Source organism: Spirosoma soli (genome assembly GCF_042684525.1).
In the GTDB taxonomy this organism is placed as follows: Bacteria; Bacteroidota; Bacteroidia; order Cytophagales; family Spirosomataceae; genus Spirosoma; species Spirosoma soli.
Genome location: NZ_JBHULN010000011.1, coordinates 57,672 through 173,014 on the forward strand (window position 1 = coordinate 57,672; position 115,343 = coordinate 173,014).

92 protein-coding genes (2 of these 92 cut by a window edge) are annotated in these 115,343 nt (G+C 47.8%); 49 read left to right on the forward strand and 43 right to left on the reverse strand.

The window, feature by feature from the left end; genetic code table 11:
• The 6 genes from porV to purB all read left to right on the forward strand — a co-directional run.
• A protein-coding gene (porV, locus tag ACFSUS_RS17895) for a type IX secretion system outer membrane channel protein PorV (RefSeq protein ID WP_381524985.1) crosses the window boundary here: on the forward strand, window positions 1-945 show its 3' portion. The gene continues 282 nt to the left of window position 1, outside the view; only the last 945 of its 1,227 coding nucleotides appear in the window; its start codon lies beyond the left edge, outside the window; the stop codon is at window positions 943-945.
• 121 nt (window positions 946-1,066) lie between these two features.
• A complete protein-coding gene (locus tag ACFSUS_RS17900) occupies window positions 1,067-2,353 on the forward strand; it encodes a M16 family metallopeptidase (protein ID WP_381524987.1) in 1,287 nt (428 codons plus the stop codon).
• A 161-nt stretch (window positions 2,354-2,514) separates the two neighbouring features.
• Entirely contained in the window at window positions 2,515-3,171 is a 657-nt protein-coding gene (gene plsY / locus ACFSUS_RS17905) for a glycerol-3-phosphate 1-O-acyltransferase PlsY (RefSeq protein WP_381524988.1), read from the forward strand.
• A gap of 133 nt (window positions 3,172-3,304) precedes the next feature.
• Entirely contained in the window at window positions 3,305-4,666 is a 1,362-nt protein-coding gene (locus ACFSUS_RS17910; protein ID WP_381524989.1) for a dipeptidase, read from the forward strand.
• Between the two features lie 54 nt (window positions 4,667-4,720).
• Window positions 4,721-6,094 carry a DUF1207 domain-containing protein gene (locus ACFSUS_RS17915; RefSeq protein ID WP_381524990.1) on the forward strand — a complete coding sequence of 458 codons (1,374 nt, stop codon included), beginning with the start codon at window positions 4,721-4,723 and terminating at the stop codon, window positions 6,092-6,094.
• Window positions 6,095-6,146: 52 nt separating this feature from the next.
• A complete protein-coding gene (gene purB, locus ACFSUS_RS17920; protein WP_381524992.1) occupies window positions 6,147-7,487 on the forward strand; it encodes an adenylosuccinate lyase in 1,341 nt (446 codons plus the stop codon).
• Window positions 7,488-7,540: 53 nt separating this feature from the next.
• Here the strand turns inward: purB and proC are convergent, their stop codons facing one another.
• The 3 genes from proC to gatB all read right to left on the reverse strand — a co-directional run bounded on the left by proC (window position 7,541) and on the right by gatB (window position 11,096).
• Window positions 7,541-8,344 (reverse strand): pyrroline-5-carboxylate reductase, encoded by an 804-nt coding sequence (proC, locus tag ACFSUS_RS17925; RefSeq protein ID WP_381524994.1) that lies wholly within the window; start codon window positions 8,342-8,344, stop codon window positions 7,541-7,543.
• Window positions 8,345-8,472: 128 nt separating this feature from the next.
• Window positions 8,473-9,609 (reverse strand): redoxin domain-containing protein, encoded by a 1,137-nt coding sequence (locus ACFSUS_RS17930; protein ID WP_381524996.1) that lies wholly within the window; start codon window positions 9,607-9,609, stop codon window positions 8,473-8,475.
• Window positions 9,606-11,096 carry an Asp-tRNA(Asn)/Glu-tRNA(Gln) amidotransferase subunit GatB gene (gene gatB, locus ACFSUS_RS17935; RefSeq protein ID WP_381524998.1) on the reverse strand — a complete coding sequence of 497 codons (1,491 nt, stop codon included), beginning with the start codon at window positions 11,094-11,096 and terminating at the stop codon, window positions 9,606-9,608. Before gatB ends, ACFSUS_RS17930 begins: the two co-directional genes overlap by 4 nt.
• Window positions 11,097-11,423: 327 nt before the next feature.
• Between gatB and ACFSUS_RS17940 the strand changes: the two genes are divergently transcribed.
• Window positions 11,424-11,804: a hypothetical protein gene (locus tag ACFSUS_RS17940; RefSeq protein ID WP_381525000.1), complete on the forward strand. Its 381-nt coding sequence runs from the start codon at window positions 11,424-11,426 to the stop codon at window positions 11,802-11,804.
• A 4-nt stretch (window positions 11,805-11,808) separates the two neighbouring features.
• Complete coding sequence (locus ACFSUS_RS17945) at window positions 11,809-12,324, forward strand: cupin-like domain-containing protein (protein WP_381525002.1); 516 nt, start codon at window positions 11,809-11,811, stop codon at window positions 12,322-12,324.
• A gap of 30 nt (window positions 12,325-12,354) precedes the next feature.
• Here the strand turns inward: ACFSUS_RS17945 and ACFSUS_RS17950 are convergent, their stop codons facing one another.
• The 4 genes from ACFSUS_RS17950 to ACFSUS_RS17965 all read right to left on the reverse strand — a co-directional run bounded on the left by ACFSUS_RS17950 (window position 12,355) and on the right by ACFSUS_RS17965 (window position 16,780).
• Window positions 12,355-13,191: a phytoene/squalene synthase family protein gene (locus tag ACFSUS_RS17950; protein WP_381525004.1), complete on the reverse strand. Its 837-nt coding sequence runs from the start codon at window positions 13,189-13,191 to the stop codon at window positions 12,355-12,357.
• Between the two features lie 36 nt (window positions 13,192-13,227).
• Window positions 13,228-14,700, reverse strand: a complete 1,473-nt coding sequence (locus ACFSUS_RS17955; RefSeq protein WP_381525005.1) for a phytoene desaturase family protein — start codon at window positions 14,698-14,700, stop codon at window positions 13,228-13,230.
• Window positions 14,701-14,922: 222 nt separating this feature from the next.
• Complete coding sequence (locus tag ACFSUS_RS17960) at window positions 14,923-15,438, reverse strand: RNA polymerase sigma factor (RefSeq protein WP_077919373.1); 516 nt, start codon at window positions 15,436-15,438, stop codon at window positions 14,923-14,925.
• 373 nt (window positions 15,439-15,811) lie between these two features.
• Window positions 15,812-16,780, reverse strand: coding sequence for a KpsF/GutQ family sugar-phosphate isomerase (locus ACFSUS_RS17965; protein ID WP_381525006.1), 969 nt, complete (start codon window positions 16,778-16,780; stop codon window positions 15,812-15,814).
• 107 nt (window positions 16,781-16,887) lie between these two features.
• On the opposite strand from ACFSUS_RS17965, the gene recQ reads away from it, so the two are divergent.
• The 3 genes from recQ (at window position 16,888) to ACFSUS_RS17980 (ending at window position 21,758) form a co-directional block, all read left to right on the forward strand.
• Window positions 16,888-19,098 (forward strand): DNA helicase RecQ, encoded by a 2,211-nt coding sequence (recQ, locus tag ACFSUS_RS17970; RefSeq protein ID WP_381525008.1) that lies wholly within the window; start codon window positions 16,888-16,890, stop codon window positions 19,096-19,098.
• 76 nt (window positions 19,099-19,174) lie between these two features.
• Window positions 19,175-20,461, forward strand: a complete 1,287-nt coding sequence (purD, locus tag ACFSUS_RS17975; RefSeq protein ID WP_381525010.1) for a phosphoribosylamine--glycine ligase — start codon at window positions 19,175-19,177, stop codon at window positions 20,459-20,461.
• A gap of 85 nt (window positions 20,462-20,546) precedes the next feature.
• On the forward strand, window positions 20,547-21,758 hold the full coding sequence (locus ACFSUS_RS17980; protein WP_381525012.1) for a PSP1 domain-containing protein: 1,212 nt from the start codon (window positions 20,547-20,549) through the stop codon (window positions 21,756-21,758).
• 38 nt (window positions 21,759-21,796) lie between these two features.
• Here the strand turns inward: ACFSUS_RS17980 and ACFSUS_RS17985 are convergent, their stop codons facing one another.
• The 3 genes from ACFSUS_RS17985 to ACFSUS_RS17995 form a co-directional block, all read right to left on the reverse strand.
• Window positions 21,797-22,234: a hypothetical protein gene (locus ACFSUS_RS17985; protein ID WP_381525014.1), complete on the reverse strand. Its 438-nt coding sequence runs from the start codon at window positions 22,232-22,234 to the stop codon at window positions 21,797-21,799.
• A gap of 87 nt (window positions 22,235-22,321) precedes the next feature.
• Entirely contained in the window at window positions 22,322-24,082 is a 1,761-nt protein-coding gene (locus tag ACFSUS_RS17990; protein WP_381525015.1) for a M56 family metallopeptidase, read from the reverse strand.
• Window positions 24,083-24,086: 4 nt separating this feature from the next.
• Window positions 24,087-24,449 carry a BlaI/MecI/CopY family transcriptional regulator gene (locus ACFSUS_RS17995; protein WP_381525017.1) on the reverse strand — a complete coding sequence of 121 codons (363 nt, stop codon included), beginning with the start codon at window positions 24,447-24,449 and terminating at the stop codon, window positions 24,087-24,089.
• A 109-nt stretch (window positions 24,450-24,558) separates the two neighbouring features.
• Here ACFSUS_RS17995 and ACFSUS_RS18000 point away from each other — a divergent pair, with 109 nt between their 5' ends.
• The 3 genes from ACFSUS_RS18000 to ACFSUS_RS18010 all read left to right on the forward strand — a co-directional run bounded on the left by ACFSUS_RS18000 (window position 24,559) and on the right by ACFSUS_RS18010 (window position 27,684).
• A complete protein-coding gene (locus ACFSUS_RS18000) occupies window positions 24,559-25,035 on the forward strand; it encodes a gliding motility lipoprotein GldH (protein WP_381525020.1) in 477 nt (158 codons plus the stop codon).
• Window positions 25,036-25,049: 14 nt separating this feature from the next.
• Window positions 25,050-25,688: a phosphatase PAP2 family protein gene (locus tag ACFSUS_RS18005; protein WP_381525022.1), complete on the forward strand. Its 639-nt coding sequence runs from the start codon at window positions 25,050-25,052 to the stop codon at window positions 25,686-25,688.
• Window positions 25,689-25,791: 103 nt separating this feature from the next.
• Window positions 25,792-27,684, forward strand: coding sequence for an amidophosphoribosyltransferase (locus ACFSUS_RS18010; protein WP_381525024.1), 1,893 nt, complete (start codon window positions 25,792-25,794; stop codon window positions 27,682-27,684).
• 80 nt (window positions 27,685-27,764) lie between these two features.
• Here the strand turns inward: ACFSUS_RS18010 and ACFSUS_RS18015 are convergent, their stop codons facing one another.
• Complete coding sequence (locus ACFSUS_RS18015; RefSeq protein WP_381525026.1) at window positions 27,765-29,171, reverse strand: vanadium-dependent haloperoxidase; 1,407 nt, start codon at window positions 29,169-29,171, stop codon at window positions 27,765-27,767.
• A gap of 179 nt (window positions 29,172-29,350) precedes the next feature.
• Here ACFSUS_RS18015 and dnaG point away from each other — a divergent pair, with 179 nt between their 5' ends.
• Window positions 29,351-31,417 (forward strand): DNA primase, encoded by a 2,067-nt coding sequence (gene dnaG / locus ACFSUS_RS18020; RefSeq protein WP_381525028.1) that lies wholly within the window; start codon window positions 29,351-29,353, stop codon window positions 31,415-31,417.
• A 59-nt stretch (window positions 31,418-31,476) separates the two neighbouring features.
• On the opposite strand, the gene ACFSUS_RS18025 is transcribed toward dnaG, so the two are convergent.
• Entirely contained in the window at window positions 31,477-31,860 is a 384-nt protein-coding gene (locus ACFSUS_RS18025) for a hypothetical protein (protein WP_381525030.1), read from the reverse strand.
• Window positions 31,861-32,089: 229 nt separating this feature from the next.
• Between ACFSUS_RS18025 and ACFSUS_RS18030 the strand changes: the two genes are divergently transcribed.
• Window positions 32,090-32,785: a LuxR C-terminal-related transcriptional regulator gene (locus tag ACFSUS_RS18030; RefSeq protein ID WP_381525033.1), complete on the forward strand. Its 696-nt coding sequence runs from the start codon at window positions 32,090-32,092 to the stop codon at window positions 32,783-32,785.
• Window positions 32,786-32,789: 4 nt separating this feature from the next.
• Here the strand turns inward: ACFSUS_RS18030 and ACFSUS_RS18035 are convergent, their stop codons facing one another.
• Window positions 32,790-33,704 (reverse strand): LytTR family DNA-binding domain-containing protein, encoded by a 915-nt coding sequence (locus ACFSUS_RS18035; protein WP_381525036.1) that lies wholly within the window; start codon window positions 33,702-33,704, stop codon window positions 32,790-32,792.
• Window positions 33,705-34,179: 475 nt separating this feature from the next.
• Between ACFSUS_RS18035 and ACFSUS_RS18040 the strand changes: the two genes are divergently transcribed.
• Window positions 34,180-35,295, forward strand: a complete 1,116-nt coding sequence (locus ACFSUS_RS18040; RefSeq protein WP_381525038.1) for a lysophospholipid acyltransferase family protein — start codon at window positions 34,180-34,182, stop codon at window positions 35,293-35,295.
• A gap of 87 nt (window positions 35,296-35,382) precedes the next feature.
• Here ACFSUS_RS18040 and ACFSUS_RS18045 read toward each other — a convergent pair whose 3' ends face one another.
• The 3 genes from ACFSUS_RS18045 to ACFSUS_RS18055 form a co-directional block, all read right to left on the reverse strand.
• Window positions 35,383-36,945: an Rne/Rng family ribonuclease gene (locus ACFSUS_RS18045; protein WP_381525040.1), complete on the reverse strand. Its 1,563-nt coding sequence runs from the start codon at window positions 36,943-36,945 to the stop codon at window positions 35,383-35,385.
• 413 nt (window positions 36,946-37,358) lie between these two features.
• Window positions 37,359-38,234 (reverse strand): tetratricopeptide repeat protein, encoded by an 876-nt coding sequence (locus ACFSUS_RS18050; protein ID WP_381525042.1) that lies wholly within the window; start codon window positions 38,232-38,234, stop codon window positions 37,359-37,361.
• Between the two features lie 44 nt (window positions 38,235-38,278).
• Window positions 38,279-38,581 (reverse strand): HU family DNA-binding protein, encoded by a 303-nt coding sequence (locus tag ACFSUS_RS18055; protein WP_171741255.1) that lies wholly within the window; start codon window positions 38,579-38,581, stop codon window positions 38,279-38,281.
• 141 nt (window positions 38,582-38,722) lie between these two features.
• Between ACFSUS_RS18055 and mutY the strand changes: the two genes are divergently transcribed.
• The 3 genes from mutY (at window position 38,723) to gldE (ending at window position 41,844) form a co-directional block, all read left to right on the forward strand.
• A complete protein-coding gene (gene mutY, locus ACFSUS_RS18060; RefSeq protein WP_381525045.1) occupies window positions 38,723-39,811 on the forward strand; it encodes an A/G-specific adenine glycosylase in 1,089 nt (362 codons plus the stop codon).
• A gap of 71 nt (window positions 39,812-39,882) precedes the next feature.
• The gene (locus ACFSUS_RS18065) at window positions 39,883-40,458 is read left to right on the forward strand and encodes a single-stranded DNA-binding protein (RefSeq protein ID WP_381525047.1); all 576 of its coding nucleotides are present in this window, start codon (window positions 39,883-39,885) and stop codon (window positions 40,456-40,458) included.
• A 39-nt stretch (window positions 40,459-40,497) separates the two neighbouring features.
• Complete coding sequence (gldE, locus tag ACFSUS_RS18070; protein WP_381525049.1) at window positions 40,498-41,844, forward strand: gliding motility-associated protein GldE; 1,347 nt, start codon at window positions 40,498-40,500, stop codon at window positions 41,842-41,844.
• 57 nt (window positions 41,845-41,901) lie between these two features.
• On the opposite strand, the gene ACFSUS_RS18075 is transcribed toward gldE, so the two are convergent.
• The gene (locus ACFSUS_RS18075; protein ID WP_381525051.1) at window positions 41,902-43,011 is read right to left on the reverse strand and encodes an LBF_2804 family protein; all 1,110 of its coding nucleotides are present in this window, start codon (window positions 43,009-43,011) and stop codon (window positions 41,902-41,904) included.
• Between the two features lie 204 nt (window positions 43,012-43,215).
• Between ACFSUS_RS18075 and ACFSUS_RS18080 the strand changes: the two genes are divergently transcribed.
• Window positions 43,216-44,292, forward strand: a complete 1,077-nt coding sequence (locus ACFSUS_RS18080) for a DUF3500 domain-containing protein (protein WP_381525052.1) — start codon at window positions 43,216-43,218, stop codon at window positions 44,290-44,292.
• A gap of 96 nt (window positions 44,293-44,388) precedes the next feature.
• The gene (locus ACFSUS_RS18085; RefSeq protein WP_381525055.1) at window positions 44,389-45,996 is read left to right on the forward strand and encodes a S8 family peptidase; all 1,608 of its coding nucleotides are present in this window, start codon (window positions 44,389-44,391) and stop codon (window positions 45,994-45,996) included.
• Window positions 45,997-46,047: 51 nt separating this feature from the next.
• Here ACFSUS_RS18085 and ACFSUS_RS18090 read toward each other — a convergent pair whose 3' ends face one another.
• On the reverse strand, window positions 46,048-48,792 hold the full coding sequence (locus ACFSUS_RS18090; protein WP_381525058.1) for a S8 family serine peptidase: 2,745 nt from the start codon (window positions 48,790-48,792) through the stop codon (window positions 46,048-46,050).
• 115 nt (window positions 48,793-48,907) lie between these two features.
• Window positions 48,908-52,957: a S8 family serine peptidase gene (locus ACFSUS_RS18095; RefSeq protein ID WP_381525060.1), complete on the reverse strand. Its 4,050-nt coding sequence runs from the start codon at window positions 52,955-52,957 to the stop codon at window positions 48,908-48,910.
• A 177-nt stretch (window positions 52,958-53,134) separates the two neighbouring features.
• Between ACFSUS_RS18095 and ACFSUS_RS18100 the strand changes: the two genes are divergently transcribed.
• The 6 genes from ACFSUS_RS18100 to ACFSUS_RS18125 all read left to right on the forward strand — a co-directional run bounded on the left by ACFSUS_RS18100 (window position 53,135) and on the right by ACFSUS_RS18125 (window position 61,169).
• Window positions 53,135-54,583 carry a DUF1800 domain-containing protein gene (locus ACFSUS_RS18100; RefSeq protein ID WP_381525062.1) on the forward strand — a complete coding sequence of 483 codons (1,449 nt, stop codon included), beginning with the start codon at window positions 53,135-53,137 and terminating at the stop codon, window positions 54,581-54,583.
• A 59-nt stretch (window positions 54,584-54,642) separates the two neighbouring features.
• A complete protein-coding gene (locus tag ACFSUS_RS18105) occupies window positions 54,643-55,845 on the forward strand; it encodes a DUF1501 domain-containing protein (RefSeq protein WP_381525064.1) in 1,203 nt (400 codons plus the stop codon).
• Between the two features lie 375 nt (window positions 55,846-56,220).
• On the forward strand, window positions 56,221-57,201 hold the full coding sequence (locus ACFSUS_RS18110; protein ID WP_381525066.1) for a glycoside hydrolase family 5 protein: 981 nt from the start codon (window positions 56,221-56,223) through the stop codon (window positions 57,199-57,201).
• 87 nt (window positions 57,202-57,288) lie between these two features.
• Window positions 57,289-59,688: a S8 family serine peptidase gene (locus ACFSUS_RS18115; protein WP_381525067.1), complete on the forward strand. Its 2,400-nt coding sequence runs from the start codon at window positions 57,289-57,291 to the stop codon at window positions 59,686-59,688.
• Window positions 59,689-59,824: 136 nt separating this feature from the next.
• Entirely contained in the window at window positions 59,825-60,325 is a 501-nt protein-coding gene (purE, locus tag ACFSUS_RS18120; protein ID WP_381525069.1) for a 5-(carboxyamino)imidazole ribonucleotide mutase, read from the forward strand.
• Window positions 60,326-60,341: 16 nt separating this feature from the next.
• Window positions 60,342-61,169, forward strand: a complete 828-nt coding sequence (locus tag ACFSUS_RS18125) for a LysM peptidoglycan-binding domain-containing protein (RefSeq protein ID WP_381525071.1) — start codon at window positions 60,342-60,344, stop codon at window positions 61,167-61,169.
• 44 nt (window positions 61,170-61,213) lie between these two features.
• Here the strand turns inward: ACFSUS_RS18125 and ACFSUS_RS18130 are convergent, their stop codons facing one another.
• On the reverse strand, window positions 61,214-62,038 hold the full coding sequence (locus ACFSUS_RS18130; RefSeq protein ID WP_381525224.1) for a DUF481 domain-containing protein: 825 nt from the start codon (window positions 62,036-62,038) through the stop codon (window positions 61,214-61,216).
• Window positions 62,039-62,154: 116 nt separating this feature from the next.
• On the opposite strand from ACFSUS_RS18130, the gene ACFSUS_RS18135 reads away from it, so the two are divergent.
• From ACFSUS_RS18135 to ACFSUS_RS18145, 3 genes are all read left to right on the forward strand, one after another.
• On the forward strand, window positions 62,155-63,120 hold the full coding sequence (locus ACFSUS_RS18135; RefSeq protein WP_381525225.1) for a Gfo/Idh/MocA family protein: 966 nt from the start codon (window positions 62,155-62,157) through the stop codon (window positions 63,118-63,120).
• Between the two features lie 125 nt (window positions 63,121-63,245).
• The gene (locus ACFSUS_RS18140; RefSeq protein WP_381525072.1) at window positions 63,246-64,406 is read left to right on the forward strand and encodes an AIR synthase-related protein; all 1,161 of its coding nucleotides are present in this window, start codon (window positions 63,246-63,248) and stop codon (window positions 64,404-64,406) included.
• Between the two features lie 71 nt (window positions 64,407-64,477).
• Window positions 64,478-65,761, forward strand: a complete 1,284-nt coding sequence (locus ACFSUS_RS18145; protein ID WP_381525074.1) for a T9SS type A sorting domain-containing protein — start codon at window positions 64,478-64,480, stop codon at window positions 65,759-65,761.
• 30 nt (window positions 65,762-65,791) lie between these two features.
• Here ACFSUS_RS18145 and ACFSUS_RS18150 read toward each other — a convergent pair whose 3' ends face one another.
• From ACFSUS_RS18150 to ACFSUS_RS18170, 5 genes are all read right to left on the reverse strand, one after another.
• Window positions 65,792-68,890 carry an efflux RND transporter permease subunit gene (locus ACFSUS_RS18150; protein WP_381525076.1) on the reverse strand — a complete coding sequence of 1,033 codons (3,099 nt, stop codon included), beginning with the start codon at window positions 68,888-68,890 and terminating at the stop codon, window positions 65,792-65,794.
• 97 nt (window positions 68,891-68,987) lie between these two features.
• Window positions 68,988-70,046, reverse strand: coding sequence for an efflux RND transporter periplasmic adaptor subunit (locus ACFSUS_RS18155; RefSeq protein WP_381525077.1), 1,059 nt, complete (start codon window positions 70,044-70,046; stop codon window positions 68,988-68,990).
• A complete protein-coding gene (locus tag ACFSUS_RS18160) occupies window positions 70,043-70,471 on the reverse strand; it encodes a DUF3995 domain-containing protein (RefSeq protein ID WP_381525079.1) in 429 nt (142 codons plus the stop codon). The genes ACFSUS_RS18155 and ACFSUS_RS18160 overlap by 4 nt, the downstream gene beginning before the upstream one ends.
• A gap of 46 nt (window positions 70,472-70,517) precedes the next feature.
• Window positions 70,518-71,891, reverse strand: coding sequence for a TolC family protein (locus tag ACFSUS_RS18165; RefSeq protein ID WP_381525081.1), 1,374 nt, complete (start codon window positions 71,889-71,891; stop codon window positions 70,518-70,520).
• A gap of 53 nt (window positions 71,892-71,944) precedes the next feature.
• Window positions 71,945-72,556 (reverse strand): TetR/AcrR family transcriptional regulator, encoded by a 612-nt coding sequence (locus ACFSUS_RS18170; protein WP_381525082.1) that lies wholly within the window; start codon window positions 72,554-72,556, stop codon window positions 71,945-71,947.
• 249 nt (window positions 72,557-72,805) lie between these two features.
• On the opposite strand from ACFSUS_RS18170, the gene ACFSUS_RS18175 reads away from it, so the two are divergent.
• The 4 genes from ACFSUS_RS18175 (at window position 72,806) to ACFSUS_RS18190 (ending at window position 77,353) form a co-directional block, all read left to right on the forward strand.
• Window positions 72,806-73,426 (forward strand): thioredoxin family protein, encoded by a 621-nt coding sequence (locus ACFSUS_RS18175; protein WP_381525085.1) that lies wholly within the window; start codon window positions 72,806-72,808, stop codon window positions 73,424-73,426.
• 100 nt (window positions 73,427-73,526) lie between these two features.
• Window positions 73,527-74,084, forward strand: coding sequence for a sll1863 family stress response protein (locus ACFSUS_RS18180; RefSeq protein ID WP_381525087.1), 558 nt, complete (start codon window positions 73,527-73,529; stop codon window positions 74,082-74,084).
• 320 nt (window positions 74,085-74,404) lie between these two features.
• The gene (locus ACFSUS_RS18185; RefSeq protein WP_381525089.1) at window positions 74,405-75,133 is read left to right on the forward strand and encodes a DUF3291 domain-containing protein; all 729 of its coding nucleotides are present in this window, start codon (window positions 74,405-74,407) and stop codon (window positions 75,131-75,133) included.
• A 99-nt stretch (window positions 75,134-75,232) separates the two neighbouring features.
• On the forward strand, window positions 75,233-77,353 hold the full coding sequence (locus ACFSUS_RS18190; protein ID WP_381525091.1) for a peptidylprolyl isomerase: 2,121 nt from the start codon (window positions 75,233-75,235) through the stop codon (window positions 77,351-77,353).
• Window positions 77,354-77,424: 71 nt separating this feature from the next.
• On the opposite strand, the gene rdgB is transcribed toward ACFSUS_RS18190, so the two are convergent.
• From rdgB to ACFSUS_RS18210, 4 genes are all read right to left on the reverse strand, one after another.
• Window positions 77,425-78,003 carry an RdgB/HAM1 family non-canonical purine NTP pyrophosphatase gene (gene rdgB / locus ACFSUS_RS18195; protein WP_381525093.1) on the reverse strand — a complete coding sequence of 193 codons (579 nt, stop codon included), beginning with the start codon at window positions 78,001-78,003 and terminating at the stop codon, window positions 77,425-77,427.
• Between the two features lie 60 nt (window positions 78,004-78,063).
• Window positions 78,064-78,972, reverse strand: coding sequence for an FKBP-type peptidyl-prolyl cis-trans isomerase (locus ACFSUS_RS18200; protein ID WP_381525095.1), 909 nt, complete (start codon window positions 78,970-78,972; stop codon window positions 78,064-78,066).
• A gap of 204 nt (window positions 78,973-79,176) precedes the next feature.
• Window positions 79,177-80,097, reverse strand: coding sequence for an FKBP-type peptidyl-prolyl cis-trans isomerase (locus tag ACFSUS_RS18205; RefSeq protein ID WP_381525097.1), 921 nt, complete (start codon window positions 80,095-80,097; stop codon window positions 79,177-79,179).
• Between the two features lie 120 nt (window positions 80,098-80,217).
• The gene (locus ACFSUS_RS18210) at window positions 80,218-81,249 is read right to left on the reverse strand and encodes a DHH family phosphoesterase (protein ID WP_381525099.1); all 1,032 of its coding nucleotides are present in this window, start codon (window positions 81,247-81,249) and stop codon (window positions 80,218-80,220) included.
• 138 nt (window positions 81,250-81,387) lie between these two features.
• Here ACFSUS_RS18210 and ACFSUS_RS18215 point away from each other — a divergent pair, with 138 nt between their 5' ends.
• A complete protein-coding gene (locus tag ACFSUS_RS18215) occupies window positions 81,388-81,807 on the forward strand; it encodes a nucleoside-diphosphate kinase (protein ID WP_381525101.1) in 420 nt (139 codons plus the stop codon).
• Here ACFSUS_RS18215 and nth read toward each other — a convergent pair whose 3' ends face one another.
• The 3 genes from nth to ACFSUS_RS18230 all read right to left on the reverse strand — a co-directional run bounded on the left by nth (window position 81,808) and on the right by ACFSUS_RS18230 (window position 83,486).
• Window positions 81,808-82,524 (reverse strand): endonuclease III, encoded by a 717-nt coding sequence (nth, locus tag ACFSUS_RS18220; protein ID WP_381525102.1) that lies wholly within the window; start codon window positions 82,522-82,524, stop codon window positions 81,808-81,810. It abuts the gene before it with no gap.
• Between the two features lie 136 nt (window positions 82,525-82,660).
• Window positions 82,661-82,912, reverse strand: coding sequence for a hypothetical protein (locus tag ACFSUS_RS18225; protein ID WP_381525104.1), 252 nt, complete (start codon window positions 82,910-82,912; stop codon window positions 82,661-82,663).
• On the reverse strand, window positions 82,887-83,486 hold the full coding sequence (locus tag ACFSUS_RS18230) for an RNA polymerase sigma factor (RefSeq protein ID WP_093826131.1): 600 nt from the start codon (window positions 83,484-83,486) through the stop codon (window positions 82,887-82,889). Before ACFSUS_RS18230 ends, ACFSUS_RS18225 begins: the two co-directional genes overlap by 26 nt.
• A 604-nt stretch (window positions 83,487-84,090) precedes the next feature.
• Here ACFSUS_RS18230 and ACFSUS_RS18235 point away from each other — a divergent pair.
• Window positions 84,091-86,211 carry a tetratricopeptide repeat protein gene (locus ACFSUS_RS18235; protein ID WP_381525107.1) on the forward strand — a complete coding sequence of 707 codons (2,121 nt, stop codon included), beginning with the start codon at window positions 84,091-84,093 and terminating at the stop codon, window positions 86,209-86,211.
• Between the two features lie 4 nt (window positions 86,212-86,215).
• Here the strand turns inward: ACFSUS_RS18235 and ACFSUS_RS18240 are convergent, their stop codons facing one another.
• Window positions 86,216-86,785, reverse strand: coding sequence for a hypothetical protein (locus tag ACFSUS_RS18240; protein WP_381525109.1), 570 nt, complete (start codon window positions 86,783-86,785; stop codon window positions 86,216-86,218).
• Between the two features lie 223 nt (window positions 86,786-87,008).
• Here ACFSUS_RS18240 and lpdA point away from each other — a divergent pair, with 223 nt between their 5' ends.
• Complete coding sequence (gene lpdA, locus ACFSUS_RS18245) at window positions 87,009-88,409, forward strand: dihydrolipoyl dehydrogenase (protein WP_381525111.1); 1,401 nt, start codon at window positions 87,009-87,011, stop codon at window positions 88,407-88,409.
• 91 nt (window positions 88,410-88,500) lie between these two features.
• A complete protein-coding gene (locus tag ACFSUS_RS18250) occupies window positions 88,501-89,865 on the forward strand; it encodes a M28 family peptidase (RefSeq protein WP_381525113.1) in 1,365 nt (454 codons plus the stop codon).
• A 94-nt stretch (window positions 89,866-89,959) separates the two neighbouring features.
• On the opposite strand, the gene ACFSUS_RS18255 is transcribed toward ACFSUS_RS18250, so the two are convergent.
• The 4 genes from ACFSUS_RS18255 to ACFSUS_RS18270 form a co-directional block, all read right to left on the reverse strand.
• Window positions 89,960-90,991 carry a BamA/TamA family outer membrane protein gene (locus ACFSUS_RS18255; protein ID WP_381525115.1) on the reverse strand — a complete coding sequence of 344 codons (1,032 nt, stop codon included), beginning with the start codon at window positions 90,989-90,991 and terminating at the stop codon, window positions 89,960-89,962.
• Window positions 90,992-91,240: 249 nt separating this feature from the next.
• Window positions 91,241-92,935, reverse strand: coding sequence for a hypothetical protein (locus ACFSUS_RS18260; protein ID WP_381525117.1), 1,695 nt, complete (start codon window positions 92,933-92,935; stop codon window positions 91,241-91,243).
• 42 nt (window positions 92,936-92,977) lie between these two features.
• Window positions 92,978-93,472 carry an NADH-quinone oxidoreductase subunit C gene (locus ACFSUS_RS18265; RefSeq protein ID WP_381525119.1) on the reverse strand — a complete coding sequence of 165 codons (495 nt, stop codon included), beginning with the start codon at window positions 93,470-93,472 and terminating at the stop codon, window positions 92,978-92,980.
• Window positions 93,473-94,038: 566 nt separating this feature from the next.
• Window positions 94,039-96,003 (reverse strand): M1 family metallopeptidase, encoded by a 1,965-nt coding sequence (locus tag ACFSUS_RS18270; RefSeq protein WP_381525121.1) that lies wholly within the window; start codon window positions 96,001-96,003, stop codon window positions 94,039-94,041.
• Between the two features lie 216 nt (window positions 96,004-96,219).
• On the opposite strand from ACFSUS_RS18270, the gene ACFSUS_RS18275 reads away from it, so the two are divergent.
• Complete coding sequence (locus tag ACFSUS_RS18275; RefSeq protein WP_381525123.1) at window positions 96,220-96,828, forward strand: hypothetical protein; 609 nt, start codon at window positions 96,220-96,222, stop codon at window positions 96,826-96,828.
• A gap of 430 nt (window positions 96,829-97,258) precedes the next feature.
• Complete coding sequence (locus ACFSUS_RS18280) at window positions 97,259-97,945, forward strand: hypothetical protein (protein WP_381525125.1); 687 nt, start codon at window positions 97,259-97,261, stop codon at window positions 97,943-97,945.
• A gap of 39 nt (window positions 97,946-97,984) precedes the next feature.
• Here ACFSUS_RS18280 and ACFSUS_RS18285 read toward each other — a convergent pair whose 3' ends face one another.
• On the reverse strand, window positions 97,985-100,201 hold the full coding sequence (locus ACFSUS_RS18285; protein WP_381525127.1) for a bifunctional alpha,alpha-trehalose-phosphate synthase (UDP-forming)/trehalose-phosphatase: 2,217 nt from the start codon (window positions 100,199-100,201) through the stop codon (window positions 97,985-97,987).
• A 350-nt stretch (window positions 100,202-100,551) separates the two neighbouring features.
• On the opposite strand from ACFSUS_RS18285, the gene treS reads away from it, so the two are divergent.
• The 5 genes from treS (at window position 100,552) to ACFSUS_RS18310 (ending at window position 108,912) form a co-directional block, all read left to right on the forward strand.
• Complete coding sequence (gene treS / locus ACFSUS_RS18290) at window positions 100,552-103,872, forward strand: maltose alpha-D-glucosyltransferase (RefSeq protein ID WP_381525128.1); 3,321 nt, start codon at window positions 100,552-100,554, stop codon at window positions 103,870-103,872.
• A gap of 120 nt (window positions 103,873-103,992) precedes the next feature.
• A complete protein-coding gene (gene treF / locus ACFSUS_RS18295; RefSeq protein ID WP_381525130.1) occupies window positions 103,993-105,537 on the forward strand; it encodes an alpha,alpha-trehalase TreF in 1,545 nt (514 codons plus the stop codon).
• 127 nt (window positions 105,538-105,664) lie between these two features.
• The gene (locus tag ACFSUS_RS18300) at window positions 105,665-106,417 is read left to right on the forward strand and encodes a hypothetical protein (RefSeq protein ID WP_381525132.1); all 753 of its coding nucleotides are present in this window, start codon (window positions 105,665-105,667) and stop codon (window positions 106,415-106,417) included.
• 100 nt (window positions 106,418-106,517) lie between these two features.
• Window positions 106,518-107,135 (forward strand): hypothetical protein, encoded by a 618-nt coding sequence (locus ACFSUS_RS18305; protein ID WP_381525134.1) that lies wholly within the window; start codon window positions 106,518-106,520, stop codon window positions 107,133-107,135.
• Between the two features lie 118 nt (window positions 107,136-107,253).
• Window positions 107,254-108,912 carry a glycerol-3-phosphate dehydrogenase/oxidase gene (locus tag ACFSUS_RS18310; RefSeq protein ID WP_381525136.1) on the forward strand — a complete coding sequence of 553 codons (1,659 nt, stop codon included), beginning with the start codon at window positions 107,254-107,256 and terminating at the stop codon, window positions 108,910-108,912.
• Here ACFSUS_RS18310 and ACFSUS_RS18315 read toward each other — a convergent pair.
• Both ACFSUS_RS18315 and ACFSUS_RS18320 read right to left on the reverse strand, forming a co-directional pair.
• Complete coding sequence (locus ACFSUS_RS18315) at window positions 108,902-109,312, reverse strand: thiol-disulfide oxidoreductase DCC family protein (protein WP_381525139.1); 411 nt, start codon at window positions 109,310-109,312, stop codon at window positions 108,902-108,904. The two genes, ACFSUS_RS18310 and ACFSUS_RS18315, sit on opposite strands and share 11 nt — an antisense overlap.
• Before the next feature lie 40 nt (window positions 109,313-109,352).
• Window positions 109,353-110,354, reverse strand: coding sequence for a nucleoside hydrolase (locus ACFSUS_RS18320; protein WP_381525141.1), 1,002 nt, complete (start codon window positions 110,352-110,354; stop codon window positions 109,353-109,355).
• Window positions 110,355-110,410: 56 nt separating this feature from the next.
• Between ACFSUS_RS18320 and ACFSUS_RS18325 the strand changes: the two genes are divergently transcribed.
• The gene (locus tag ACFSUS_RS18325; RefSeq protein WP_381525143.1) at window positions 110,411-111,598 is read left to right on the forward strand and encodes a glutathionylspermidine synthase family protein; all 1,188 of its coding nucleotides are present in this window, start codon (window positions 110,411-110,413) and stop codon (window positions 111,596-111,598) included.
• Between the two features lie 112 nt (window positions 111,599-111,710).
• Here ACFSUS_RS18325 and ACFSUS_RS18330 read toward each other — a convergent pair whose 3' ends face one another.
• On the reverse strand, window positions 111,711-112,013 hold the full coding sequence (locus tag ACFSUS_RS18330) for a hypothetical protein (RefSeq protein ID WP_381525145.1): 303 nt from the start codon (window positions 112,011-112,013) through the stop codon (window positions 111,711-111,713).
• A gap of 281 nt (window positions 112,014-112,294) precedes the next feature.
• Here ACFSUS_RS18330 and ACFSUS_RS18335 point away from each other — a divergent pair, with 281 nt between their 5' ends.
• Window positions 112,295-112,642, forward strand: coding sequence for a DoxX family protein (locus tag ACFSUS_RS18335; protein ID WP_381525147.1), 348 nt, complete (start codon window positions 112,295-112,297; stop codon window positions 112,640-112,642).
• Between the two features lie 85 nt (window positions 112,643-112,727).
• Window positions 112,728-113,525, forward strand: a complete 798-nt coding sequence (locus tag ACFSUS_RS18340) for a DNA alkylation repair protein (RefSeq protein ID WP_381525149.1) — start codon at window positions 112,728-112,730, stop codon at window positions 113,523-113,525.
• A gap of 863 nt (window positions 113,526-114,388) precedes the next feature.
• Here the strand turns inward: ACFSUS_RS18340 and ACFSUS_RS18345 are convergent.
• Both ACFSUS_RS18345 and ACFSUS_RS18350 read right to left on the reverse strand, forming a co-directional pair.
• Window positions 114,389-114,559, reverse strand: coding sequence for a hypothetical protein (locus ACFSUS_RS18345; RefSeq protein ID WP_381525150.1), 171 nt, complete (start codon window positions 114,557-114,559; stop codon window positions 114,389-114,391).
• A gap of 75 nt (window positions 114,560-114,634) precedes the next feature.
• On the reverse strand, window positions 114,635-115,343 hold the 3' end of the coding sequence (locus tag ACFSUS_RS18350) for a S9 family peptidase (RefSeq protein ID WP_381525151.1). Its footprint extends 1,424 nt past the window's final position; only the last 709 of its 2,133 coding nucleotides appear in the window; the start codon falls outside the window, past its right edge; the stop codon is at window positions 114,635-114,637.

Genomic DNA, 115,343 nt, shown 5'->3' on the forward strand with positions numbered 1-115,343 from the left:
TTACGCGAACTGATCGGCGACATGTACTATACATACCTGAGCGGATACTCGAAGGTTGGTAAAAACTCGGTCATTGGCGGTTCTTTAATGTATTTCGATCTCGGCACGGTTGATTTTACGACGGCTACGGGTGTGGCTGCCGGAACATTCAACTCTCGGGAATATGCTGTTACGGCCTCATTTGTTCAGCGGCTGTCGCAAAACTTTTCATTAGGTGTTGATCTGAAGTATCTGAACTCGAACCTAGCGGCTGGAAGTGCCAACCCTGGCTTAAAGCCGGGTGCTACGGCTGCTGCTGATATCAGTGCCTTCTATCGTAACGAAGCTCGTGACAATGCTACCGGTAAAGGCCTTGGCTGGGCTTTTGGTGGTATGTTGTCTAATCTTGGCGGTCGTATTAATTACGGTGGTCTTGAACAGTATTACATTCCAACCAATTTGCGATTAGGAACCGGCCTGACCTTTTATACGGATCAGTACAACAAATTCAACTTCGTTATCGATGTGAATAAGCTGATGGTACCTACTCCGCCATCAACAACTGTGGTAGGTGGTCAAACGGTAATTTTAGCAGGTCAGCCTACTAATCGTAACTATTTTAGCGCAGTATTTGGCTCTTTTGCTGATGCGCCAGGTGGGTTTAGCGAAGAATTGAAAGAGTTTACGATCTCAACTGGCGTTGAGTACTGGTACAACGATCAATTTGCTGCTCGTGTTGGTTATTTTAACGAATCGAATGAAAAAGGTGGCCGGAAATACGTTACAACCGGTTTAGGTTTACGTCTGCAAAACAGATTTGGGGTTGACTTTTCCTATTTGCTACCTATTAATCAAGGTAACCCACTGGCACAAACCTTTAGAATATCACTATTGATCAACTTCAATAAAGGCAATCCAGTATTAGGCGACGAAGAAGCGTCAAATGACGATTCGGACTCGAACTAAGCTCCGATTTACAGCACTATAAGCATTTCGAGAGGTTAATACTCAAAGGCTTGTACGCTTATTATCTCAACTACTCAAATGGCATTTCGAAGAGGAATGCCATTTTGTTTTAACAATTTCAATGGTACTTGACAGAACACAGTCTCCAGCTTTCCAAGCTATCCAAGAAATACGGTTACCTACCGTTCAAACTCACCGTCTTGACAACGGAATCCCACTTCATTTGATTGCGGTTTCGCATCAGCCTGTACTTCGGCTAGAATGCATATTTGAGGCAGGAACCTGGTACGAACAAATTGAGGAGCCTAGTACGGCGTTCTTTGCCGTAAAAATGCTGACAGAGGGTACGTCTGTGCGTTCGTCTGCTCAAATCAGTGAGTATTTCGATCGGTATGGTGCGTTTGTAGAACTAAGCAGCGGGCCCGACCGCGCTAGCGTAGTGATTTACTGCCTGACCAAGTTCTTACCTGATATCCTGCCGCTGCTACGTGAACTTCTGACTGAGCCAACATTTCCGCAAAAGGAACTGGAAGATCTACGCAACATTACGTTGCAAAACCTGCGCGTTAACTACGAAAAAAACGCGTATTTGGCCGGTGTGCTCTTTCGGGCAAAGCTGTTTGGTAATGACCATCCGTATGGCCGTAGCCAGCGCCCGGAAATTATAGAACAACTTACGCGCCAAGGGGTGGTTAATTTCTATGAACGGGTTATCCGCAATCGGCCATTTCAAGTAATACTAGCGGGGGCAGTTGGCGAAAATGAGGTTTTGCTTCTCAATCGCGAACTGGGTCAGTTGCCTATTCAGACCAGTGAATTAGTCATAGTCAACGGGGAGGCTACTGCCAGCAACGAATTAATGGTTCTGGCTGAAAAACCCGATAGTATCCAGTCGTCGATTCGAATCGGGCGTCGGTTATTTACTCGGTCGCATCCTGATTTTTTTAAAATGCTTGTCACTAACGAAGTGTTGGGTGGTTATTTTGGCTCTCGACTAATGAAAAATATTCGGGAGGAGAAAGGGTTCACGTATGGAATTTCATCTAACATGCCATCTTTTCGACGCGACGGTTATTTCTTAATCGGCACCGACGTAAACAAGGAAAATACGCAGCAAACGATAGATGAGATCCATAAGGAAATTCGCATTTTGCAAAGTCAGCTAGTTTCGGAGGGCGAGTTAGAGACCGTGAAAAACTACATGGCTGGTGAATTTGTCGGTTCTCTCAATACTCCTTTCGAAATTGCCGATCGGTATAAGGTGATCTTGCTGGACGGGCTGCCCGATGATTTTTTGAAAAACTACATTCAACGCTTAAGAGCGATTACCCCGGAAGATATTCTGGAAACCGCTACGCGTTATTTAGTTATCGAAACTTTACATGAGATAGTTGTTGGTGGAAAATAGGTTTATTTAGAAATTTATTTATTAACCAAGTTGTTTTGTAGAATATGAGAGTTGTCTAGTTGGCAACAATATCCTAATTTTGGGTTCACATTGCCTTCACATACCGGTAGTTCTGATCGGTATCTCTCTTTATCCAACAACCGCTTACTTAATTTCTATTGATGAATATCCTTCTGATTAGCATTACTACGGTGCTGGCTTACATGCTGGGATCGATTCCTACGGCAGTTTGGTATGGACAGGGTTTCTTCGGTGTTGATATTCGTAAGTACGGTAGCGGTAACGCCGGAGCAACGAATACCTTCCGGGTTCTGGGCAAGCGAGCTGGTACAATTGTGATGCTGGTCGACGTATTGAAAGGCTATACAGCGACTGTTTTATCGTCGCTTCTTTGGTACGCTGATGTAATCACTACCAACGAGATTCTAACGTTTAAGATTGTTTTTGGACTGGTGGCCGTGGTCGGGCACCTATACCCCGTCTTTGCCGATTTTAAAGGCGGTAAAGGTGTTGCATCGCTACTAGGTATGATTTTGGCGACTCACCCCGAGATGGCGGTGCTTTGCATCGGCATCTTTCTGCTGGTTGTTATTGCTTCTCAATACGTATCACTTGGTTCTATCATGGCAGCGCTGGCCTTTCCTGTGCTGCTGTTGCTACGTGTTTTCGGAGAAAAAGAAAGTCCATTATTGATTGTTTTTGGCTTCGTTATATTCCTGTTAGTAGTTATAACACACCAGAAAAACATTAGCCGGTTGCTTCGCGGGGAGGAAAATCGTACGGTATTAATTCGATTACGAAAAAAGCGCGAAGACTAAGAAACCTGTTTGTTGATATTAGTTGACGCCCCGACGTTGCGCGAAAAGTGCGTAACTTCGGGGCGAACTTATTAATATACGATTTACGGATTACGATATAGGCTGTCGTAATTCGTAAATCATAAGTCCTTTTATGACTACGTACCTTGAAGCCAACAAACAACGGTTTTTAGACGAACTGCTTGAACTACTACGTATTCCATCCGTTTCGGCAGACTCTACCTTCAAAAATGATGTGCGTCGGGCCGCCGAATTTGTTAAAGACAAACTGGCGGCTGCGGGCTTAGATAACGCCCAACTGTACGAGACGCCGGGCCATCCAGTCGTTTATGCCGAAAAGATAGTCGACCCCGCCAAACCTACCGTGCTGGTCTACGGCCACTATGATGTACAGCCAGCAGACCCCTATGAACTTTGGAATTCGCCCCCCTTCGAGCCCACCATTCGAAATGAGCGGATATATGCCAGAGGAGCCTGCGACGATAAGGGGCAATTCTACATGCACATTAAAGCCATTGAGACTATGGTGGCTACGGATGGCCTGCCGTGTAACGTTAAGGTGATGATTGAAGGCGAAGAAGAGGTTGGCTCTGACCACCTCGGAACCTTCGTGGCTGAACATGTTGATATGCTCAAGGCCGACGTAATTCTAGTGTCGGATACCAGCATTATATCCAATGAAACCCCTTCATTAGAAACGGGCTTGCGTGGATTATCGTACGTAGAAGTGGAGGTAACTGGCCCAAAACGCGACTTGCATTCAGGTGTGTATGGCGGGGGGGTGGCTAATCCTATTAACGTGCTAGCTAAAATGATTACGTCGCTTCACGACGAAAATGGCCGCGTAACCATTCCGGGTTTTTATGATAACGTCGTTGAGTTAAGCGATGCCGAACGAGCCGAGTTAGCTAAAGCACCGTTTGACCTGGATGGATACAAACGCGATTTGGGTATCAACGACGTTTGGGGTGAAGCAGGGTATTCAACAAACGAGCGTACGTCAATTCGTCCAACGTTGGACGTAAACGGTATCTGGGGAGGTTACACGGGCGAAGGGGCTAAAACCGTACTGCCATCGAAGGCATCTGCTAAGATTAGTATGCGACTGGTGCCAAATCAGACACCCGATGAAATCACCGAACTCTTTACAAGACACTTCACCTCGATCGCGCCGGCGGGCGTAACCGTTAAAGTGGTGCCTCATCACGGGGGTATGCCTTACGTGACACCCGTAGATTCGGTAGAATTTGAAGCAGCCAGTAAAGCGTTTGAAGAAGCTTGGGGTAAAAAGCCCATTCCAACGCGGGGCGGAGGGAGTATTCCAATTATGGCGTTGTTCGAAAAAGAGCTCGGCATTAAGTCAATCCTGATGGGATTCGGGCTAGACAGCGACGCACTCCATTCGCCCAATGAGAGTTACGGCTTATTTAACTTCTATAAGGGTATCGAGACAATTCCTTTTTTCTATAAACATTACGCAATACTCAAAAAATAATACTTGGGGACTAGCTGCCAACAGCTAGTTCCATACCTAACTTGCCCTTACTCTATGAACAGAATGCTGACGGCTCTCCTGCTAATTTGCTTGGCAGGGACATTCGCTTCGGCCCAGCAAACGCCGACAACTCCACCCAAGACTACGGCTCCTGCCGCTCGGACACTGACTCCAGCTGAACAACGACAAAAGGAAAAAATTGACCGTGAGGTTCAGCGAGAGCGGCAAATCCGCGCCGAGTGGGCACAAAAACAACGTGAGTACGAAGCCAGACAGGCTGAGAAGGAACGGCAAAAGCAAGCTAAAAAAGCTGAGAAAGAAAGACAGCAGCAAGAACGGGCAGCCGGAACCCCAAAACCAGCGGACGTTCCATCGGTAAATACTCCTCCAGCAAACCCTGCAGAGCCAGCACCTGCTGCTGTAGAACCTACTCGAAAAGATAAACGAGACAGGCGTAAGAAAGATACTATTTCGGAGCCAACCCCAGCTGCCCCTACAGCTACAGAAGTTCAACCGACTGCCCCGGCAAGCGAGCCTTCTAAGCAGGTCGTTAAACCTGAGCGTCCAAAACGAGAAAAGAAGCCGGTACAGCAAGTTGACTCTGCAGCAACTTCATCAGCCGTTGCAGAGCCATCTATGAGTCGGCCGCGTCGGGAGTTTTTGCCTAAAGGGCACTTGTTTGAGCCTATATTGTTAGACCCGCTCGAAGCACAAACGTACGGAAGCATTTTGCCGCTGTATTACACGGAAGGCGAAAAGTATAAGGGGAGCATTGTGCCGTTTGCGTTCGGTTTCGCCAAGCCATTTTATCGCCGAACCACTGAACCAGGCCGGTCAGAAGAATGGGTGTTGGATTTAGCGTCTTTCACGCAGTTTGAAGCCTTTCGTGATGATAAGGCCAACAAAGCCCGTCGACAGATTATTAATAACGACTACAAAATCAGCATTATTTATAATCTCCGGCGCGGAGATAACAATTACCGGTTCCGGGTTTACCATATCTCATCGCATTTGGGCGACGACTACATCTATCGCAACCGGATTACGGCCCCAACCCCTAATTCAGTTAACTATGAACTTCTCGACGTAACCTATAGTCGAACGGTTAACAACTGGCGTTTATACGGGGGGCTGGGTTTTGTGTTACGTAAAGCCGAAGAGCGTAAGCTACTGAGCGCACAACTAGGCACTTTCTACAAAAAACCTTCGGATAAGGCAACCCGTTTGGTGGGAGGAGTAGATATTAAGTTCTGGCAACAAACCGATTTTAGACCGGGCATTCATGCCGGTATTGGTATGGAGTTAGGCCGTACCCAAAATAACTTAACGTTTCTGCTGGAAGGCTACTCTGGTTTCCGGCCATACAGCCAGTTTGAAGATCAGCAGACCAATTGGCTAGGCATTGGCTTGTACTTGAATCCGTTTTGATTTACGAAGTACAACTTCAAACACCACAGACCGTAAAGCGTATATCGTCTACATGAATTTATCAGAACTAACGGCCATTTCGCCCGTCGACGGCCGCTATCGACGCCAAGTTGAATCCATCGCTCCTTACTTCTCGGAGTTAGGATTAATTCGTTATCGCGTTCGTATCGAAATTGAATACTTCATCGCGCTTTATGAATGGGGATTGCCTCAATTAGCCGATGTTGATTCTGCACAGTTTCCGGCTTTACGCGCCTTATACGAAACGTTTACGGAGGCTGATGCCTTGCAAATTAAGGACATTGAAAAAACAACTAATCACGACGTTAAGGCAGTTGAGTACTTTATTAAAGGAAAGCTGAAAGGCTCTGCTGTTGAACCCTATTTAGAATTTATTCACTTTGGGCTAACCTCACAGGACATTAACAATACAGCCATTCCGCTGCTTCTGAATGATGCTCTTGAGGCAGAAATTATACCGCTCTATCGAGATGTGTTTATACGCCTACAGCAGCTGGCAGAACAGTGGAATAACATACCGATGCTGGCTCGAACGCATGGCCAGCCGGCGTCGCCGACTCGGTTAGGTAAAGAAATCTCGGTGTTTGTTGAGCGTATTGAAAAACAACTGCACCTACTTTCTGAAATTCCGACAGCGGCTAAATTTGGTGGGGCAACCGGAAATTTTAATGCCCAGGCTGTAGCCTATCCCAGCGAAGATTGGAAACAGTTCGGTAACAAGTTTGTGGAAAGCCTGGGTATGGTACGTAGTCAGTTTACAACCCAGATTGAACACTACGATATGCTGGCCGCCACGCTCGATGCATTTAAGCGGTTAAATACCATTCTTATTGATCTCGACCGCGATATCTGGACCTACGTGTCCATGAATTACTTCAAGCAAAAATTAAAGGAAGGTGAGGTTGGGTCGTCAGCAATGCCTCATAAAGTCAACCCAATTGATTTTGAAAACTCAGAAGGTAACCTTGGCATCGCGAATGCTTTGTTTGAGCACCTCGCTGGAAAGTTACCTATCTCTCGCTTGCAGCGCGACTTAACGGACTCCACCGTACTGCGAGCCCTTGGCGTTCCTTTTGCTCATTCGGTAATCGCCGTAAAATCGTTGTTGAAAGGTTTAAATAAGCTAGAGCTGAATACGGCTGCGATCAACGCCGACCTGGAAGATAACTGGGCTGTGGTCGCCGAAGCCATCCAGACGGTTCTCCGGCGGGAAGGGTATCCTAAACCTTACGAGGCTTTGAAAGCCCTGACGCGCACCAACCAAAAAATTACGGCCGACACCATGCGGGAATTTATAAAAGAGTTAGATGTAGCCGACTCGGTCAAAAATGAGCTGTTGGCAATCACGCCATTTAATTATACTGGTATATAGGAGGGACGAGGTTGTAACGTGGCCGGCCGGCCACGTTACAACGGCCGACCGCGTTACTCTTTTGAAAGCTCAGTGGCCCGGACCTGGGCTGCTTTAATACCTGCTACTAAAGTGTTTGACAAGGCACCACTTTCGAATTCGCGTAAAGCAGCCTCAGTTGTTCCTCCCTTGGATGCCACCGCTTTTATTAGCTCATCCAATGATTTGTCGGCAGTATTAATCAGGTGATAAGCACCAAGCATGGTTTGCTTCACTAACAACGCAGAAACAGAATCGTCGAAACCCATTTGCTTTCCGGCTTCAATCATCGCTTTCACCACGTAATAAAAGTAAGCTGGTCCGCTACCGCTGAGTGCCGTTACAGCATTGAGCATGGCCTCATCTTCTAAAAAAATTGATCGGCCTGTGGCGTTGATCAAATTTTCAATTCGGCGCAAATTAGTTAAGTCTACTTCTTTGGCTGCCGTGAAACCCGTGATGCCCATACCCAGCATGGCGGGCGTATTTGGCATAGCCCGAACTACCAAAGGATGACTCAATTTTTCCTGAATCTGTGCAATCGGGATACCGGCCATGATCGATAGCACGATTTGGTTAGGCTGCACTACGGCCCTTAAGGCTTCATGAACGCTGTTAAAATCTTGAGGCTTCACCGACAGGATGATTAAATCGGTTTGGCCAACACGCGGTCCAATGGTATCGACTACAACCCCAGCTTTTTCGTTTTTCAGCGCTTCGGATCGTTCGATACTTTTTTCGATCAGTAATAAGTCGTCTTTTTTTACGAGGTCGTACTGCAAAAATGATTTGGCAAAGGCCATACCCATGTTGCCGCAGCCAACGATAGCGATTTTCATCTGTCAGTAAATGAATTGGTGATTGTAAGGCCTGGCTGATGAAGAAGTAACGTTGCTGACCGTAAGCCAGCAACGAAAAAGGTCAGGCTTTATAGCCTGACCTCGCAAAACTAATGACTTGTCAGCAACTACTGACCACTTTTTAATATTTCTTCCAATTTCTGTTCCAGAGCTTCACCTCGTAAGTTCTTGGCGATAATCTTACCCTCCTTGTCAAGCAGGAAGGTAGCCGGGATAGCCTGCACTCCGTATTGCTGAGCAGCTGCCGATTGCCAATACTTTAGATCTGAAACGTGGGTCCAGGTCAGGTTATCATTCCGAATGGCCTTAGTCCAATTTCCCTTTGTTTGGTCAAGTGAAACGCTGTAAATGGCAAATCCTTTGTCTTTATACTTGTTGTACATGCGCACAACATTTGGGTTTTCCATTCGGCAAGGACCGCACCACGACGCCCAGAAGTCAACTAACACGTACTTACCACGCAACGACGAGAGCGGAACCGGTGTGCCGGTTGTGTCATTCAAAGAAATTTCCGGTGCTTGCGAGCCAACCATTACTCCTCGGATACGAGCAACACGTCCGATCAGCGATTTGGCATGAGGGCTGTTTGGATTCTCTTTTTCAAAACGTTGTGCCAAGGTTTCATACGTGGCAAAATCGTTGTTGATGTCAATGAAATTCAGGGCAAACAGCGAAACGAGCGAGGTGCCCATCTCGGGCAGCATAGCTTTTACTTTATTAACTACCTCTTGCTCCGCCGTTTGGTACTCTTGCTCAATCTGCGTAACACGTTTGTTATCCTTTTTCTCAGTGGCGGTTGCTACCTGCTTATTCCAGTTGTTTACTCGAGTTTCCATGTCTGTACGTAGCGCCATAAGCTTTTCGTAGTACTCCATGTTTTTAGAACCCGTCACGGTCGACTTGCCAACCTGCCCAGTTTTAGCGTCCATTTTATAGCCATCGGCCGTAACGTTCAGGGTTTCGCCCCCTTCAACCAGCAAAGCCAGCTTTTGGCCTCCGCCTACGTTCAAGACAAGCACTTCGCCACCGTCGGCTACTTTGCTCGTTAACGTAAAGGTATTACCCGCTTCAACCTTCGTCGAATCAAGCTTACGGGTTGGTTGCGCATTTGTCTCTAAGTAAACGTAGCTACCAGGCGTCGCTTTGTTGACTTTACCGGTTACCGTAAACGACTTTGTCGCTTGCGCGTAGGTGGATACACTGATGGCCATCAAACTGGCTACACAAAAAAATAAGTTCTTCATTTTTCCTGTAATGTCTTCGCTAATAACTCATTCACCAGTTTAGGGTCGGCAGCGCCTTTCGACTTTTTCATAACTTCGCCGACAAACATGCCCAGTAGGTTTTTCTTTCCCTTACGGTACTGTTCTACCTTATCTGGCCAGGCCGCCAGCACCTCCTCTACCAACGTTTTAAGGGCGTCCGTATTGCGATTCTGCACTAAACCTTGAGCAGTGGCTAAATCAATTGGCAAGGCATCGGGCTGCTCAATCATTAAGTTGAATACCTGCTGAGCAGCCGTTTGGCTTACCGTTCCGTTGTCTACCAACGTAATAAGCGCAGCCAGGCGGTCTGCCGAAACCGGAAACTGCCGGTCACGTAACGTCTTTTCGTTTAATTGCCCCTTAACCGGACCCATAATCCAGTTTGATGCCGCTTTGTAATTGCTGGTATACGTACAGACCAACTCGTAATAGTCAGCCAGTTCTTTGGCATCGGTTAGCAGAGCTGCGTCGTAGTCAGGTAATCCATAGTGATCCGTAAATCTCTGATACAAGGCAGCTGGCAACGTTGGCATCTTTGCCTCAATATCTGCTAACCACTCATCCGAAACGATTACCGGAGTAAGATCGGGATCAGGAAAGTAGCGATAATCATTCATGGTTTCCTTCTCACGCATGGCGTAGCTACGACCGGTAGCTGCATCAAAGGTGCGAGTCTCTTGGATAATACGTCCGCCAGATTCGGTTAACTCTACCTGCCTTTTAAATTCGCTGTCTACAGCACGCATCACATTCCGAATGGAGTTCAGGTTTTTTACCTCAACCTTCGTGCCCAAGTTAGTCGCGCCTTTAGGCCGTATGGAAACATTAACATCGCAACGGAGCGATCCTTCTTCCATATTCCCATCGCAGATATCCAGATAACGGACCAAGCGTCGTACTTCGGTCAAGTACTGACCGGCTTCATCAGCAGTACGGATGCAGGGCTCGGTCACCATTTCGATCAGTGGTGTTCCGGCGCGGTTATAGTCTAATTGAGTTACCCATTCGCTACCATCATGGATAGACTTTCCAGCATCTTCTTCTAAGTGAATGTGATGAAGCTGAATCGTTGTTTGGTACGGCTGGCCGGTTTGTGGATCTTTTACTTTAACCAAAATACCACCTCCTACGCAAATGGGGCCTTTATCCTGCGAAAGCTGGTAGCCTTTAGGTAGGTCAGGATAAAAATAATTTTTACGGGCAAACACGTTATGGCGAGTAATCGAACTACCACATGCCAGCCCCATTCGAATAGCGTATTCAACGGCTTTCCGGTTTAGCTTAGGGAGTGTTCCAGGATGCCCTAGTGTGATGACGCTGATATTAGTATTCGGCTCGGAGCCAAACGCGTTGGTATCAGCCGCAAAGATTTTGCTGTGAGTTAGGAGCTGACAGTGCACTTCCAGCCCTACAACGGCTTCGTAGCGGGCCAGTATCCCGGGCGAAAGAGGTATTTCGGCTACCATGGGCAGAAACTAATGATTTATACAAAGATACAGAGAAATTGGCCAGAGAGTCGGATATCTGGACTGGTTTAGAGTACTACAGTTAGACTATCGGATAGTAAAAACATGCCGATTTAAGATAGTATATTGGTAGCATTACTTTGATAAACAGACGCTTTAATGAGCGGGCTCCTTGTAATCGCTATATCAACTGGATATTCTTGTTCCAGCATGTAGCTAATAGTCTACCATCAAATACAAATCAATACGGTGCCCACATCATTTTGCTTAATACGAGCGGACGAAAGGCGACTTTTCATTTGTGTTTACTAATTGATTATACTGCCTATGCCTGCTAAAACCATTGAACTAGCCCGGAAAGACCATATAGTAGTCGAGATGAAGTATGGTATGGACTACCAGGAGTTTGCCGAAAAACATCTTTTTGCTAACTATCCCGTCGTGATTGGGGATGCTTGTGCAGCATGGCCAGCAAAAGGTAAATTTACTCCTCAGTTCTTCAAAGAAAAGTACAGTACCCGCGAGGTACAAATCAAAGGTAAGTCTTATAAGCTTGGTGAAGTTATTGACTGGATAATGAATGCTACAAAAGAGAATCCAGCACCGTATCCCTGCACGATTCAAATTAACCAAGAGTGTCCCGAATTAATAGCAGACGTCACACCTCGCTCGGCTCAAATACGCACTACCAGACCGTATCCACAGTAGACTATTGCCCAAACGGTTTCTAGGAGGAGCAAATACGCTCGAAGTTTTTTTCGGCAGCCCTGGCGGTCAGTTTCCATACGTCCATTATGATTATATGTGTTTACACGCTTACATAACTCAATTGTATGGACAAAAAGAGTTTACGGTGATACCTCCTGATCAAACGCCTTATGTATACCCATTACCCGGAAACAGTTGGGTGTCGGAAGTTAACGACGTTAAAAGCCCCGATTTAGATAAATTTCCTCTGTTTGCAAAAGCAACACCTGTATCATTCGTGGTGGAACCCGGCGAAACATTGTTTATCCCGTGTGGGTGGTGGCATACAGCCCGTTCATTAACACCTACTATTTCTGTCGCTCTGGATTGTCTGAATGCCTCTAACTGGAAAAACTTTATGAGCGAAGTAGATATGAACTTACGCCAGCGAAAACCGCAATTAGCTAAAGCCGTGCAGTCATACCTTTCAATGGCAGGGAACGTATTGAAGGCCTTTGAGAAGGTCGGGGTAACAGTTTGATTCGTAACAGACGGAACTGATAGGCAAAGACTAAATCACATTCAACCGGTATTTCAGATAAGTCTGTGCTAAAAGAGCAATTTTTTGCGGGTTAGGTACCCGAATTCGTTCATTCTGAATAGTTGAGGCTGATAGCTGCTTAATTTTATTAAACAAGGTTTGATAATAGGTGTACGCCAGATAAACGCCCATTCTGGCCCCACGTGGTAAGTTCATGATGCCGATGTAAGCCTCATCAAAATCTCGTTGAATGTCTTCTTCGATGAGCTGCTTGGTATCACGGCCAAATGTATTGAAGTCTACTCCTGGGAAGTATGTGCGCCCTCGATCTACAAAATCACTTTTGAGGTCGCGTAAGAAGTTTACTTTCTGAAAAGCAGCGCCTAGTTTACGAGCCGGTTCGCGTAGTCGGTCAAACTCGGTGCAGTTACCCTCGCAGAATACGCGCAGGCACATTAAGCCAACAACCTCCGCTGAGCCGTAGATATATTCGTTATAACCATCGGCGTTGTAATCCTGAAAATAAAGATCCATCTCCATACTTTTCAGAAAAGCATCGATCAGATCGTGCTCAATAGTATACTGCTTTACAACGAGCTGAAATGATTGTAAAACAGGATTTAGACTAATGCCTTCTTCAATAGCCTGATACGTATCGTGCCTGAACCGGTCAAGAAGAGTTTTTTTATCGTAGTCGTGGAACGTATCAACGATCTCGTCGGCGTATCGAACAAAGCCGTAGATGGCATAAATTGGCAGATGAAATTTTCGGTCGAGGGTTTTAATACCTAACGTAAATGATGTGCTATAATGCTCAGTGATGAGTTTACTACATTCTAGTGCGGTTTTGTTGAATAGCGACATCATAGCTAAACAAAGGGAGGGTTAAGTTGGGGTAGTAAGTTAGGCAAATTCTTTAGCAACTTCATCTGCAACGACCAGGCCTGAAATAAGCGAGGGCGGAACTCCAGGACCTGGCACTGTCAATTGACCCGTGTAAAACAGGTTGTTCACCTTTTTGTTCTTCAGCGATGGCTTTAGAAGAGCCGTCTGAGTTAACGTATTCGCCAGACCGTAGGCGTTGCCTCGAAATGCGTTGTAGTCTTGTTTAAAATCACTATGGGCGTAACTACGTTTATACAGTATGTAGTTACGAATGTCTTCGCCAACGTAAGCCTCCAACCGATCCATGATTAGATCAAAGTAACGTTCTCGGGTTGTGTCATCGTCGATCAGATCAGGAGCTACAGGAATTAATAAAAATAGGTTTTCGCAACCAGCTGGTGCTACACTCGGGTCTGTTTTTGATGGAGTTGATGCGTAGAACAACGGTTTACTAGGCCAGCGTGGAGTATCATAGATTTCCTGGGCGTGAACCTTAAAATCTTCGTCGAAAAATAAAGTATGGTGTTGCAAACGAGGAATACGCTTGCTAATTCCCAGGTAAAACAGCAACGATGAGGGTGCCATTACCCTTTTTTGCCAATAGGCATCGTCATAATTACGATTAACCGTCTCTACTAGATTCGTTTCGACGTGATTATAATCTGCTCCAGCTACTACTACATCTGTCTCAAAAATTCCCTCGTTCGTTACTACACGCTGTGCTTTGTTTTTAAGCACATCAATCTTTTTAACAGTTTGGTTGAGTAAAATTTTCACACCCTTCTCTTCGGCCAGACTAACCATCGCCTTTACGATTTCGTGCATGCCGCCCATGGGATACCATGTGCCCATAGCCATTTCTGCATAGTTCATCATGCTGTACATAGCGGGCGTGTTCTCTGGTGTTGCACCGAGAAAGAGTACAGGAAATTCAATTATTTCCAGCAAACGTGGATTTTTGAAGAACTTTCGGGCGTGGGTTGCAAACGATTGGAAAACGTCTAAACGCGTTACGTCGTACAGTAGCTTAAGGCTTAAAAACTCAGTGACTGAACGGCTGGGCTTCCAGACAAAATTGTTCATGCCAACATTGTATTTGTAGGACGCCTGTTTTAAGAACTCCCGTAGCTTGGGGCCGCTACCAGGCTCCATTTGCTCAAAAAGCGTCTCCAGATTCTCCAGACCAGCAGGTAGATGAACTACATCGTCGGGACCAAAAACAACACTGTAAGAAGGATCAAGCCGGACAAGCTTGTAATAATCAGATGGCTTTTTACCGAAGCGGGCAAAGTACGTTTCAAAAACATCGGGCATCCAGTACCAGCTTGGCCCCATATCGAAGGTAAATCCTTCCGCCTGAAAAACGCGGGCCCGGCCACCAGGCATATCATTCTTTTCAAGAATTGTAACGTCGTAGCCTTTTTCGGCGAGGCTAGTTGCTGCGGCCAGCCCGGCAAATCCGGCCCCGATCACGATAATGCGTTGAGGCATTGGTTGGTGGGTATAATGATTGATTGGGTAACCGCTTGATGAACGAATTGGTTAGCGCCGATCAAAAATATTTTAAAACCAACCATTTATTACATACACGGCGGGCGTACAAATAAAAAAAGTTGGACGGAAACCATCCAACTTTTTCGAACCTTCCTCTTTTTTAACCAAAAACTACTCAATCAATATATGTTAGACGGTGAACCGTCGAATAAGTATCGCTTACGCGTTAAAATGTGCGTACACTTTCAACTGGTCTTTCAGCTCTTTACGAGCTATGTGAATCCGGTTTTTCACTGTACCGATGGGGATATCGAGCTTAGCAGCGATCTCATGGTATTTAAAACCGCGGAAGTGCATCATGAACGGTGTCCGGTACGTGTCGTCAAGACTATTAACGGCGCGGTTAATGTCATCCTGAGCAAACGATGAATAGGCCAGGTTATCAGTGCTACTTTCCATCGAATTTATGTAATGCAAATTATCTGTTGTGTCGATGAAGGTGTTCTTACGCACCATTCGCTGATAATTCGTAATGAACGTGTTCTTCATGATTGTGTATAACCATGCCTTCAGATTCGTACCATCCGTATACTTATCACGGTTGGTGAATGCCTTTAACAATGTATCCTGCAATAGGTCATTAGCATCCTCTACGTCTTTCGTTAGCCGGAGTGCGAACGGGCGCAACGACTTGGATACTTTCCCAATATGATGAGTGAATTCGAGCGCGGTCATGGTTGTTTAAGTTTTTCTGTTGAATCGAATTTACACAGCTATTAAACAAAAAAGCAACCAGTCTGACCGAAAATCAAAGAACGAATTAGTTTGTAACTGTAAGATGCTTATTAACAGGAATTTAGAAGTTCGAAAAAAACTATGCCAATCACTATACGTTAGCTACAGTATGTGGGGAGTGTGGAAAATGTCCCCCACTTTGTGGAATCTGGAGTGTGGATAATGTTTAACAATGATTAAAATAGGTTAAACAATATATCACAATGGCTAGCTTATTTGAATGTATATACGATCATCAGCCGATACGGATTTCATGACCTGAAACGATTCGTAAAGGCAAGGTTAGTCAGGCTGCATAAGGTAGGGAAAGTTGTTAGACCAAGCCTTCTTTAAGTAAGTCGTGTAGATGGACAAAACCCTTTACTCGGCCAGATTCAGCCACAATAACCTGGGTGATATTACGCTCCTGCATGAGCTGAAGGGCAGCCACAGCGTATTCGTCGGGCGCTACACATACCGGCTTAGTCGTCATTGCATCATTCGCGCTAAGTTGCCAGAACGAATCATGTTCGTGAGCTACACGCCGAATATCGCCGTCAGTAACGATGCCTGCTAATAGGCCATTTTCGTCTATAACAGCCGTAGCGCCCAGCCTATTAGCTGAAATAGTGAAAATCACATCCTTAATTGATGTGTTAAGCAATACCTGCGGACACTGGTTGTGAGGGAATATATCAGCAACTTTTAAATACAGTTTTTTGCCTAACGAACCGCCAGGATGGTAGCGGGCAAAATCTTGCCGCGTAAACCCGCGCTCTTCCAATAAACTTACGGCCAAGGCATCGCCAAGAGCAAGCGCTACGGTTGTGCTGGTTGTAGGAGCCAAATTCATGGGGTCGGCTTCCCGTTCGGCGTACGCATGAAGCACATAGTCGGCATGGCGGGCCAGATACGAGTCGCGGTCGCAAACGAGCGCAATCAGTTTTACCCCCGTTCGCTTCAGTAAGGGTAGCAAGACCTTAATTTCAGACGTATTGCCACTTTTAGAAATGACCAGTACAACGTCATCAGTCTGAATCATGCCTAGGTCACCGTGGATGGCATCAGCTGCGTGCATAAATAAGGCGGGCGTACCCGTCGAATTCATAGTTGCCACGATTTTCTGGCCAATTAAGGCACTTTTGCCTACACCCGTAACGACCAAGCGACCAGTAGCGGCTAGAACTGTAGCGACGGCCGCATCAAATTGGTCGTCGAGAAGATCTATGGCATTACGAATAGCATCAGCTTCAGCTAATAGCACTGAGCGAGCGATGGTTTTAGTATTTTTTACTACTTTCAATGTCAGATTTGGCAATGAAGAACACTTTGCTACGTATATTCGCTAACTTTATAAAGCAAAGATACGGTAAGCTAATAGAGTAAAGTAACTTTTGTACGATTTGTAGAATGATGCAGGTTGATCAGACGGTCCACGCGACCATCAAAGAGCGGCTAAAAGAGATTTTTGGATTCAGTCAATTCCGGGGCGATCAGGAAGCTATTATTCATAGTATTCTGGCGGGCCGCAATACGTTTGTGATTATGCCTACCGGGGCGGGCAAATCTTTGTGCTATCAACTGCCTGCCATTGTAAGTGAGGGCACTGCTGTTGTAATCTCTCCCCTAATTGCTCTGATGAAAAATCAGGTTGATCAGTTAAATGCATTCGGAATAAATGCCCAATTCCTTAACTCGACGCTGTCAAAAGCTGAGATGAATAAGGTTAAAAAGGACACCCTAAACGGATCGCTAAAGCTACTTTATATTGCGCCGGAGTCTTTAACGAAAGAGGAAAATTTGGACTTTTTGAAGAAGGCCAATATTTCCTTTGTCGCTATTGACGAGGCACACTGTATCTCAGAATGGGGGCACGACTTTCGTCCGGAGTACCGAAAAATCAGAGGTATTGTAGATAATATCGGTAACCTGCCTGTTATTGCTTTAACGGCTACGGCAACTCCTAAAGTACAGCAGGATATCCAGAAAAACCTCCAGATGGAGGAGGCTGACCTTTATAAAACATCATTCAATCGGAAGAACCTTTACTACGAAATCAAGCCGAAGGTTGATGCTAAAAAGCAACTCATCAAGTACGTTAAGCAGAACAAGGGCAAGTCGGGGATTGTGTATTGTCTAAGCCGCAAGACCGTCGAAGAAATTGCTGAGCTGCTGAATGTGAATGATGTAAAAGCCTTACCGTACCACGCCGGATTGGACCCGCAAACACGGATGAACAACCAGGATGCCTTCCTGAACGAAGATGTAGACGTGATTTGTGCCACTATTGCCTTCGGGATGGGTATCGACAAGCCAGACGTTCGGTTTGTGATTCACTACGATGCGCCTAAATCGCTTGAAGGCTATTACCAGGAAACTGGCCGGTCGGGCCGTGATGGGCTAGAAGGCAACTGCGTAATGTTCTACAGTTACGATGACATCGTTAAGCTTGAGAAATTTAATAAGGATAAGCCCGTTACAGAACGCGACAACGCTAAGCATTTACTGGCCGAGATGGTGTCGTATGCTAACCTGGGTGTTTGTCGTCGTCGGCAATTATTAGGCTACTTTGGTGAGTATTTAGAAAAAGACTGTGGCTATTGTGACAACTGCGTGAAGCCTACCGAGAAGTTTAAGGTACAACATGAAGTCGTACTAGCGCTGCAAACGGTATTGCAAACGGACCAACGTTTCGACGTAAGCCATTTGGCCGATGTGCTGACTGCCACGGGGAACCAGTACGTAACCAGCTATGAGCACGATCGGCTTGATGTGTACGGTAAGGGGCGGGAGTTCAACGAGACGGCCGAGTTCTGGTGCTCGCTTATCAAGCAGATTACAATTTACGGTTATCTCGAAAAAGACGTTGATAACTATGGTATCCTTAAGCTGACACAGCGGGGAATGAACTACATAGAGGACCCGTATCCTATAACGCTTTCTAAAGACCACGACTACGAACAGCAGGCAACGGACCAGAAAGACGATGAGGATAAGGATGCGGCTCCATCTTCGGGCGGGGCAGCCTACGATGAAGAACTGCTCGGCTTGCTGAAAGCACTGCGCAAAAAAATTGCAAAGGAGAAGAATCTGCCGCCTTACGTTATCTTCCAGGACCCTTCTATGGAGGAAATGGCGACGACGTATCCCACCACCCGCGAAGAAATGGCGCAAATCAATGGCGTCGGAATGGGGAAGGTGCAGAAGTTTGGGCGGCCATTCATTGATCTGATTACTAAATATGTTGAGGATAATGAAATTGAGACGGCTAAAGACGTAGTTATCAAGTCTACGGTCAATAAGTCAAAGGTCAAAATCTTCATTATTCAACAAATAGACCGTAAGGTTGATCTGGACGAAATTGCGGAGGCAAAATCGCTGTCAATGGAAGACCTAATGGAGGAGATTGAGCACATCTGCTACTCAGGTACGCGACTGAACCTCGATTATTATATCAACCAAGTGATGGACCCGGACCGTCAGGATGAAATTTTTGAGTATTTCATGCGGGCTGAGACCGATAATATTGCCGTTGCCATGCGAGAATTCGGAGGTGACGATTTTACCGAACAGGATTTACGATTAATGCGCATTAAGTTCCTGTCGGAAGTAGCAAACTAACTGATGTGCGATTTACGATTGCTGTTAATCAGGAGTTAGTAAATCAGAACGTAAGTCGTACATCGTAAAGCAGTACATGAACATTCTAATTTTAGGTTCTGGCGGGCGTGAGCACGCGTTTGCGTGGAAGTTATCACAAAGCCCGTTATGTGATAAGCTGTTTGTGGCGCCTGGTAATGCGGGTACGGCCCAGGTGGCAACTAATTTACCGATTGGTTATAATGATTTTGACGCCGTTTCAGCGGCCATTCGTGAACAAAAAATAGATTTGTTGATTGTCGGTCCAGAAGAACCGCTCGTAAAAGGTATCGTTGATTTTTTACGTAATCAGCCCGATTTAAGCCATTTGCGCATCGTCGGTCCAGATGCACAGGGAGCACAGTTAGAGGGAAGTAAAGATTTCTCTAAGCAGTTTATGCTTCGTTACGGTGTCCCAACAGCTTCATCACAAACGTTTACCGCTGCAACATTAAGCAAGGGGTTAGCCTATCTCGAAACTCATTCATTACCAGTAGTTTTAAAAGCGGATGGCCTAGCCGCTGGTAAAGGTGTAATTATTGCTGAAACACTCTCTGATGCGCAGGCAGTACTCAGGGACATGCTCGACGGCCAAAAGTTCGGCGAAGCAGGCAGTAAGGTGGTTGTAGAGCAGTTTTTACGAGGAATTGAGTTATCGGTTTTCGTATTAACGGATGGTAAGAACTATAAAATCTTGCCGGAAGCTAAGGATTACAAACGTATTGGCGAAGCCGATACCGGACCTAACACGGGCGGTATGGGAGCTGTTTCGCCAGTAGTCTTTGCCAACGAATCGTTTTTGAAGAAAGTTGAGGAGAAAGTTGTAAAACCAACACTAGCTGGACTTCAGCAGGAAGGCATCCGTTATCAAGGGTTTATTTTTGTTGGCTTGATGAAAGTAAATGGCGAACCATTTGTTATCGAGTATAACGCCCGAATGGGCGATCCGGAAACAGAAGTTGTTTTACCTAGAATACAGAATGACTTCGTCGAGTTGATGGTTGCTACTGCTGAGGGTGAGTTAGATAAAATTGCGGTACAGGTGTCGCCCCAAACGGCAGTAACAACCGTTGTTGTGTCGGGTGGCTACCCTAATGAATACGAAAAGGGTAAAATCATTTCGGAACTTGATCGTTTAGATGATGTAACAGCGTTTCATTCAGGAACGCTGGCCCAAAACGGTCATATCCTGACCAATGGCGGGCGAGTGCTGGCGTTAACCGCGCAGGCTAACTCGCTCGAAAACGCCGTTCGTAAGTCGCAGGAAGCGGCACGGACAGTGCAGTTTGATGGGAAGCAGTACCGTAAAGATATCGGGCTTGACCTGATTCGGTACGCCGATTAACAGATTTACGAATTATGATGTACAAGACTTACTATTTACTGTAGTTCAAACATCCTAAAGCGTAAATCGTAAATTATAAATTAATATGTCTTGTAAATCCTGTGCAACCGGCGGGTGTGGAACCCAACGCGGAGCTGCTAGTGGCGAGAAAACGGCCACTACGGGTTGTGGAAGCGGAGGGTGCAGCACTGGAGCAGGATCCTCTGCGGGTTGCAATAAATTGAATTCATTCGACTGGCTGAGCGATGTTGCTATGCCCGGTCTAAAGCAATACGACGTTGTTGAAGTAAAATTTAAGGGTGGCCGAAAGGAATACTACCGGAATGTTCATCAGCTTGACTTAACAACTGGAGACTACGTTGTGGTCGAAATGCAGTCTGGTTTTCATATTGGAGCCGTTTCGTTACAAGGTGAGTTGGTACGGCTTCAGGTAAAGAAGCGTAACGTCAAAATAAACGACGATACCAAGGTTATCCACCGGATTGCCACTCCCAAAGATATGGAACGGCATGAACAGGCCGTTTTGCGTGATCTGCCGGCCCTGTATCGCTCACGGGAAATTGTTCGCGAGTTGAAGCTAAATATGAAACTGTCGGATGTGGAGTTTCAGTCCGACAATACAAAAGCGACGTTTTACTACTCGTCCGAAGAGCGCGTTGACTTCCGGGAGCTAATTAAGATGCTGGCCAGCGAATTTAAGGCTCGTATCGAAATGCGCCAGATCAGCTTGAGGCAGGAAGCCGGACGATTGGGAGGCATCGGCTCCTGCGGTCGGGAACTTTGCTGCTCGACCTGGTTAACTGACTTTAAGAATATAGCAACGTCGGCTGCCAGGTATCAAAACCTATCGTTAAATCCGGCTAAGTTATCAGGGCAATGTGGACGCTTGAAGTGTTGCCTAAACTATGAGTTGGATACATACATGGACGCCCTACGTGATATTCCGACCATAGAAAAGCCACTCGAAACGCAGAAGGGCCGAGCTTATTTACAAAAGACTGATATATTCCGTAAGCTCATGTGGTTTGGTTATGGGGCCGAAAGTACCTGGCATCCTCTGCCGATTAGCCGAGTACTGGAAATTACTGAGCTAAACAAACGAGGCATCATCCCTGAGTCGTTTGAGGTGCTAACGCCAATTGGGGATAAAGAACCAGTAACAGCCGCTGCCCTAAATAGTGATCTACAAAAGCTGGACGCTAAATACGCGACGAAGATTAGTAAAAAGAAAAAGAAGAAGGCGAAGGGAGCGGGACCAACTGCTGCAAAGCCAACGTCGAATGGTAAAGCACAATGAAACAAATGGCCCCGTCTGAGTAGTCGGGGCCATTTGTTTTAGTTCTTCGGCTGTAAGGCTGCCTTAGTGGTTATAATTACCATGCCGTTTCGGGCATTTTTGCCGTAAAGATTCATTGCTTTAGTACCCTCTAACACCTCAACTGACGCTGCATCAGCTTGTTTAAGCTTTCGCAACTGTGCCGCAGTGGCTACTTTCCCATCTACTACATACAGTGATGATGAATTACTGGCTTTAGCCCGAAGCCAGGCTGGTGCTACTCTTCTAACGTTGGGGCTTTGAGCAGGTAAGGTGCGGAAGTTTGTGTCTAGCCGAGTGCCGGGCACGATCATAGGCGTGGATGCCTGCCGAGACTGCGAACCTAGTGACCGGCGTGGCTGATTGGGTAATGTGTCTGACGCCATGGCGCAACCGGAGACGGCCAGATGGCTACTTAACAACGACAACGTAAATAAAAGCAAACATGTACTTTTCATAAGCTATTGTAGGCTGCTGTGTACAGCACAACACTTAGAGTACAAACGCGCCAATACGTTTAGTTGATTGCTTCCTGATCAATTAAATTAAAAATCACCCGTGTAGAAGGGGCTGAATACGTAATAACTACTATCGCGTTTAGCTCGTTTCGGGGATGTCTGAATGTAAAGTACGAAGCGGCTTTTCTGGTTCGACCCGCCCGTCCACTCTTCAAACGGTCGTTCATTGGCGTATAATTTGTCTACTTCCCGGACATGTACCTTGGCTATATCGTCCGCAGTAACTGGTATACCATTGATATACAATTCAATATCTTTTGAATACTCATCCAGCAGCTTTAGGTAATCGTCCTTAGTGCGCTCTACAAACGTAAGTTTGTTATTGAAGAATGTTGCTTCGAGTAGCTTATTCATACTGAACGTACTGGCCACGCCAAACGGATGGTCAGAAATGGCAGCTGCTTTTAGATATTGTTTCCATTTGGTTCTGGCTTGAGTTAACGGAAGGGTCTTGTGGGTTGTACTGATTAGAATGCGATACATCTCTGGGTACTTGTCAGCTCCTGCGACATCATTCCATTTCTCATAAACCAGTAACTCCTCTACCTCCTCAAATGATAAGGCTGCCAACGCTTTTTCGGACGACTCCTGACCGTTGATGAATATTCTGATTCGCTCATCTCCTGATCGCTTTACTGCCAGTTTATCTTTACGCAGACACAGCAATTTCGGATATGTGGCAAAGGAAGTCATCAATACTTTACGACCATTGACAGTCTTTGCTTGTTCGTCGCCTAACAAAGATGCCTCTCTGAACCAAGGCATACCAGGTCCATCCAACTCATTAGCCAACTTTCGCGTGGCGTTGGTTAATGAAAGCTTATTATGTTGACGCATAAAAACAGGCTCATCTTCAGTAGAAGTATGACGGCAAGCTAATGCCATAATGCCCATCAGGCCTAACCAAAGCCCATAACGTAGCCCGCCAATCGATTTGGAAGGCTGCTGATTCATCATCCTGATCCGCTGGCGTAGGGTAGGGCCGCTAAAACGGTTAATAATAACTGGCTGGCCAGTCGATAAGCTCACTTTTACCAAATTATATTGATAGGCTTGGGCATCCACTCCCTCGGCCAATACAGCTCGATCGGCACTAAACTCCAGGGTTTGTTGAAGTAGGTTTCGAAATAAATAAGCAGCCGGATTGAACCAAAAGAATATACATACCAGCTCGGCTCCTACCATATCGAGACTGTGGCGCTCCCGGACATGTACGCGCTCATGCCGTAAGATTTGTTCCAGCTCCTCTGGGGCATGGTAGTTGGGATTCAAAACTACCCAGTCAAAAAAGGAAAAAGGAGAAGCGACACTCTCGTTGCGCACAAGCGTAAAATCGTCGTATTGTTCGTGTGTCGAGCGGTTGATCATGCGCCTTATTGATCCTAATTGAACACCAAATCGAATAAGTAAGGCAATGACCCCAGCAATATACAGGAGTATCAACCCCGTTTGCCAAGACCACATAAATCCTGTACGTTGTTGGTTCGGGAAGGCCCGGTACGTCTTGCCATTGGGGTACGTAATAATTACGTCAGGCTCAGATGCAGGCGAAGCTGGTAACACTTTGGGTACGATAACCTGCGCCGTACGCTGCATAACCTTCCTGACTGGCTGAGGACGCCAGTCAGGAAGCCGTAACAACGGTAATACTAATGCTCCTGCCAGCCCGAGCCACAGCGCTAGCCGATTGGCTTCAAAAAACGTTTCACGCCGAAGGAGCACGTAATAGGCGATACTCACAACGGCTAATAAACCATTAGCCAACAAGACGTAGCGCAGGGTTTCCATGCTGCTATTTTTTTTGTTCGATCATCGCTAATATCTCACGCAATTCGTCCGCCGAAATCTTCTCGTTTTGAGCAAAGTAGCTTACCAGATTTTTGTACGAGTTATCGAAGTAGTCGCCTACTACCTTCTTTAGAACAAAGCGGTTCTGATAATCCTCTTTTGTAATAATTGGGTAATACTCGTGCGTATTACCGTAAGCTCGATGTCCTACGTAGCCTTTTTCTTCGAGGTTACGAACAATGGTTGAAACGGTATTGTAGTGCAGCGGTGGGTTTGTAAACTGCGGAACCATGTCTTTTACATAGCCCTGCTCCATTTTCCAGAGCACCTGCATTACTTCTTCTTCTTTGGCTGTCAATTTTTCCATAGAGCAAACTTATAACTATTGGTATCGTTTACAAACTATTTATATAGTTTTTTATCGTTTGAAAAGCAAACTCACCCGTCGTAGCTTTGTGGTCTTGTTTAAGTCAGCTATGAAACAACTGGGAATAGTACTTTTCCTCGCATGCTTGGTGAGCGGCTGCGATACCAACGCAGTTTATAAAGAGTACACCGACATTGAAGAGGGAAAGTGGTATATTAAGAACGCCCCTTCATTTACGTTCCAGATCGAAGATGCGTCAGTGCCTTATAACATATACTACAACTTACGTAACAGTCTATCGTACGGCTACTACAATCTTTATCTAACCCGTTATCTGCGGGACGCTAACGGAAAAGAGATTGAATCGCGATTAGACGAGCTGATCTTGATGGACCCTAAAACAGGCAAGCCTAATGGCGACGGTTTAGGAGATCTTTTCGATCATAAATTTCTGATGAAGCGTAATTACCGTTTTCCTAAGCCGGGTAAATACACTATGCAGATTCGGCAATATATGCGTCAAGACCCGCTACTAAACATCTTGAGTGTCGGTATTACCGTCGAAAAAGCCGTTCCTACTAATTGATCCGCCGATTTTTAATGATGCTGTCTGACTTGTTACGTAGAAACCGATACTTTTTCGTGCCTTATGCGGTAGTATTGGCAGTTATTGGTGTTTTGCAATTATTATATACTCAGGAGCAGTTGATACAATGGGTTAATTTTAGAAATAGCCCACCTGCTGATTTATTTTTTACCTACGCTACCTATCTGGGAGACGGTGCCTTTTTTGTCGTTATCTGCGTAATCCTGCTGATCTATAACCGGCGGGTGGGGTTCATGGCTTTTGGCAGTTTTGCCCTGTCTTCGTTGACGTCCTTGTTTCTGAAGACCATAGTCTTTCCTGGTTCTCCAAGGCCATTGAAATATTTTGAGCACTCAACGTATGAGTATCATATCATAAAAGAACTGGAGATTTATAGCTACAATAGTTTTCCTTCTGGCCATACAACCTCAGCCTTTGCCGTTTTTAGTCTGTTGGCTTTTATTGACACGCGTAAGCAACGGGGCTGGCTCTTTTTGTTGCTCGGGGTTTTAACCGGCTATTCACGCGTGTATCTGTTTCAGCATTTCGTGGAGGATACGTACGTTGGTTCGCTTGTTGGTACAATCTCATCTGTCATTATCTACTTGTTGCTGCGACGTTGGGTAATGAACAAAGATTTCATTGAGGAATAGGTTTACGTTTCCTACCTTTGTTTAGCTCCCTACCGAACCATTGCCAAGGCGGAGCCGTTACTTCGATACTTACTAAAACACAACACGCTTCGGCGACCACCTCATGAGCGACGCCATCAAACATGAGTGCGGCATTGCCCTAATCCGGCTCCGCAAACCGTATCAATATTACATTGACAAGTACGGGACGGCTCTTTATGGAGCCAATAAACTCTACCTGCTCATGGAAAAGCAGGTGAACCGGGGCCAGGATGGAGCCGGTATCGCCAACATCAAACTCGACGTACCCCCCGGTCACCGTTACATTAGCCGCTATCGTTCTGTAGACCAGCGCCCTGTAACAGACATTTTCGAAAAGGTTAACAAGAAGTTTCGTAAAGCGCTCAAAGGCAACCGGGATAAGGCCAAAGATGCCCAATGGCTACAGGAAAATATCGCTTTTACGGGTGAAGTATGGATGGGGCATCTCCGTTATGGCACACACGGGGCCAACGAGATTGAAAATTGCCATCCAATGCTTCGTCAGAGTAACTGGCGAAGCCGGAATCTGGTTATGGCGGGCAACTTCAACATGACTAATGTCGACTCGCTGTTCGATAAATTGGTCTCGCTTGGTCAGCACCCTAAAGAAAAGGTGGACACCGTAACGGTGATGGAGAAAATCGGACACTTCCTCGACGAAGAAAATCAGCGGGTGTTCGACCGATTCAAGGGAATCTACGAAAACCCTGACCTGTCCGATATTATTGAGGATAATCTTGATATGCAGCGGGTGTTGCATCGCTCGTGCCGTGATTTCGACGGCGGATATGCAATGGTTGGTATGACTGGCTATGGCGCGGCTTTCGTGGCCCGTGACCCTGCTGGTATTCGTCCCGCCTATTACTACGCTGATGACGAAGTGGTTGTAGTCGCTTCCGAAAAGCCTGCCATCAAAACCGCATTTAATGTAGAATACAGTGCTATTCAGGAAGTGCAGCCCGGCCACGCCCTCATTATTGATAAATATGGTGAGTATGCCGAGCAGCAATTTGTGAAGCCTACCGAGAAACGGTCATGTAGTTTCGAACGAATCTATTTTTCGCGGGCTACGGATCCAGATATTTATAACGAGCGCAAAACGCTGGGTAAATTGTTGGTCCCCCAGATACTGGAAGAAATCGATTACGATCTCGAAAACACCGTCTTCTCCTATATTCCTAATACGGCTGAAACCGCCTTTTTCGGTATGGTCGAAGGCTTGGAAGAGTATTTGGCCAAGCAGCGCAAGAAAGCGATCATGGAAGGAATCCTTTTTGAACAGGAGTTGGATCGGGTTTTATCGTTCCGGCCCCGTATCGAGAAACTTGTATCCAAAGATGTTAAGTTGCGGACGTTTATCACCGACGATGCCCAGCGCGACGATATGGTGTCGCATGTCTACGATACTACGTTCGAGGTTATAAAAAAGGGCAAGGATAACGTTGTTGTAGTTGACGACTCCATTGTCCGCGGCACGACGCTCGAAAAAAGCATTCTTCGAATGTTAGACCGGCTTGGCCCAAAGAAGATAATTATTGTCTCGTCGGCTCCTCAGATTCGCTTTCCTGACTGTTACGGCATCGATATGTCGAAGTTTAAGGAATTTGTGGGCTTCCGGGCCGCTTTGGAACTACTCCGTGAACGGAACCAGGAAGATATCATCGATGAGATCTACGCCCAATGCGTAGCCGCGATTGAATCAGGTAATGCCTCAAACCAGAATTATGTCAAGGCCTTGTTTGATCCGTTTACGCACGAAGAGCTATCCAGGAAAGTGGCACAAATTGTTACCCCAGCTGATTTAAACGCTGAAGTTGCGGTTGTTTATCAAACCGTTGAAAATCTCCACAAGGCTTGCCCAAATCATTCGGGTGATTGGTACTTCACCGGTAACTACCCAACTCCTGGTGGAAACAACGTGGTCAACAAAGCGTTTGTCAATTTCATGGAAGGCAAGTTGGTAAGAGCTTACTAACCTAGATAATTATAAATGATTCGAGGTACGTATCAGTAAGTTGTTTACTGATACGTACCTCGAATCATTTTCTAAATTAATTACTTTTTCCAGTTTAGGCCATTAACAAACTGGCCTATCTTCCTGCCTTCCCGCAAGCCGATTTCGTTATCTTGCCGGGTATGAATGCCGCCCAGAAAACGTGACAAAGCGGACTCTTCGGCTGTTTCCCAAAACGATTGATACGAACGAGCTTTGAAGTCTACATTTCGTTTGGTGTCACGAACACGTGCTACGTGCGAATCGTCTGTAAACTTAAATTGGCTGCCGTACAAGTCAGTTAAGACTATGGCTGTTGCTCCAGATTGTGTCGCATGGCCTGATGAATAACCTGGAAAAGGTGGGGCTGGCCAAAAGGGAATCCAATTTGGGTCAATGGCCCGGCGAACGTAAGTATAAGGCCGCTCATTATTAAATGTATACTTACACTTCCAGCACATCACAAAGGCATCGGAGACCGAAATGCCAACACGGGCAAATGTTTCTACTGCTTTAGCTAGATTCGCATTGGCTGTTCGGACAGAAATTCGTGCTAAACTGTATGAGTGGCCCGGTGGTGTAAATGTTTCGCTTGGATCATCAGCCCACCAAACCGAGATTTCTTTTTCCTCCTGAGTAAGCGATTTGTTCTTTGTGTAAACCTCAAGGTACTGCGCAAAATACTGCGATTTGACATCAGTTGAGACCATGAGTGGCGCCGGCATCGGTAAGGATGAAATAGCAGCTAGAAACGTACGATTCTTGCCCCAGTACGGCTGCATCGGTATTTTCCGGCCGTTCTCCGTCGGCTGCCACAGACCGGGCCCAGTAGGCACGACATAATCGGCCGGAAAGTTTCGGGTGTACCCTTCGTGTCCACCGTCGGTTTTCGACCATTCATAAATAGCGTTGGCTACTGCTTTACCAAAAGTTATTGAGCGTTGGTTAACAGCGTCGTCGCCTTCTTGATACTCTATGAATAAAGCATTTTCTAAAGAGTCAATCTTAGCTTTATAGACATCGCTGGCGTTGGCAAAGAGTCCCTTTAGTATGGTAGCTTGAGCTGCATTGGCACTAAGGGCCCAATTGTAAGTCTTGGCAGTTTCAATCTGAGGTAACTCGGTTAGCTGCTGCAATTGGCCAACCAGTGAACGATGATCACTGATTCCAGGAACAACAGCTTCGTACATAGCTACGCCTGCATAACCAAACGTACGAGCCGCAACTGGGGGAGTAAAACCAGTGCCATTCCGCACTAATTTCAAGTGTAGATCCGACCATTTCAAAGCAAGATCAGCCGTATATTGGTCAGCTGGCTTGCCTGTTTGAGTAGTTGGAGCAACTGGGTCGTCTTGCCGCGGGTTACAGGCTTGTACTAAAACTAAAAAGACTAGGGCAACCCACCACCTACGCTGGTTACGTTGGGAAGTTGATGTTTTATCGGATAAAAGAGGTAAATCTTGGTTCATAGATATATACGGATAGGCAAAGTCAGTAGTAACTCACATAAAATGAATTACTAGTTAGATAGGTTAGCAAAATTATTGCCAAATCCATATGTTACAGCATGTAGTGATTAGACGGTAGAGTAGACGATGGCCAACTTTCGGTGTAACTTTGATAAATCGTATTAAGTTGAGCTATTGCAATGCGCATTCCTGAAGAAACCGTCGATCGAATTCGTCAAGCTGCCGACATCTTGGAGGTGATAAATGACTTCGTTTCGTTGAAGAAGCGAGGGAGTAACTACATTGCCTGTTGCCCATTCCACAATGAAAAAACGCCGTCGTTTAACGTAAATCCAACCCGCCAGATATATAAGTGCTTTGGCTGTGGGAAAGCTGGAGACGCTGTTCGGTTCATTATGGATATTGAAAATATCGGCTACGGCGAAGCACTCCGGTATCTGGCTAAGAAGTACGGCGTTGAAATTGAAGAACAAGAGCAAACACCTGAAGATTTACTCCGGCAAAATGAACGCGAAAGCTTACTAATTGTTCTAAACTTTGCGAAGACGTTTTTTCAGGAGACATTACAAACTAGTGACGAAGGCAAAAGTATTGGCTTATGTTATTTCCGCGAGCGTGGCTTCACAAATCCGACGATTGAAGCGTTCGAACTAGGCTATACCTTAGATCAGTGGGATTCACTTCTGAAAGAAGGACAACGTCGAGGCTATAGTCAGGAGTTGCTCGAAAAAGCCGGACTGATTTTGAGTAAAGAAGGCGGAAAAGTGTTTGACCGATTTCGCGGCCGAGTCATGTTTCCGATTCACAATGTATCGGGTCGGGTGATTGCCTTTGGCGCCCGGATACTAAAAACTGATAAAAATCAACCTAAGTACCTCAATTCGCCGGAAACAGCGGTTTACCATAAAAGTCAGGTCCTCTACGGAATCTTCCAGGCAAAACAGGCAATACGACAAGAGGATGTCTGCTATCTGACAGAAGGCTACACTGATGTAATATCACTGCATCAGGCAGGTATTAAGAATGTGGTAGCTTCGTCGGGAACGTCGTTGACGACCGAGCAAATTAAGCTTATTGCTCGCTTTACCCCTAATGTTACTATCCTCTACGATGGTGATGCTGCTGGTATTAAAGCTGCACTACGTGGCCTAGATATGGTACTCGAAGAAGGCCTTAACCTTAAGCTTTTATTATTACCTGACGGCGAGGATCCTGATAGCTACGTTCATAAAGTTGGAGCAGATGCTTTCAAAACACACATCAAGGAGCATTCTCAGGATTTTATTGACTTTAAAGCGAGTCGGTGGTTGACCGAAGCTGGTGATAATCCACTTAAGCGTGCAGAAGGTATATCAGACGTTTGTGCAAGTATCACTAAAATCCCCGATCCACTTAAACGTCAGACACTCTCACAACGAGTAGCACAAGTTTTTCATGTTAGTGAACAATCGGTTATCTCGGAAATCAATCGTCTGGTCCGGAAACAGCAGGAGCAAAGCAAGAAGGAGAGTGACAGACAACATGACCGGCAAGTACGCCAGCAAAACACTGCACCCAGTGAAGCATCTGTTGATGATATAAATGCACTGCTTGATGGTTTAAACGTTAGCGTGGCTGAGGGCCATGAATTTCCTCCTGCCGATTCATTACCTGTTGATCAGCTTTCGGCCAACGGATTGACAAAGGCCGTTAAAACGCCACTGTCGTATCAGGAGGAAGAATGTATACGGTTGTTGATGAACCATGGTACAAGGGAGCTGGAGCCAGGAATCACACTATGCCAGTACGTCCTGAGCGAGCTTCATGAGATTGAGTTCCAGACGTCGCCCTTTAACCTGATTCTAACGCTATTCCGCGAGGCTTATGTACGGGGAGAAATCCTAACCGCTAACGATTTTCTTAATCGGCGTAGTGAAGGACCAGAGCAAAGTAATGAAATCGAGATGCAGCACCAAGCTATCCATTTAACAACCCCGCGTTATGAAATTAGTGATGGGTGGAAGAAGCACGAAATCTTTGTACCATCGGAAGAAGAGATTGGCATACTAGCCGATGCAGCTTACCGAAACATTCTCCGAATTAAAAAAATGTTAGCCGAACAGCGCATGGCTACACTTCAGCAATTACTCAGAGAGCCGGGGAGTAAAACACCCGAAGAAGGGGACCGCTTACTGACAGAATTCATGCACTTTAAACGGATCGATATGGAAATCTCACGGTTGCTTGGGACAGTCATTTCCGGGTAAAAATGAAAAGCCCCAACACATAGGGTTGGGGCTTACCTTTATAATAGGGAAGGTGAACACTAGGCCTGAGCTACCGTAGTGACGCTAGTCAACTCGGCATCAATTTCCCGGTTCAGTTCGTCTAGCAAGCAAGCGTGCGAACGAAGTTGACCAGGTTTAGAAGGTTGAGCAGAACGCCCTGACTTTTGGCCAGTCATATCCATAAGCAGGGTCATCAGCACATCGCTCATGTGCTGACGAAGGGTTACCAGCCGACGAAGGCGAGCCTTGTCCGCAGCTGGCTGCCGGCGAGCAGTGGCCTGCAACGTATTTATCACTTCGGTTATTTTTGCATAACGACGATGAAACGCTTCAGTCGCTCTCACCCACTCTATGATCACGCTTTGTATCTCTGCTGGAGATGCTTCGTAGCCTGCTGGTATCATTGATTCTTCTTGATTCATCGTACAATGCTCAAATACTTAAATTCCGCAACCGATGATCAAAAGTGGCCCCTCACATGCGCGAAAACAAGTCATTATGCGTGAAATCACCATTTCTCCGGACGAAATCACCCAATTGAGGAGCTAATTATTAGTGATTTCGTCCGGAGAAATGGTGATTTCATTCTTGAGAGATTGTCGAAATAGCAATATATAGGTTAGATTCAAGCGCCCATACGTATCATGAGATATGAATCAATCATCTACTGACCAAGAGAACAGCAAGAACTTTGCGCTTCGTCGTCGGGACTTCTCAATTCTAGTTGCACAGTCTGAAGTCTTCACTTGCGAAGTGTTAAGCCAGCTATTGAAGGAGCAGGGATACAATGTCGTTGGTCGTGCCGTGGAGATAGAAGATACCCTACAACAGATCAGAGTAAAACGACCAAACTGCGTCATTTTAGAATCTGAAATTTCAGGTCGGCGAAGTTTTGAGATTGTGCAACAGACGCAGCAGTCAAATCATCATACAAAATTCATCTTGTATACCAGCAAGCCCGACCTTCGGATGGTTGCTAGTGCTATGCAGATGGGCTTTTTTGGATTTTTATACGCTAGTGATGGTTTAGAGGAACTTTACCGGTGTTTTCAGACAGTTAGTACCGGTGGTTGTTACTATAGTACCGGGTTTATGAACCTGTTGAAAAGCTATGGCGTAGAAGTGCTGGCGGATAGCACCAGGGATGAGTTGAATCGATTAACGGATCGCGAGCGGGAAGTGCTGCGGTTGATCGCTAATGGACATACAGCCAATGAGATCGCTGATCAATTGGGAATAAGCTATCGAACAGCCATAAACCATAAAGCTCATATTGCGAAAAAGCTTGAGCTGAGCAGCTGTCGACAGCTACCTCGATATGGTATAGCAGTTAAAAATTACTTGTAAACGGCTAACTCTGAGATGATAATATAATGTCAGAGTCTGAATCGGCATAGGGCCGCTGATTACCTTGTAACCATTCTCTGAATTCTTGCATTCGAGCACGGGGTACAACTATCTCGTGGCGTTCTGGTGTATTGAGCCGGACAATATACTTACCGTTTTCCCAATATGCGTAGTTCAACACTGCATGTCGGTTAACGATATAGTCGCGTTTGATCCTAAAAAATAAGCTAGGGTCCAACTCTGCATCGAGTTCATTCAATGTTTTTCCCACCAAGTAACGTCCTTTTGCTAGCTCAGCATAGTAATACCTGTCTTCGATCGTAAAGAAGTACACATCAGTAACCGGGAAATCAAGCTCACCAAAGGTGTTCTTACCCTTCAGATAGTTTAAATAAGTTGAAGACGGAGCGGGTTTGGGAGCGGTAAAAACAGTTGATAAAGCCAAAGCTTTCTGAGAAGCTTCGGCAGCTTGGGCCTCTGCAGCCTCTTGAGCTTCTCGACGTTGTTTTAGATAGTCGGATAGAAGCGAGATGTTTACCGCTATGTAACCTATCAATATTAACGGAAACAAATATTTAAAGTAAGTGCCCCAACTGTAGGTGTTTAAAATATAATCGTTCAGATAATTTGTAAAGGAAAAGCTCTTATGAGAATACCGTTCTAACACGTAACGAATTGTTTGGGTAACTGGGTTAAATGCTAAAAATGAGACTAAGAAAACTGGAAGGAGACTTAATTCATAACGTCCAATAGCTCGCCAGTTATTAGAAATGCAATTAAGCTTTAACCAATTATGAAAGTGATTTATTAAAGCCACAGTGATGAGCGTTGTGAAAATTTCTGGCACGATCATTACACGGACTAATACGCCTATATAATGCATAAAACCTCCAGCTTGGCTTACCTTGGCTATTTTCATAGAGTAACCAATGGACCATGCAATAGCTTCAACGAGCGCGAATATACTCAGCAGTATAAATATACTGTTTAGTGGTTTACGCAAAAAGGCCCGAGTAAGTCGAATCTCGTTCATGCTGTCCTCTTATTCAAAACTTCGACTAAGATACTGGTAATATTTAACTATTTCCAATATGTGATTGTGACTTTTTCGTGATTGAGTGCTCTTAAGTTGTCTAGTAGCTTTGTATCAACAAAAAGGGATAGTAAACGCTCCCTCAGGCTAATCAATCTATAACAAAGAATTATCATGAAAAAGCAATTCGCTATTAAATCAATCCAAGTGTTGAAGACCATTACTAAGTCTGTTACTAAGGGTCAGCCATCTGACTCCATCAAGCTTGCTGCAGGTCCTCCTTGCTGTGAGACCGCTGGTTACGATTTCACGGGATTGTCTAAGCCTGTTTTCTCCCTTTAAGCTTTGATTAGCATATACTATGCCAACAGCACGGCAACTTTACCAGCAAGAATTGATCCGCTGCCGTGAGCATTTTGAGCGGGTTGATTTGCAGAAGGAACGGGGGTATCTGATGAAGTTTACCACCTTCTCTGCTAATGTTGAAAATATTCTGCCTAGCATTCCTCGTAGAGAACACGAGATGATGTTTAAGAAGCTGCTGTTGCAGCAGATATACACAACTTTCGATCAGAGGTGTCTGACTGCTGGTGATTTAGTAGAGTTGCGAGGTGTGCAGGATATACTTAAGCTAGCGAATGAGCCTAAAATTTATTGTACGTATCATTTAGGCTCATATCGCTTGCTAACAAGCGTTCTGTTTCGCAAGGGAGTGGATTGCGTATTAATGGTCGGCTCTAATATGAACCGCAGTCAAGGCGGTGATATGACTGAACACATTGATGCATTGAGGGAGAAGCATGGGTTGACCAATGTTTTTCGTATTATTGAGGCAGGGAGTCCTTCTGCTGGTCTATCGGTCTTGCGAGAATTGAAGGCTGGCCGGTCGCTTATCGTTTACGTAGATGGCAGCCCCGAAACGGCACCTGAGCCGGGGGAGGAAGATAAGTTTTTGTCGGTGCGATTTGGCCATCGACAGGTCTTAACCCGAAAAGGGGTTGGCTTTTTATCGCATGCTGCTGGAGTACCAATTGTGCCAATTGTAAGTTATCGGGATTCAGATTTGACAAATGTGTTGCATTGTCTGAAACCAATACGGCCAATTCGCAACAGCGATCGGGATATGTATTGCCAAGAGGCTATGCAACAGCTATACGATGCTTTTTGGCCATTTTTAAACCGATATCCAGAACAGTGGGAAGGTTGGAATTACATACATTCGTTTTTGGAGCCGGAAAAAGCTAGGCACGGATTTTTTAAGGTAGGTTCTGATAGGCCTATCTTTAACGAAGATCGTTACTCGATATGCGATTTGGAACAAGCCCCCATTTTGTTTGACCGACGCTTGTATCAAACCTATGAAATTACCGACGATTTACGTGACCTGTTGACAAGTCTTAATGAGATTGACTCAGTTGAAGAGGTAATAGGCCACGAAATGTATAGTGAATTAATGGAGATGGAAGTCATCTGTTAACATCTTCCAAAGATGCATAAAGGCTCAAGAATCACATATCTGTAGGTATGTGATTCTTGAGCCTTTACTATTTGTAGTAAAAAATTACTACACGCTACTACTTACCTCAATCTCTTCACCTGATTTGTTAAAAAATTTGAAGTTAACAATGCCTAGTGAACTATCTTTTACAAGCTTAACCCAAACTTTATACTTCATAAACCATTGCATCTGTTTAGAATATAAGCCTTTGGTGTAGTAAGCGTACAAAAATGGGTGCATTGATATTGAGATACCACGCTCATTCTGCTTCGTCAACATGTAATCAAGATTGTTTTCGATAACGTCTGTGACTAACACACTCGCTTGAATTGTACCTGTGCCACCACAGGTTGGACAAACTTCACGGGTGACAATGTTCATTTCTGGGCGAACGCGTTGCCGTGTAATCTGCATCAAGCCAAATTTTGTCAGAGGCAGAATTGTAAATTTCGAGCGGTCGGCTTTCATTTCATCGCGCATGATATCCTGTAGCAGTTTTTTATTTTCTGCTTTCTTCATGTCAATGAAATCAACGACAATGATACCTCCCATATCACGTAGTCGAAGCTGGCGGGCAATTTCTTTTGCTGCTTCGCGATTAACGCTGATTGCGGTCGCTTCCTGGTCTTCCTCCGAATTGGATTTATTACCGCTGTTAACGTCGATTACGTGAAGCGCTTCGGTATGTTCAATAATAAGGTAACCACCACCTGGCAAACTTACCGACCGCCCAAACAAGGATTTAAGTTGTTTCTCTAAACCTAATGCTTCAAAAACCTTAGTTTTTCCACTATGTAGTTTGACAATTTTCTCCTTGTCGGGTGCAATAGTGTGGATATAATTGCGGATCTCATCGAATGACTCTTTTGTGTCGACCGTAATGGTTTCGAACGATTCGTTGAGCATGTCGCGCAGAATGGACGAGGCTCGGTTCATCTCACCTAACACCCGGTCGCGCGGTTTAGCATCAGCTAACGATTTGACCGCTTGTTCCCATTTGGCCAATGAATTTTGCAGGTCGCGGTCGAGTTCTTCAACATCTTTGTCCTGTGCTACGGTACGCACAATGACCCCAAAATTCTGTGGCTTAAGTGACGACATCAGTCGCAATAAGCGCGATCGTTCGGTGCGATCAGTAATCTTCTTCGATAAATTAACGCCATCTGAAAATGGTACAAGCACCAAATAGCGACCCGCTATCGAAATATCGCAGGAAAGGCGTGGGCCTTTGGTTGAGATGGGTTCTTTAACCACCTGAACCAGAATGGGAGCATTTTTCGTCAGTACCTTATCGATTTTCCCAATTTTATCGATAGTAGGCTCCAGCTTCGTGCCGTTGAGCCGACCGGTTGTGACGCGCTTGGCGATTACATCTTTTACAAATTTATTGAGCGAATTTATATTCGGCCCTAAATCCTGATAGTGCAAAAAACCATCTTTCTCGTGGCCAACGTCCACGAATGCCGCATTAAGTCCCGACGATAGTTTTTTGACTGTTCCTAAGTAAAGATCGCCAACGGTAAAGCTGCTGTCTAACTCTTCTTCGTGATACTCCAGCAATCTCTTGTTCTGCAAGAGAGCAATCCGATCACCTTTCTGAGTCGAACTGATAACTAATTCATTACTCACAAGATGAATTACGGTTAGAATGGCTATATAAAAAGAAAGAAGCCACGTTCGGACTTTACAGACCGGCACGAGGCTTCCAAAGTATACGTGTGCAGTTGGCAGTATGCGGCAGGCGGTACTCAGTGATGAATGCAAACTGTCAACCGAACTGCCCTTAGGCAGGCTGCCGACTGCTCACTACTTTTTCTTATGCCGGTTTTTTCTGAGCCGTTTCTTCCGCTTGTGGGTAGCAATTTTGTGCCGTTTCCGTTTCTTACCGCAAGGCATAGTTTAAATAATGTTTAATGGTTGAAAATACGTTTGAATCCAGCCAATCGGCCAGACCTTATTAGAAAAGTTGTATCGTCCAGAATTTACAGGTGTGTTAGCTTACAAAGTAGCCAGACAGCTGAGAGACTCTATAACTTTATAACTCATTTGAGCCGCTCTTCATACTCACGAATAGCAGCCAGGATTTGTGGGTCTTTCTCTTGCTCTTTTACTTGAGCAAGTACTTTTTTTGCTTCTGCCTTCTGACCAGCTTCGGCTAAGCTAATGCCAAGGTAAAACTGAGCTTTACGATTTGCCGGATTGTTGACCAGAATCTGACGGAAGCGATCAATAGCCCGGTCATACTGATTCGACCGCATAGAAAGCAACCCCAGGTTGAACAGGGCCAACTCGTTGGTTGGTTCCTGCTGTAATACCTCGCGCAGCAGCATGATTCCCTGCATAGGCGTATCAGTATTAACATAGGTCATAGCCATGTTTGCCTTTGCCGTCAGCAGATTTGGATTCTTAGCTAGTGCTTTCTGGTAATAGTTACGAGTTTTTTCACCTAAAGCCGCTGTTTTTTTTTCGTCAACAGCAAAAGTATAAGCTTCAAAAAATTCGTCGCCAGCCTTTAAAAAATTCCGCTCGGAAGGCTGTGCTATCGCTAGCAACTCAGCGTAATGTGCTGCGCTGTCATAGCGGGTAGCCTCTCTAAACAGAGCGATAATTTTTTCGCCGACAGCTTCTTTTTCTGCAGGAGTTGTTGCGGCAAACTGTACCCGAAGGTCATCCAGGCGCTTTTGCTGCTCTGCCGTTATAGGCTTCTCATGAATCGCTGAGCGATCAGGGCGATTTGAGGCTTCGTCACCCATGCCGGCGGTGGCATTGAGCGAGTCGGACGTTTGCGTCGTGCGGCCGCTTGAGTTAGATTCGCTTAACTGCTTACTATCGTTACGCACCACTACCTTAGGGAGGGTATACAAACCCACCGTCAAGGCCGCAGCCAATACAACAACAAGCAAAACATATCTATTCATGGTGGATATTCGTCACGTCGCAAACGCCGTCCTGGCTACATTACTTACTCAGCCGCTACTTTGGCTTTGTCACTGGTTTTCACCTGCTCTACAAAGACCTTGGCGGGTTTGAAGCTCGGGATGTAGTGCTCGTCAATTACCATAGCGGTATTTTTCGAGATGTTCCGGGCTACTTTCTTGGCTCTTTTCTTGTTAATGAAACTGCCGAACCCTCTCACATAAATATTCTCTCCCTCGGCCAACGAGTCCTTAACCACCGAAAAGAAGGTCTCCAGGGTGTTCGTTACCTCTGCCTTGTCGATTCCGGTCTTATCGGCGATCTCTGCAATTACGTCTGCTTTCGTCACGACTTCTTAAACTTTAACGTTTACTGTGTTGTTGAAAATTCGGGTGTCAAAAATGGGAGCACAAAGGTAGGGGTTTCCAATAAATTATAAAAGCTACCTGCTACTGTTTTTCCATCCAATGACGCTTTTTTTACTTTTATTTTGAATTGGCAATCAGACCTTAACGCAATTAAATCAGCGTTTCCCGTTACACTAGAACGCTGGTATGAGCATCATAAGCGTGACCTGCCATGGCGGCATACGCGCGATCCTTACCGCATTTGGCTCTCGGAAATAATTCTTCAGCAAACCCGTGTAGCGCAAGGAAAACCGTATTACGAACGCTTCATCGAAGCCTACCCAACGGTTGCCGACATGGCTCGTGCCGACGAACGCGAACTACTTCGGCTCTGGCAGGGGCTCGGCTATTACTCACGCGCTAGAAATCTGCATCAGACTGCTCGTTACGTAACGGACCACCTGGCCGAAAAGTTTCCTGATAGTTTCCGCGACTTGTTGAAAATGAAGGGAATAGGCGAATATACGGCAGCGGCAATAGCATCGTTTGCTTTTGGAGAACGCGTGCCCGTCGTTGATGGTAACGTGTATCGGGTACTTGCCAGAGTTTATGGTATAGAGGAAGACATTACGACCACTAAGGCAAAAAAAACGTTTGCAGCTTTGGCGGGGGAGCTAATCCAATCAGCCGACGATCCAGCAACCTACAATCAGGCTATTATGGAATTTGGAGCCATTCAGTGTACGCCTTTGTCTCCAGATTGTTTGTTGTGTCCTCTGCAACAGCAATGCGTGGCTTATCAGACTGGTCGGCAGCATCGATTGCCTGTCAAAGCCAAGAAGGCTCCCGTGCGTAACCGCTATTTCAATTATCTGGTATTTCAGAGTAAGGAAAGAGTGGCCATGCATGAACGAACGGCTCGTGACATCTGGCAGAACCTGCATGAATTTTATTTACTGGAAACGGATGAGCCCAAGGGACAACTGCGTGATTTGCCAATTCCTGAACCGATTAGTGAACTGGTTGAATCAGGAACTTTAATGGCCTTGCCGACTGAGTCTATGCAGTTACTGTCGCATCAGCGAATTCATGCTACTTTCTACATAATCGACTTGCCAGATGACTTAACTGGACGTCTGCCTGCTGATTTCCAGTGGTATTCTGTACTACAAGCAGGACGCTTGCCAAAGCCTGTGCTGATCACGAACTATTTGGAAAAGGCGTTTGGATAAGTTCGTTTATTTTAGTATCTTTAACCTTCTTAAACCCACCCGTTTTTCATACGCAATAAAAATTAAAAACCATGGCTAGCCTTAACAAAATGACTATTATCGGCAATCTTGGTGCCGATCCTGAAGTACGCTATTTAGATGGAGGTAATGTAGTTGCTACCTTCAACGTGGCAACGACTGAGAAATATACAAACCGGAATGGAGAGAAGGTTGAGCAAACCGAATGGTTCCGGGTTGAGTTATGGAATGAACAGGCAAAGGTGGCTGAAAAGTACCTCAAGAAGGGAAACTCAGTGTATGTCGAAGGCCGGTTACGGACTGAAATATGGACCGACAAAGAAGGAAAAGAACGCACGTCGCTACGCGTTCGGGCGAATACTATGCAATTGTTGGGTAGTCCTAACAGTGATCGTCAGGACGATGGCTATTACGAAGCTCCGCGTCAGGCAGCTCCGCAACCTGCTATGGCAGCTGCAGCTGAACGTCCTCGTCAGCAGGCAGCTCCGACTCCTCAGCCAGCAGCACGACCGCAGGCCGCACCTGCCCCAGCACTTCGTCAGCAACCTGCCGGTACGTCGGACCGTCGTAGAGAGCCAGACCCGGTGCCTTTTGAGAGCAACAGTGGTGACGACGACTTGCCGTTCTAAACCGCTTGGTGCTCGATTGTTGAACGAGATTTAATCTACATGGACCCTGGTGATCCGCTTCCTCGACAGGTGCTCCCGGCCACAGACGGTTGGGGCACCTATTTTGATTTTTATAGCCCGTATGTGGCTCTAATTCTATTGCTGATTGTGCTGGCTGGGTTAGTGTCAGCATCTGAAGCCGCGTTTTTCTCTTTGTCGCCTGATGATCGCGCTCAATGCCGGGATAGCAGTCGGGTTGACTACCAGCGGATCGCAACGCTTCTGGACCGTCCTAAGCGTCTGTTGGCATCGCTGGTCATATTTAATAATCTGCTCAATATTGCGATCGTTGTCATCGTAACCTATCTGACGTGGGAACTCTCGCAGGCATCTCATGCCTCAGGCTGGGTGTTATCGAGTATAACCTTAGCAACTACGGTAGCCATTGTGCTCTTTGGTGAGATTGTTCCGAAAGTGTACGCCAGTCAGAACAACCTGGCCGTGGCTCGCCGAACGGCCCCTTTAGCTCAAGTTGGACTTCTTGTTTTTCGGCCATTAGCTATGTTGCTGGTTAACCTGAGTAATCAGGTCGACAAGCGAATTCAGCGACGAGGCTACAAGTTGTCGGTTGAAGAGTTGAGCCAGGCTGTGGAACTAACCGGTTCTGACGCTACGACTGAGGAAAAAGAGATTCTAAAAGGTATCGTAAACTTCAGTAATCTCACGGCGCGGCAGGTCATGCGTGCCCGATTAGATATATCCGCTGTAGACGATGATCTGACCTTCTCGGAGCTTATGGACCAGATTAATGCGTCTGGTTATTCGCGGGTACCCGTTTACCACGAGTCGCTCGATCAGATTGAAGGAATACTGTACATTAAAGACCTGCTTCCTCACATCCATGAGCAGGACTCGTTTCAATGGCAGTCTCTGCTAAGACCAGCTTTCTTTATTCCTGAGAATAAAAAAGTGGATGATCTGCTACAAGATTTTCAAAAGCGACGTGTTCACATGGCAATTGTGGTAGATGAGTACGGCGGAACAAGGGGACTTGTTACTTTGGAAGATATTATTGAAGAGATTTTTGGTGACATCAACGACGAGTTTGACGATGAAACACCGGTTGGTTACCGACGCGAAGATGACCGAACGGTGGTATTTGAAGGGAAATTTCCATTAACAGATGTTTGCCGTATTCTAAATGTAGACGCTACGACTTTTGAATCGGTACAGGGGGATAGTGAATCACTGGGTGGCTTACTGCTAGAATTGTTTAGCCGTTTGCCTAAACCAGGTGATCATACCACATACGCTGGTTTTACTTTTTACGTGATATCGGCCGATGATAAACGAATAAATGAAGTGCGTGTGACCAAGAACGACCCAGTTGAGCAGAATCAGTCTTAATAGTTAGACAGGATCCATTGCAGAGCGTAAGTGTACATAATTAGTGCAGCGCTTTTATTACACCCAAAGACCACGACCTTGATTGTACTCTTCGCCAATACGCTGTATATCGCTGACGGAATAGGTTAAGAACCCATTCTTGCGCAATTGCTGCAACCGTCGTTTCTCTACCCAAGATAGTTTACCATCTACTAAAGCGCCGAATACGATAAGCCGTTCGAGACTCCGACGTACTTCTGCTGGGGCCTGAGCAACCTGCTCGCTGAAGTGTCCGGTTAAGGTTGCATTCGTTTGCAAATTAAACCGATCAACTAGCGTCTCAGTCAACAAGAAGTGAGCATAGTTGTATTGACGCTTAAGAATAGCCACGTATTGTAAGGCTTCCAGGATCAGGGGGCGGAATTGATCATTTTTGCCCCACTGATCGTGTAATTCATTCACAAATTCCCGGATCGTCATAGGAGCCATGACCCGAACTTGTGCTTCATGGAGCACTTGCCACGATGCCCACGCATTCCATAGCGCATATACGGGTAGACCTGCCATATCAGTCATTTGGCGCATAACGTAACGACCTGTCACCTGTTTTAGCAAAAGCGATAAGACGAGGTTGCTCAGAGCCGCTTTGGCTATGTTGAGAAAGAAAAAGAGCATTAACCCCCAACGCGGTAGGTTTAGGTAAGGATCTACGCCGAATCGTAGGATGCCACGATCTGTTTTTTCGAGAGCAGCTGCCGCTAATGATCGTAAATGGCGTTCATACTGGGCATCGTGAGCACGAGGAAACTGACAGACCTGCATGATGGCTTTTACACCACGCAGGTTAAGGGCAATGAGCAGATTCACTTCCAGATAAATCAACAAGATACCATACAAAGTTGTAACAAGGGGTAATTCATACACCTCGCCTAAAACTACAATGGTTGTGTTGGCGAACAGATCCGGCCAGTTGTATTGGGGCCAGTAAAGGAGCAGCACGCCTAAAATACCAAGCAAAGCCGCCATAATCAGCGTAATCACTTTGGTTCGGCGAATAACACGACTCTCTGTTGGGTTTAGTACATACGGCTCGTCTGTGGGGTGCGACGTATCGAGTGCCTGGCGCAGGTAGCGCATAGCCAGATGGTCGAGTGGACCAGTGCTGTTATTGGGTGGCCGGGTAGACATGATCGTGGCGTGACAGTGGATTTATTTCTACAACTACATAACCGGTAGGGTTGTTAGCTTGAATGAGAGAATTCATCGATAAGCATTGATCTATCGGTAAGGGTTACTCAAGCGGGAAGCTACTTTTCGATTAGCATTGACTAATAAACAAGTAGCCAGTAAATTCAGCTAATACGGATCTTTGTTAAATAAAGATCTGTGGTTATGAAAGCTATCATTCGTATACTTATCGGTTGCTTATTAGTAGGTCAAGTAAGGGCGCAAAATGCTACCCCGGCTAAGCCTAAAGCGGCCGAGCAGCGCATTAAGGACGAAATGGCCGAAGCGTCTAAAGCGTTTTTAGCAGGCTTAACAGCAGAGCAACGACAACAAGCTACATTTCCTTTTGAAGATGTGGAGCGGTTTAACTGGTACTACGTCCCCCGGTCGCGCAAAGGATTGCCGTTGAAGCAAATGACGGCCGATCAAAAACGGGCGGCCTTGGTTATGCTTAAAACGGGCTTGAGCGATCAGGGCTACGAAAAAGCAATGTCTATTATGGACATGGAAAATGTACTCCGCGTGATTGAGAAGCGCTCAGATACGGATACTTACCGCGATCCGGAAAACTACTACTTTACCATTTTTGGCGACCCTAGTACGGCTAATCCGTGGAGTTGGCGAATCGACGGGCATCATTTATCTCTTCAATTCCTGTCATTAACGGGCCGGGTTTTGGCGCAGACTCCCACATTTTTCGGTAGCAATCCCGGCGAAGTTCGGATTGATGTGCCTCAGAAAGGCAAACAAATTTTACGGCAGGAAACGGAGCGGGCCTTTGCATTATTGAAAGCCTTAACTGATACTCAGCGAAAACAGGTTGTATTAGATGCCGTTGCTTACCCTGACATTGTTAGTACAAATCGGCGTAACGTGGCTATGGAACGAATGGATGGCCTGAAGTTTTCAGAGATGAATGCTGATCAACAAAAGCTCTTTCTCGAACTTTTACAGGTGTATTTGTCGAATTACCGCATTACGTTGGCTAAGCAGCAGCTCGATAAATTGGAAAAAGTTGGATTGAATAACCTGCGTTTTGGCTGGGCGGGTGACTTGACCCCACAGCTGGGCGAGGGTAAAGGTTGGTACTACCGAATTCACGGACCTACTATCCTGATCGAGTACGACAACACGCAGAACAATGCCAATCACATCCACACGGTGGTACGGGATTTAACGAATGATTTTGGCGACGATCTGCTGCGTGAGCATTATCAAACCAGTAAACATAGCAGACCTTAACCCCATAATCGGTCCGTTTAACAATTTTTAAGCTACTCCTAAAATGGTTTCTTCGTAACTTGTACAGCTTATAGCTTATGTACACGTTAATAGTTTATGAAGAAACTCCTTATTTGTGCATCAGTGAGTTTGCTATCGACGGCCGCCTGGGCCCAGCAAACTCAGTGGTACCTCCGCGATAAAACCGATAGCACAGCAGGCATTAGTGTCGATCGCACCTACCGCGAGCTCCTGAAAAACCGCAAACCAACGCCGGTAGTCGTGGCTGTCATCGATGGCGGTATTGATACGACCCATGAAGATCTACGCCGGGTGCTTTGGAGTAATCCTAAAGAAGTGGCCGGTAATGGCCAGGACGATGACAAGAACGGCTATGTGGACGACGTTCACGGCTGGAATTTCATTGGTGGCAAAGATGGCCGTAACGTCAGCTATGAAACCGCCGAAGTAACACGGCTTTACGCGCAGCTGAAGCCTAAGTACGAAGGGAAAACTCGCTCGTCGCTGAAACCAGATCAGCAAAAAGAGTATGATTTATACGTAAAGACGAAGGCCGAAGTCGAGAAAAATCAGGCGCAGTACAAGGCTCAATATCAGGGCATCAGCCAATTTGCGGCCCAATACACGCAGGCGGTTGACGCCATCAAGAAAGCACTGAACGTTACGAAGCTCGATACTATTACGCTACGTAAGGCCGCCGATACGCTTACGGATGCAACCTCGAAACGGCGAGCAACTGGAATATTACGTTTATTGCGCCAGCAGGGAGCTGCCGATGCCGATGCAGTTACCGCCGAGCTCGAAAAAGCGAATGAGCAGCTCAAAGCCCGCGCCGAGTATAACTACAATCCTGATTTCGATACGCGAGCTATCGTTGGCGATAACCCTAACGACTTTACTGAGCGTAATTATGGTAACGCTGACATTGCAGGGCCTCGCGCCGACCACGGTACACACGTAGCGGGTATCATTGGTGCCGATCGTACCAACAACCTTGGCATAATGGGTGTGGCCGATGCCGTTCAGATTATGGGCGTTCGGGCCGTTCCGGATGGTGACGAACGCGATAAAGATGTAGCCAACGCCATTCGTTACGCTGTTGACAATGGAGCGCAGATTATCAACATGAGTTTCGGTAAGGATTATTCGCCCCAGCGCAAGGTTGTTGAGGATGCTGAGCGCTATGCTCTATCAAAAGGAGTTCTGATGGTGCATGCGGCAGGTAACGACGGTAAGGACATTGACACTGCGGCCAATTACCCCGCACCGAAATTCATGGATGGCAAGGATATTCCAAACGTAATCACGGTGGGAGCCAGCGCTGAGCCAAACAATAGTGAATTGGTGGCCAGCTTCTCGAACTACGGCAAGCAGACGGTAGACGTATTCGCGCCGGGTAAAGACATTTATTCGACCGTGCCGGGCAGCAAATACGAAAACAATAGTGGTACAAGCATGGCCTCGCCCGTAGTGGCAGGGGTAGCCGCCGTATTGAAGTCGTATTTTCCCAAGCTGACCTACGCCGATATTAAGCGTATCATTGTTCAGTCAGCAACGCCTTACAAAACGAAGGTGCGTCGGCCTGAGTCGACGGATACGGTTGATTTTGCCAGCCTGTCGAAAACGGGTGGCGTTGTAAACCTGTACGAGGCAGTGAAGTTAGCGTTAGCCCAGGAGGGAGCCGCTTCTGCCAAAGGAAAATAAGCATAAAGAGTGGCATAGAACAAAGCCGATGATCAACGATCGTCGGCTTTGTTATTTTTTCAGGAACCGGCCTACCTGCGTGTGTTGACCAGTATTCAGCCGAAGAAAATAATGACCGGGTGGTAGCTGATTAACCGAAAAGTCAAGCTCAAACTGTCCATTAATGGCTTTGAGCGGTGGCGGTTGATGGAGTAATTTACCTTCCGCATTGATAATACTGACGTTGACCTCCTTTACTGCCGAACCAGCATATCGAACCGAGAGTACATTGTCGACTGGGTTTGGATATAGTGTAAAATTATCTGCTCCGGCTGTTGATACGCCAGTTACAATAGCTGTCTTTACGTATCGCTCCGTCGACCAGCCAATACAGGTTTGCTGAGTAACACGAAGTTTGTAGGTTCCAGGTTGTGCGACGGCCAGGTTGTGTGCATTAGCCTTCGTTATGATAGTATTATCCTTAAACCACTGATAATCATAGGTTGGGTCGAGGGGCGCTTTGATTGTGATTGTGGCTTTTTGAGGAAGCAACAGTTCAGTTTCTTTAGGTAGTAAATCAATCGCATTGACTGTGCTGGCTCGAACCACAGTTGCTGTCGAAACACCTTGACATCCTCCTTGTGTTATTCGCACCTGATAACGGCCCGGCTGATTTACGGTAAGACTTGCTGCCCGGGCATTCGTAATGAGGACACTATCTCGTAACCATTCTACTGATGAATCAACTGGCCCATCAACGGTTAAGCGAATTGGGTTTTTATTCGGGCATAGCCATTGATCGCTGGTTGGCGTGATGGTCACAGTCGGGGCTTTAAGTTGAATATTTACTGGTTGGGAACTGGCTTTGCAACCGGTGTTATTGGTTAGTTGCAAAACATATGAACCAGCCTGGTTAACCACATAAACATCCTTATTGGCGTTGGGTATGGCCACGTTATTCCGAAGCCATTGATACGTTACATCCGCCGATTGGGCTACAGCGCGTAACGGCACAGTTGAACCCGCGCAAATAGTAGTGGTGTTGGCTGGCGCGATGCTCGCCGTTAGCTGACATTGGGTTCGGCGCAGGCCACTCACAATAATGGAAAATGGCTGGCTGCTGGCCGTCGTTTTGCCTTTCAGGGATACCGTCAATGAATAGGCTTGGCCCGGCGTTGGATTCGTAATGTAAATCTGCTCAACATTATCCCGGAAATTATCGCCCCGCGTAGCCGCAAGGTTAGGCTGAGCCGGATTAAGTACAAACGGTAAATTGGACGTTTTGCCATCACTCAGGCGCAGGTCGAGATCGTTGACGAGTTTTGGCGTCCGGTTGTTTAATGAAGTGGCCGTAACATCAGTTGCTTCGCCAGCTGGATCGGTCCAGCAAAGCGTAACAACCAGGGGCTCTTGCCCCTGTGCTATAATTCGTTGTGTATATACGCTGCCTGAGGTTAACGTCCGCTCTAAAACCAAGTGGGCAAAATTTTCATTAATGAGCACACGAGCCGCGGCTTCGGTATTGAGCAAGCCCCAGCCTTGCCGATAGTCAGGACCAGCAGATGGGTTCAGGCGGTCGGCTGTGTGCAAGGCTAGTCCACGTAGTGTAGCGGCCCGCATGAATTGAGGAGTACTGGTGGTACCAAGTTGTTTTTGAGCATACAATTCCTGTAGCAGAAACAGCGACCCAGCTACATTAGCCGAGGCCATTGATGTTCCACTGTATGCACTATAAGCTGTATCACTACCTGACACGCTGGAGAAAACATTGGTGCCAATGCCTAACAAATCGGGTTTGATGCGGCCATCATCTGTAGGCCCCCATCCGCTGAACGACGTTGTGCTGAGGCTTGTTAGCTGGTTCTGCCCATTAAACGTGATGTCAGCGGCTCCTACTGTTAAGACGTTTTTAGCGGTTGCTTCGGCAGGAATAACGTCGTAGGTGTCATTGCGGCTGCGAACAGCAGTGCTTGTTACGTTCGAATCTCTCAAATAATAAGCCGTTCCTACAGGCGGTCCGTTTTGGCTCCGTTTATTATCGGCCGACCTGACCATCAAGTAATAAGGGTTATTATAGGCAATCTGGTCCAGATCCTGAGCTTTCTCGGTATAGAAGCCAAATAAATATTCTTCAATAGGGCTGATGCTTGGTGTTCCCCACCACTCCCACTTAAGGTTTGGGTTGGTACCGGGCCGCGACGGGTTGTATACCCAGCCGACTAAGGGGCCATACGCATGGTTAGAGATAAGCAGAGTGGGGGCGGCTGCGGCTAATTCGATTATGTCGTCGGTATAATCCCAAACCGATAACCTGGTGCCAAATGCCATCCCTTTGGCTTGAGAGTTAACACCTCTGGCTACTAGAGTGCCTGCCAGATGGGTAGCATGGTCGTTAGTAAGGATGGCGTTGTCTTTCTGAACAATACGTGAGCGGTTAGTTACTGGCTCCGTGAACTCCTGATGCGATGTTCGTACTCGGCCACCGTCCCACAAACCCAGCCGACCGGCCATGATGGCTGAATTGCCAGACAAAGCAACTGGTAACGAACCTCCGCCATACAACGCCTGCGTTCGGGTGCCTTCAGCCGCTTCGGCATTATGCAGGGTGTAATAAACTGGCTGGCCAAGCGGATCGACCTCTTGCAGTTGAATGACTTGGCTATTGGAATAATTTTTGTGGAGTGACCAGCCGTGTTGCTGGGCTAAACGAAGTGTTTGCTCATGCCATGCCGCATAGCGCTGTGTTAGCTTCGCCTGCCAGTTGGGCAAGGGTTGTTGAGGGACAAATTGCGCCTGCACCAGACTAGGGACTATCAATACAAAACAGCCAATAATCCACCATGTGGCCTTTAGAATGGGCCAACAGTCGCACGATACCCAATGTTGGCTGAGATGTCTAAGCCAAACAGGGGTCGTCAGATGATATGGATAGTTACTGCTTGCGAATGCGCTTGACCCGAACAGTTTGGGCTCGATCATCGTCTACCACCACAAAAAATGTACCGCCGGGTAAGTCTGTTACGTCTATTATTGTCGAATAATTTTTTCCGTCCCGTTGTAGGGGTGCTGTTCTGATTGTCAACCCTCGTAAGTCTGTTAAGCGGACGGTGGGCGCTTGTTGATACAGAGTTGACGTCGACAAAGAAACCGTGACTTGCCGGGTGGCCGGGTTAGGGTAAACGGATAGCGAATTATCAGTGGTAGTGGGCTCCGCATCCAGAATTGTTAGGTATACATCATTAGAAATAGCCTCTCCGCAGCCATTGACACTGCCCTTTACTGAATATCGGCCAGTTTTTACAACTGTAAATGTCGATGCTGTAGCGCCGGGTATAGGCACCCCATTGAGAAGCCATTGAATATTCAAGGTTGCATTAGACGAAAGCGTGAAGCCATTTGTGGTGACTACGGGTGTCTCCGTAGTTCGAACGGCTACTGCTACGCCCGTTGAGGTAACAGGCAAGCAATTGCCCCCGACCCGAACGGCGTAAGTGCCGGACGTAGCTGCTTGTAATGTACTACTGGTAGCTCCCGAAATTGTCTGGCCATTACGTAGCCATTGATATACTAAATCAGGCCCAGTATTCGCTTGCAGAATTACATTAGCTCCCTGACAGATACTAGTCGATCCGTTGGCCGTGACGGTAGCCGTGGCGGCTGTACCCGTGGTAGGTTGTACAGGCACCCGCTGTAGGCCTGGGCAGTCGAGCGATCTAACTTTAAGGTTATAAAAATAATACCAGGCGGTTTTTAAGGTATCGTTGGTAGTGCCGTTGTTGAATAGCGCTCCTTTTATGGTTATGACTGGTGCGCCTGATTGCGATGTCAACTGATACGGAAAACCAGTAACTGCTGAGTTACTACGAAAAATAGATGCTCCTTCGGCATAGTCAATTGTAATCTTGTAGTCGCCTGCCTGAGGAATCCGCAGATTTAGTGGATATTCTGCTCCCTGATCGTCCGGATCGTCGCCCAACTGTCCCTGACTGTTGACGGTAGTTAAGCTCTGGTTACGAGTCGGAAGCACATCCAGCGTAACGCTCGATACGGCGGTGTTATCCAGTTTGCGTACAGTGAAAGTTAGTTTTCCTGCATTACCTATGTAAAGACGAGCCGATTCTATAGTCAGTGGTACCTGCGTTGATACAAGCGGAGCTGGACCAAAATTGCCTGCATAAGACCCTCCAGTGTACACGCGTTTATCTACGGGGCCTATTGTCCCGGCAAAATCATTGAGCACAGCGTAGAACTGACCGCTGGCGGGAACCGCTTTTATGCCTACCAGATTTCCGGCTGCAAGCAAATTGCCACCTGTTGGTGCATCATACCAGAAAGCCGTACCCCCTCCGGCATTACGTAGAGCAATGGCGGTGTCACTGCCGCAACGCGTAGCTGTAAACAAGCCGTTGGTTGGTGCCGGAGCCGCTGTTCGGGTTTCGGTGATGGTATTATTGGCCGTGTTTTGGTCGGCGTTAAGATTGGTTGTGATGATGAACCGGTACGTTTGGTTCGCCAGTAACGAAACGCTCGTTGGTGCTTTTAACGTTAACACACCGTCCCGAAACGCCTTCAAGGTTGGTAAAGTACCTGTAAGAGTTGCCAAGTTCTGGTCATTCGCGTCGACGATTACAACCGTAACGGGTACGTTAAGCTGATCGGCAGACCCGTAATTATGCAGCCGTACAGCCACCGTTGGGTTTGTACTGGTTTGTCCGCAAAAATTAGCTTCGGGCGAAACCAGGGCTGTAGCGGCTACGTCGTTAGAGGTCTGCACAACATTCAACACATAATCCTGGGTTTCGCCGTTTCCGTAGTTGCCACAAGCAGCTACCGATGCCACATTGTCTGTTTCAGTAGCTACAATACGGAGCCGTAAAAACTGGGTATTCTGTACCGTCGTTGGCACACTAACGTTGGCCGAGAACTGGGCTGAGTTCGGTAAAACATCCGACGTTGCTACGGTTTCACCATCGTCGAAAGTGCCGTTCTGATTCCAGTCGATAAAGGCCTTAACAACCACGTTTCTAACCGCCCCGCAAGTGCCGAGCGAAACGCTCAAGGGAACCTGCTGACCCGCCTGAACCGTAGTTGTAACCTGCGAGAAGTCGGTGTAACTCGTGCAGCCATCCGCTCCGGCCTGGTTAATGCTACCAAACTGAACACGGCTAATCTTGGTGTCGGCGGTTGAGGTGGCTTTTGACTCACAATACACTTTGCCGCCGATGCCACTCGCAAGCAGGGCGTAATCCTGCTTGCTGCCATTCAACGAACCCTTATGCGTAACGGTGAGCGTATAGGTTTTTCCGGGAATCGGATTGGCGATTAAGATCTGTTCGACGTTATCGCGGATGTTATCGCCCCGCGTGGCGGCATTGGCTGGGTTTTCGGGGTCCAGTATCCAGGGTTGCACCGTTGCAGTGCCGTCACTGATGCGCAGGTCGAGGTCGTTGACAAGTTTCGGCGTTCGGTCGTTTAACGACGATACAGAGGCTATACCGGCGGGGTCTGTCCAGCAGATAGTAACAATGAGCGGACCGCGCCCTGAGGCTACTACGGGCATTGTGTACGTTTCGCTTTGATTCAGCGTTCGCTCATCAATCAGGTAATTCAGATCCGTGTTTAGGATTGCCCGCCCGGCTCGTTCCGCGTTTAATAGCCCCCAGCCGTTCTGATAATCGGGCCCCGGTGCATTGCCCGCTTCATCCGCCGTGTGAATGGCCAGTCCTTTGAGCGTTGACGAGCGCAGGAACCGCCCACCGTTACGTTGCGAAAACAATTCCTGTAAAAGTAGTAAGGAACCCGCCACATTAGGCGACGACATGGATGTGCCGCTGTATACCACGTAAGCACTATCATTCTGTGAATCAGTCGAAAGTATATTAACGCCAATACCAACAATGTCTGGCTTAATTCGACCGTCGTCCGTTGGCCCCCAGCTCGTGAAACCGCTTACCGTTACGTCATTGGCTTGATTGTAGCCATAATTCAGATTATTGACGGCACCAATCGAGAGTATGTTTTTAGCGGTACCATACGTAGGAATCTGGTCGTATCCGTTCTGGTCTTTGCGGGGCGCTGTATTGGTAGTATTACTTGTGCCAAGATAATAAGGTTGACCCGCTCCAGGACCATTCGAGCCATGGTTGTTGCCCGCTGATTTAACAATCAGGTAATAAGGGGCATTTTGCGCAATCTGATCCCATGTGCGGGTATCGTTATTATAAATACCAAATTTATAATCGTCGGTTTTACTAACAGTCGTATCGCCCCACCATTCCCATTTGTTAGTCGTCGTTCGGTCGTCATTGTACACCCAGCCCGCTTTAGCACCATACGAATGATTAGAGATAAGCAGGTTGGCGGCTGCTGCGCTCATTTCGGAAACGTCGCTCCGAAAGTCGTAGGCTTGTAAATTGGTACCGAAGGCCATGCCCTTCACCTGTGGGTTTACACCGGCCGCCATCATGATACCAGAAACGTGGGTCGCGTGTGAACTGAGCGTAGTGGCATTGTCTGCCTGTGCCACGCGACTGCCCGATGCGCTCTGAAACTCGATGTGGGTATTGCGTACTTTGCCTTCATCCCAGACGCCTAACTTATCACGCAGCGTACTACCAGATAGCGACACCCCAAGGCTTCCACCTGCGTAGAGCGACGTTGTTCGGGTGCTTTGTGCAGCTTGGGTTGTACTCGTTGTCGCGTCGTAGAGCAGCTCGCCAGTACTGGTAATTCCCCGGAGTACGGTTATACGTCCGTTAGCACTCCGCAGTTCGATTGGGCGGTTCAAACGACGGGCTTCGCGTACAGCCTGTTGGTAGTTTGTCGCCTGAAGATTCTGAACCGATTTTTGTAATTGTAGCTGCTGGTTCCGTTGCCGGGCGTTGTATTGCGGCAGCGGCTGAGCTGTTAATAAAGGAACGGCGGCAAACAAAAGCAAAATGCCTAAAAACCAGCTTAGTCGAAACAGTAAAAAACGTAGCATACGAAGGAAGTAAGCCAACAGTTGGCTAATTAACGAAGGTACATGTTTGGTACGAAAAAGTGACCTTCACCGTTGCAATATAAGCTGACCGGAAAACGAGTTAATGAACTTTTAATCAGTTCGGTTAAACCTTAACGTCTGGCTTGAGTCATACCCCAGTAGCAGCCTTCCACCAACATGGATACATTCACGAAACGACCTAACGACGTACGCCAGTTGCAGTTTTTATTCAGTCGGGCGGGCTTTGGCGCTACCCCAGCTGAACTTGATGAGGCCGCCCGTAAATCCCTCCGAAAAGTAATTCGGCACCTGGTTAAGGATAGCGAATCGTTTGTCGAACTGCGGGTAGTTGAGCCCGACGAAAACGTAACGAAACGAACGCTGAAAGGTATGGCGCGCATTGGGCAACTCGACCGGGAGATGCTGAAAGAGCGTATTCGCATGAATGCCGAGAAAGTCCGCGACCTTAACCTGCAGTGGATCGACCAGATGGCGACCGGAAAAGGAGCGTTGCGCGAGAAGATGGCCTTATTCTGGCACGGTCATTTCGCCTGCCGGACCATGGGCCAAAATTCGTTGTTCATGCAGCAGTACGCGAACACCATCCGGCGACATGCATTGGGGCGTTTTGGCGATCTGCTGATGGCTGTCTCGAAAGAACCGGCGATGCTTCAATTCCTGAACAATCAGCAGAACCGAAAAAACGCACCCAACGAAAACTTCGCCCGGGAAGTCATGGAATTGTTCACGTTAGGACGGGGTAACTATTCCGAGCAGGATGTGAAAGAGGTCGCTCGCGCCTTCACGGGCTGGCAATTTACGCCCGAAGGTCAGTTCGTTTTTCGTGAGCGGGTTCATGACGAAGGTGAAAAAACGGTATTCGGGAAAACGGGTGCGTTTAAAGGCGAGGACGTAGTGGCCATGCTGCTCGAAAACAAGCACACAGCCCGTTTTGTGACGGCTAAGATCTACCGCTTCTTTGTGAATGAAACTGAAGACAAAAGTCGTGTCGATGAACTGGCTGAACAGTTCTATAAAAGTGGCTATGATATTGCCGGGCTTCTGGAAAGCATTTTCACCGCCGACTGGTTTTATGACTCGAAAAATATGGGAGCTCATGTTAAATCGCCGGTTGAACTCTTGGCCGGTATGCGCCACGCACTCGGTATTACGTTCGATAAACCTCAGCCGCAAATATTTGTGCAACGGACGCTTGGGCAACTGCTGTTCTATCCGCCAAACGTAGCGGGCTGGCCGGGTGGCAGAAACTGGATCGACTCGTCGAGCCTGTTGTTCCGGATGCAGTTACCCAATTATGTGCTGAAGGCAGCCGAAGTGACGGTTCGCCCTAAAGAGGATGGCGACGTCAATACGCAGCCGTTGGCCCGCAAAGGTGGTCAGCAGTTTCAAACCTTTGTCAATTGGTCAGACTACGAACGGGCCTTTACGAAAACGGCGGATGCCGACTTGCTGGATGCTATCGCCACAGCCTTACTTCCGTTTCCAGTCAGGCCGGAGCAACGCGCGTTAATTGAAAAACAAGTGAAACCTGATCTGCCTCGTCCGGAACGGATTCATGCCTTAACAGCCGCCTTGATGAGCTTACCCGAATATCAACTCAGTTAGAGAGCGAAAGAGCGCTGGCTCGTCACTCTTTCGCTCATTCATTCTTTCACTCTTTGTCTATGAATCGACGTGATTTTATAAAGCAATCGGCTTTCACAACGGCCGGAACCATGCTGATTCCGCACTTCCTGAAAGCTTATGAGACTTTAGCCATGGGGCACCCGGTGGCTCCTTCTGGTAAAATTCTCGTAGTCGTTCAATTATCGGGCGGTAACGACGGGTTAAATACCGTGGTACCCTACCGTAATGACATCTACTATCGTGAACGCCCAACCATTGCCATTAAGCCCGATAAAGTGTTGACGCTCAACGACGAGATCGGGCTGCACCCGGCTATGGAACCGCTTAAAGCCTTGTACGACGAAGGTCTGGTGACCGTCATTAACAACGTGGGCTATCCAAACCCCGACCGGTCCCATTTCCGCTCGATGGACATTTGGCAAACGGCCAGCGATTCTAATCAATACATGCAAACGGGTTGGGTCGGCCGGTACCTCGATGCGTCCTGCGCGGGTAAGCAACAGGAGCCGTTTCGTACCATTGAAGTAGACGATACGTTAAGCCTCGCACTAAAAGGGGATACCTTGAATGGCTTGGCGGTGCTGGACCCGAAAAAACTGTACAATCAGACCCGTAATGGCTTGGTTACCGGCTTGAGCCATGCCCATCATGATGAGCCTGAAACAGTGGCTTACCTCTATAAAACATTGGCCGAAACAGTCTCGTCGGCTGATTATGTGTACAGCAAAACAAAGACCTACAACTCGCTTACCACTTACCCCAATCATGAACTAGGGAACCGGCTACGGTCTGTTTCGCAACTGATTCAATCGGGTATCGGAACGAGTGTTTATTACGTGTCAATCAGCGGGTTCGATACGCACATCAATCAACCCGGTCAGCAGGAGCGCTTGCTGAAACAATACGCGGAAGCGGTTGGCGCTTTCATGACCGATTTAAAAGTGGCTGGTCGGCAAAACGATGTCCTGCTCATGACGTTCTCCGAGTTTGGTCGTCGGGTAAAGCAGAATGCCAGCAACGGAACCGATCACGGAACGGCCAATAATGTATTTCTGATTGGCGGAGGCCTGCCAGCCAAACGAGTACTCAACGAAGCGCCAAACCTGACGAACCTCTCAGATGGAGACTTGACTTATTCCGTAGATTTCCGGCAGATATACGCTACCCTGCTTCGCGACTACCTCGGTGCCGACGATGTGGCCATTCTAGGCCGTAAATTCGACCCGCTGAAAATTGTCTGATAGCAGAACTGGCTACCTTCCGACACAGGAGACAGCTTAACGTATAAGCCCTAACGAATGGTGCTGCTTTATGTCTTTAAAGTATTTTACTAGTGAAGCTGTATTCACTGATTAGACCGCTGATTTGTAGAATTTGTCATATTTAAGTACAATAATTACGTGATTTAGTCAAAAAAGATGGCTTGAATGGTGATCATCGTAAAACTTACCGATCTATTACAGGTTGATAAACAGATGGTTGATAAGCTTATGGTACTAGTCGTTCAAATATAGTACTTTTAAGATTCGTATTTGTATTATAAAAATATTGAATAAGGTTATATGTAGAATATAGGGTGAATATACCTTTGTGAGGTATTCTAAACCCTTAATCTTATGTTCATCTCCAAAGAAAAAGTGACTTCTAGTCACTCGACTTCGCTTGCGCAAGTTTCAGGTTTTCTGGCCATTTGTGCTACCATGTTGTTGAGTAGCTGTAGCAAACCCGACGACGTTATGCCCGCTACTGCGCCCACTCCGTCAGCTGTCGATGAAGGTGTTTTTGGGAATGGAGTTAACCTGCAGCCTTCCTATTATAATAATGGGAACGTAAACATAGGTTGGTCGTTGATGCGGCAGCAAAGCAAGATTAGAACCGTGCGCATTGAAATCGAGCCGGACAAAGTATCGCAGGCAAAAACCTGGATTCGCGACGCCCGTAGCAATGGCTACACGGTTATTGCCACGTATCATAAGGCGAGTGTATTAGGTTCTGACGCGGCCAGTGAATTAACCGCAGCGGCTAACTGGTGGCGGTCAAATTACGGAACGCTAGCTGCGTCGGGTTCATTTACTGTTAACCTAATGAATGAATGGGGAAGCCACTCCATAAGCTCGAATGCCTACGCATCGGCCTATAACAACGCGATCAGCATTGTTCGACAGGTGTACAGCGGCTCAATCATCATTGACATCCCCGGCTATGGTCAAGAAACTCGTACGGCCGCTGATGCGGTAAAAGGGACTAATGGCACCAGAATAAATGACACGAATATCATTCTATCGACGCATATTTATCCCGGAGCTTACAACCAGGGCCGCAATCGGTCAATGATAAACGCTGATCTGGATGAAATGGGATCGGTTGGCCGTTCATGCATTGTGGGCGAATTCGGGAACGATAGCGGTGGTTACACGGGCGCCAACTGGTCAGGGTTGGTTGACTATGCTAAATCAAAAGGGTGGACGGTATTGGCCTGGTGCTGGAATGGTGATGGAGGCAATATGAACATGGTGACACCAGCCTGGAAGAATAACGCGACCGCTACGTCATACTCGTTGAGTTCGTACTTCAATGTAGCCTACGCCAAGTTATAATTCCATAATATTTGCTACGGGGCCAGACAGACTACTCGATAGTTCTGTCTGGCTTTCGTGGTTAACCGCTCCTAACTGCGTACGCTGATGGGAAAGAGCTTACTAACCTTACTCCTAACTAGTTGGGTGGCCTCTGTATGGGCTCAGCCAGTTAGCACGTTGGTTGGTAAATGGGCACCAAAGGCAACTATAGAGGGGAATATCAAGGCAGTAAATTTCGATGTCAATGGTATTGCCATGACTCGGCAGCTCTTTCCTGAGCTGCAGGGGAAGCAGATCATCATTGGCCAAAAAGAGAGTGCGCCTGATCCGCTGGATATTGATCTGACAGGTCGGCTCGTTTTCAGTTCATTAACGGCCGCTGAAGTTACCGCCCATGCTACCATGGTAGCTACTATATTGGCCGGAGCTGGATACTCGTCGCCACTGAATCTGGGCGTTGCCCCACTGGCGAAAATCCTGTCGGTCAACGTTGGCAGGCTGTCGCCCGAGCCCGACGATTTTTATCGCCAGCAGGCAATTACGGTAATGAACCATTCGTATGGTACGGAGACCAAACCGTTTTATGGGCCAAATGCCGCTGCTTATGATGCCAGCGCCTGGCGTGTTCCTGAGCTTTTACATGTTTTCTCGGCTGGTAATATTGGCTATTCGACCAGTGACTCAGGAATGTACGCTGGTCTATCTGCCACGGCTAATGTGACGGGCGAATTCAAGCAAGCTAAAAACGTAGTAACGGTTGGGGCTGTCAATGAACTAGGTGAGCTTCTGCCATCCAGTTCACGAGGACCTGCCTACGATGGGCGAATCAAACCGGAGTTAGTAGCCTTTGGCGATGAGGGTACATCTGGAGCCGCAGCGTTAATATCTGGGGTGGCTGCGCTGTTACAGGACCAATATCAGCAAAAGCACTATACTTCAGCCCCAGCTGCTTTGCTGAAAACTATTCTCATAAACTCCGCTGATGATGTTGGTAGACCCGGCATCGACCACCAGACAGGCTATGGAAATCTTAACGCAGTGAGGGCTATACAAACGTTAGCGGAGGGGCATTACATAGCTGGTATTCTATCGGCTAACGAAGTAAGGGAGTACAAACTTACTGTTCCGGCGGCTCAACAGTTGAAGATTACGCTTAACTGGGCCGATACGGCAGCCGTTCCGTCCAGTAGCCAGGCTTTAGTAAATGATCTGGATTTAGAAGTGGTTGATGCTACCGGTAAAGCCTGGTTACCCTGGGTGCTTAACACGTACCCTCAAGTCGATTCATTACGTAAACAAGCTCGTCGAGGGCTCGACAAGTTGAACACAACTGAGCAGGTTTCTCTTAACCTAGTCAAGCCTGCAACGTACACAATTCGGGTCAAAGGTCAGCGTATCAAAAGTAAGCAACAGCCGTTCTACGTAGCGTATCAATGGGACGAGCCCGGAACGTTTGTCTGGACAGCTCCCAGCACGACCTCTCCCGTTTTCAGCGATTCGGTATACATCGTGCGCTGGAAACATACGCTGGCCACCACTACCGGACGACTGGAGCAATCTACCAACGCGGGCGTAACGTGGACGCTCGTAGAAGATCAGGTTGATCTTGCCAAAGGGCTTTATCTATGGCGAAGCCCCAAACTGCTGACGCGGTGCCAGCTTCGGATGGTCATTAACGACCGGTTATTTCCATCCGACACTTTTGTCGTTTCGCCCCTTATTACACCTTCTGTACTGTTCCAGTGCGCTGACTCGACAGGAATAACCTGGTCGCCTTTAAACATCGATACAGCAGGTGTGCGCTACACTGCGTATCGTTTTAAAACGAGCCTATCTACCTGGGAAAAGCTTGGCCCAGTTTCCGGAAATCGTGTCGTGTTCAGTAATAACAGTCCTAACGACTTATTTGCAATCGAGCCGTTTCACGCAATGGGGTTTGTTGGTCTTCGTGGCGACCTGGTCAATGGGTTACAGCAGCACGTTTTTTGCTATTATACCGGTATAACCGCTACGCCAACGTCAACGCAGATTAATGTACAGTGCCAACTTTCGGATGTGAAGGCTGTCGAAGCTGTTACGTTCCAGAGACAGACGGCCATAGGCTTCGAAGACTGGGTTTCGTTGCCCGTTGAAGCTGACACTCGTTTGTTAACCGTAACGGATTCCAATCCCCGATTGGGCGGAAACACGTACCGCATCAAATTGCGACTACACACCGGAGCCGTTCACTATAGCGACCCTATAACCGCCCTATTTAGCCGGCAACCCACCGTTTTTGTTTACCCAAATCCCGTTAAAAAAGGTCAATCCATAACCCTTCGAACCAGCGAATACGGCCAGTATAGATGTCAACTGTTCGACGCTGCCGGTCGAATCGTAAGCGAAGACCAATTCAATGGCAGTGAGATCCAACGTAGCACCGAAACGTTAGGGCCGGGGGTATATATCTATAGAGTGCTGTTCGGCAATAAGAGCTGGTCTGAAGGGCGCTTCGTAGTGGAATAATGAGCGGTGTCGGAGCTGTAAACTTGGAGTTCCGACAAGTAAATATGACCTCCTTACTAAATAAAAATCAGCTATTTCTTGCGTGATTATGCCCTATTCTACGTTAATTCGCATATAGTCTTTTTTATTCCTCCGAATGGTAGGCATTATTATGGGTAGCCTCTCCGACCGCAAGGTCATGCAAGAGGCTGCCGACATCCTGACCACGCTGGGCGTCGCGTGGGAAATGGACATTGTATCGGCTCACCGAACGCCCGAAAAAATGGTTGAGTACGCTAAAACAGCCCGCAATCGTGGGTTGAAAGTCATCGTCGCCGGTGCAGGCGGAGCGGCTCATTTGCCCGGTATGGTAGCCTCACTCACAACCCTGCCCGTTATAGGGGTTCCTGTCAAATCAAGTAACTCCATCGACGGCTGGGACTCTGTTCTGTCTATCTTGCAAATGCCGGGTGGGGTACCCGTTGCTACAATGGCGCTCAATGGCGCTCGCAATGCGGGTATCCTGGCTGCGCAAATCGTCGGTACGTTTGATACTACTATTGCCGATAACTTAACGCAGTTTAAAGAAGAGCTGAAGGAAAAAGTGGCCGACATGAGTCGTCAGCTAACCACTATATCGGAGCAAGAACGGCCTTAATTCAACACACATCCACATGGAAGCCGATAATCACACATCGAACCCTCGTCAAACTGGCAATTCCAGTTTACCGGCCGTCACCCTGGTGGTGCTGGTAGGCATAATTGCGGCTTTGCTTTACGTTGGCTACGATTATATTACCGACAATACCAACGGTTCAGATGAGTTGACGAACGTAGCGCTCGACACTACATCGCAGCAGCCGTTGGCACAGAACGACCCCGAGATGCTGATGGCCCCCGAAGAGGTGGATACGTCATCGCAACCGGCACCGGTAGACCTGTCGCAGGCTGAGCCACCAGCTGATGCACCGGTTGCCGATGCTAACGCCGAAGAAGTCGCCGAAGATAACCGCGAAACAACCGATGGTAAACCGGCTCCAGACGAAAAACCGGCTGCTGAAAAATCGGCTGAGAAGCCAGCCGACGAAAAATCAAGGGAGGAGAAAAAAGAGGAAAAACCAAAGGAAGAAAAACCCAAGGTTGACAAGCCGAAAGAGGAAGTGGTCGTTACGAAGCCAAAAATTAAACCCGGTGGCGTAACGAGTACGTATACCGTTGGCACGGGCGAAACATTCTACGGCGTCGCCAATCGGTATAACATGAAGCTTAGTACACTTAAAGAGCTGAATCCGGGCGTATCGGAGTCTGATGTTAAGGCGGGCGTTACCAAACTCAACGTCAAAGCCATGGCTGTCCATACGGTAGGGCCGGGCGACGTACTACGTGTTGTTGCTCAGAAATACGGGGTCAGTAAAGAAGCCATCATGCGGGCTAACAGAAAAAGTAAGGATATAGCGACCCGGGGCGAAAAGCTGATTATTCCCTACCCGGATAAGAAATAAGAAAATCCGACTGGAAAAGGCGTCAGGAGAAATTCTGACGCCTTTTACTTTTTCTCATACACTAAGCCAATCGTAAAACGGAGGTCGTTGTTTTTGCGCCCCGGCACGACCAAGCTTTCATAAGCATTGGCTAACGTCGAACGCAGGCTGGTGGTCGGCGTTAGTTTAATTTGAACGCTTAAGGTTGCATTCCATCGGACATTGTATTGCCCAATAGCGGGTTGGTAAAAGGCGGTATGCGTAACTACATAGCGGTCTCCCCCAAAGATATACTCGCCGAACAAACGGGTTGAATTTCGAAAGATGTTGATGTCATTAAGCTCAACAAAGTCGGTAAACTCCTGCAGTAGGACGTTCGTAACGGATAAATAAGCTCGTTTGCGATTAATTACTTTATAACCCGCTCCACCCGCTACAGTCCACCGCCGGTCAATTTGCCGCAAATTACTTCGTTCAAACGACCCAAAAGCTAGGTAGTACAAGCGTTTCTCGTGGCGGTAGGTCATCCTGAAATCGTCGAACCACTCGCGTTCTGCTAAAAAGCCGTTCTGCTGGCCGTACACAAACGATGGACTCGTCGATAATTTGAAATAATCACTGAGTTGGTAGTCGACAGCACCCGCCAGCTGAAGCAGGGCCCGACTGACGTTTCCGGCGGTTATAGTACCATCTGCACTTAAGCGATAACGAAACGCTGGGGTTACAGGAGCTGGTTTGGCTTTGACAGAATCAGTTTTTACCACCTTGCTTGAATCCGCTTTGGTGCTGTCGGGCGTGGACGGACGTAGCGGGTCAGGCTGCTCAACAATCTGAGCGGGGGATACCGAGAGAATGCCAAAAAGATTCAATAGAATGAATAAAAATTGTATTTTTTTCACAAGATGCCAGGATGCTGAAGCCGCAACTTAGAAAAAACTATAGATTTGGCCGATGCCCAGGCTGGTCATCTTATCCAGTAGCCCATTACTTATTCACAATATTTATGATGACTCGTTGGGGAATTTTAGGGCCGGGCCGTATTGCCCATAAGTTTGCGCAGGACGTAATTACCCTGCCCAATGCGGAGCTCTACGCTGTTGCATCGTCGGATCAGCAACGGGCCGATGAATTTGCGCAACAGTATCAGATTCCTCATGCCTTCGGGAGTTACGAAGGGTTACTAACCCTGCCAGACCTCGATGTAGTGTATGTGGCCACTCCTCACGTGAAGCATCATGAGAACGTACTGATGCTGCTCAATGGTGGCGTAGCGGTCTTGGGCGAAAAACCGTTTGCTATGAACGGCGAGCAGGTTAGGGAGATGGTCGAGACCGCCCGGAGTAAGAAGGTTTTCCTGATGGAAGCGCTCTGGAGCCGCTTTATGCCGTCTTTATTAAAAGCCAAACAACTTGTCAGCGACGGCGCTATCGGAACGGTGACTGGCGTTCGGGCTGATTTTGGTTTTGTTGCGCCGTTTCTGCCCGACAAAAGGCTGTTCAATAAAGAATTAGGGGGTGGATCATTGCTCGACATTGGCATTTATCCATTATTCTGGTCGTATTTCCTGCTTGGAATGCCACAGACCATTAAAGCTAGTGCCGCTTTTGGTACAACGGGCGTCGATGAGCAGTGTGGCATGGTATTAACGTACCCGAGTGGCGAACTTGCCTTGCTCGATAGCACGCTTCGGTCGAAGACGCCCTGCGAAGCGTTTGTTCACGGTACAGAAGGCCAGATTCGGGTACACTCGCGCTGGCACGAAAGCCATTCGCTGACACTCGAACGAAACGACCTCGAGCCCGAGGTGTTCACATTTGACCGGTCAACACATGGCTATGACTATGAAGCCCAGCACGTAATGCAGTGTTTGACAGATGGACGTACCGAAAGCCCACTTTGGTCGCTCGACGATAGCCTTAATCTAATGGCATTGTTGGACGGAGTTCGGACAGAAGCTGGCATTGTGTATTAGTGGCGCGAGGCATAGGGCGTAGAGTCGATGCATCGGCTCGTTTCCTAAGCTTGTACCTTTTATCCTATGCTCTTCGCCCTGTGCCCCATGCCCTTCGCCCCGCGCTTTTTACTTACCTTTGCACCATGACTGATCGCTACGCCCAGCGCGGAGTTTCCGCCAGCAAAGAAGACGTTCACAACGCCATTGCTCAGCTCGATAAGGGCTTATTCCCCAAAGCATTCTGCAAAATTGTACCTGATACCTTAGCCGGTGATCCGGACTTTTGTACGATCATGCACGCCGATGGGGCGGGTACAAAATCGTCATTGGCTTATCTGTACTGGCGCGAAACCGGCGATTTGAGCGTTTGGCGGGGCATTGCACAAGATGCAATCGTAATGAATACCGACGATCTGATTTGCGTGGGCGCAACCGGACCAATGCTGCTGTCGTCTACCATTGGACGTAATAAAAATTTGATTCCCGGCGAAGTCATTGCGGAGATCATTAACGGCACTGAAGAGGTATTGCAGATGCTGCGCGATCATGGCATCGAAATCTATAGCACCGGTGGTGAAACGGCCGATGTTGGCGATCTGGTACGTACGGTAATCGTGGATAGTACAGTCATTGCCCGGATGCGACGCAACCAGGTGATTAGCAATGACAAAATTCAGGCGGGCGACGTGATCGTCGGACTAGCCTCTTTTGGCCAGGCGACCTACGAAAGCAGGTATAATGGTGGTATGGGCAGCAACGGACTAACGTCGGCCCGCCATGACGTACTGGCTAATTATCTCGCTGATAAGTATCCTGAAAGTTTCGATCCCGCCGTTGATCGTAGTTTGATTTACAGCGGTTCGAAACAGTTAACCGACGCATCAGAAGCGGGTATAACAATTGGCGAGCTGATTTTATCGCCAACGCGGACTTATGCGCCCGTCGCCAGGGTACTGCTCGATGAACTGCGAGCGCAAATTCATGGCATGGTGCACTGCTCGGGTGGGGCCCAAACGAAAGTGCTGCACTTTGTCGATGATTTGCACATCATAAAAGACAACCTTTTCACCATTCCTCCCTTGTTTCGCCTGATTCAGGCGGAGAGCGGCACAAGCTGGCAGGAGATGTACAAGGTGTTCAACATGGGGCACCGGTTGGAGGTATATTTACCAGAAGATCACGCGCAACAAGTGATTGAAATGTCAAAGTCGTTTGGCATCGAGGCCCAGGTCATCGGTCGTGTTGAAAACTACGAAGGTAAGCGAGTAACTATACAAAGCGAAGTAGGCACATTTGTTTATTAACTGTTTGATGAGCAAAGTAGAATCGATATTTTGCGGGCGTAATTTGTACTGCACTTTAACGATACTCACTAGTGAAGCATGTGTACCTTATTGGTGCGCTAATTTGGTCATTGACTCTATTAGCGGCTAACGCTCAAACTACTTATTTTCAACAGGACTTTTCAGCAGGAGGAACACCCGCTACATATGTCAGTGCGTCTCCCGACATTACACAGGTTAATGGATTAGCTGGTCTTAGCGCTACTATTACAAACAACGCAGTTCAGTTTTCCCGACCAACTGACAGTGGAACGGGCTACATATCACGTTCGACTGATTTTGCCGGGCCACCGACATCACTGCATGTTCAGTTTAGCTTTGAGGTTACCTCTAGTGATGTAAGTGTAACCGGTACCAGCGCCGTCATTTTTTACGTAGGCAGTGGGTTTAACTCTGGGCCTCAGAACCCGCCGAATGCTGACGTTTACGCCAGAATTGGGCTAGCGCTATCTCCGGCGGGTTCGGGGCAATTTCAAGTACGTACCATCCCGTCTGGAGGGGGAGGCAGCACAAGTAGTTCGTTTTCGGGGCGTCAGACGATTACGTTTGCTATGAATAATTCCGGCTTCGATAATTTCAATTATGTGTCGCCTACCGGATCGCTGGAACCGCTGCCCAACGATACGTATGATGTCTGGGTTGGCACGAGTAAAATCTTTAACGACCAGCCTGTGCTGACACCCGGGCAAAGTATCAGCAACTTTAAATTCAGGCTTGCGGATGGCGTTGGCGTTATGCAGATCGGTAACCTGCTCATGCGCGACATCAGCGGTTCGCTTCCGGTATCGCTACTTTCCTTCACGGCCAAACCCGAAGGTGATCGTGTACAACTGGCCTGGTCGACAACTTCTGAGCGTGATGCCGACCGCTTTGTTATTGAACGCAGTGCTGACCTGAGCGAGTTCTCAAGGGTAGGTGAAGTCGCGGCCAAAGGCACCACCGATGTTCGCCAATTTTATGGTTTAACCGACATGCAGCCGTTACGGGGTATAAACTACTACCGGCTGAAACAGATTGATTACGACGGTACCGCACATATGTTTAAGCCAGTCTTTGCCATCATCGAAACGGACCAGTCAGTTATATCGGTGTACCCAAACCCGGTTGATACCGAGCGAATACACGTGCGATTATGGAATGTGGACGAAGCTAGTGTTCGGTTGCTTAACCAGGCTGGACAGCCAATTAACAGCAAGCTGGAACGCCGGTCGGGCGAGGCTGATTTATTACTTGACCATCCGTTGCCAACGGGCCTGTATTGGCTGGAAGTGCAAACAAATGGACAAAAGCAAACGACGAAACTATTGGTTCGTTGACCATGTAGCTGGTCCGCCAGCCCGGCCAAGCTACATCGTTACTGCCATCTCCTGCTCCTCTGCCGAAACGGTTTTTACGTCTACTCTCGGTGGTAGTAACTTGTATAACACCGGCGTGACGATGCGTGATAGTAACGTACTGGAAATAAGCCCCCCAATGAGCACCCAGGCCAGCGGAGAATAGAGCGGATTTCCTTCCAGCGCCAGGGGCATTAGGCCGCCGATAGCCGTTAAGGAGGTCAGCACAATAGGTACAAAACGTACTTCACCAGCTTCTTTAATGGCCTCGACTAACGGCATTCCCTGTTCGCGCAGCTGGTTTGTAAAATCAACCAGCAGAATCGAGTTCTTAACCTCAATGCCAATTAGGGCAATCAGGCCGATAATGGCCACGAAAGAGAATGGATTGCCGGTTAGCAATAGAGCTGCAATAGCGCCAATGATACCTAACGGAATAACCGACAACACAATTAGGGTGCTTTTGATGGTGCCGAATTCCAAAATCAAAACGGCCATAAACCCAAAAATCGTAATCAGAATAATCGTACCAAGCCCACCAAATGACTGCTCACGGCTTTCTAGCTCGCCAGCGGCCACGTACCGAAAACCGGTCGGAAACTTCATGTTATCCAGCTTTTTCAAGACGTCAGAGTACACGTTATCGACGAGATAGCCTGTCTTAACAAAAGCCGTAACCGTTACAAAGCGGTCTTTATCGTAATGCCGGATTAAGTTTGTACCCGTCTCAAACTGAATATCGGCTACCTGACGAAGGGGGACGGCGCCACCGGTTACTGTATTGACGTATAAGTTATTCAGGACAGTCTGATCAGTGGTACGTCCTTTAGGTAATGTTACGTTGATCGAGTAATCGTCCGATCCGACGCTTTGCCCCTCATCCGGCGCTTTAAACGTACCAACGTTCAGCCCAGCTACGGCCAACCGAATTGTCCGATTAATATCCGCGATTGACAAGCCCAATAAGCCCGCTTTCTCTTTGTTGATCTTGATGCGTAAATCTGTTTTGCGGTTCGCCAGCGGGTTGTTGACGTAGATTGTGCCTGACGTTTGCTTGAGCACTTTTTCGACGCGGGCGGCTACTTTACGTAAAGTATCCAGATTCTCACCAAATACCCGGATAGCTACAGGAGCCTCCTGAGCGGGTCCTTGCTCGAAGTCTTTTACTTCAATTTTAGCGTTTGGATACAGCGCGAACCGTTCCCGGTACTTATCAATGAGTACCTGCTTTTCGGCTGGCTCTACGTCGTTCAACTGAACGAAAAACTGCGAAAAATTAGTCGATTCGTTCCGTTGAATGATGTTGTAGTAAATACGTGGATTTCCCTTGCCAACGTTCGTTGTAAAGTGTCGAACGGCGGGCTCCTGCTTGAGCTGACTCTCGACGTAACGGGCCACTCGATTCGTTTCCTGTAAACTGCTGCCTTCTGGTGTTTCTATGTTAATCAGAAACTGGGGCTTTTCGGAGGCAGGAAACAGCCCGAATCCCACTTTTCCCGATAGTAACAAAGCGCCACCAAAGATGGTCAACGCCACCAGTAACGTAACGACCGGCCGACCAAGCGCTACGTTCAGAAGTCGGCTGTATGACCCGCTAATAAGTCGTTTCAAGGCCCGCAAGAAGATGTTTCCGTCTGGATTGTGCTCTTCTTTCAGGATTCGGCTTGATAAAAAGGGGACAATGGTCAGCGAAACCAGCAGCGACGCCAGTACGGTGGTGACAACCGCCATGGGTAGCGAACGAATAAAATCGCCGGAACCTTCGGGGAGAAATAACAGTGGTAAAAAAGCCAGAACCAACGTAACGGTACAGCCAATCACGGCCAGGGTTATTTGGCTGGTCGCTTTAATGGCGGCTTCCCGTTTGCTATAGCCTTCACGTAGATACCGTTCAATGTTTTCGACAACTACAATGCTATCGTCTACCAGAATGCCTAATGCGACAATTAGCCCAACAATGCTCAGCTGATTAATGCTGTAGCCAAAGGCATTAAGTAGTGATAGACCAATGGACAGCGAAAGTGGAATGGAAATCATGACAACCACGGCCGCCCGAAAACCGAGCGGTAACAACGTCAGCGAGACCAGCAGAATGGCAATGGCAAAGTCGGTAGCGAAGCGTGATAATCGTTTGCCTACGCTCGCAGCCTGATCGAAATTCTTGACCAGCTTAATGTGGGGCGGCAACGTTTTGGCGAAGTTTTCAATGACCGGGTTGATCTGCTTTCCCACTTTGTCGATGTTCTCGCCAATTTTCTGACTGGCTGTTACTAATACCGCCCGATGACCGTCTAGCCGGGTAATGTGGGTTTCTTCTTCGAGGTTGTAACTGACGTCGGCAATGTCGCCCAAACGAATAATCTTCTGCCCGTTGGTGGACACGATGGTGTTTTTAATCTCATCCAGCGATTGGTAGTCGCCCGATGTTTTTACATTGAATTTACGCGTGCCTATCTGAACACTACCGCCGGGTATATTGGCATTTTCGGCTTGTAGGGCACCCACAACGCGATTGGTCGGAATGCCTTCCTGCGCCATTTTCTCGATGTTCAGCGAAACACGAACGATACCGGCCGGATAACCCCAATCCTGTACGTTTTTCAGGCTGGTGATTTTCTCCAGGCGCTTGGTTAGTTCATCGGCGTAGTTACCCAGTTCTTTGTCGGATGCTACCTCAGACTGAAGAGCAACCTGCACGATGTTGACATCGGAAGGTGAAAACTTATTAATGTTGATGCTGAATACGTCAGCAGGCAGCTCGCTTCGCAGCGCGTTGACTTCGCGTACTATCTCCTGATACTTTTCATCAGGGTCCTGACTGTATTCGTACTCGACCCGGAAGACCGCTAATCCATCATCTACGTTAGTGATTACGTGCTTAATGTTATCGAGTTCATTAAAGCGCTTTTCGGCCGGGTCAACCACTAACTCTTCCATATCGAGGGCGTCGGTACCCGGATACACAACTACAACCGCGAACTGAGGGGCTGTAAACTCGGGGTCTTCCCCCCGTGGCATGTTTAGCAGTGAGTTGACGCCGAGCGCGGCCACGCCGAGGAACAGCACCAGCATAAACTGCCAGTTTTTGACGGAAAATTGGGCTAAGTTCATATAGTTTCTCTGCGAATCTCTGTGCTACCTCTGTGCATCTCTGCGTCACAGCTATTACACCGAGACAAGAGCTACAGGAGATACCAACAGAGAGGTATTATTTTACAATCACACTCGATTCTTCCGTTAGAAACGCCGATCCTGCCGTGACAACCTCTTTGATTCCTGACAGACCGTTTGCCAACAAGACATTACTGCCCTCCAGAAAGCCAATTTGTACGGGTAACTTTCTAACATGTTTCTCGTCGTCGGCTACCACGTACACAAACCCGTCTTTCCCGTTCCCCTCAACGATTGCTTCAACCGGGACTAAGGTATAACTGCGACTCTGGGCCGGTGTAAGCACTACTTTGGCAAACAAACCAGGCGCAAAGCGGGCCGTTCCGGGATCAACACGTACTTCCACTTCATAGAGCTTGTTGACCGGGTCGGCGGCTTGCGCTAATTCGCTGACGACACCCGTAAACGTTCGGTCTGGATACGCATCCAGGTTGACTATGGCCCGATTGCCAAGCCGTAGGCGAGCCCAGTCTTTATCGGATACACCAATGCGCACTACCCAGTCGCTGCGACGATTCGAGGAAATGATGTAGACCGCCCCACCCGCTGCGATGTATTCACCGGCATTGGCAACCTTGCGCGTTACGGTTCCATCGACGGTTGAGCGGATCTGCGCATAGCTGCGGTTAAACTGGGCAATGGCAAGGTTTTGCTTAGCTACCTTGATGCCTGTTGTTGCGTTCTGAAGCTGTTCAAGTGTCGCTGCGGTGTCAGCGTAAAGGCTTTTCACCCGGTTGAGATCGCGCTCGGCTTTTTCGTTGGCCAGTTGTGCCTGCGCAACCTGTGCATTAATCTCAGTTAGATTCAATGTGGCTAACAACTGCCCTTTCCGCACCGATTGACCTTCTTCAACCAGTAATTGGTTAATAATGCCACCGACTTTGAATGATAGCCGGGCTTCAGCCGCCGATGACACCAAACCGGAAGCCACTACTGGCTCAGCCCGAACAACGGAGCTGATTGGAGCAAGTTTGATGGGCACCACGGCATCGGCACTGGCGGTTTCCTGTTTGTCGGCTTTGTCGTCGTTTGTCTTGCTGCATGACCAGAGCGCTACTGCAAGCAGCAGAGAGGATAAAATTTGAAGTGTTTTCATGAGATAGCGATGATTAGCAGTAATGTGTTAATGCTCAGTAGTAGGCACAATGGAGAGTAATAGCGGGTATCAAATTCGGCGAAGCGGCTGTTACGTACGCGCTTGAAGAAACCAACGTAGCGAAACTCACCTATGGCCCTTAGAGAAAACAGAACGGCCATCAACCAGAGTCCGTATCGCTCCAGCCAGGTGGGTACAATGGCCCGTAATCCGGGTAACCAGCCTAGCTTATAGAGATGAAAGAGCCCCATAGCAGCCAATGCTCCGGCAACGACAAGCGTATCGAACCAGCGTGGTTTCAAAACCTTCTGGCCGTTCAACTCCGGCAACGAAGCGTCGAACCCCCAGCGGCCTCCTAAAGCCCAGTAAACGTGAAGAACACTAATGGTTGATAGCAGCAGAAAGTTGACTAACGCAGGCAGCATATGAGTAAAGAGGAAGTATGAGTGGAAAGCTATACTAATCAGTATTTTATTGAACTGCTACGGCCCGGTCGAGGGCTGCCCGCTTGATGAGGACATCCATACGAGCCAGTGAATGCTGAAACTGGGCCGTTAAGCGATCATTCTGATAGCGCAGGAATTCAATTAGCAAGGCCTGTCCATTACGATACTTACTATCGATGACCCGGAACGTTTGGTCGGCGTTGATAAGGCCGCTCTGCGTGGCTGCCAGACTTTCATTAGCTGCATTTAGGTCATAGTACGCTTGCAACACTTGCAACTGAATTTGCCGTTGCACTTCCGCCAGGCGTGTACGTAGCACCTCCGACTGAATCTTTGCCTGTTGAATTTTGGAGCGTTTTTCGTAACCACGAAACAAATCCCATTGCAGTCCGAACTGCCCTATTACGTAAGCCTGATTTTGAAATGTGTAGCCAAAGCCCTGAAAGCCTGTGCTACCGCCGACGTACAGATTCGGGATTTTAGCGTTGGCTTCATTCAGCTTTACTGCTGTCTGAGAGGCTTTTAATGATCCCCCCAATTGTGCCAGCTCTTGCCGCCCACGCAGCGCCGTTTGCTGCAATTCATCCAGGCTCTCTTTTGATTCGGGCAAGATTTTCGTGAGTGAAGAATCAATGTCAATGCCTGCTGTCAGATCGCGGTTGAGCAGGAAATTAAAGTAGGCACGAGCAGTTACCTGGTTTTTTTCAGCTACAGCCAACTGCTGATCCATCTTACTGATTTCGTAACGGGCCGACGTAAGCACCTCTTTAGTAGCTACGTTGTTGTTGACCAGCTTCTCGTTGAGTCGAGCCAACTCGGCGAACACTTTGCGCGAATTTTCATAGATACGAATGGCATCGAGCGTTTGTAGGTATTGGTAGTAGGCTGTGGAAATGTTATACCGTAGTTCGTTTTCAATGACCCGTTTGCGGGCCTGCTGAGCAGATAGTAGTTCTTTCTGAATAAGGTAATTGTACTGAATGTCTGTGTTGAAAATAGCGTACTGAAAACTAATTTTCGTGTCGTGAAAGTTGTTAGGAGCCAGTAGTTGATTGACGTTTTCAACATTGGTCGGAAACCGATCAGAGCCTGTTAATTGGTTAAGTGTCCGATAGGCCGGGTTAAGCAGATCCCCGACCGGAAACTCCAGCCGTCGTCCACCAGCAGCGAGCGAGTAGGTTGGATTAAAAGCAACTCTTGGGTAGAAAAAAGACCGTGCCTGATTCAACGATTCGGTTACACGACTAATTTCGAGTGACTCCTGCCGAAGTGCAAGGTTGTTAGATAAGCCTTCTTGAATGTAGTTCTCCAATAGAGTGGATTGCTGAGCCCATCCTTGCTCAACAGTGAACAGGAACAATCCAAGTAAAGCCAGTTGTCGATATATTTTCTTGTTCATGATCGTTCATCATTTAGTGAACAGTGTTTAGCAATAGAGCAAAAAAAAGGGTGCTACAAGCCCTTTCGTAGTGTTTCGCATAAAAGGTTAAAGGCATCATCCATAATTGGCTGCCGATCGCATTCATCGAACATGCCCAATCGTTTTCGCAAGTACAGCGCTGTGTATCCGTGAATGGCACTCCAGATCATCATGGCAACCACCCGAGTATCGCGTGGTTGGAAAACCCCCGCGTCCATACAATCTTGCACAACCTGCACTAACAGGCCAAATGACCGGTCACCTTCAACCCAATTTTCTTTATCAAGCTTGTCGATAGGAGCGGTCATGATAAACATAAGGTCAAACAGCTCTGGGTTTTCTACGGCAAACCGAATGTAAGATCGTCCCATCTCCACCAGTCGCTCAAAGGGGTCAGTGATAGAGAACAACGGACTGAATTCCTGCACCATCTTGGCAAAGCCAAACTGATGTAAAGCAAAAAGCAACTCGTTCTTATCCTTGTAATACAGATAGATAGTTGCCGGACTGTATTCAATCGCGTCGGCTATATTCCGAATGCTAACTTTCTCATACCCGTTCTCTAGAAATAATTTCTGGGCTGCGCTCAGGATAAGCTGGCGCATCTCTTCTCGTTCTCGTTCTTTCCGCTCTGTAATGCCCATGATCAAAGATTAACAATGCAAATTTAATGAACAGTGTTTAGTTAGTTGAATGTGATCGTAAATTTTAATTCTTAATTGATTGAACGGCATAATTAGTGGACCAAAAATGTTGCTCACCTGTTGAGTGCAGGCTCTGCATTAAATTTTCATATTTACCACTTACCGGTAACAAACTTTGGTTGTGAATTAACTATTTGTCTATATCCTTGTCTAACAAACACTATGGCTACTAAAGGTCATAGTATGAACATGAGATTAATAAAGAGTCTATTATTGGTTCTGGCATTTATCGTACGTTTTTCGTCAACACTGAGTGCTCAAGTGCCTAAAGGATACACTTTGGGAGATGCTGCGGCTGATTTCCGGGTGAAGAACGTTGATGGTCGTACAATTACGTTGGCTGACTATCGCTCCCAAAAAGGCTTAGTCGTTGTTTTTACGAGCAACCACTGCCCTTTTTCGAAAGCATACGAAGACCGGCTTATTGCGTTGGATCGCAAATTTGCTCCTCAGGGATATCCAGTACTGGCAATTATGCCGAACGACCCTACCGCTTATGAAGACGATTCGTTCGAGAATATGAAGGCCCGTGCTCGTGAGAAAGGTTATACCTATGCCTACGCTATGGATGAAACACAGACAGTAGCCCGAGCTTTCGGTGCAACCCGGACTCCGCAAGTATATGTGTTGAAACAGACAAATGGACAGTTCATTCTCGAATACGTCGGTACCATTGACGACAGTCCGCAGGACGGTGCCGGTGTACAACGGCGTTACGTCGATGATGCCGTTAGTAGTCTGCTGGCTGGCCGACCTGTGCAATCACCTATTTCCAAACCCATTGGCTGTGCCATCAAGTGGAAAAACTAATAGGAGCTGCTAGTCGCGGAGAGGTCTTTGTTCGTAGTTGTATTATGTTGGCACAAGGTTTGTTAGGGGCACTTACTGGTTAAACTACACATAAAACGTTATGAAAAAGACAACATTGATAGTGACCCAGGTAAAACGCGCCCTTGGTACAACCATGCTGGTGGCGTCATTAGCTTTACTACAAGCTTGTGGTTCTGACAACAAGAATGAGTCACGCACTGAAGAAGCGCTTGAAAAAACGGGTGATGCCATCGAAGCTGATACCAAAGAAGCAACGGCTGAGGCTCGCGAAGACTTGAAAGAAGCAAGTGATAAAGCAGAAGCGAAAGCCGATGAAGCAGGCAATGATTTTGAACGTGAGCGTAAAGAGGCTGTAGCCAAGATGAACGTTCAAAAAGATAAATTAGACGCTAAAATCGACGAATTAAAAGCGGATATCAAACGTAAAGGAGCCAATGCAAAAGCTGAGTCGAAAGAAGAGTTAGCCGAGCTTGAAGCCGAACGTAAAGATTTAGGCAACGATATCGATAAGGCTCAGAATGCGACAGCTGCCGCCTGGAAAGATATTAAAGCGGGCTTCAAAAAAGCTGGTAAAAATATTGGCGACGCCTTCGACAAAGCCGAAGACAAAGTTGATCGTGACGGTAAAGACGAATAGTCATTGCCGGTTTTTAAACCTAAGACGCCGACCATTCAGATGTCGGCGTCTTTTTGTTTTACACAACAGTGTGGCTTAATTTCTACACTTTTGTTGATAAGCACGAAGGGTAATTCTAAGTGTGGTCAGTGTAAAAATGAAATTAATGCTGCGAGTCGGGACTAGTTTTTAGCAATGACAATCGCTGCTCAAGGAATCATGTACCTGAGCAAGTAGATTTACAAGTATACAAGTAATCTGAAACTGTCTGTAGCAAATAAGGTAAAGGCCACGAGCATACGTTAAAACAAGCGCCGTACTTGCTCGTTTCTATCAGTACTATGTCATCACCCGTAGTCACCGTCACTGCTTTTCAATACCAGCCTAGCGCCCGCTTTCGTGCCTTTGCCAACATGGGCCGTTTTCTGATGCAGCCAATCCAGGCTGAGGGGTTGCGATTTAGTAAACTTATGGGGAGTGGCCGTGATTACGGCTTAATTCCTGATTTCTCTACTTACGTTCATCTAGGCGTCTGGGGTAATGAGACAGAAGCAAAGGCCTTTACCGAAACTACGGGCTACCGCCGATTGCAATTAGGAGCTAGGGAGGTTAGTACGTTACTTCTTCGACCTGAACGGGCGCACGGCCTTTGGGATGGGCAAAACCCATTTTCGCAGGATGAACCACCCACATACTCAGGTACACAACTACCGAACGGCCCTGTTGCCGTGCTCACTCGTGCAACCATACGGCCACGGGCATTACCCGATTTTTGGCGGCATGTTCCGCAAGCTCGGCAACGGCTTCAAGACCAGCGCGATAATCTGCTATTTGGAATTGGGGTAGGAGAGGTGCCCGTCGTGCAACAATGCACAATCAGCGTTTGGCGCGACCCCGCAGCCATCGACCGATATGCGTATCGGCAAAGTGGCCACAAAGAGATTGTTCGCCTAACGCGGCAACGGCGCTGGTATAGCGAAGAGTTATTTGCTCGTTTCAGCGTACTTAACGCCGATGGGCCTTTATTCAGTAAAGTGGCAAACCAATTGGCCCACAATACATCTTGTTAACAAAAAAGATAACTTTTGCGGATTTCCTGCACCATCGTTGCTTGTATTCCAACGGGGAAAATTGTTATTTTGCGGGCTAAATTGTACGTATAAAGCGAAATGTCTGTCATTAACAAGATCAGGGAACGTTCAGGGCTGGCCGTAGGTATTATTGCCGTTAGCTTGATTCTGTTCATTGTGGGGGGAGATTTGCTCGGCGGCCGTAGTTTGCTGTTCGGCGGAAACCAACAGGAAGTCGGCGAAATTGCCGGTCAGTCAATCGACTACCAAGAGTTCAACGCCAAGGTAGATGAACTTCGGGCACAATTTGAACAGCAAACCGGTCGGGCACCTGCCGATCAGGATTTAGCCCAAATCCGCGAGCAAGCCTGGAACCAACTGCTGTTTGAAATTGCCTATCAAAAAGAGTTCGACAAACTGGGCCTGAAAGTGTCGCCTGAAGAACTGGTCGACATGGTGCAGGGTAACAATATTAGCCCACAAGTGCGGCAGGCATTTACCAATCCGCAAACCGGTGTCTTCGATAAGAGCTCGATTATTAATTATCTCAAAGGCCTAAAGAACTTGCCACCGCAGCAACAGCAGGCTTGGGCTAGCTTCGAGAAGAACCTCAGCTCCGACCGGTTACGGAACAAATATGAAGGTCTGATGCGCCTGTCGGTGTTCGCAACAACGGCTGAAGCGCAGAAAGAATATCAGGCGCAAAACTCGAAAGCAAACGTTAAGTTTCTTTTCGTGCCTTATTACACCATCAACGACACAACGGTGAAGGTGACCGATTCGCAGTTGCAGGAGTACCTGGATAAGCATAAGGATGAATACCCCGGTACGGATAGCCGCTCGATTCAATACGTAACGTTCTCGGTCGCTCCGTCGAAAGAAGACAGCGCTACGTTGTACAACGAAATTAAGTCGCTGGCGCGTGGACTAGGGGCTGCTACGAACGACTCAACCTTTGCTCAGCAAAACAGCGACGTTCGCGTACCGCTGTACCTGACGGCTGGTGAAATGCCAGAGCAACTTCGGGCGTCGATTCCGACATTCTCACCAGGTGGTATCTATGGACCTTTCCGTGAAGGTAACACGTACTTCATCTACAAGTACGGTGGTTCGAAGAAAGACACTAGCTTCACGGCCCGTGCCAGTCACATCCTGATTCGCCCAGCGGCACAAACGGATTCAGCTAAAGCGGATGCTCGTCGTCGGGCAGAAGGCATCCTGAAACAAATTCAGGGAGGTGCCAGCTTCGAAGCCCTTGCCCAAACGAATAGCGCCGATGGGTCAGCTCAGAATGGTGGCGACCTTGGTTATTTTAAAGACAATGGCCAGATGGTGAAGCCGTTTGAGTCGGCTGTGTTTGGTGCTACGTCGGCTGGTTTGATTCCTCGGGTCATTGAAACCGACTTTGGGTATCACATCATTAAAGTAACTGAGCCAAAAACGAACGTACTTTACCGGGTGGCAGCTATTGGCAAAACGATTGCCCCGAGCCAAACGACCCGCGACGAAGCGCTGCGTAAAGCTGACCAGTTTGCATCAGACGTACGGACAAAGGAAGCTTTTGATGCTAAAGTGAAAGAAGACAAATCACTGGTGGTAGCTACGGCCGAGCGGATTCCAGAAGGCGCCAACCAGATAAATGCCTTGAATGGCTCTGAAGTACGGCAAATTGTTCGTTGGGCGTTTGACGATAAAACTGACATCAATTCTGTATCTGAACCGTTTGAAGTTGGCGATCAGTACGTAATTGCTGTTTTGACCAACAAGACGGACAAAGACGACATAAAAGTCGATGATTATCGGAACGAGTTGACGGCCAAAGTGCGTAGTGAACTGAAGGCTGAGCAAATCTTGAAGAAGCTTGGTAACGCCAGCGGTTCTTTAGAAGCTATCGCTCAGAAATACGGTGCAGGAGCTTTAGTAGAAACTGCTGAAGACGTTAACCTGGCAACGGGTTTCCTGCGTAGTGCCGGTGTCGACCCCGTAGCTTTAGGTAAAGCGTTTGGTCTGAAGCCAGGTAAGCGTTCGAAGCCGTTTGCGGGCGATGGGGGCGTTCTGATTGTGGAGCCAACCCGAATTACACCAGCTCCAGCCGTTGCGGATTATGCGCTTTACAAAACGCAGTTGCAACAGAACAGCACATCGCGCGTTGGTTTTTACATCAATGAGGCTATCAAAGAAGCCGCCAAAGTAGAGGACCGTCGCGCTAAGTTCTATTAAGCTGATTCACGACTAACATGAAAAAGCCCAGCTCCGATCTCAGAGCTGGGCTTTTTCATGATTTAACTAATCTACACAAGTTGCTTTTCTAGATAAGCTACCATTTTAGCCAAGGCACGTGAACGGTGGCTGATTGCACCTTTTTGGGTCATGCTCATTTCAGCGAAGGTCTGGTCGTATCCATCCGGCAGAAATACAGGGTCGTAACCAAACCCACCTTCTCCACGAGGCTCATGGAGTATTTGCCCTTCCACTACTCCCTCAAACTGGTGTTCAACCCCGTGTAGAATGAGCGTAAAGACGGTGATAAATCGGGCTTTTCTGCTTGGCTTTCCTTCCAGGTTGGTCAGTAGCTTTTGAATGTTTTTTCCAGCGTCACGGCTACCCGAGTAAAAAGCCGAATCTACGCCCGGTTCGCCATCGAGAGCTTCTACTTCAAGTCCCGAATCGTCGGCGAAGCAGGAGATGCCATAGTGCGTCCAGACATAATCTGCTTTCTGACGCGAATTACCCGGAATTGTACCCGAGGCTTCAGGGAGTTCGTCTTCACATCCGATGTCTTGAAGTGTCTTAAGCGTGAAGGCATCGCCAAGGCCAGCTTTGACCTCTTGTATTTTATGTTGATTATTTGTGGCAAAGCAGAGTTCCATAGATACAAAAAAGCCGTTTGCAGGTATAAACTACAAACGGCTGTATAAGGGTATAAAAAGTTATTCGACTTTAGTTATTTCAAGGTCAAAAACTAAAGGACTATAAGCGGGGATTGCTACAGTACTTGCTGAGCTTTGCGGTCTGCTAGTGTTACCATATCCAAGGGCTGATGGAAAGATAATAGTTGCTTTCTCTCCTGCTCTTAGCTTGGTTAAAGCCGTTTCAAAGCCAGAAACAACTTGTTTGTCACCAATCCGAACTGTGAGAGGAGACACTCCAGCATCGAATATTCCTCCATTTAATAATTTGCCTTTATAATTTAAGGTTACTGTCTTTCCTGTTACGATAGCTACCGAATCCGGACGAGCTTGAGTCAAAGCAACTCGGACTCCATCATCGGTTTTGGTAGTCACAGCTACATTGTTGGTTTTGATATAATCCTCTATCTGCTGGTTTTCTGTCCTAACGCTGACAATACGAAGATCGTAACGTACGGGCGTGTATTGCGGCAGAAGTAGCGAGCCAACCCGACCGCCATCCGCGTAGGCAGGAACCAGAACTGCGCCCTCTTCACCTTGGCGTAGCTTCAAGATACCTGCGTATCTACCCAGCGTGATACCCGTTGTTTGCTCGCCTGCTAAAATGACCGTAGCGGGATTGTTACCCGCCATGTCGGTACTGTCTACAAAGACGCCATCTAGTCGGCGAGAAATAAAATGATAGCGGACTTCATCGCCTAAAGCAGGTGCCTGGCCTGTTGGTACCGACTTGGTCTGGAAGAAATAAATACCTTCATCAGTCTTAGTGGCCGCTATATTATTCGTTTTAATATACTGTTCAATCTCGGCTTCATTTTCGCGCCGTTTACGGTCATTCAACGCTTCGCCGGGTTCCTGGCAGGAAGCTAACAGCGCCGAAACACTGAGCAGGCCGTATGCCCAAAACGAATGGTTTATTCTAAATTTCATAGCTTATTTCTAGGTGCTGGTCAGAGCTGATCCGTATGTAGAACGTAAAATGTTGCCCTCTATGTTTCGTTGAATAGGTAAAAATCCCGCAGAAACGTCATCTCGGTTTAAGATGCCATCTCCACGGGACTATGAGTACTTGTGAGCTGGTTCAATGTCAGAAAGTTTTCTTTAAGCAATGCTCTCTGAGTTAAGCTCATTTAATTAACGCCCTGGCTGAGGCATTCCTGGCTGACCAGGCTGGCCCATCTGACCTTTCTGAATGTCAAGCAGTTCAATGTCGAACAACAGGACCGAGTTTGGTGGAATACCCTGATTACCGCGCGGGCCGTATGCCAACACCGAAGGAATGATAAGCGTGGCTTTCTCGCCCTTATGCATTTTCATCACGCCCTCTTCCCAGCCCGGAATTACCTGCCCTACTCCAATTGGAAACTGTACCGGTTTACCCCCTGCCTGTGGATTCATCCGCGAGCTGTCGAATACTTTACCGGTTAGCAATTTGCCTGTGTAATGTACCGACACAACATCGCCCCGGTTTGGTGTTGGACCGTTGCCTGCCTGAGTTACAACGTAGTAAACGCCCCCTTCCGTCTTTTGCGCTTTGCCAGCTAGCCCATTTTTAGCGACATAACTTTCGATGACTTTAGCATCAACGCCTTTTTGTTTTTCGAACTCAGCAGTCTGCGCTTTTTCGTACTCCTCTTTAGACTGCACATTCAGGACTTTCACCGCAATGCCAATGTCAGTGCCTTTCTGAACCCCTGGGGGCAATGGCTGCATAGCGCGGGTAAAGAGTGAGTCGGCGCTGACGTAGAACGTAGCGCTATCGCCTTTACCGAGCATCGTTAGTCCTTCTTCGTAAGATCCTTTAAAGGGCGGTACTTGTAATAACATTTGAAAGGGAGCCCCTTCTTTGTGCGTATCGCGCAGCACCGAATCTTTATTGTTCATTAAAGTTAGGTGCATTGTCAGGATGTCCCCAACCTTACCCTTACGGGTTCCTTCTGATTGATCGTGAATTTGATACTTCAGGCCGTTGTCCGTCACCTGTACGCGGTTTTTACCGCAAGCCGCTACAACAGCGACGATTAGGGCGGCTTTCCCGAAATGTTTAAGAGACATAAAAATTGGTTTTCAGTTTATAGTTTTCGGTTTTCGGCTTTACAATCTCCGGTTTTCAATCAATATGTGTATGAGCATTTTGCACAACTGAAAACCTAAACATCAAAGCCGTAAACTTTTTTATACCGTTTCCAGTAATTGTTGTTGATATTGAGGTAGTACTGTCAAAAGTTTTTGCTCAGTTTCAGCCAATGAAAGTTTGCTTCGGCCTCCAGCAGCATTGCGGTGTCCACCGCCATTGAAGTGTGTATTCGCCAATTCGCGCACGGAGAAGTCACCTATAGAACGAAACGATAGCCGGATCTCTTCATTGCGATCAATCAAGATGGCAGCCATCACCACGCCTTCTACAGCCAGAGCATAGTTAACCATACCTTCAGTATCGCCGGTTTTAGAACGGTACCGCTTTAGTTCAGCATCTGTTAAGGTGATATACGCGAACTTATACTCGGGTAGTACTTTCAACTTTTCATTCAATACGTAACCTAACAAGCGAAACTTGTCGAGCGATACATTGTCGAAGATGCGCCGATGAATACTACTAACGTCAATCCTGAGGTCTACCAAAGCGGCAGCCATCCGGTGAACATTACCCGTGGTGTTCGAATGGCGAAAAGAGCCCGTATCAGTCATCAGGCCAGAATATAGGCACTCTGCTATAGAGACATCTATCAACTCTTTATCGCCCAATTCCACTATTAATCGGAAGACTAACTCGGCCGTAGCAGCAGCACTTGGGTCCCAAAGTGCCAATTCCGCAAATGATTCGGGTTCGAGATGATGATCGATCAAGACCTTGCGCGCACGCGACTGCCGAACCATAGGAGCTAGATCACGTATGCGGTCGAGGCTGGAGAAATCAAGGCAAAATATCAGATCAGCCTCTTCCATTAACTGGTTAACTCTTACCCTCACTTTTTCCTCAAACGCAATTACGTCGTCATTACCTGGCATCCAATGGAGGTTTTGCGAGTAATCGGTTGGTGTGACGACTGTCACATGATGACCCTTTTTACGGAGGTAGCCCGCCAGCCCCAGCGATGATCCCATGGCATCAGCATCAGGATTTTGATGGGTTGTAATCAGTATGGTTAGCGCTGGGCCGCCCGACGGCTGCCCGATAACCGCACCAATTGCTTCAATGTCTTGCATACACAAACGGCCGAGGCCACAATCGAAATTCAAAAGTACGAATAATTTGGATACCAGCAGGCTTTGAACAGCGCGTGGCAATTCGGGTGAAAGTCACTACCTTTGCGGCCAAATATTATTTGGATTCAACAACCCAGAATGGCAACGAACCGAACGTTCACCATGATTAAGCCCGATGCCGTAGAGGCAGGGCATACCGGATCAATTATTAAAATGATCGAAGAAGCGGGTTTCCGCATCGTAGCAATCAAAAAAACGCAGCTAACGCCTGAGCGAGCTGGTCAGTTTTATGCTGTTCACCGTGAGCGGCCATTTTATAATGACTTGCGGACCTATATGTCATCGGGTGCCATTGTCCCCATGATCTTAGAAAAAGAAAATGCAGTAACTGACTTCCGGAAGCTAATCGGTGCTACTAACCCAGCCCAAGCCGAAGAAGGTACGATCCGTAAGTTATACGCCAAGTCGATTGAGGCTAATGCTATTCACGGCTCCGACTCAGACGAAAACGCAGACATCGAAGGTAGCTTCTTCTTCTCAGCAACTGAGCAGTACTAATTAACTACTAGCCGTTAGTTGATGGTTGTCTATAAGTTTGCGAACGCTTTTTTGCTTTGTAACTGACAACTGCTGACTAACGGCTTTTTCATAGTACTTGCAAAAGTCCCGGAGGGCGCATTGATCGCACTTGGGCAATCGGGCCACACACACGTATCGGCCGTGTAAAATGAGCCAATGATGAGCCTTCGGGACGTACTGCTTCGGCACGTGGGCCATCAGCGCTTTTTCGACCGCTAAAGGAGTTGTCGCCGTTAAAGGGGCTAATCCCAACCGGTGCGACACACGAAAGACGTGGGTGTCTACTGCCATGGTTGGTTCGTTATAAACGACCGACAAAATCACATGGGCTGTTTTTCGGCCTACACCCGGTAATGTCTGAAGCTCCTCGACAGTTGCCGGGATTTCTCCCCCGAACCGCTCCATCAACGTTTTGGCCATACCAACCAAATGCTTTGCCTTGTTATTCGGATAAGATACACTCCGAATGTAGGTAAACACTTCATCGACCGAGGCAGCAGCCAACGACTCCGCTTCGGGAAAACGGGCAAACAGGGCAGGAGAGATTTGATTAATACGCTTGTCAGTACACTGCGCTGATAAAATTACTGCAACCAGCAATTCGTATGGATTTCCAAAGTTGAGTTCGGTTTTTGGCTCTGGATAGTGCTGGGTAAAGTAATCAATAAACCGTTTGAAACGTTCTTTTTTTTGCATGGTATATAAGTGTAGCACAGACCTCGACCTGTGTAGCTGTGTCAGTTATAACGATTGCTTGCGCTCAACTGAACTCATAACTACACAGGTCAAAGTCTGTGCTACAATAAACGTAACAGCGAAACCCACCTACTTGCTACGAATGCCGTAGCCGCCTGGGTGGGTTTTCCGGATGGTGTTGGGAATAATTCAGGATCGTTTGGACTGTACTCTGGCGGGGCTGGCGCTCAATTTTGTTCATCAAGGCTCTTAACTCTAAAGCCTCAAGGAAGAACGTCATTAATTCCGGCTCCGACATCATGGCGTCTTCAATGAGCAGGTTCTCCTCTGGCGAGGTCTCCTCATAGACATACCGGATTACATCATCTTGGGTAAATGTTTTTATCATAACTCGGCGAACGTTTGCTCAGTTGCTTGCGCAGATTAATCAACGCATAACGCATACGTCCCAAAGCCGTGTTGATGCTGACGCCGGTCGCATCGGCAATCTCCTGGAAACTCATTTCCTCGTAGTGCCGCATAATGAGCACCTGACGCTGTTGTTCCGGCAACCGCTGAATCAATTCGCGCAAATGCTCGTGTGTTTCCTGGCGAATTTGAAGCGACTCGACCGAGTCCTCTGCAAACTCAAGCGTATTAAACACACTGCTTCCGTCTTCAAACACCACACTGGGGTAGCGTTTATCTTTTCGGAAATAGTCAATTGCCAAGTTGTGAGCGATTCGGATAATCCACGGTAGAAATTTGCCCTCCTCGTTGTATTTACCTGACTTAAGCGTGTCCACGGCTTTTATGAACGTGTCCTGCATTAAATCTTCCGCCACATACTGGTCTTTAACAATCAGATAGATGGTGGTGTAAATCTTCGACTTGTGCCGTTGCACTAATTTAGCAAAGGCTTTTTCATTACCACGAATGTACAGGGAAATCAACTCACTGTCGTTTACCTGGGCTTTTTCCATTTTCAGTAAGACAATTAGGTAACGTAGAGCTGTGTTCCGATAGTGTACGTGGGGATTAAGTTTTTTGTAATCGTGGTCAATGCCGCCTTAAAAATAAGCAGATTGTATGCTGTTTTCCAACTAAATGCTACAAAAAATCTGCCAAAAACTAATTAAATAATCAAAAATATAGCCTGGCGGATAAAACAAAGCCAAATTAAGCACTTTTTAATGACTTATAGCTTTTTCTTGGAAAATATTGTACTTACGTTTGATTTCCTATTATAGATTCAAGTTAGCTACCATTCGTTTAAATGAGCGCCTTAAAAATTATTTTACTGTTAAGAATTTTCTCGTTCGTTTAAGCTTCACAGCCAATACTGATGTCAAAGGCTCACGAACTGTAAAAATGGTAAAAAACAGGATTAGGGAGTACTTAGTAATTATTACTCTACGCATGTTGTTGATATAAGTAGATATTTTTGGTCGTAAATTATTGACAGTCTGTCTATAATCGCTACTTTAGGGCCTTATATCGGATTTGAGTTTTGCCGATATTTAACCTATGAAATCAGTTTGGTTCGCAATCTCTATACTTTTTTGGGGTAACATCTGTTTAGGGCAGATGCAACTGACTTTGCCGGAATTAAATTTCGACCGGAGGAGCGATAAAGTATATATGGATAGCTTACTGACGATCGGCCGTACGTATCGACAGCAAGCCGAACGACTGCCCCGCAACCGGCGCAACGATACCTTGCAGTTAGAAGGGCTACGGTATATGGCGCTCGTTTTTAAGCAGATGCGCGGGCACGACCGCGATAGCACCTATCTGTATGCCAGGAAGCTAGAAGAACGAGCGTTACTATACCGGAATACTTTATACGCCGTACGGGCCATGATGTTGGAAGAGCATTATATGCGTACCGTAAAAGGCGATTACTTACAGGCGTTGCATATTAATCAGAATGCATCTGAACTCTGCAAGAAATTACCCCGAGAAAGTTCACCCCGCTGGCAGGTCCAAATGAACATGGGCGACATTTATGTTCTATTGAAAGAATACGACAACGCCCTAAAGAGCTATCATAATTCACTAACATTTCTAAGTTTTAACACCTCAATAACACCTAAGAACAGAAAGCTACTAACTGGGCAGGCAACAGCCCAAATGGGAGAGGTCTACGAAATTTTAGGGCGATATGATCAGGCTCGTCAGCAATATGAAGCCAGTCGGCAAATAGCATTGGACGCGCGTTCGCAGATGAACGTAGCGTATGCAGATGACCGGCTAGGCGATTTTCTCATTAATAGGGGATATCCTGAACAAGCAATCAAATTTTTTGAAGAAGGATTAGCCGTCTGGACACAACTTAAAGATTTGGCCGGGCAAGCGTCTGTATGGGCTAGGCTATCAGAGTGCTACGCCTTAACCAATCGTCCTTCGCTTGCTATTGAATTTGGTGAAAAAGCCTTAGCCTTGTCAAGGCAGGCAGGTTATCTGCGCATACGTCAGATGGCAACACAATCCCTTTATAAAGCATACCGGCTGGCTAATCAGCCTGCTCAGGCGTTGGCGATGTACGAAGAGCACATTGTGGTACGTGACAGCTTGAACGCACTAAAACGTGTTCAGGAGTTATCTGCCATGCAAAAAAAGTATGACATTGGTCAGGTTAAAGCCGAAGCCGAGAAAGAACGGCTGATTCAGCAACAGCAATTAATTAACGTACGCCGACAAGCCGAACTAGCCCGGTTGCGGGCCGAGGCTGAGCGTGAGCAGCTGGCCGGTGAGACCCGCATGAGCCAATTACAGCAACGCATAGAAACGGAGCGTTTGCGGGCAGAGTCAGAAAAGAGTCGGATAGAGCACAGGGCGCGTATTGATGCCCTCAGCCATGATATCGAGCAGCAATATCTGATGCGTACGTTTCTGGTAGGAGGGCTAGCAATGTTACTCGTCTTTGCCGCCGTTTACTATCGAAAAAGTCAGTTAATTTATCGGCAAAAACGGGAAATTGAAGGACTTAATCGAGGTTTGGAAGATAAAGTAGTCGAACGAACGGCTGAGCTTAAATTAGCCAACGATCTGCTTCGGGCCAAGAACCGGGAAATCGAAGAAGCTCTGTTACGAGGGCAGACCCTCGAACGAAAACGGATGGCTGCTGACCTGCACGATAGCCTTGGCGGACTGCTAGCGGCCATTAAAACGAGTTTATCAGCGTTAAACCCAGCACGGTTGTCCGAACGGGAGCAGCTTATCTACCAGAATCTGCTCGGTATGACCAAAGAAGCGTTTGCCGAGGTACGCTATCTATCGCATAACTTACAGCCTGATGAGCTCGAAAAGCAAGGACTGTCGGAAGCGCTGACGCGGTTGGTCTACAAACTCAACCTAACCCAAAAGACGGAGTTTCGGTTAGACAATGCTGAATTGCCTCGTTTAGATAAAACTACTGAATTCAATCTTTATTCAATCTGCATTGAGTTATGCAGTAACATTCTTCGCCATTCAGAAGCTACCCAGGCTGATATTCTATTTCGCCGGTTTGGTAACGAACTGAATATGATCGTAAAGGATAATGGCCGGGGCATGAATCCGGCAGATGCTACGGGCATGGGCCTACGTAACATTCAGGCTCGCATGGACCTGATCAAAGGACGGTACGAGGTCCACTCTGAAGCTGGAGAGGGAACGACGTTTATCTTTATTCTACCGACTTCATCAGACTTGGCCACTGCTTAGCGCTTTACTTCACTTTACCGTCTACCAAAAATTCATTTTTGTCGAAGTACGAAAGCTGCTGGAAGCCCGATAGCTTGTAGTGCGCTATGCGCCAGTGCTTACCGTTCGCCGGCCCACTTTCTAATAACAAATGCCGTTCTGATGAATAAAGGGGATTGCTGGTCTGCAATACCGCTTCAATACGGCGTGGCTGGCGGGTGGTTGGGTCCAATTGTACCAATAGCGACCGTACAGTTAGCCGCTCCTCCGATTGTTTCAGGGTGTATTTATACGTCAGCGAGTCAGGTCGGCCGATTTCATAGCTATTACGTAACGCTGGCTTATTAATGTCGGCTTGAGAAAAAAGCTCAAGCTCCCGGCTCCAGTTCACGTCGTTAGTGGCCTGCTGACTTCGTTTCTCATTCACCATAACCGCTTTCGTGACAACGGGCTTTTGGGCCGTTAACTCGGCTATCTGTCGTTTGATGAAGCCAGCTACGTCATAATAAACGTTAGGTTGATTTTGCTGAGCAGGGTTTGTGCAACCACTAAAAATCAGTAGAGAGAAAAGGCAGATAGAATAAACAAAGCGCATAAATCAGAACGAGATGGCCGTAAACGAGGAAGGCCGTACCGAACCACCAACACGATTTTTATGAAATCGGTTTGGGTAATCAAATTCTGAACCAAATTTGCAGTTACAATGCTATTCATTTAGGTCATTAGTAGACATTTTGTGGTCATTCCTCGTTACTGTTGGCTAATACGAGGAATGACCACAAAATGTCTATCAATAACCACCCAAATAAATAACCTCTATGGAATACGACGTAATTATTATCGGTTCAGGACCAGGTGGCTATACCGGTGCTATTCGCTGCGCCCAGCTTGGACTGAAAACGGCCATCATTGAGAAATATCCGGCATTAGGCGGCACTTGCCTCAACGTCGGCTGTATTCCGTCGAAAGCGCTGCTCGACTCGTCGGAGCATTTTTATAATGCAGCTCACACCTTTGCCGAACACGGTATTAAACTGACTGATTTGCAGGTTGACCTTCCGCAAATGATTTCGCGGAAGAAGAACGTAGTGGATCAGACGACGAAGGGTATAACCTTTCTGATGAAGAAAAATAAGATCGACGAAATCCACGGCGTCGGCTCGTTCGTTGATCCGCATACCGTAAAAATTACCAAAGCTGACGGCTCTGAGCAGACCATTACGGGCAAAAATATTGTGATTGCCACGGGCTCGAAACCAATGTCGTTTCCGTCGATGCCAATTGACAAGAAACGCGTTATTACGTCAACAGAAGCTCTCGCGCTGGAGCAAGTACCGAAACATCTGATCATTATTGGAGCGGGTGTGATTGGTGCCGAACTTGGCTCGGTATACGCTCGATTGGGAGCGAAAGTGTCGTTTGTAGAGTTTGCGGATTCAATGATTCCAACAATGGATAAAACGATGGGTAAAGAACTCCAGCGAGCCGTTAAAAAACTCGGTGCCGATTTTTACTTCAATCATAAAGTTACCAAAGTTGAGAATAAAGGCGATGAAGTAGAGGTGAGTGTTGATACGCCCGATGGGAAACAAATCACGCTTACTGGCGACTACTGCCTGGTTTCAGTAGGTCGTCGGCCCTATACCGACGGCCTGAATCTTGAAGCGGCCGGTCTGAAAGCTGATAATCGAGGCAAGATTGAAGTAGACGCTAATCTGCGCACAAGCGTACCTCATATCTACGCACTCGGCGACGTAATTCGTGGTGCTATGCTAGCGCACAAAGCCGAAGAAGAAGGCACGTTTATTGCCGAAACGATTGCCGGGCAAAAGCCGCATATTCATTACCGTTTGATTCCGAACGTAGTGTACACCTGGCCTGAAGTGGCCGCCGTAGGGTATACGGAAGAGGAAGTGAAGCAGGAAGGTATTCCTTATAAAACCGGATCATTTCCATTCAAGGCGCTAGGCCGGGCGCGGGCCAGTATGGACATTGATGGATTGGTGAAAGTGTTGGCGCATAAAGAAACTGACGAAATTCTAGGCGTTCACATCATCGGTCCCCGCGCAGCTGATATGATTGCCGAAGCCGTTGTCGCTATGGAGTTCCGGGCTTCTGCTGAAGACATATCCCGTATGTCGCACGCACACCCCACCTACACCGAAGCGTTTAAAGAAGCTTGTCTGGCTGCTACCGACAATCGGGCGATCAATATGTAATTGCCAAAAGGTCTCAATAAGTAAGCCCGTCTGCTGGAAGGTAGCCGGGCTTTTCTGTATCTTGCTGTTTAACTAATACAACCTACCATCTATGAAAAAAGTAATTACCTTTCTCCTTAGCCTGGTCATGGGCTGTAGTTACGCTCAGAATACTGATTCTCTTGCCATTCGAAAGATTTATAATGAGGCTCTCGGTAATGGCAAATCATACGAATGGCTTCGCTACTTGACCAAGCAGATCGGTCCCCGATTAAGTGGATCAGCCGGTGCACAAAAAGCCGTCGACTGGACCAAACAAGTAATGGAACAGCAAGGCTTCGACCGGGTATTCTTGCAGGAGGTGATGGTGCCGCATTGGGTACGCGGTGCCAAAGAAGAAGCGTTCATTCGTGTCGAAAAGCAAAAGATTAACGTACCCATTGCTGCACTAGGTGGCTCGGTGGCAACAAGCCCCAAAGGCGTAGAGGCTGGCGTAATTGAAGTGAAAAGCTTTCCAGAGCTTCGAGCCCTCGGACCCGACAAAGTGAAAGGTAAGATTGTTTTTTTCAATCGCCCAATGGACCCTACCAAAATCAATACGTTCGAAGCTTATGGCGGGGCCGTCGATCAGCGGGCTAATGGAGCTACCGAAGCCGCTAAACTGGGCGCCGTTGGGGCAATTGTTCGGTCGATGACTAATGTTCACGACGACAACCCGCACACGGGTGGGATGCGCTATGGAACCGGAGTCGCATTGATTCCGACGGCAGCTATCAGCACCAACGGGGCCGATTTACTCAGTAAGTCGTTAACTGAAAATCCAGGCTTGACCTTCTATTTCAAGCAAAACTGCGAGTCTTTACCCGATGCTAAGTCATATAACGTGGTGGGTGAATTGCGAGGTAGTGAAAAGCCCGACGAAATCATCGTCGTGGGTGGCCATCTTGACTCCTGGGATCTGGCCGAAGGCGCTCACGACGATGGATCGGGCTGTGTGCAATCCATTGAAGTGTTACGTATTATGAAGGCGTTGGGTATCAAACCGAAGCGTACCATTCGGGCTGTTATGTTCATGAACGAAGAAAATGGACTTCGTGGTGGAGTTAAGTACGCTGATCTGGCTAAACAGAATAACGAAAAGCACATTGCGGCCGTGGAATCAGACGAAGGCGGTTTTACCCCACGCGGCTTTGGAATTGTTGGAACGCCTGAGCAACGCGCCAAGGTAAATCCCTGGAAGCCTCTACTGGTTCCGTATGGGTTAACTGACATTGGTGCTGGAAGTGGCGGGGCCGACATTGGTCCATTGGCAACGCTGGGCACGGTGCTGTTTGGTTTTAAACCCGACTCACAACGCTACTTTGATTATCACCACACGCCAGTCGACCGTTTTGAGACGGTTAGCCAACGCGAACTCGAATTAGGAGCTGCCTCTATGGCGGCTTTGGTGTATTTGTTGGACCAGTACGGATTATAAATACAATCGGCCTTCTTGCTAGTAGTATGCAAGGAGGCCGATTCGTAAGATGCTTAGACGGGCTAGTAAGAACACCAACGCTACGTTATTTGGGTTAAAAAGCCTCACCTGTGAAAATATAAAAGCCTAAGCCTTCACGGGTGGCGCCGACATCAGCGCGGATATACACATCTTTCTTCTTGAAAAACAGATAGCGAATGCCGGCTCCTCCGGTAGGGAGCAGATTATCAAAGCGAAGGTCTCTTGGCGAGGGAGCTACCGTACCGACAGCGGCAAAAACGGCTGCTCCAAATCGGCGGCTAAACGGAAAAGGAAGCCACCGATATTCAAGCTGCGTAGCTGCATACATCTTATCGCGATAACGGCCCGAGTAATAGCCCCGCATAATAATTTCGTTGCCCAGTAAGGCTAACTGATTGAACGGGACACTACCATTTGTCAGAACACCATAGGTTTGCCAGGCTAAAACCTGTCCTGGCCGTACTGTTCGGTACAGACGGACATCGGCTAGAATATTAGAGAACGAGAACGTACTGCCCCGCGACCGGCTGTAGTTTAAATAAGCTAATTCAGCAAAAAGGCCCTGGCGAGCGTTGAGAACATTCGGACGAGTATCATAAATAACCCCTCCCCCAAAACCTATATTGGTTGATCCATCGCTGCCAAGTGGTAACGGATAAGGCGAACCTTCGGGTTGTTTAAACTGTACACTACTTAGCCGTTGAAAATCGACTTCTATGCCCGCAAAAAGGTTGGGCGCTACCCGGCGCATGGCCCGTTCTCGAAGTTGTATCGTCAAGGCATCAACCGTGGCGGGACGATCTGGCCGGGTGTCTGGGCCAACTCCGTAATATAACAGGGGGAAACGTTGCAGGCGCCCGCGTCCTAAAAAGAACCACCGATCACGGTCGCCGTAGATCGTATGTTCAAGATTGAGCCCATACTGCCCTCGAATAGTTACAAAGCCAAATGCCTGAATCTCATTCAGTCGGTTGTTCTGAACGTCGTTGCGGGCATGATACAAGTACAATGACGATAAGCCTATTTCAAGGCTGGTTTCGGGCGCATAACTGATGGTAGGATACAGTGTGAAACGGGGGCGATTCGCGGGGGTTGTATCATTCAAAAACTTGTCTGCAACTCTCCGGACCCAACTCTGCGCCTGAGCTTTATGTTGAAGTTGGCTAAACAATAGGTATATAAAGAGAACTTGTAATGAACGGTAGCAGTGGTGTAACTGTCGCATACTTAATACAACTTTTTAGGCATGCTCATAGCTTTTAAATCAGCAAGATAGTTTTATACACCGTACTCCAACTGTCTGTTTTATAACCACCTAATTTGTCTTTTCAGCAGATGCTGCTAACCTGGTTTATTATAAGTTCTTATCGACAACCTTCTTTATCTCTTCCAAAGCGTCAGGTAAAGGTGCGTTACGTTTCGCAATTTTACCCACTCGGTTAATGATCGTTGCGGAAATTTCACCGTTAGGACGGAGATAGTCAACAATACCCCCTAGCTGGGCCAATGTTGTTATCAGATGATCACCTTCCAGCCGATTTTTGACGCAGAATTCTGCCCACCGTTGAGCGTCGTTTGCAATGTTTGGCAGGTAAACAAGGGCAAAGTTGCGGCTCCCAAATGTGTTACGTAAGCGCTGGGCATCCAGGGCAGCTTGTCGCTCGCCTTCCGAATCGGGTGAGGTCATCAGAACGTAGATGACTTTTCCTCGATTTGCATTAATAATCCTGTCGAACAACGCCCGACCTTCAGCCAGTGCATCGCGGGTAACGAATACCCCCGGCGAAATTTCCAGCACAGATGCATTTCGGCCTGCTTTGTTTAATGTTTGTACCGCTGCCTGTATACGGATACTATCCTTTGTTTCCAGTTGATAAAGCTCGTCCAGCGATTGGGCCAAATAAGAATCTTTTACCTGGGGCCGGGCATAATCATAGAGCAATCGGGCAAAATCGAGAGTTAGGCTAGGAAGCGCATTGGCCAGTTGATAAGCGGCTAAATAGTTAGTCGTTGCATCGTCAAATTTAGCCCGGCTCCGTTGCAGTAAGGTCTCAAAAGCAACTAACCGTTGAATGGTATCATTGCTGCGCCTGACCAGATCGCTGAAAAACCGGATATCTGACGCTTTAGCCTGGTTGTTGTCCATATACCCTTGTAAACGAGTGCGCTCCGCTTCGGACAGATTACGGCCATAACGTATTAATAACGATGATAGGGTTTTAATTGACAGGCTGTTATTTCGTTGATTAATTTCAGGTGTTGAGCTTTGCTGGATTGCGTAATTGGCAAATCGGTTCATAGCTGAGGCACGGGCGGCTGTCAATAGGCGATCGTTAGCCAGACGGAGTGAGTCATTCAATTCTTTATTGATCTGATCGCCTTCGACCGTTGCTTTTTCGTATACAAACGAAGCCGCGTTGTAGCGGTTCGCAGAGCGAATCCATTGACTTAGCAGCGGAAATAGTTTTTCTCTGCCCGAGAAGGCTTGCAACAGGCCATTATAGGTTCCCGAAAACAAATCGAACGTACCGTTCAAGCTTAGTCCTTGAGATTCACGACTGAGCTTAGCGGCATCTGGCTTGTTGGGATAAGCCGCTTCAAAAGCTTTGTAACGGGCATATTGCTGATTAACCTGTGCATTGACACCACTGAACTTAAACGGTACAGCCGTCGTAAAAAGCGAATCAGCGTCTAATTCGATTTCTAATGAACCCGGTGCGGCCAGGAAGGCCGTTGAGATTCGGCCGTAGTTAAAGTACATCTCCTCCTGCGGATAAATCAGCGGTAATGCCACCCGAAACGTACCATCAAGGTTCAGGGGGGCAGGACGTACTAACTCACGGCTGGCCTGCAGAATGTTGTTGCGGCTAACGAGCACCGTAGGCGACTCACGGTAAAGTCGGGCCGACAGATTACGGATGCGACCGGTTACAATAACAGAGTCGGTTTGCGCAATAACCCTAGAAAGCACTAGGAAATGGATGGAAACTGATAAACAAATACGTAGCAGACGGTGCATGAACGAGCGGCAGTTGGGTCTTGAAGCCATAACAAATGAAACAACAAAACCGCTAACTGCAAACAATAGAACTTAGTTGGTTTTAATGCCGTGGTACTGTTCTTCTTCTTTATAATCGATACGTAACGGATGACCGACCCAATCGGTGGGCAACAAAATACGGCGGAGATCGGGGTGACCGTCAAAGCGAACACCAACCAGGTCGAACGCTTCGCGCTCATGCCAGTCGGCGGTTCGCCAGATGTGGGCTACGCTGGGCACCGAGGGTAAATCGGATCGGCTATCGGTACGAGGCACTATAACTTTGAGCATCAGGTTGTGCTCATACGGAATCGACGTCAGGTTGTACACCACTTCCACGGTATTAGCTTCTAATCCATTATCAATGGCCGTGACGCAGGCCAGTAGGTCGAAGAACAACCGCTCGTCGTCGCGCAGAAACTGACAGACAGCCACTAGCCGATCCACCGGGACAGTCATGTATGGCTGGAGATTTTGCGTGTTGGTTATGAACGTATCAGCGCCGAACTGAGCATTTAGCAAGGAGTCAATTTCGGAAAAAGTCATCAGAATGCATACGGATTTTTAGCTGGCCCCGACCGAGTACCTATTATGTTCAATAGACGTATGGTGTCATCGTCTTCTATGAGATAATGTAAGTAGTGAGTTTTAGCAATTAACTGCTTGCGAAGAAAAGGATTTTCGACGTGGCTCATACCGATACAGGGCTGGCTGTCAATAATATCCAATTGCCGAAAGAACTCTTGAACAAAACGGATAGCGGCTTCTACAGATCAATTGTTGGCAATATAATCTCTCATTGAATCAAATTCACTAACGGTTGTCTCAGACCAGATTATTCGTTTAGCCATTGACGATTCCGTTGCTTCATATTTTCGTGCAATACTGTTTTGCCTTCTCTGTGTTCTTGAACAGCTTGTTCTAACCGGCTGCGCTGTTCAGTTGTAAGCTGAGATAAAGTAGCCGTTTGGCCGGTCAGAATACGTCCAGCGTCCTCCAGCATCACCTCATCGTCGACTGTGTCTACTAATCGATGGAGCCATAATTTCTTTCCTCAATACTCATAAGCCTACTATTTACACACTTAAAGATACGTAAATGTTGTTTAAGTCTTACGCCAGCCAGGCCAGCCACTGCATCCAGTTTTCGATCCAGAATAAAAATTTGGCGGCAAACTTGGCCGCTGGAGCCGACGACGGTGCCAATGTCAGACTGTTATTATTGAAGTCAGTATCCATATAAATCTTTTGCTGTGGGTCAATGGTGGCCCATACCGCTTCTGATTTTTCGGTGAGCGTAAATGTTTGTTGTCTTGCCTTCCCATCCCAGAGGAGTGTGACATCTTTTCCGTTTTTGAAGTGGACTAATACCTCAACCGGCATCTGTCCATCACCCTTACGCTGAACGGTTACTGTTGCCTGGGGCTTACCATTACGCTGGCGATTTCGGATGCTATGCAGCTCGTAGTCGATTACTTTGTCTCCGTATAGTACCTGATCGAAAAACCAGTTCATATCGGCTCCGTATTTGTTGCCTAGCCGTTTTGGGACAATCTCATTCACAATGGCAATGAAATTATCCGCGTTTGGGTGCTTAAAACGCCAACGTATAAAGTATGTCTGCATAATCTCATCCATCACCCGCCGACCAACCAGGCCTTCCAGCGTCCGCATCCAGGTGGCGGTTTTCGAATAGGTCAGCACACCGTATTGATCTTCGGGTAACTGCCAGGTATTACCGAACGACGTACCAAGGGCTGGGTTATCCTGATGCACATAGCTGTCGCGTGAACTTTCCAAATCGCCCATTCTATAGCCGAACAAATCGATTTGCGAGGAGCGAACGCCGTAGGTTTCGTCCATGATTCGACCTTCGTAGTATTGATTGAAACCTTCATCAAGCCAGGCTTCTTCAAATTCGTTAGTGGCCAACAGTTGCATGAAATATTGATGGCCAAATTCGTGAATGGTTACGGCTTCGGGAAACCGCGCTCCATCGGGCAGAAACCAGGCTGTTCCGGCTGTAATGAACGTCGGATACTCCATACCGGCCGACCCTTCAGCATGGAAAGGTGGATCGACAATGGTCAGGTTTGGAAACGGATACTTGCCGAGGTGTTTGTCAAAATAGCTCAGCGCTGCTTTGGCCGCGTGCGAATGGCGCTCGGCCTGGTGCAGATGTTCGGGTTGCATCAACAACTCAATAGCAACCGTGCCACCTGATGGGCGTTTCCATTGGCTTTCGACCACTTTGAAATGGGGTGAAGCCGTCCAGGCAAAATCAACGACATCTTCGGCATGGTAGCGAATGGTTTTGGTGCCGTTAGGATACAGTTTTTCGGATTGAAAAAGACCCGTGGCGCTTACCCAATAGTCTTTGGGGGCTGTAATGTTCACGTCATACACGCCATAATCAGCGTAAAACTCCGAATGGGCATGAAACTGGTGACAGTTCCACTGCCCCGTTTTGCCCGGACCTGCGGGTTGGTAACGGGTTCCGGCTGGCTCATACACACCGATTTTGGGAAACCATTGGCCAACCAGAAAATAGTCGCGGCTGTAACCCGTACGGGCAAAGATCTTTGGTAGCTTAGCCCGAAACGCAATGTCGAGCACAATCACCTCGCCGGGGCCAACCGGTTTGTCGAGTGGTACCCGGATAACCGTTCGGTCGTCTCGATTGCGGTCGTCGGGTTGGAAAAACTGGTAAGCTAACGCGTTTCCGCCCCGTACTTTCATGGATAAGACGTCAATTGATCCGTAGGGACTTTCCTTTGCATTACGGTCAATTTGGGTGCCGCGCAATTGCCCGCCCGACTCGCGCATGAACGTCGATTTTTCGTCGCGAAAGGCGTTTAAGTATAGGTGAAACTGTAGTTCGCGAATGACGTCGTTTGATGGATTGCGCCAAGTGAGCGTCTCGCGTCCGGTCAGCTTTTTGGTGACCGGGTCGAGTGTTACGTCGATCTGGTAGTTGGCCAAGCGTGGACTAAGTGGCGCGGGGAATATAGGTTTCTGACCGTAGGCAATTGACCATTGGTGAAAGCTCATTATCACAAACCAGATACGTAGTGTCATGAGTGAAAAAGGTTAAATGCAGGTGGATAATCAAAGAAATATCAACGCGTAATGGGATGGAGTAAGTGAACAATAAACATTCGTGAAAAACCACCGTTCACAAAATAAATAGTTACGAATAGTAAATATTGCAGTAGACAATTGGGGTACGACTTATCCGGGAGGGTGTAGTTCAGTACATTTGATGCAGGTCTATCTTACATCGTAACTACAACTTTGAAAGTGTATAAAAGTTATTGGAATGGCCTCTTACTGATTCCTCCAGTAATATACTACCTGTTCTTCCTGGCTCACGCCCTTAATGTGCCAGTAGGCGATGATTTTATTGTTATCCTTAAATTCTTGATTGAGTGGGATTGGGCCAGTTCATTTGCTCAGAAATGGTATCTCTTAACCCAAAACTTCATTGAACATCGGCTTGTCTATACGCGGTTTTCAGCGTTGACGGTTCGTTTGCTGGTCGGGCAGTTGGATTTCCGCGGGGTGATGTTACTTGGAAATCTATGCCTCATTGGCGTGTTATGGATACTGGTCTACCCGCTTAAGGCCACTAAACTACCGGCCTGGTACGGCCTCCTGTCGCGCTTATACTGTTTCAACCTGTTGCTTATGAAGGCAATTTCTCAATTTCTGGGCCATTGCTTCCACCAATTACATGCCGGTGTGTTTCTTCGGTATGTGGAGTATGCTTTTACTCGGGATAAGGCATCGCCTGGCAAACAGCTTATCTGTCATTGCTGCCGTGATTGCTACGTTGACTTTGGGAAACGGAATGCTGGTTTGGCCAGTTGGCATGATGCTTCTGATACTACAACGTCGTTTTAAACTGCTGATAGGGTGGAGCGTAACGTTCCTACTTGTGCTTGCGCTTTATCTCAACGGATTTGAGTACAGCAACCAACCTGATAGGGTGCATAAGTTGATTGACCAGTTTCCGTCGATCATAATGACATTTTTCATGATGGTAGGCGCTTTTGTAAACCAAGCCGATAGAACCCATCCATTTGTTGCTTCAGATTATAGACAACTCGCCGTTGGTTTATTACTGTCCGCCTAGCTATTGTATGCCCTATGGCAATTAATAAAGACAACGCCTTTACTGACTGCGTCACGTTATATTCATAGGGCCGGGCAACCAGATTTTTTAATTGGGTGTGGGGCGTATTTATTGTTGAGTTGTGCGGCCTTTGCCGTAGGACGATCGGTGGAGAGCGCTGTTGTTACCGAAAGTCGTTATCGAAATTTTCCCCTGTTTTTGTTAGCGTTAGGCTACGTGTTACTGCTCCTGCTGGTCACGCCCATAAACCGCTCCAGGGTATTCTGGATTAGCTCGTCAGTCGCTCTGCTATTCTGCATTAGTAGCTACGTTATTTATACTCCTCGTCTGGAGCTGATGCAGCGCGAAGCCAAAGCAGGTGTTTACAACTGGACTCATAATCGTTACTGGATGATTTATCGGACAGGTTGTTACTATAACACGGTGTCCGACACGCTCTCTGGCTGGGCAGAGCGACATGCGGCCAAATGGTATAGCTTCCCTATGTACATCCACACGCTATCTGCGTCAGCATTGAGATATAAGGCTCATGATACGTCCATTCAAGCCACTGTCCGCTCATACCCAACGCACGAAGAATTAACTATAGACTACCCTAACTCATCCCGAATAAAAGGAGAGCCTTACGGGGTCCTTGTGTCCCGCGAGAAAGTATGGCTGTTTAAAGGACAACATCCAACAAGCTGGCATTCTTTACTCTCGAAAGGCCATTATCAAATTCCGGCTGTCTTCTGTAAAATTCCTTTACACTTGGGCCTCAGTCCGGATATACCAACTGGAAAATATCAGGTCGGTATTGTTTTGCTCGACGATGACCGAATAACGTATGCTGCCCTCAAACCAGGGCTAACTGTGGATGTGCAGCCCAATGGTAAAGGTAAATAGTTACTCAATCAGTCCCTGGCACTGAAAAATACGTTCAGTTTACGACTCGACCGGAGCTTCAATCATGAGTTGCAGCAGGGCTTCTACGTCGCGCTGCCGGGCTAGTCGATACCGGGCATATGAGGAGCCGGTGCCAACTTTAATGGTGTACGCCCAGTTTGGTAGCTGACGAAACATGTCTTCATCAGTCGTGTCGTCGCCAATGCTGACGATGAAATCGTAGGATGCCTGTTCGTAAATGCTGCTCGCTACGGTGCCCTTGCTGTGATGAGCTGGCTTTACTTCGACTACTTTACTGCCTTGAATTACCGACAGTGGAATCGCTGACGACATGCTCCTTAGTTGGGTAGCGAGCTCAGTTGCCTGATTTTCGACATCGTCGTCCTCAACCCGCCGGTAGTGCCAGGCGATGGCGGTTTCTTTGGCTTCGATGAACGACTCGGGGAAGCGGTCGACGTATTGATTCAGTAAGGTACGCACGGGTTCGACCCAATCGTCGGTTGACAGATCGAGCCGTTGCCAATCTTGGTCTGGTTTCTTCATGAATGCTCCGTGCTCGGCCACCAGATGAACGCGAATGTCAGCGAACGTTTTTTCTAGGAAAGCCCGGTTTCGGCCGCTGATGACGACCAGGTCGCTGCTTGTGGCCAGGCGACTTAAGGCCTGCCGCATGGCGTCGGACGGGTGTGCGTCGGCTGGATCATCAACCAGAGGAGCTAACGTACCATCGAAGTCGAATAGCAACAGGCGCTGACGAGCATTTTCGTATTCAGTAATGAAGGGTTGAACGGGCAGGTCGGTTTCCAGACGCGAATGATTGGTAGCCGCATCGTCGAAGGCGCTCAGAAAGTTATAGCTCCACCGAAAAACATTGTGGTTTTGCAAGTGGTCACGCATAAATTTCATTCGTCGTTCTTGTTCGCCGGGGTCCATGGTCAAGGCTTTTTTGATGGCTGATGCTACTTCCTGCGTATCGGTTGGATTTATAATTAAGGCTTCGGTCATCTCCTGAGCGGCACCCGCCAACTCACTAAGAATTAAAACGCCCCGGCAATCGTGTCGGCTGGCGACAAATTCTTTACAAACCAGATTCATGCCGTCGCGGATAGGTGTAATCAGAGCGACATCGCAAAGGGTGTACAAGGCCAGCAATTCCGGAAACGACAACGACATGTACGAGTACACGATCGGACGCCAGCCAATCGTACCAAATAGCCCATTGATACGGCCAACAGTTTCTTCAATCTCTCGCTTGATTTCCTGGTACTGGACAATCTTGTCTCGGGACGGAACAACGGTCATGACAAACGTTATTTTATCGTGCCAGTCGGGGTTTTGGTTCAAAAATCGCTCATAACCCTGTAACCGATACGTAATTCCTTTGGCGTAGTCGAGTCGATCGACCGAGAAGATGACGCTGGTATCGCCCAGTAAGCTTTCATACCGTTTCTTTATATCAAGAACCTCATCGGTTTGCCCACCCAAATCGAACTTGTTGAAATCAATACCGATGGGAAAGGCGCCAACCGTTACAGACCGATCGGGCAGAACGACCCGTTGCTCAATGCTAGGCAGCGCCAGCACTTCCGACACGCTATTCATGAAATGCTGCGCGTAATCTGCCGTATGAAAGCCTACAACATCGGCGCCCAGGATACCGCCAATGAGTGCTTGCCGCCAGGTGCGAGGCAGGAGTTTTATGATCTCGTAGGTTGGAAAAGGAATGTGGAAAAAGTAGCCAATATTAGTTTCCGGCTTAGCCTGGCGTAGCATATCGGGCAGCAGCATCAACTGAAAATCATGAATCCAGACTAAATCGCCCGGCTCAATAACCGCCGTTAACTCTTCCAGAAACCGCATGTTGGCTTGCTGGTAGTTCATGAAATCGCTATCCCGAAAAGAAGCATAAGTAGGAAAATAGTGAAACAGCGGCCAGATCAAATCATTTGAAAAGCCCTCATAGAATCCTTTATTGACTTGATCCTCTAGAAAAACTGGATGGGCTATGAAATTCTCGTTCTCCAGGGTTGAGGCTTCAACATGTCTCAGGGTTGGGTCGCCATACCCGATCCAATGAATTTTGGGCGTAGTACTGCTTCCTGACTGGCCCATTTGCTCGGCCATAGAAAGCACGGCCGAAACTAACCCCCCTGAATTCTGAACTAGTTCAACGCCCTCGTTAGCCTGTTTAATGGTAAATGGCAAACGATAAGCAACAATCAATAAGCGGTTGTAGGTCTCTTTTAGAATTTTCATAATATTTCTACGATGCTAGTGTTTAGGTGTGAACTACACCGAGCCGAATTCCCAGGGATTTTGGCAGGTATCAGGCGTTGGTTAGGTAATTGACAGATACCATTTCCTGATAGGCACTTCATGGCGCTGCATGTTCTAATGACGCCTACTGTCATACCGGGCCGCCGGCTGTTCTTCATGCCGGTTCTGGTGATAAAGCACAACCAATTACCGGGCGGCTCAACCCCGACCGTGCCCCCAAAAGTTGACACCACCAAATTTGTCGACGCTGTTTTCAATAAACTGTCGAGGTAGTCTTATAGTTAGGTAGGGTAAATGTAATTGGCAGGTTTTTAGCATTAACTGAGATTATGGCAAAAAGCACCATTGAATTAGACGATACACTGCACTGGTATAAGGATGCAATCATATATGAATTACACATCAAAGCGTTTCGCGATGGGAATGGCGATGGCATCGGCGACTTTCAGGGCCTGCTCGAAAAATTAGATTACTTGCAGGAACTGGGCGTTACGGCCATTTGGGTACTGCCCTTCTACCCGTCGCCCTTGCGGGATGACGGCTACGACATTGCCGATTACTACAGCATCAATCCATCGTATGGTACCATCAAGCAGTTCAAACAGTTTCTGGATGAAGCCCACCAGCGTAATCTGAAAGTGATTACGGAACTGGTTATCAACCACTCTTCCGATCAGCACCCCTGGTTTCAACGGGCCCGAAAAGCGCCTAAGGGGTCGCCAGAGCGGGAGTATTACGTTTGGACCGACGACCCAACTCAGTACAAAGACGTCCGGATTATTTTTCAGGACTTTGAAGCCTCTAACTGGACCTGGGACCATGAGGCTCAACAGTATTACTGGCACCGGTTCTTTCATCATCAACCTGATCTCAACTACGACAGCCCACTGGTGCAGGAAGAAGTGTTTAAACTGATGGACTACTGGTGTGAGATGGGCGTAGACGGGTTCCGGCTGGATGCGGTGCCTTATTTGTTTGAGCGGGAGGGAACCAATGGCGAGAACTTGCCCGAAACACACGCTTTTTTGAAAAAACTGCGCAAGCACGTCGACGATAAATATCCGGGCATCGTATTTCTGGCCGAGGCTAATATGTGGCCCGAAGATTCAGCTTCCTATTTTGGAGACGGCGACGAATGTCACATGAACTACCACTTCCCGGTAATGCCCCGGATGTTCATGGCGCTACAAATGGAAGACCGGTATCCAATTACTGATATTTTCGACCAGACGCCCGAAATACCGGCTACTTGTCAGTGGGCGATTTTCCTGAGAAACCACGACGAACTGACCCTCGAAATGGTGACCGACGAAGAGCGGGATTACATGTATAAGACCTACGCCAAAGATCCAAAGGCTAAAATTAATCTCGGAATCAGGCACCGGCTGGCTCCGCTAATGGGGAACAACCGAAAGCGGATCGAACTGCTGAACAGTATGCTGTTTTCGCTGCCTGGTACGCCAGTGATTTACTACGGCGACGAAATCGGCATGGGCGATAACGTTTACCTCGGTGACCGGGACGGCGTACGAACGCCCATGCAGTGGTCACCCGACCGAAACGCAGGTTTCTCGAGCGCTAACCCGCAGAAGCTGTATCTGCCAACGATTCTCGACCCGGAATACCACTACGAATCCGTCAACGTCGAAACCCAACGTAGCAACACCTCGTCGCTGTTCTGGTTCACGAAGCGGATGATCAACCTGCGCAAGAAATATAAAGCCTTCGGCCGCGGTGATCTGAAGTTTCTGACTGTCGAAAACCCTAAAGTACTGGCCTTTACGCGGAACTATGAAGAGGAAACGTTGCTCATTGTGGTGAATTTATCTAAGTATTCGCAGCCCGCTCAGGTCGATTTAAGCGATTACAAAGGCTACTTACCTATTGAAGCGTTTAGTAAGAACCACTTTCCGGTCATCTCCGACGATGGTAACTACTTCTTCACGCTGGCCCCGCACGATTACCAGTGGTTTGTACTGGAGAAAGTTTCTGCCGGAGCCGCTGAACTTGAATCATTACCAACCATCCAAATCAGCGACTGGAATAAGCTGTTGAACAGCCGGACGCGTGAGGTGCTGGAAACCAAAGTTCTACCGGACTATCTGCAAAAAATGGATTGGTTTGGCGGTCAGGGTGAAAACCTGTACGGTATTAGTATTACTGACTACAGCACCATTCCACTAGTTGAGGGAAGTGCTTACGTACTGCTGATTGAAGTGACGTATGAACGAGGACTGCCCGAAACCTATCAGTTGGTGGTTTCCTTCGCCAAAGAGGCCGTAGCTACTAAACTGACCGAAGGTTGTCCGCAATCGGTGCTGGCGAACTTGCAGGTTGGCGATCAGGACGGTGTGCTTTGCGATGGACTCTACGCAACGGAGGTGCAACTCGCCCTGATCAATCAAATGGCCATTAACGGGTCTATGGCAGAGGCTGAAAGCCCAATCACGTTCGAGGGAAGTGCGGCTGTAGGCACCTACGTCCAGGAGCACAGTGAAATCAAACCCAAACTGGTTACGGCTGAGGCTGCCTACACCTCCATTAGTTACGACAATGCCTATTTGTTGAAGATGTATCGTAAGGTAGATCGGGCGCTCAACCCGGATGTCGAAGTAAACCGCTATCTATCCGAAACGGCAAGCTTTCCTAACGTACCCGTTTTTGTCGGAACGATAGAACTTAAGGCGGGGGGCGAGCCGGTTACGCTGGGTATGTTGCAGGAGATGGTTGACAATCACGGGCAAGGCAACCGGTTTATGCTCGAACGAATCAACAATTACATCGAGCGGATTCTGGCCCGCGACAAAGAACAGCTGGATACGGCCCTGGCGAATCCACGGGGCACGCTGGGTCGACCCATCGGATTTGAAGACCTATCTGCTCCTATGCAGGAGTTGCTTGGCAACCGGGTGTCTGAATCGATACGGCTGCTGGGTGTTCGGATCGGTGAAATGCACCTGGCGTTGGCCGCTGGAACAAACCTGAAAGACTTCGCGCCCGAACCCTTCTCGCTGCATTATCAGCGGTCGCTATTTTCTGGCTTGCAATCCCTTGTTCGGGAGAGTTACCAGAGTCAACAGCGGAATCTGAAACGACTACCGGATGATGTGCAGCATGAAGTGGAGCAGATTTTGGGTCGTAAAGAAGACGTACTGACCATTCTCAAACGGATTTATGCCCAAAAGCTAGACGCTATGAAAATCCGTATTCATGGTAATCTGCAACTCGATAAAATTCTGCTTACGGGCAAAGATCTCGTCATCCAGGATTTTGGTGGGGACCCTAGCCGTAGCTATAGCGAACGTCGGTTGAAGCGCTCACCTTTGCGTGATGTGGCTGATATGGTACGTTCGTTTTACTATTTATCATACGAAGGGTTTCTGAGAAATAATCAGGTAACCCGCGAGGAGACAACCCCTATTCTGCCTTTTGCCGAGGTGCTGGCTCATTATCTTAGTGGTTTCTTTATGAAGGCTTATCTGCAAACGGTGCAGGAAAATGAGCTTATTCCGATCCAGTCCGACGACTTGCAGATGATGGTAGAAACATACTTGCTCGAACAGGCTATTTCGGATTTAAATTATGAGCTAAAGCACCGCCCCGATTGGGTACGTGTTCCGCTGCAAATCATAAAATCAGTGATTAAATAGGTAATCATTAGTGGTCATTTATAGTCATTCGTTGTAAAGGACGAATCGTGACTATGAATGGCCACTAATGACTATAAATGGCGCCATATTATAAAAAGCCTGTAACTGCATACGCTTAACTTGGCACAGCTCACTCGCCCTCAATCGCCCGACGAACTCTTCGGTAATCTGTTTCCTGACGTTCAGTTGAGTAAGATTTTTCCGGACTCCAAAACGTTTGTCGATTGCGTTCCGAAACTCGCACCGGCCGACCTGGTTGCTCTTTATGAAGCCGAAAAAGTCAAACCGGAGTTTGACCTCAGAGCGTTTGTCGATACCTATTTCATTTTGCCCCACAGACCCGCCAGCGACTATGTGAGTGATACGTCGCTGAGCACAACCGAACACGTAAATCAGCTTTGGGACCACTTAACACGTCCAGCCGACCCGTCGGTCGATGGCAGCTCACGGGTACCATTGCCTTACCCGTATATTGTGCCCGGCGGCCGATTTCGAGAGATTTTTTACTGGGACAGCTACTTCACGATGCTCGGCCTGAAGCAGTCGGGTCGGGTAGACCTGATCAGGTCAATGATTAACAATTTCGCTTATCTGGTAGATGAGTTTGGCTTTGTTCCGAATGGCAACCGGTCTTACTTCCTGACTCGTTCGCAACCGCCGTTTTTTGCGCTGATGGTGCAGCTACTGGCCAAAATCGACTCGACCAGTCCCGACGAGTCAAATGCACTGGTAACGTATTTGCCTCAGCTGCAACGCGAACATGAATTTTGGATGAGTTGCCAGGAGGAACTGTCGGCCGATACGCCGATTCGCCAGCGGGTTGTTCGTTTGCTCAATGGAAGCATACTCAACCGGTATTGGGACGATATGACAACCCCTCGGCCGGAAGCGTACCTGGCCGAATATCAGCTGGCCGAAGAAGCCAAACGGATTGGTGTAGATACTAACGCGTTACACCATCATCTGCGGGCGGCCTGCGAATCGGGTTGGGATTTTAGCAGCCGCTGGTTCACAGAAACCAATACGTTGGTGACTAGCCATGCGGCCGATATTGTGCCCGTCGATTTGAATTGTGTTCTGTATTTTCTGGAAACGACCTTACAACAAGCCTACGAACTTGCTAATAAACCAGAGAAGGCAGAAGCATTGAACAAGTTAGCCACTGCCCGAAAGCAGTCTATCCAGAACACGTTCTGGAACGATGAAACCGGCTTTTTTCATGATTACGATACAATAACTAATCAGAAGACCTCTGCTCTAACCCTAGCCAGCGTCTTTCCGATGTTCTTCGGCATTGCTACGCCCGAGCAGGCTGGTTGTATTCACGAGCGACTCAAAGCCGACTTTCTGCAGGCGGGTGGCTGGGTAACAACCCTCGTACAATCGGGCCAGCAATGGGACTGGCCGAACGGTTGGGCACCGTTGCAATGGATCGTTTACAAAGGCCTAATGAACTACGGCTTTGTCGAAACGGCTCACGAAGGCCGCGACCGCTGGTTGGCGTTGAACGATAAAGTATTCAAGGCTACTGGTAAAATGACGGAGAAATACAATGTAGTCGATGCCGCTCTTACTACTGGTGGCGGCAAGTACCCGAATCAGGATGGTTTCGGCTGGACGAATGGCGTTTATTTGGCGCTATTTAGTGAAAGAACGAAAGAGTGAGAGCGCGAAAGAATGGTTGGCTTATCACTCTTTCACTCATTCGCTCTCTCACTCTTCAATTATGGCACTGAATTTGTTCCAGTGAGTCTGCAATACACTAAAGCATTTGCAGTAACTCAATTACGCCATGAAAAAGCTCTTCGTAACCGTGCTAGCGGCCGGTATGACGACCGCTTCATTTTGCCAGAAGACATTTATTTTATCGCATCAGGATAAAAAAGGATTTTTCGCCTTGTCGGCCGGAGCAAGCCTACCCGTCGGGCAGTTTGCCAGCTGTTCGCCTATCAACGAAAAAGCAGGTATGGCGGACCGGGGGGTGGCCTTTAGCCTCTCAGCGGGGTATCGGCTGGTTGGTCCGGTGGGCGTCATGGTCCGGGGAGCTCAGTACCGTAACGCGCTACAAGCCCACGCCTTGCTCAATAACGTATACCGCAATGAAACTGACGTCTGGACTGCCAAAGCAGACGATTGGTCGGTAAATACAATCATGGGTGGCCCTTATGTAAGTATTCCGATGGGGCGGTTTAGCGTAGATGCAAACGTGCTGGCTGGTCAGGCTACAGCTGTGCTGCCGAACACAGCTATCAACGGCAACTTCGGGCAGGTCGAAATGGCGGTAAAAACGACGGGAGCGCAAAGCACGGCTACGGCTTATGGCGGAGGAGTCACTGTTCGTTACCGGCTTGGGCGAAGCCTATCGCTCCACATGAACAGCGACTATGTTCGTTCGCAATTCAAATTTGATAACCTTACCTCTACGGCCTGGAGCAGCAACGGACGCTCGGAGAGTTCTAGCTACAGCAGTGATCGAATTGTTAGCGTTGTCAGCGTATCGGCGGGGGTGTCTATCCTGTTTGGCAACGGCAATCGTCCGTTCTGACGACCGCTCAGTGAGGTTACCCGACAACTCATCCGTATCTATTTGCAACCCTTGGGCTAACGCGGTAGTTTAGTGTCTGACTATCATCTATTCAGGCATTATGACACCGCTTCGTCGACACGCCGTACTTCGGCGTGTGAAAGATATTACGCTTAGCACTACACTTAGTTTGGCCCTGCTGAATGGCGCGGCTGTACTTCAAAGTTGTGGTAATAACTCTAGTGAAGAACAAACCGAACAGACCGAGACTCGTTTCGGAAAAGGCGTTCGGACGTATATCACTGAAACCTCTCCGGGGAACTTCAAAATCACCGACGAAGTACAGGCTAACCCTGATCAGGCTGGTGCCATCGTTAGCTACTACGATGGCCACCGCGATACGCTGAGCGTAGAAGCGGCCAAACGGCTTGTCCAGACCGATCAGTCCACCAGTACGTACTTCAACAATCCATCGGCTTATGGAGCCTATCACCACAACGGTTTAGCGAATGTCTTGCTATGGGGTGGTTTAGGCTATATGCTTGGTCGCTCTACGGCTCCCCAGTACCGCGATTACGAACGTCGCTACGGATCCGGGGTATACGCCAATCCTGGTGTCTATCAGCGTTCGAACCAAATCAGAGAAAACGTACGAACATCTCGTGTAACCCGCACAGTCCGGCCTTCGGGTGGCCGTAGCGGCTTTTTTGGTGGTCGTAGCCGTAGCTTCTCGGGCTAGTTTGGCAGAACGAATCGTACATCAGCCAGATGATGTCATTGATTAACAAATTGTTAAAGCCAAGCCAGTCTTCTAATTCTAACTGCACTTACTCCACAAAATACCCTTAACTTCGTATATGAATCGGGAAAGAAACAAGGAGCGGCTGCGGCAGGAAGAATTTGATATATGCATAATTGGCGCTGGTGCCAGCGGGGCAGGTGCCGCCTTGGATGCAGCCTTACGTGGCTATCGCGTGGCCCTAATCGACCGGGGCGATGTGGCCGGTGAAACGTCTTCCCGGTCAACCAAGCTGATCCACGGTGGCGTTCGGTATCTGGAACAGGCTATTAAAAAGCTTGATCTGGCCCAGCTTCGTCAGGTCCGCCACGGGCTGGCCGAGCGTCGGACGGTACTGCGTAACGCCCCTCATTTGGCTCATCCGCTGGCGCTGCTAACGCCGGTGTTTAGCTGGTTTGAGGGGATGTACATCACCATCGGCCTGACTTTATACGATTTTTTTGCCGGGCACGATGCGTTTCCGAAGGGCCGTTGGCTCAACAAAGCACAGGCGTTGGATAAAATGCCGACGCTAACGCCGAATATGAACAGTGCCGTGCTGTATTATGATGGGCAGTTTAACGACGCTCGTTACGCTCTGGCTCTGGCCCATTCTGCCGATGAAGCCGGAGCGGCCGTTGCTAACTACGTCGCTGTGACAAGTTTTGAGCACGAAAACGGTCAGTTACGTACGGCCGTTGCGCAGGACCAACTCACGGGCGAGACGATTCAGATTCGGGCTAAAATCTTTCTGAATTGCACAGGCCCGTATGCCGATGCTGTTCGCTTACTAGCAAACCCCAATCTTGACCGGCGCATTCGGCCCAGCAAGGGAGTTCACATCGTGCTGCCCCGCGAAACACTGCAAAGCGATTGTGCCATCCTGATCCCGAAAACGGCTGATGGACGCGTCGTATTCGCCATTCCGTTCGGTGATAAAGTTTTTGTTGGTACCACCGATGATGATTACTCCGATCTAAAGCACGAGCCTGTACTGGAGCCCGCCGAGGTAGATTATCTGCTCGAAACGCTTCAGCCTTATCTGGCCAAAACGCCTAGCCGCACGGATGTTCAGGCTGGTTTTGGAGGGCTTCGCCCGCTGATTGTAAGTAGCCGCGCCGACACAAAAACGCTGCTCCGTGACCACGAAGTTGAACACGATCCAGCGTCGGGGCTGGTAAGCTTGCTCGGTGGCAAGTGGACGACGTATCGGCTCATGGCGCAAGATGCAATCGATCGGGTAGGCGAACTTCTCAATAAATCAGTCGATAGCCTTACCGAAACCCATTACCTGGTAGGTGGAGAAAATTATCGTTTTGAAGATTGGTTGGTACTTCAAAACCGCTACGGACTACCCACTGATGTTTGCCAGCATCTTGTGCGCACGTATGGCAACCGGGCTGAACGCGTAGCACAGCTGGCACAAAAGCAACCAAATCTTACCGAGAAAGTAACTGCTAGTCAGCCATTCATCAACGCTGAAGTGGTTTATCAAGTACGTGAAGAGATGGCCGTTACCCTTCGCGACGTATTAGCCCGTCGCTGGCGGCTTGAACTGTCGGACTGGCGACTGACAGCTCAGCTTGTGCCTCAGGTAGCTGAACTAATGGCCCCTGAGTTAGGCTGGAGTGACGAATACTGTCGTGAGCAGGTGGCTAGCTACCAGCACTTACTGGCGTCGTTTATGAATAAAGCGAGTTTGGTGGCCGAGCGGGTAACAACAGCCTCTAGCCTATAAACCGGGCCTTGAGTGCGGGAGTAGGCATCATACAGGCATCGCGTTTGCCAAACCAACGATAGCGGTTACGAGCCACAAAACGGTATACACCATCCCGAATAGGTTTAGGCACAATGATGAACCCATACAGAAGTGGCCAAACGCCGGATAGTTGCCTGGCGATACGTAACGCTGCCGTTGAGCGTTCGTAAAAACGGCCGTTCTCCCACAAAACAAACGAGTCAAACTGGTTTGTCGAACGACCCAGTCGCTGTAGCATATCCTGACCTACATCAGACTGTAAAGACGCAAACCGAAATTGAGCCTTGGGATCGCGCTCAATGATGAACGTAACGGCTGAATTGCACAGGTTACAGACACCGTCAAAGAGCACCAGCGGTTGAGACGAGGATGTATCCATAGTTGCTTACTAAACAACGAATCTCTGTAATCGGTGCGATTCATCGCTTCTTGGGCTGGTGTTGCATCAGTTTATTGATTAAAGCTTCTACCTGTGGCACGGGCATTTTCTCGACTAAATATTGATGCCCTTTGCCGTTAACATCCCATCCATTTGAGCCGTCAGCGTTCATGAGCAGCCGTCCTGATTTAACGGTATAATACGGTGAGTACCCTTTAATGCCAACTAGTACGGCCGTTTGGTCCCAGCTCATGCGGCCGCCATTGTCTTCTTTAGCTTTCGGAAGGCAGATCGTGAAAACATCTTTAACTGGACTGTTTTTAATTTGCGCGTTCTGCGTGAGAGGCAAACCGCTATGAATTTTTTCGCCAATCTCGAAGCCACTCAACAGCACAGGCGTCGGCCAGTCCGCAAAGACAACCTTTGAAGCAGGTGTATCCATGTGTACGTTGTACTCCCGACCACTCGGGAACTTCCCCGCCATACTCACAAGATTTTTTACTTTCTGAGCTACCAACTCTTTTCCGGGTAGATTTGAATACTTATCAGGCTTAGAATCAAGCAAGTTAGCCAGATTGGTCATAAAACCAACCGTAATGATGGTTACGCTACGGTCGGGTTGCTTGGCCAGAAGTTGCCGATAGAGCGCAACCGCATCGGGCACCTCGTCATTCGATTGAACCTTGTGTGGGTATCGGGCCACCAGCGTATCGGACCAGTGTTGGTTGTCTTTATCCGTTATAGCTTTACCTTTCGGGACACCAATGGGCACATTCGGACGACCGAAGTACGTGTTCAGTACGCTTAAAACCTGTGTAACTTTCGGATATTTCGTGCTGGCAATGGTAGCCAGAATCTGCGCCTGACCGCTGTCGGCAAAAGCGTGCAATAGCGTAATGGCGCCAACATCGTCATAATCAGGACCCATATCGGTATCAAAAATGACAGGAGTAGGTGTTGGCTTTGGGGGCGATTGTGCGTGAGTTTGACCGGCTGTCAGCGCCAGCAACAGTCCAAACAAAACAAGAAAGATACGGGTCATAAGAAGAGTTGTTTTGTATAAAGAAAGCAAAGGCTTACCCTCTACTTACAAAAACTATGATTTCGCTCAAACCCCTTACCACTTCGCCCGACGCTCAACTGCGAAACCTTGGCTGGGACTGGATGCTTGGCCAGGATACATTACCCTACTTGGCGAACGAGGTTGTTGTTCTAACGCCCGACGAAGCTGATGCTTACTACGAAGCGGCTAATGAGCTATTCGAAATGTTCGTGGCCGCTGGTCAGCACGTCATTGATGAGAACCGTTTTGCCGAATTGGGCATTCCAGCTAACCTGATCGACCTTATCAAATTGTCGTGGGACGATGACCGGCACATTCACCTCTACGGTCGTTTTGATTTGGCGGGGGGCGTCGGCGGAGGTATCGGAAGCGACTCCGGCATTAAACTGATTGAGTTTAACGCCGATACGGCTACTTGTCTGCCCGAAACCGCTGTCGTGCAGTACGCTCACCTCCGAGCCAATGGTCTTGACGAAAGCCAGCAGTTCAACGCCGTTTTCGAAACGCTGGTGGGGCAGTTCGAGGAGCTGCTGGCGCTGAATCCTGATCTACAACCAACATTGCTCCTGTCGGCCATGCGCGATTTCCCCGAAGACGACGCCAACGTAGCTTTATTGGGCGAAGCCGCCCGGGAAGCTGGCTTTGAGGTTGAGTTTGACTTTATCGATAGCGTAGAGTTTTCGGCCGAGGAAGGCATCTTCTGGCAAAATCCGAAAAATGGTCAGTTCGAGAAATTAGATTTCTGGTTTAAGCTCGTCCCCTGGGAAGCCATCGCCGAGGACGAACCCGAACTGACAAAAATTTTAACCGAGATTGTTCAGAAGCGCCTGGCCGTGATTCTGAATCCGGCCTACACACTGCTCTTTCAATCAAAATACATCCTGAAGATCCTGTGGGAGCTATACCCAAATCACCCACTATTGCTCGAAACGGGTGTAAAGCCCTTGGTGGGTAAGCCCTGCGTGGAGAAAGTATTGTTTGGGCGGGAGGGGGCCAATGTCCGGATTCTGAATGCTGATGGGAGCGAACGTCAGGCGGTGGATGGCGAGTACGGTGAGTATCCAAAAATCTATCAGGAATACGTCGATTTTCCGCAGGATTCGGCGGGTAACATCTATCAGGCGGGCGTTTTCTATGCCGGAGACGCCTGCGGGCTAGGCTTCCGGAGAGGAGGGCGCATATTGGATAATACGGCCGGATTTGTTGGGCATATAATTCAATAGACTTGTTGTAACGCGGACCGTCCGCATTACAACAAGCTTACCAAAAAAGGTGACCTGTGTTTTAGCAGGCCACCCGGTAGTTACGGTGGGATAATAGCAAACACCAACCTAATTACTTTCCTTCCTGCTGCTTTAATGCCTTACGTTGCTTGTGGCGCTCCATAAATTTTTCGCGTTGTTCGGGCGTCATGTTGTTCAGGCGGGCTTGCAACTGTTCACGATGAGCTTTCCTGAACGCTTTCCGTTCTTCGGGTGTCATCTGCGCCAGCTTGGCTTTCATTTCAGCCCTCCGTGTTTCCCGTTGTTCGGGTGTTAGCTTCGGTTTCACCTTATAAACTTGCGTCTGGTTCTGGGCAAAGGCTCCGACTGATAGGAACAAGGCCATCACGGCCGCTAACATCATTTTCGCTTTCATAGTGCTTGTTGGTTTCGTCGGTTGGATGCCGTATGTTGGCTATGGTTTAATCAATGCGTGTAAGTTTTCGGTTTACTGTATTCGGTATGGCGCGAAGTGGTCCGATGTTGAGCCAAGTTTGAAACTTTGCCCGGGCGTTATCCGCCGGGCTGCCGTCGCCGTCTGTGACCGGTCGCAGATAGCACCGGCCACCCGGACGCTAACCAGATTAAAAAACTAGCTCAAACAGCCTTTGAGCGTAAAGCGGGTTATGTAACCGAAGTCCGTGACAACTAATCTATATGAATAACCTAAGCCTTTATATTCAAGCGTTCGTGTACGTCGCGGCCGGTATAAATCATTTCATCAACCCCAAGATGTACCTGGCCATCATGCCGCCATATATTCCGTCGCATAGCCTGATGGTGACGCTGAGCGGCATTGCTGAAGTCGTGTTAGGCTTAGGTTTACTGTTTCCGGCAACGCGTGCCATCTCGGCATGGGGAATTATCGTATTGTTGATTGCCGTGTTTCCGGCTAATATCTACATGGCTACGTCGAGCCGTTTCAAGAAAATGCCTGCCTGGTTACGCTGGGCTCGTTTACCCCTGCAAGGTGTTTTAATCTGGTGGGCGTATCAGTATACATAGAAACAAAGCTCGAACGAAACCTGATTATGTTGGTTTTTGAGCAAGCCCTAGTGTTACGCGACCTGGGCTGTGCGATTTTTTAACTATGACGCATCTTGACGTAAAGAACACTCTACTAGCCTTGGAGCAGCCTGAACGGGCATCGTTTGCTGCCCAATTCTTTCAGGTTAAGCCGGGTCATTACGGTGAAGGTGACCAGTTTCTGGGCCTGTCCATGCCGCAGCAACATGCTGTCGCTAAACAATTCCTGCGGCTGTCGCCCGATGAAACCGAGCAGTTGGTCCGCGACCCCTACCACGAATGCCGCATGACCGGTTTGCTGATTTGGGTATATCAGGTCCGGTCCGGAGGGATCCGGTCTGGAGGGATCCGGTCTGGAGGGATCCGGTCTGGAGGGATCCGGTCCGGAGGGACCCGGTCTGGAGGGACCCGAATGTCTAGCCAGGCTAATCCAGGCCGGGCAGAACTGGCTGACCGCTACGTAGCCAACCGACGTTACGTTAACAACTGGGACTTGGTGGACTCATCCAGCCCAGCTATTCTCGGCGAATATCTACTGCACACCGACCGCTCAATTCTTTACGAACTAGCCGAAGAGAATCACCTCTGGACGCAGCGCATCGCAATGGTGGCCACGCTGGCGTTCATCCGCAAAGGCCAGTTCAGCGACACCTTTGCCCTGGCCGAGCAGTTCATACAGCACAAGCAGCACGACCTCGTGGATAAAGCCGTGGGCTGGATGCTCCGAGAAGTCGGCAAGCGCAACCCCGATGCGCTGGAAGAATTCTTGCACGACCACATCCGGCAACTACCACGCACGGCATTGCGCAACGCGATTTACAGTCTGGACCCGGCTAAGAAGCGGCATTATTTGGAGTTGTAGCGCGATTTGTTGTAACGCGGACGGTCCGCGTTACAACAAATCTGTTCTACGGAAAAGCGTAACTTGGTAGCCAGAAAACAGCGCTAGTACGGGACAATTGAATAAATAGACGATAGGGGCAAAGAACGCTCACTTCGAGCAAGAATTTCTTGAGTCAGGCGAACGGCTGTTGACGTATCAGGGAAAGCCATTGTTTATATAAGTTATGATGAAGCGCGAATGGGAAGAGGCTGTTGAAACTTATAAAAAGTGATCATAAATTCTTGTTCGTTTTCCCTAGTTTATAACAAAAATTATAAATTATAAAATTATATAAAGTTAAATTTAAATAAAGGCACTTGTAACAGTTAATACAACCTTTTTAATGAAGAAAGCATCTTTAGAACCAAACCACGTATTATTATGAAAACACTTCTTCTTATACTACTTACCTTAGTTTTCATTGGCTGCGAATCAATCGGTCCAGCTGAGACAAAAGCCACAATTTTCGCTTACTATGATTCGGTGTCCGGTTGCTCAGGAGGTTATCAGATACGAACTGAGTCAGGCGAGGTTTATGATACTTACGTCATGCCAAAAGCATTCTCAAAAGATTTTCCTATTGACGTTTGGCTTCGTTTCGAGCCAGTTGTACAAACGGGAAACTGTAGTGGCTTCACTCAACGAATAAATATCAAAGCAATACGCAAGCGATAAATTGTACTATAGCTATTATTAAGGTTTTTGCAAACAAATGAGTTATTTAATATTTATTACAAAAACAAGATTATTTATGTAGCACGTCTCAAAGAAGTACAGACTTCAACAACTCATGATGAGCACCGAACTTTGTACTTCTTCGAGACGTCCTGCTAATTACTGTACTACTGGTAGCCTCTAATCTTTGCGAAACTCTTTACCAAAAGCCAGTACAGACCAACTGACAGTGGGGCCAGGATGAGTACGTTAGTGGTAATGAACTTGGCGGTCAAGGTAATCAGTATGGCTACTCCCCAAATGCTGAAGAGATATTTTGCCCAGGGAAGTTTTGGCATGATTTATAGCGTTAAAGCAAAGAAAGTGAAGTAACTCAATGTATTACTGATGTTGGTAAGTTAACCAAAACAACATCACTGCCGCTCGCCAACCAGATTCAGTATGAACGCGTATTCCAGCGCAATCTCCTTTAACGCCTGAAAACGTCCCGATGCACCACCGTGACCGGCTTCCATGTTCGTATGAAGTAACAGCTGATTATTATCCGTCTTCATCGTTCGAAGTTTGGCGACCCATTTGGCGGGCTCCCAATACTGAACCTGCGAATCGTGCAGTCCCGTTGTGACCAGCAGGTTTGGATACGCTTTCTTCTCAACGTTGTCATAAGGCGAGTACGATTTCATATAATCGTAATAAACTTTCTGCTTCGGATTGCCCCACTCTTCAAACTCGCCAGTAGTCAGCGGAATGCTTTCGTCGAGCATCGTCGTTACCACGTCGACAAACGGAACGGCGGCTACAACACCCCGATATAATTGCGGAGCCTGATTGATGATGGCACCCATAAGCAAACCGCCCGCGCTGCCACCCATGGCAAACAGCTTGTCGGCACTGGTGTATTTGTTCTTGATCAGATACTCCGATACGTCGACAAAATCGTTAAACGTGTTTTTCTTTTTCAGCATCTTTCCGTCTTCGTACCACCGGCGGCCCATTTCCTGTCCCCCCCGAATGTGGGCAATGGCAAAAATGAATCCCCGGTCGAGGAGGCTCAGGCGTGTTGAGCTAAAACCCGGATCGGTCGAGTAACCATAGGAGCCGTATGAGTACTGCAGGAGCGGG

What these genes read in the sequence shown, in the direction of transcription:
- ACFSUS_RS17900 (WP_381524987.1), top strand. Translation starts at nt 1,067, where the DNA reads ATGGTACTTGACAGAACACAGTCTCCAGCTTTCCAAGCTATCCAAGAA.
- plsY (WP_381524988.1), top strand. Translation starts at nt 2,515, where the DNA reads ATGAATATCCTTCTGATTAGCATTACTACGGTGCTGGCTTACATGCTG.
- ACFSUS_RS17910 (WP_381524989.1), top strand. Translation starts at nt 3,305, where the DNA reads ATGACTACGTACCTTGAAGCCAACAAACAACGGTTTTTAGACGAACTG.
- ACFSUS_RS17915 (WP_381524990.1), top strand. Translation starts at nt 4,721, where the DNA reads ATGAACAGAATGCTGACGGCTCTCCTGCTAATTTGCTTGGCAGGGACA.
- purB (WP_381524992.1), top strand. Translation starts at nt 6,147, where the DNA reads ATGAATTTATCAGAACTAACGGCCATTTCGCCCGTCGACGGCCGCTAT.
- proC (WP_381524994.1), bottom strand. Translation starts at nt 8,344, where the DNA reads ATGAAAATCGCTATCGTTGGCTGCGGCAACATGGGTATGGCCTTTGCC.
- ACFSUS_RS17930 (WP_381524996.1), bottom strand. Translation starts at nt 9,609, where the DNA reads ATGAAGAACTTATTTTTTTGTGTAGCCAGTTTGATGGCCATCAGTGTA.
- gatB (WP_381524998.1), bottom strand. Translation starts at nt 11,096, where the DNA reads ATGGTAGCCGAAATACCTCTTTCGCCCGGGATACTGGCCCGCTACGAA.
- ACFSUS_RS17940 (WP_381525000.1), top strand. Translation starts at nt 11,424, where the DNA reads ATGCCTGCTAAAACCATTGAACTAGCCCGGAAAGACCATATAGTAGTC.
- ACFSUS_RS17950 (WP_381525004.1), bottom strand. Translation starts at nt 13,191, where the DNA reads ATGATGTCGCTATTCAACAAAACCGCACTAGAATGTAGTAAACTCATC.
- ACFSUS_RS17955 (WP_381525005.1), bottom strand. Translation starts at nt 14,700, where the DNA reads ATGCCTCAACGCATTATCGTGATCGGGGCCGGATTTGCCGGGCTGGCC.
- ACFSUS_RS17960 (WP_077919373.1), bottom strand. Translation starts at nt 15,438, where the DNA reads ATGACCGCGCTCGAATTCACTCATCATATTGGGAAAGTATCCAAGTCG.
- recQ (WP_381525008.1), top strand. Translation starts at nt 16,888, where the DNA reads ATGATGCAGGTTGATCAGACGGTCCACGCGACCATCAAAGAGCGGCTA.
- purD (WP_381525010.1), top strand. Translation starts at nt 19,175, where the DNA reads ATGAACATTCTAATTTTAGGTTCTGGCGGGCGTGAGCACGCGTTTGCG.
- ACFSUS_RS17980 (WP_381525012.1), top strand. Translation starts at nt 20,547, where the DNA reads ATGTCTTGTAAATCCTGTGCAACCGGCGGGTGTGGAACCCAACGCGGA.
- ACFSUS_RS17985 (WP_381525014.1), bottom strand. Translation starts at nt 22,234, where the DNA reads ATGAAAAGTACATGTTTGCTTTTATTTACGTTGTCGTTGTTAAGTAGC.
- ACFSUS_RS17990 (WP_381525015.1), bottom strand. Translation starts at nt 24,082, where the DNA reads ATGGAAACCCTGCGCTACGTCTTGTTGGCTAATGGTTTATTAGCCGTT.
- ACFSUS_RS17995 (WP_381525017.1), bottom strand. Translation starts at nt 24,449, where the DNA reads ATGGAAAAATTGACAGCCAAAGAAGAAGAAGTAATGCAGGTGCTCTGG.
- ACFSUS_RS18000 (WP_381525020.1), top strand. Translation starts at nt 24,559, where the DNA reads ATGAAACAACTGGGAATAGTACTTTTCCTCGCATGCTTGGTGAGCGGC.
- ACFSUS_RS18005 (WP_381525022.1), top strand. Translation starts at nt 25,050, where the DNA reads ATGATGCTGTCTGACTTGTTACGTAGAAACCGATACTTTTTCGTGCCT.
- ACFSUS_RS18010 (WP_381525024.1), top strand. Translation starts at nt 25,792, where the DNA reads ATGAGCGACGCCATCAAACATGAGTGCGGCATTGCCCTAATCCGGCTC.
- ACFSUS_RS18015 (WP_381525026.1), bottom strand. Translation starts at nt 29,171, where the DNA reads ATGAACCAAGATTTACCTCTTTTATCCGATAAAACATCAACTTCCCAA.
- dnaG (WP_381525028.1), top strand. Translation starts at nt 29,351, where the DNA reads ATGCGCATTCCTGAAGAAACCGTCGATCGAATTCGTCAAGCTGCCGAC.
- ACFSUS_RS18025 (WP_381525030.1), bottom strand. Translation starts at nt 31,860, where the DNA reads ATGAATCAAGAAGAATCAATGATACCAGCAGGCTACGAAGCATCTCCA.
- ACFSUS_RS18030 (WP_381525033.1), top strand. Translation starts at nt 32,090, where the DNA reads ATGAATCAATCATCTACTGACCAAGAGAACAGCAAGAACTTTGCGCTT.
- ACFSUS_RS18035 (WP_381525036.1), bottom strand. Translation starts at nt 33,704, where the DNA reads ATGAAAATAGCCAAGGTAAGCCAAGCTGGAGGTTTTATGCATTATATA.
- ACFSUS_RS18040 (WP_381525038.1), top strand. Translation starts at nt 34,180, where the DNA reads ATGCCAACAGCACGGCAACTTTACCAGCAAGAATTGATCCGCTGCCGT.
- ACFSUS_RS18050 (WP_381525042.1), bottom strand. Translation starts at nt 38,234, where the DNA reads ATGAATAGATATGTTTTGCTTGTTGTTGTATTGGCTGCGGCCTTGACG.
- ACFSUS_RS18065 (WP_381525047.1), top strand. Translation starts at nt 39,883, where the DNA reads ATGGCTAGCCTTAACAAAATGACTATTATCGGCAATCTTGGTGCCGAT.
- gldE (WP_381525049.1), top strand. Translation starts at nt 40,498, where the DNA reads ATGGACCCTGGTGATCCGCTTCCTCGACAGGTGCTCCCGGCCACAGAC.
- ACFSUS_RS18075 (WP_381525051.1), bottom strand. Translation starts at nt 43,011, where the DNA reads ATGTCTACCCGGCCACCCAATAACAGCACTGGTCCACTCGACCATCTG.
- ACFSUS_RS18080 (WP_381525052.1), top strand. Translation starts at nt 43,216, where the DNA reads ATGAAAGCTATCATTCGTATACTTATCGGTTGCTTATTAGTAGGTCAA.
- ACFSUS_RS18085 (WP_381525055.1), top strand. Translation starts at nt 44,389, where the DNA reads ATGAAGAAACTCCTTATTTGTGCATCAGTGAGTTTGCTATCGACGGCC.
- ACFSUS_RS18095 (WP_381525060.1), bottom strand. Translation starts at nt 52,957, where the DNA reads ATGCTACGTTTTTTACTGTTTCGACTAAGCTGGTTTTTAGGCATTTTG.
- ACFSUS_RS18100 (WP_381525062.1), top strand. Translation starts at nt 53,135, where the DNA reads ATGGATACATTCACGAAACGACCTAACGACGTACGCCAGTTGCAGTTT.
- ACFSUS_RS18105 (WP_381525064.1), top strand. Translation starts at nt 54,643, where the DNA reads ATGAATCGACGTGATTTTATAAAGCAATCGGCTTTCACAACGGCCGGA.
- ACFSUS_RS18110 (WP_381525066.1), top strand. Translation starts at nt 56,221, where the DNA reads ATGTTCATCTCCAAAGAAAAAGTGACTTCTAGTCACTCGACTTCGCTT.
- ACFSUS_RS18115 (WP_381525067.1), top strand. Translation starts at nt 57,289, where the DNA reads ATGGGAAAGAGCTTACTAACCTTACTCCTAACTAGTTGGGTGGCCTCT.
- purE (WP_381525069.1), top strand. Translation starts at nt 59,825, where the DNA reads ATGGTAGGCATTATTATGGGTAGCCTCTCCGACCGCAAGGTCATGCAA.
- ACFSUS_RS18125 (WP_381525071.1), top strand. Translation starts at nt 60,342, where the DNA reads ATGGAAGCCGATAATCACACATCGAACCCTCGTCAAACTGGCAATTCC.
- ACFSUS_RS18135 (WP_381525225.1), top strand. Translation starts at nt 62,155, where the DNA reads ATGACTCGTTGGGGAATTTTAGGGCCGGGCCGTATTGCCCATAAGTTT.
- ACFSUS_RS18140 (WP_381525072.1), top strand. Translation starts at nt 63,246, where the DNA reads ATGACTGATCGCTACGCCCAGCGCGGAGTTTCCGCCAGCAAAGAAGAC.
- ACFSUS_RS18150 (WP_381525076.1), bottom strand. Translation starts at nt 68,890, where the DNA reads ATGAACTTAGCCCAATTTTCCGTCAAAAACTGGCAGTTTATGCTGGTG.
- ACFSUS_RS18155 (WP_381525077.1), bottom strand. Translation starts at nt 70,046, where the DNA reads ATGAAAACACTTCAAATTTTATCCTCTCTGCTGCTTGCAGTAGCGCTC.
- ACFSUS_RS18160 (WP_381525079.1), bottom strand. Translation starts at nt 70,471, where the DNA reads ATGCTGCCTGCGTTAGTCAACTTTCTGCTGCTATCAACCATTAGTGTT.
- ACFSUS_RS18165 (WP_381525081.1), bottom strand. Translation starts at nt 71,891, where the DNA reads ATGAACAAGAAAATATATCGACAACTGGCTTTACTTGGATTGTTCCTG.
- ACFSUS_RS18170 (WP_381525082.1), bottom strand. Translation starts at nt 72,556, where the DNA reads ATGGGCATTACAGAGCGGAAAGAACGAGAACGAGAAGAGATGCGCCAG.
- ACFSUS_RS18175 (WP_381525085.1), top strand. Translation starts at nt 72,806, where the DNA reads ATGAGATTAATAAAGAGTCTATTATTGGTTCTGGCATTTATCGTACGT.
- ACFSUS_RS18180 (WP_381525087.1), top strand. Translation starts at nt 73,527, where the DNA reads ATGAAAAAGACAACATTGATAGTGACCCAGGTAAAACGCGCCCTTGGT.
- ACFSUS_RS18185 (WP_381525089.1), top strand. Translation starts at nt 74,405, where the DNA reads ATGTCATCACCCGTAGTCACCGTCACTGCTTTTCAATACCAGCCTAGC.
- ACFSUS_RS18190 (WP_381525091.1), top strand. Translation starts at nt 75,233, where the DNA reads ATGTCTGTCATTAACAAGATCAGGGAACGTTCAGGGCTGGCCGTAGGT.
- rdgB (WP_381525093.1), bottom strand. Translation starts at nt 78,003, where the DNA reads ATGGAACTCTGCTTTGCCACAAATAATCAACATAAAATACAAGAGGTC.
- ACFSUS_RS18200 (WP_381525095.1), bottom strand. Translation starts at nt 78,972, where the DNA reads ATGAAATTTAGAATAAACCATTCGTTTTGGGCATACGGCCTGCTCAGT.
- ACFSUS_RS18205 (WP_381525097.1), bottom strand. Translation starts at nt 80,097, where the DNA reads ATGTCTCTTAAACATTTCGGGAAAGCCGCCCTAATCGTCGCTGTTGTA.
- ACFSUS_RS18210 (WP_381525099.1), bottom strand. Translation starts at nt 81,249, where the DNA reads ATGCAAGACATTGAAGCAATTGGTGCGGTTATCGGGCAGCCGTCGGGC.
- ACFSUS_RS18215 (WP_381525101.1), top strand. Translation starts at nt 81,388, where the DNA reads ATGGCAACGAACCGAACGTTCACCATGATTAAGCCCGATGCCGTAGAG.
- nth (WP_381525102.1), bottom strand. Translation starts at nt 82,524, where the DNA reads ATGCAAAAAAAAGAACGTTTCAAACGGTTTATTGATTACTTTACCCAG.
- ACFSUS_RS18225 (WP_381525104.1), bottom strand. Translation starts at nt 82,912, where the DNA reads ATGATAAAAACATTTACCCAAGATGATGTAATCCGGTATGTCTATGAG.
- ACFSUS_RS18230 (WP_093826131.1), bottom strand. Translation starts at nt 83,486, where the DNA reads ATGGAAAAAGCCCAGGTAAACGACAGTGAGTTGATTTCCCTGTACATT.
- ACFSUS_RS18235 (WP_381525107.1), top strand. Translation starts at nt 84,091, where the DNA reads ATGCAACTGACTTTGCCGGAATTAAATTTCGACCGGAGGAGCGATAAA.
- ACFSUS_RS18240 (WP_381525109.1), bottom strand. Translation starts at nt 86,785, where the DNA reads ATGCGCTTTGTTTATTCTATCTGCCTTTTCTCTCTACTGATTTTTAGT.
- lpdA (WP_381525111.1), top strand. Translation starts at nt 87,009, where the DNA reads ATGGAATACGACGTAATTATTATCGGTTCAGGACCAGGTGGCTATACC.
- ACFSUS_RS18250 (WP_381525113.1), top strand. Translation starts at nt 88,501, where the DNA reads ATGAAAAAAGTAATTACCTTTCTCCTTAGCCTGGTCATGGGCTGTAGT.
- ACFSUS_RS18260 (WP_381525117.1), bottom strand. Translation starts at nt 92,935, where the DNA reads ATGGCTTCAAGACCCAACTGCCGCTCGTTCATGCACCGTCTGCTACGT.
- ACFSUS_RS18265 (WP_381525119.1), bottom strand. Translation starts at nt 93,472, where the DNA reads ATGACTTTTTCCGAAATTGACTCCTTGCTAAATGCTCAGTTCGGCGCT.
- ACFSUS_RS18270 (WP_381525121.1), bottom strand. Translation starts at nt 96,003, where the DNA reads ATGACACTACGTATCTGGTTTGTGATAATGAGCTTTCACCAATGGTCA.
- ACFSUS_RS18285 (WP_381525127.1), bottom strand. Translation starts at nt 100,201, where the DNA reads ATGAAAATTCTAAAAGAGACCTACAACCGCTTATTGATTGTTGCTTAT.
- treS (WP_381525128.1), top strand. Translation starts at nt 100,552, where the DNA reads ATGGCAAAAAGCACCATTGAATTAGACGATACACTGCACTGGTATAAG.
- ACFSUS_RS18300 (WP_381525132.1), top strand. Translation starts at nt 105,665, where the DNA reads ATGAAAAAGCTCTTCGTAACCGTGCTAGCGGCCGGTATGACGACCGCT.
- ACFSUS_RS18305 (WP_381525134.1), top strand. Translation starts at nt 106,518, where the DNA reads ATGACACCGCTTCGTCGACACGCCGTACTTCGGCGTGTGAAAGATATT.
- ACFSUS_RS18310 (WP_381525136.1), top strand. Translation starts at nt 107,254, where the DNA reads ATGAATCGGGAAAGAAACAAGGAGCGGCTGCGGCAGGAAGAATTTGAT.
- ACFSUS_RS18315 (WP_381525139.1), bottom strand. Translation starts at nt 109,312, where the DNA reads ATGGATACATCCTCGTCTCAACCGCTGGTGCTCTTTGACGGTGTCTGT.
- ACFSUS_RS18320 (WP_381525141.1), bottom strand. Translation starts at nt 110,354, where the DNA reads ATGACCCGTATCTTTCTTGTTTTGTTTGGACTGTTGCTGGCGCTGACA.
- ACFSUS_RS18325 (WP_381525143.1), top strand. Translation starts at nt 110,411, where the DNA reads ATGATTTCGCTCAAACCCCTTACCACTTCGCCCGACGCTCAACTGCGA.
- ACFSUS_RS18330 (WP_381525145.1), bottom strand. Translation starts at nt 112,013, where the DNA reads ATGAAAGCGAAAATGATGTTAGCGGCCGTGATGGCCTTGTTCCTATCA.
- ACFSUS_RS18335 (WP_381525147.1), top strand. Translation starts at nt 112,295, where the DNA reads ATGAATAACCTAAGCCTTTATATTCAAGCGTTCGTGTACGTCGCGGCC.
- ACFSUS_RS18340 (WP_381525149.1), top strand. Translation starts at nt 112,728, where the DNA reads ATGACGCATCTTGACGTAAAGAACACTCTACTAGCCTTGGAGCAGCCT.
- ACFSUS_RS18345 (WP_381525150.1), bottom strand. Translation starts at nt 114,559, where the DNA reads ATGCCAAAACTTCCCTGGGCAAAATATCTCTTCAGCATTTGGGGAGTA.